Source organism: Streptomyces viridifaciens, from assembly GCF_001888885.2.
In the GTDB taxonomy this organism is placed as follows: domain Bacteria; phylum Actinomycetota; class Actinomycetes; order Streptomycetales; family Streptomycetaceae; genus Kitasatospora; species Kitasatospora aureofaciens.
Map to the genome: position 1 here is coordinate 2,308,093 of NZ_CP090841.1, position 115,343 is coordinate 2,423,435.

Sequence of the window (115,343 nt, forward strand, 5' to 3'; positions counted from 1 at the left end):
GGACGCGCTCGGGGTGCCGCTGAAGGGCCGGATCCCGGCGGCCGAGCAGGCGGAGACCGGCCGGGCGCTCGGCCGGCTGTCCGACATCGGCTGGGGCAACCGGCTGCGCACCCTGCTCGCCGAGCAGGCGCCGGACGCGCCGGTGCCCGGTGAGGCGGTGGACGCGCTGGTGGCGGTGCTCGCCGACTGGGCGCGCGGCCCGGGAGGCTGGGCCGGGCCCGCGACGGCGGAGGGCACCCGGCTGGACCGGCCGGTCGGCGTGGTGACCATGGCCTCCTCGACCCGCCCCCAGCTTGTCGGCAGCCTCGGCGCGCGGATCGCCGAGATCGGGCGGCTGCCGCTGCTCGGCCGGATCGAGTACGCCGGCGGGCGGCCCCCGCAGGGGGCCCGCAGCAACAGCGCCCAGCGGCTCCACGGGCTGGCCGGGGCGCTGGTCCTGCCGCCGGAGCTGGAGCAGGCGGTGGCGGCCGCCGCCGGGCCGGTGCTGCTGGTCGACGACCTCGTGGACTCGGGGTGGACGGTCACCGTGGCCGCCCGGCTGCTGCGCCGGGCGGGGGCCGGAGCGGTGCTGCCGCTGGTCCTGGCCGTACAGGGGTGATGACGGGGCGGCGGCCCGGCCGTCGCCGCAGGACCGCCGCCCACACTCGAATGGCCTAACGGAAAGGAGCCGGCAGGGCGATTTCGATCACATCGGAGACCCGACCCGAGAAAGGAGTGCCCACCATGCCGACGGCGGTTCGCCATGCCCTTCACGCAGTGTGGATCAAGGCTGGTCGGCACCTGAAGCGCGCTCGGGTCGCCGCGGAACATATCCGGCAGAACATGGGCTATCGGATGGCGTTCGTCATTTCATCATTGCCGCCCCGGCCCCGTTACCCCGAGAATTGGGAGGTACCCGAAACCCGGCCCCCTGGACCCGCCGTTCGGCGTACCCAGGCGCCCGCCTGCCCACGGGCCAGGAAGGAGGATCGTGATCAACGGTATCGGCCGAGGTCAGCATCCCCTCTCCGGGAGTTCCGCGCCCAGACGGCTGCTGGACCTGGAGACCTGGACCGCCTCGGGGATACCGTTGCTGCGCGATCCGCGCGAGTTCGTCCTGGAACTGCACCAGCGTCACCTGCCCCAGCCGGGCACGGTCGTGGTCGCCGTTCTGGACGCGCTCCACCACCTCGCCGCCTCGGCCTCGTTCACGCCCTGGCCACACGACACCGACGGCTGGCAGCACCGGAACGCCCTGCTGACGCACCTGCGCCGGGTCACCCCGCACGACCTGCGACTGCCCTCGCCGACCCGGACGGCCGTGCTGCTGCGCTGCCGCGACGGCGCGCCCGGCTGGACGGAGCAGGACGGCGCCTGGATGTGGGCGCTCCGGGACGCGGCCGGGCTGCACGGGCTGCGCTGCGGCTCCTACATCGGGCTCACACCGGCGGGCTGGCAGATTCTCGGCGACGGACGGAGCGGGCGCAATCCGCATGCGGGTTCGTGGGCGGACGGTCCGGTGCACACCGTGACGGAACTGCCACCACGGTCGGCGCTCGACGACGCCGCGCGCAGCCAGCGCGCCCGGCAGGCGGCCGAACAGGCCAAGCGGGTCGACGCGACTTCGCGTTCCCAGCAGTCCGAGCCCCCGTGGATCCCCGCGCGTGTCACCGCCGTGGAACCGGAACGCCGTACCGGTACGCGCTGAGCGGGCCGCGATCAGCGGAACGGAACGCGCCCCCCGGAGGAGCGGTACGGTCACCGGACGCCCGACGCCGGCCGCGGATTCCGGAACGGGCACCGTGCCACTGCCACTGCGGCACTGCGGACGGACTCCGGGCCCGGCACCGTACGGCGCCGGGCCCGGAGCGAGGACGACTGCCGAACGGCGTCCGGTCAGGCCTTGACCGGACGCCCCGGTGCGGCACCGGCCGCCGCCGCGACAGCCGGACCGGCCTCGCCGCAGACCACCAGCAGCGCGGTCGCCCGGCCGAGCGCCGCGCCGTACGCCTCGGCGGCCCGGGCGGCCGAACCGCCGTTGACCACCAGGACGACCACCTCGCGGCGGACCGGCCGGGTCAGCGCGGCGTCGGCGTAGAACACATCGCCGCCCTCGGTGAGCTGCGCCCAGTAGCGCTCCTCACCGAAGGAGAGCTCGTGCTGCTGCCAGGGGTGCGCCTCACCGACGGTCAGCACCAGGACGTCGCCCGGGTTGCGGCCCGAGTCCAGCAGGCGGTCGACCGCGTCATCGGCGCGCTCCAACGCCTGGGCCGGGGTGGCGGCGATGCGCTGGACCTCGACCTGCGGTGTGGCGGGGGCCGGGCGGCGCGGTGCCGGACCGGGCTTGGGGATCAGGCGCGGCGGGCCCTGGCGGTCGGCACGCGGCGGTGCAGCACGCGGGGGCGCCGGACGCGGGCCGGGCACCGGGAGCGGTGCGGCGGCGGTGGTGGATGCGGTGGCGGGTGCGCCGCCGGTGGCAGGCGCGTGGAGGGCTTGTGCGTCCGACTCGCGGGGGAAGGGAACGCCGGGGCCCGGGAGGCTCTCGTGAATCTCCGGCTCCTCGGGGAAGACAGGCATACCCGGATATCTATCAAATGCCGGTCGAACGCGCACGGGCGCCCCACCCATTGGGCACCGGGCATCCCGACCCCCGCCCGGGGCAATTCAGACGGACTGTCAGAAACCGAGCGTCAACTGTTCGTCGGCGGATCCCGCGGCGGCGCCCACGACGTCCCGACCGCGCTTCAGGTGGCGCCACTTCGGCAGTGCGTCCAAGTACGCCCAGGAGAGCCGGTGGTGGTCGGTGGGGCCGAACTCCTCCAGCGCGGCGCGGTGCACCGGGGAGGGATATCCGGCGTTGTCCGCGAAGCCGTACTCCGGGCAGGTCCCGCCCAGTTCGGCCATCAGCCCGTCGCGGTGGACCTTGGCGAGCACCGAGGCGGCGGAGACGCAGATGCAGGACTGGTCGCCCTTGATCACCGTGCGCACCCGCCAGGGGCCGCCGAGGTAGTCGTGCTTGCCGTCCAGGATGATCGCGTCGGGCTCGACCGGCAGCGCCTCCAGCGCGCGGACGGCGGCCAGCCGCAGGGCTGCCGTCATGCCGAGTTCGTCGCACTCCTGCGGCGAGGCGTGACCGAGCGCGTACGCGGTGACCCAATCGGCGAGCACCGGCGCGAGGGCCCGGCGGCGCAACTCGGTGAGCAGCTTGGAGTCGGTGAGCCCCTCCGGCGCCCTGCGCAGGCCGGTGACGGCCGCGCCGACGGTGACCGGTCCGGCCCAGGCGCCGCGCCCGACTTCGTCGAGCCCGACCACGACCTTGGCACCCGCCCGGCGCAGCGAGCGTTCGACGGAGTGCGTCGGCGGGACGATGGGCATCACGGACTCCGTTCGGCAAAGCAGCCCCGTCGGGCAGGACAGCCCGGTTCGGGCGAGGCAGCCCGCTCCAGTGGGGCAGTCTCCAGCCTAAGCCCGCTCACGGACGCTCCCGACCGCTCGGGGGCCGGCGTCGGCTTCTGCTGCGGCTACGGCTACGGCTACGGCTACGGCTACGGCTACGGCTACGGCTACGGCTGCCGGACCATCGGAACCAGCACGTCGTCCACCAGCCGGACCGCGAAGTCGGGTGCCAGTCCCCCGTCGAAGAGCTTGACCTGGAACATCAGCATCGCCGGGACGACGTCGGCGACCAGCGGCGAGACCGCATCGGGCCGGACCTCTCCGCGAGCGACGCCGCGACGGAGGATGTCCAGGATGGTGTCCTTGGTCGGCCCGATCACCCGCCGCACGATGAAGTCCTTGAACACCTCGGCCTGTTGCTGGGAGAGCTCGGCCATCAGCGCATGCAGGGCGGCGCCCGAGCGGGAGCAGATCGCGTCCGTGAACAGCTCGATGAGCTGCAGCAACTCGGCACGGGCGGACCCGAGATCGGGGACTCCGTGTGGGCGTGGCAGAGTGGAGTCCAGGGCGTCGATGACGAGTTCGACCTTGGACGCCCAGCGCCGGTAGAGCGCGGCCTTCCCGGTCCGCGCCGCAGCGGCGACGCCTTCCATCGTCAGTCGCGCGTAACCGCCGGAGGTGAGCTGGTCGAGCGCGGCTTCGAAGATCGCGTTCTCCAGTTCCTTCCCCCGCCGCCGCACCGGCCGCGCCAACGCCTCCCGGGCGGCCCGCACCGAGCAGCGGGGTTCGACTTCCGGTGGCACGGCGGGGTCCGCGGGCGCCGCACGCACCACAGGCCCCCCGGGCACCCCGGGGGACACCCCCGGCACGTCGGACACCCCCGACTCCACAGGTTCCACCGGCGCCGGGAACGGCGGACACGCGTCCTCCGCAGGTCGGGCGGCCGCCCGACCGGACGCCCGGTCCGCCGACAGACGCCGTATCAACCGATCCATTGCCACCTCCGTAAGGAACGCTTGCGTTCACTATCGAGTCCAGGTTATCGTCAAGATTAGTGAACGGCACCGTTCCTTCCTAGGCTGCGTCATCGCGCAGCAGCACGTTCGGGCCAGCGGATCCGCGGCAGACCAACCACCTGAAGCATCCAGAGCACCTGAAGCGCCCAAAGCACCCGAGCGCCAAGCACCCAAGCACGTAGCCAGCAGCCAGCAGGGGGCACATTCGTGGCTATCTCCGACACGCTCAGCAAGAAGTCACCACCGAAGGCCGGCCAGAGCCGGGGGAAGGGCATCACCCTGGCCGTCATCGCGGCGACCCAGCTCATGGTGGTGCTCGACGCGACCATCGTGAACATCGCGCTGCCGCACATCAAGGACGCGCTGAACTTCTCCACCACCGACCTGTCGTGGGTCATCAACGCCTACACGCTGACCTTCGGCGGACTGCTACTGCTCGGTGGTCGGGCGGGCGACATCCTCGGCCGCCGCCGGGTGTTCATCTTCGGCACCCTGCTGTTCGGCCTGGCCTCACTGCTGGGCGGCTTCGCGCAGGACAGCACGCTGCTGCTGGCCGCCCGCGCGCTCCAGGGCATCGGTGGCGCAATCTGTTCGCCGACCGCCTTCGCCCTGATCGCCACCAACTTCGAGGAGGGCCCGGAACGCAACAAGGCGTTCGGCGTCTTCTCGGCGGTGGCCGGTTCGGGAGCCGCGATCGGCCTGCTGGCCGGCGGACTGCTCACCGAGTACCTCGACTGGCGCTGGGTGTTCTTCGTCAACGTGCCGATCTCCGTGCTGATCGCGATCGCCGCGCCGCGCTACATCGCCGAGTCCGAGCGCCACCCGGGCCGCTTCGACCTCCCCGGCGCCTTCACCTCGACGCTCGGCCTGGTCGGCCTGGTCTACGGCTTCATCCGGGCCGCCAACCCGGACTACGGCTGGTCGGACGGCCTGACGATCGGCTCCTTCGTCGGCGGCGCGATCCTGCTGGCCGCATTCTTCGTGATCGAGCGGCGCACCGCCCAGCCGATCACCCCGCTGCACCTGTTCTCCAACCGCAACCGCACCGGCGGCCTGGTGATGATGCTCTGCCTGGCCGCGGCCATGTTCGGCATCTTCTTCTACGTCGTCCTGTTCGTGCAGGGACCACTCGGGTACAGCCCGCTCAAGGCGGGCGTCTCGTTCCTGCCGATCAGCGTGTCGATCATCATCGCCGCGCAGATCGCGTCGAGCCTGCAGGCCAAGTACGGCCCCAAGCCGTTCATGGCGGGCGGCGCGCTGCTGGTCACCATCGGCCTCACCTGGCTGACCCAGATCCACAAGGACAGCGGCTACCTGGACGGCGTGCTCGCCCCCACGGTGATCTTCGGCTTCGGCATGGGCCTGATCTTCGTCCCGGTGATGCTGCTCTCGGTCGCGGGCGTGCCGGGCGAGGAGACCGGCGCCGCCTCCGGCCTGCTCAACTCGATGCAGCAGATCGGGGGTTCGCTCGGCCTCTCGATCCTGACCACGGTCTTCGCGCACTACGCCGTGCCGGAGTTCAAGGCGCAGGCGCCCAAGTTCCTGCAGACGGCCCCGCCGGAGCAGCTGGCCTACTTCCAGCAGAGGGGCGACTTCCCGCCGGGTTCCGACGCCGCGAACTCGGTGCTCGCCCAGGGCATTTCGCACGGCTTCATCGTCGGCGCGGCGCTCGCCGGGATCGCACTGCTGGTCGCGGTGTTCGCCATCAAGGCGAAGCCCGGCGACCTGCCGAGCGGTGACAGCGCGGGCATCGCGATGCACTGATCCCCCCCGGACCGCCAGCGGCCGAACCGCAGGCAGCCGAACCGCAGGCAGCCGGACCACTACGGGCCGGCCGGGAGCAGCACCCTCCCGGCCGGCCTGCCTGTTTTCCCCCCGACCCCGAACCAGCGCTACCGCTACCGCTACCAGCGCCCCTCGGACAGCAACCCCGCCTGCTCGCAGGGGCCGCGCCCCCGCGCCGGCCCCTGCACCAGTGGCCGCTCGGCCAGGATCCCCCGGGCCCGAGGGGCGGACGCGCCGGCCGCGTACCAGGGCCGGACGTCCTGGTCCAGGTCGACCCGGATCAGTTGCAGCGCGCAGGTCCGCTGCGGTTCGGGCAGCCGGTCGAGGGCGGGCACCGCGTCCGCCGACAGTTCACGGACGTTGCGCAGGTCGATCTGCTGCGAGCGCTCGTACCGGGCAACGTTCTGCTCCGCGACGATCGCGTCCGGCCCCATCAGGCCGTAGACCGCGACGGTGAGCATGCCGCTGAGGACGACGGCGCGCGGGAGCCAGCCGGTGCCGCGGGTGAGCCCGGCGGTGATCAGCAGCAGGAAGACGACGCCCAGCCAGATCTCGACCACCAGCACCCACAGCCGCAGCCGGGTGAGCCCGGAGGCGTCCACGTAGAACCACATCCGGCCGAGCGCCGAGGCGACCACCACCAGTGCGAGCAGGCAGAGCAGTCCGAGCAGGATCCGCGCCAGCCGGCGGTCGCCGGGAGTGGTGCGCGGAGCCCAGCGCTTGGCGACGGCCACCACGACCAAGGTCAGCACGGTGATCACGCTCAGCTGCCAGAAGCCCTGCCGGGCGTACTCGGAGCGGCTCATGCCGGTGTTGCTCAGCAGGGCGTCGGCGCCGCCGAGCACCACCACGGCCTGGATCACCGCGAAGGCGCCGAACATCAGGTTGAGCGCGACGAGGGGCAGTGCCCACTCCAGCCGTCGGCGCTCCCGCCCCGGGCGGACCGCCAGCCGGTCCCAGCGGCGCGGGCCGGCCGCGATGTGCGCGAAGCCCAGGGCGGTGAGCGTCCCGAGGGCGAACAGCAACCCACGCAGGGGGAGTTGGTGGACGTCGATGCTGGGCCTCAGGCCGGCCAGCAGGTCCGCCATACCGGCGTCGGCACTCGCGAACAGCAGGCCGAAGACGGTCAGCAGGACGGCGGCGACCGCGAGCGCCTTGAGCACAGGGACGATCCGGCCGCGGCCGGGCAGCGGCCGGCCCTCCATGGCGTCCCAGATCCAGCCCACGCCCGGAACCAGCTGCCAGAGCAGGGCGGGCAGCGCGAGCAGCACACCCGACCAGCGGCGGCCGCCGTGGAGGGCGAGCGAGGCCAGGCCCAGCGCGCAGCCGGAGGCCAGCAGCGCGGGCCAGCCCGCGTCCCAGCAGGCGGGAACGGCGAGCAGGGCGAGGGCCAGCAGGCTCCAGACGACCGTCCAGGGCCGGATCCGACGGCCGGCCGCGCGGGCGACGACCCCGGCGACGGCGGCCGCGGCCGCGCCGCAGATCAACAGGTTGGCGCCCACCCCGTCGTACAGCAGCCAGGCCGTCAGCAGGCCGGTGAGCAGGGCGAACAGGAGGACCCGGGGTGTGGCCGCCGCCCGCCGCTCGGGGTCGGTGACGTGCAGCCGGTCCCCGAAGGTCGGCCCGGACGCTTCGGGCGAGCCGTACCGCCCCCGCGGCGCGTACGGCCCGCGCGCGGCGTAGGGCCCGTGCGGAGCGTCCGCCGAGTACGGCCCGTGGGAAGCAGCCGACGCGTAGGGCGCATAAGGGTCCCCGGACGCGTAGGGCGCATAAGGGTCCCCGGACGCGTACGGCGCGTACGGGTCCCCCGACGCCTGCGAGTCGGACGTGGACCGCGGATCGGTCGGGGCAGGCGTGGACGGGCCTGTCATGAGTCCCCCTCGGTGGTCTACGGGCAGGCGGAAGCCGCCCTCCGGGCGGTCCGCGGGCCGGCGCGCCAACGCCCCGGCCGCTGCTGACTGTAGACCATTCTGAACAAGTTCAAAAGTTGCTTCTGAACATGTTCAGAACGACCTGACCGCGCACGCTCCCCCTCCACAGCCGTCCACGCGTCCACGCCGGCCCACGCCCGCCCGAGCCCCGCCCGCGCTACCCCTTCACCGATCCGGCCAGCAGCCCCCTGACGAAGTACCGCTGCAGGCTGAAGAAAACGATCAGGGGCACGATGATCGACAGGAACGCCCCGGCCGTGAGCAGTTCCCAGCGGCCGCCCAGCGAACCCGCCTGCTGCGCCAGCCGGACCGTCATCGGCGCCACCTCTGGCGTGCCGCCGGCGAAGGTGAGGGCGACCAGCAGGTCGTTCCATACCCACAGGAACTGGAAGATCGCGAAGGAGGCCAGGGCCGGCGCGCACAGCGGCAGCACGATCGAGCGGAAGATCTTGAAGTGCGAGGCGCCGTCCACCACCGCCGCCTCCATCAGGTCGCGCGGTAGCTGGGCGATGAAGTTGTGCAGCAGGAACACCGCCAGCGGCATCGCGAACATGGTGTGCGCCAGCCAGACCGGCGCGTAGCTCCCCTTCAGGTCCACCGCCGGGATCAGCGTCAGCGAGCCCAGGTGGGCGCCGCTGGAGAACAGCCGCAGCAGCGGGATCAGCGCCATCTGGAGCGGGACCACCTGGAGCGCGAACACCGTGAAGAACACCGCGTCGCTCCCCCGGAACCGCACCCAGGCCAGCGCGTACGCCGCCATCGCCGCGAGCACCAGCGGGAAGAGGGTGGCCGGGATGCTGATCGCCAGCGAGTTGACCAGGAAGGGCATCAGCCCGGTGGAGCCGCCGGAACCGCCCTCGAACAGCACCGCGTGGTAGTTGCCGAGGCCGAAGTCCGGGTGGATCAGGGCGTTCCACCAGCCGTCGGTGGTCACGTCCTGCTTGGGGCGTAGCGAGGTCACCAGCAGCCCGAGGGTCGGGACCGTCCAGAGCACCGTCATCGCGATCACGAACGCCGAGGCCAGCGGGCTGCTGAAGGACTTCCGGACCGGATTCCGGTGACGACCGGTCATCGCGTCACTCACCGCGCTCCAACCACCCGCTTCTCCTCGATCACTCACCGCACCTCACGCTCCCTCCGCAGCTGGACGATGTTGTAGGCCACCAACGGCAGCACCGCGAGGAACAGCAGCACCGCGAGGGCGCCGCCCCGCCCGTCGTCGAACTGCACGAAGGACTGCGAGTACATCTCGTTGGCCAGCACCTGGGTGCCGAAGTTGCCGCCGGTCATGGTGCGGACGATGTCGAAGGCCTTCAGGGTGATGATCATGACGGTGGTCAGCACGACCATCACCGTGGTGCGGATCATCGGCACGGTGACGTGCCAGAACAGCCGCACCCCGGTCGCGCCGTCCAGCCGGGCGGCCTCCACCACCTCGTCCGGGATCGCCTTGATCGCCGCCGACAGCACCACCATCGCGAACCCGGTCTGCACCCAGACCATCACGGCCATCAGCAGGAAGGTGTTCAGCGGCTGGGTGAGCAGCCAGTTCGGCGGATCCGACCAGCCCACCGCATGGGCGAGTTGGCTGAGCAGGCCGATCTGCGGCTGGTCCTTCCCGCGCGCCTCGTAGACGAACTTGAAGATGATCGAGGCGCCGACCAGCGAGATCGCCATCGGCATGAAGATCAGCGACTTGTACACCGCCTGGCCGCGCATCCGGTCCACCAGCAGCGCCAGCACCAGCCCGAGGCCGGTCGCCGCCAGCGGTGCGACCACCAGCCACAACAGGGTGTTGATCAGCACCTTCTGCACCGAGTCGGTGGTGAAGGCCCAGCCGAAGTTCTCGCCGCCGACGAACTTGCTGCCGTCCGCGTTGTGCACGCTCAGGTAGACGGTGCGGATCAGCGGCGCCACCAGGCCGACCACCAGCAGCAGTACGGCCGGGCCGAGGAACACCAGCACGGCCAGGGGTCGGGCCAGTCGGCCCCGGGCCCGGCCGGCCACCAGGAACACCACCAGCAGGATGCCGAGGAAACCCGCCATCGCGCCGACACTGTTGCCGAACTTGATCAGCGCGTCACCCCAGGCGCCGGCGGCCAGCGGGCCGGCGGTCAGCGGGGATCCGGATACGGACATGGCTGTACGTCCCTTCGGGTCCGGTGGGAAGGGAATGGGGAGGGGGCGGGCGGTGCGGGTGGGTGGCCCCGCACCGCCCTCGACAGGTGGTCCCGAGTCGGGCACCCTGACCTCGCGGGCGCCCTGACCTCGACGACGGGCCCCGGGCGGGCCCGGTTACTTCGGCCAGGCGGCGTCGATGTCGCCCGCGACCTTCTGGACCGACTGCCCCTCCGCGAACCAGGCGGTGAGCGACTTCCACTCCTGCCCGGAGCCGATCGCCGCCGGCATCATGTCGGAGGCGTCGAAGCGGAAGGTCGCGCTCGGGTCGGTCAGCGCCTCCGCCGAGAGCTTGTCGATCGGGTCGGTGTACAGGCTCTTGTCCACGCCCTGGTTGGCCGAGACCCAGCCGCTCGCGGTCCTCACCCGGCTGCTCGCCCAGTCCGAGCTGGACAGGTAGTTCTGCACCGCCTGCACCTCGGGCCTGCCGGAGAACGCGGCCAGGAACTCGCCGCCGCCCTCGACCGGGTTGGCGATCGCCGGGTTGACCGCGGGCAGGTGGAAGGCGAAGACGTCGCCGTCCGGGGCGACCTTGGTGCCCTTGGGCCACTGCGCCTCGTAGAAGGAGGCCTGCTGGAGCATCGCGCACTTGCCGGTGAGGATCGGCGCGCCCGCGTCCTGGAAGGTGGTGGTGGCGATCGACTTGACGTCGCCGTAACCGCCGTTCACCCAGGCGGGGTTGAGCATCCAGTCGGCAACGGTCTGCATCGCCGTGGTGATCTTCTGGTCGGAGAACTTCACCTGGTGGCCGACCCACTGGTCGTAGACGTCGCCGCCGTACGTGCCCAGCACCACCTCCTCCAGCCAGTCGGTGGCCGGCCAGCCGGTGGCGGTGCCGGAGGCGATGCCGCCGCACCAGGGCTTGGGCCCGCCCGCCTTGGCGATCCGGTCGCTGAGCGCCATCAGGTCCGCCCAGGTCTTGGGCACCTCGTAGCCGGCCGCCGCGAAGGTCTTCGGCGAGTACCAGACCAGCGACTTCATGTTGGCGCTCATCGGGGCCGCGTAGAAGGTGCCGTCGACCGAGCCGTAGGTCTTCCAGACCGGGCTCCACTTGTCCTGGTTGGTGACGGTCTGGGCGGGCGGCTTGACCACCTTGCCGCTCTTGACCATCTGGGCCAGCAGGCCCGGCTGCGGGATGATCGCGAAGTCCGGGGCGTTGCCGCCGGCCACCCGGACCGGCAGCTGGGACTCGAAGTCGTTGGAGCCCTCGTAGCTGATCTTGATCCCGGTGCACTTGCTGAACTCGGCCCAGGACTTCTCCAGGTTGTCCGACTCCGGGCTCAGGATGGAGGCGAACATCGTCACCGTGGTGCCCGAATGGCCGGCGTACGGCTGGTACTTGGCGCAGTCACCGGTCAGTGTCTGGGCGGTTCCACCGCCGCCACCCGAACCGCCGGAGCTGTTCGAGCAGGCCGCGGTCAGGGCCAGCGCCGCCAGCAGGGCGGGTACGGCGACCGGTCGGCGGCGGGAACTCGGGGACGGCGCGGTCGGGTTGAGGGTCAATGCGGTCCTCCTCGCCAGGGCGTGCTGCCTGGGGTTGGCTGAACGACATTGCGCTGTACCGGAGATGGGCGGGCAGGGGTCGTCGGGAGATCGGTCGGCCGAACCGATTGGACGACGTTAACGCAGCTGTCGGCCGCCGCCAAGGTCCATGGTCGACCTTCTCCGCCCGGAATCCGACAACACCTCTTGACGCGACGTCACCAGAGCCGGACGGGCAGCTCCAGCAGGCTGTTCACCACCAGCGACGGGCTCGGCCGCAGCTCGCCGTCCGGCACTGCCAGCGACAGCCCCGGGAAGCGCTCGAACAGCGCCGGCAGCGCGACCCCCGCCTCCAGCCGGGCCAGCGGCGAACCCGGGCAGACGTGCGGACCGTGCCCGAAGGACAGGTGCCGGGTCGGGTCCCGGGTGATGTCGAACAGCTCCGCCGTCACCCCGTGCTGCAGCGGGTCCCGGCCGATCGCGTTGTACGAGACCAGCACCGGCTCACCCGCCGGGATGACCAGCTCGCCGACCTCGATGTCCTCGGCCGTGAAGCGGAACAGGAAGTTGCTGGTCGGCGGCGTCCAGCGGAGCGACTCCTCGACCACCGCGTCCCAGGACACCTGGCCCGAACGCACCAGCTCCAGCTGGTCCGGGTGCGCCAGCAGCGCCCGCACCGCGTTGCCGATCAGGTTCACCGTGGTCTCGTGGCCGGCCGCGATGATCACCCGCAGGGTTGCCGCCGCCTCCGCGTCGGTGAGCGCCCCGCCCTCGGCGTCCGCCGCCAGCAGCACGCTCGCCAGGTCCTCGCCCGGCTCCGAACGACGCTGCGCCACCAGCCCGTTGACGAAGGCGTTCAGGCCGGCGACGGTCGCCTGGATGCCCTCCGGGTCGGGCTTGATCCCGAAGAACCGCTCGTACAGGTCGCGCAGCAGGCCGTGGTCCGACTCCGGGACGCCCAGCAGCGAGCAGATCACCGTCATCGGCAGCGGGAAGGCGAAGGCGGTCTTGAGGTCGACCACCGGCTCCCCGGCCGCCAGGGTGTCCAGCAGCGCGTGGGTGGTCTCCTCCACGCGTGGACGCATCAGCTCGACCCGGCGCGGGGTGAACGCCTGGGCGACCAGCGCCCGCAGCCGGCGGTGCTCGGCGCCGTCCGTGGTCACCATGCTCGGGCCGGGCACCGCCAGGCCGATCAGCGGCCAGGTCTTCGGCACCTCGCCGCGCTGGTAGGCCGCCCAGTGCCGGGCGTCCTTCACCAGCCGGGCGTCGGTGAGCAGGTCGCGTGCGGCCGCGTGCCGGGTCACCGCCCAGGCGGCGACCCCGCCGGGCAGCACCACCGGCACCGCCGGGCCGGCGGCCCGCAGCAGGGCGCCCTCGGCGGCGTTGTCGCGGGCCAGCGGGTCGAGGGCGATCGGGGCCGGGGCAGCGGTCATCGGCGGCAACTCTCCTTCGGTGACGGGAAACATGAGGTCGACTCGGGCTGTCGTGCGGGGGCGCCTGGCGTCAATGACCCGGGGTGAACGAGACCGGCAGCGCGACCAGCCCGCGCACCCAGGCCGAGGGCCGCCACACCAGGGCGTGCTCGGCCACCGCCAGCCGCAGGTCCGGCAGCCGGTCCAGCAGTACCTCGATCGCGGTGGTGGCGATCACCTCGGCCGCCTCCTGGGCCGGGAAGGGGCAGCCGTGCTCGCCGTACGAGTAGCTCATGTGCGCACGGTTCCCCTCGGCCGGGCGGCCGTCGGGCTCGCGCACCGACGGGTCCGCGTTGGCCCCGGCGAAGCCGAGCAGCAGCATGTCCCCCTCGCCGATCCGCTGACCGCCGAGCTGGGTGTCCCGCACCGCCCAGCGACCGGCGAAGATCTGGACCGGCGTGTCCTCCCAGAGCGCCTCGTTGAGCGCCTGGCTGATGCTGCGCCGCCCGCCCGCCAGCGACGCGGAGAACCGCTCGTCGGTGAGCATCAGCCGCAAGGCGTTGGAGATCCAGTACGAGCTCGGCTGGTGACCGGAGATCAACAACACCCTCAGGTCGCGCATGATCTCGTCGTGGTCCAGGCCCGCGGGGTGGGCCAGCATCCGCGAGGCCACGTCCCCGCCCGGGTGCTCGGCCTTCGCCCGGACCACTTCGAGCATCAGCTCCAGCAGCCGCTGGGCGGAGGCCGGCGCGCCCGGACCGCCGTCCAGCATGGTGAGCACCGCGTCGACCAGCTCCGGCGCCCGCTCCTCGTCCAGGCCGAACACCCGGCAGAGCACGAGCAACGGCATCAGGTGGGCGTACTCGGCGACCAGATCGGCCTCGCCGCGCCCGGCGAACCCGTCGATCAGCCGGTCGGCGATCTCCTCGGAGTGCTTGCGCAGTTCGTACGGGTCGATCCCGGCCAGCGCGTCGGTGACCGCGCGGGAGCGGCGGACGTGTTCCTCGCCTTCCGTGTACAGCATCGACGGCACCGGGGCCATCATCGGCTTCAGCGGCCAGTCGGCGGGCAGGGTGTCCCAGGCGTGCCAGCGGCTGGAGTCCCGGCCGAACAGCTGCGGCTGGCCGGTGACCTGCTGCAGTTCCCGGTAGCCGATGACCAGCCAGGCGGGCACGCCGCCGGCCAGCTCGACCGGGGCGACCGGGCCGTGGGCGGCCCGGAGCTCGCGATAGAGCTGGGCCGGGTCGGTCTGGAAGCGCGGCCCGTACAGCGGCGTGGCGCCGGCGTGCGCCGGGCAGCCCGGGGGCGGGGTGGCGGCGGGCTCGGTCACTGGGTGCTCTCCTCGTACGTCAGCGGGGCCCCGGCCAGGGCGGCCAGGTGGTGGACCAGTTCGATCAGCACCCGCTTGCCGGACTCGCGGTCGCGGGCGTCGCAGTCCACCAGCGGGACCTCGGGCGGCAGGTCCAGGGCCTCGCGGACCTGCTCCAGGGTGTGGCCGGGCTCGCCGAAGTTGTTGCGGGCGACGATGAACGGGGTGCCGTGGTGCTCCAGCCGGTCGATCGCGTACCAGGAGTCCTCCAGCCGCCGGGTGTCGACCAGGACGACCGCCCCCAGGGCGCCGCTGAACAGCCGGTCCCAGAGGAACCAGAAACGTTCCTGCCCGGGCGCGCCGAACAGGTACAGCACCTGCCGCTCCGACAGGGTGATCCGGCCGAAGTCGAAGGCGACCGTGGTGGAGCGCTTGCCCCAGCTGCCGGCCGGGTCGATGCCCTCCCCGGCCCGGGTCATCACCTCCTCGGTGTTCAGCGGACGGATCTCGCTGACCGAGCCGACCAGGGTGGTCTTGCCCACCCCGAAGCCGCCGACCACGACGATCTTCAGCGCGTTGTCGGCGGTCGCCCGCAGCGGGGTGCGCCCCGTCGGCGGGGCATCAGAGCCGTTGGAGGCCATGCAGCACCTGCTTCAGCGTGTCGAGATCGGGCAGCCGGGCCTTGTTCGGCGCGAACCTGGGGTGGCGGGCGGTGACCGCCCCGGACTCCAGCAGGTCGCCGAGCAGGATCTTCGCCACCGAGACGGGCAGCGACAGCTCCGCCGCCACCTCCACCACGGCGGTCGGGGCCTCGCACATCCGCAGGATCCGGGCGTGCTCCGACTGCATCCCCGGCGTCGGCTGCCGCTCGGCGACGATCAGTGTGACCAGGTCGAAGGCGTTCTCCGGGGCGCGGCTGCGGCCCCCGGTGATGGTGTAGAGGCGGTCCGGGTCGTCGTCCCGTCCCGGCAGCGCCGGCCCGCCGGTCATATCCCGGCGCTCTCTTGCGCGGCGGCCTCGCCGGAATCCGAGCCCCGGGCCGGTGCGCTGAGGTGGATGCCGATCTGCTCGATCAGGCCGTGCATGTTGTGGCCGACCACGCCCACGTCCGCGTCGTCGTCCGTGACCACCGCGAGGTGGGCGCCCTCACCGGCCGCCACGATGCACAGGATGCCGCCGTGGAACTCGGTCATCGACTGCCGCACGCCGCCGCTGCCGTCGCCGAACTCGATCGAGGCGCCGTGCGCCAGGCTCTGCAGACCGGAGGCGATCGCGGACAGCTGGTCGGCCTGGTCAGCACTCAGCCCGGCGGTGTGGCAGAGCTTGAGGCCGTCGGCGGAGAGCACCAGGGCGTGCCGGGTGCCGGGGGTTGCCGCCAGCAGGTTTTCCAACAGCCAGTCGAGGTCGCGGTCGGGGGCGCTGCTCATCAGGTGTCCTTCTCGGTGACGGGGGAAGCGTCGGGCGTGGTGTCGGTGTCCGCGGTCGGTGCCGCCCCGGAGGCGGTCGGTGCCGCCCCGGAGGCGGTGGGCGCCGCCCCGGAGGCGGGCAGCGCCGGCTGGGCGGCCCGGCGGAAGGCGCCGAACCGGGCGGCGGCGCGCGCCACGTCGGTCCGTGCGGGCTCGGCGGCCGGGGCCGTCGCCGGGGTGGTGGCGGCCAGGGTCTGCCCGCGGCGGCGCTGCGGCAGGCCGCTGTCGGTCATCCGGGCGGGCGCGGCCGGGCCCTGGGCGGGGACGGTGGGTGCCGGAACCGCCGGACCGGCCGGTACGGCCGCAGGTACCGGAGCCGGTGCGGCGGCCGGTGTGCTGGCAGCGGGCGGCAGTGAGGCGGGCGCCGGACGGGCGGGGGTGAGCGCGGGGCGCACGGCCTCCGCGGCGGGCGCGGGCGCCGTGGCGGGGGCTGCGGCGGGCGTGGGAGCGGCGTGGGTGACCAGCTGCTGAGGGATCAGCATCACCACCCCGGTGCCGCCGCGCGCCGACGGCCGGAAGGAGATCTGCAGACCGTGCTTGCGCGCCAGCACGCCGACCACCGCGAGGCCCAGCCGGGTGCCCGCGGAGAGCGTGGCGAGGTCCAGCGGCTCGGCGGAGACGGCCCGTTCGGCCCGGCGCAGCCAGCTGTCGCTCAGGCCCAGCCCGCTGTCCTCGACGGTGACCGCCAGTCCGGCCGGCACCTCCTCGACGTAGACGTGCACCTCGGACGGCGGGGCGGAGAAGTTGGTGGCGTTGTCCAGCAGTTCGGCCAGTGCGTGCATCACGCCCTCGGCCGCGAAGCCGGCGACGGCGGCGGTGCTGGCGTTGTGCAGCCGCACCCGCTGGTAGGCGCCGATCCGGCCGAGCGCGCCGCGCAGCACCGACTCCACCGCGATCGGCTTGGCCCAGCGGCGGCCCGAGCGGGCGCCGGTGAGCACCGCGATGCCGTCCGCCATCCGGCCGGCCTGGGCGGTCGAGTGGTCCAGCCGCAGCAGGTCGCCGAGGACCTCCTCGTCGTGCCGGTGCTGCATCTCGCGCAGTTCGGCGTGCATGCTCGTGGCCAGCGCCTGGACCCGGCCGGCGGCGGTCGCGCAGACCGCGAGCGCGGCGGCCCGCAGCCGCTCGCCCCGGCTGATCTCCTCACCGACGGCGCGCAGCAGCGCGTACTGGGGGTGCTTGCGGTGAGCAGCCAGCGCACTGTCCACGGCCGCGCCCCCGCGCAGCTTCTTCACCACCTCGGGCAGTACGCCCTCGGGGAGCCGCTCCAGCTCGGCCCGCTCTGCGGCGGCCCGCTCCCGCTCCGCCGCGGCCTCGGCCCGCTCGGTGTCGAGCCGGGTCCGCAGCTGGTCCAGCTCGGCGCGGGTGGCGGTGACGTCCGCCTCGGCGCGGGCCTGCTCGGCCCGGGCGGCGTCCCGTTCGGTGAGCGCGGCGGCGGCGCGGTCCCGGGCGGCCGTCTCGGCCTGCCGGGCGGTGCCGGCGGCGACCAGCGCGGCCCGGGTCTCCTCGTGCTGCGCGGCCAGTTCCTCGGCCAGTCGGCGGGAGCGCTCGGCGCCGCTCGCGGCGAGGCCCACCGCGATCAGCCAGAGCACCGCCACGGCGGCCACGGCGACGGCGGTGAGCGGCTGGTGCGCGTCCAGGGCCCGTCCGATGCCGACCGGTGCGGCGACCAGCGCCAGCAGGACGGCGGCCACGGTCAGGGCGGCGGTGCGTGGCGCCGGCCGGCGGCGCGGCCGACCGTCGGGGCTGGTGGCTTCTCTCATCGGTGCGGTCCTCGGCAACGTCGGCGGGCGGCGGCGCGGGCGGCGGGTCGGCGACGGTTGCGGCCGCCGACAGCTGGTCGGGCGCATACCAGACCGCCCGGTGGCGTGGTGAAACGCCTCCGGGCGGCTGATCGGTTCACGCTTTCGGCCGATCATATCGATTCAGACATTGGCCTCAACCCGCTAGTTGACGGCCAATCTCGTTCATTCCCGTCGGGCGGAGCCGCTCGGGGACAGTTTGGCCTCCACCGCCCGCCGTACGGCCGCCGGGTCCAGCCCGTGGTCGGCCACCACCCGCAGCCCGGGGCCGTCCTCCACCCGGAGCACTCCCAGCAGCAGGTGGCCCACCCCGATCTCCCCCGACTTCAGCCGCAGGGACTCGCGCAGCGAGAGCTCCAGCGCCTTCTTCGCCCCCTGGCCGAACGGACTGCGAGCCGGCTTCGACCCCCCGGTCCGGAACCAGCCCCGCCGCCTGGGCCCCTCGTCCACCGGCGGGTCCAGCGCACCCGCCCCGAAGGCCGACTCCACCGCGGCCCGGACCGCGTCCAGGTCCACGCCGATCGAGGCCAGCACCTCGGCGTCGTCCCCCGGCCCGAGCAGCCGGACCACCGCGCGGCGCGCCGCCTCGTGGTCCAGGCCCATCCCGATCAGAACCTCGGCCGCCGGGTCGTCCGGCCCGGCCAGGATCGCCAGCAGCAGGTGCTCCGTCCCGACGTGCCCGTGCCGCAGCCCCCTCGCCTCCTCCTGCGCGCCGACCACGACCTGCCGCGCCGCTGCGGTGAAACGCTCGAACATCGCTCAGCCCCCGTCCTCGCCCTTGCCGGGCGTCCGCCGTGCGTACTTCTTGTGCACCGCCTGTCTGGTGACCCCGAGGCAGACCGCGATGTCCTGCCAGGACCAGCCCTGTGACCGGGCGTTCTCCACCTGCAGGGACTCCAGGCGGTCCGCCAGATCACGTAGGGCGCGGACCGCCCGGAGCCCCACGGCGGGGTCACGACTGCTCGCGGCGGCCGCGAGCTCTCCGCTCTCGCTCATGCCGTCAACTTTGGTTGACATCCGGAAAGATGTCAACCCTGGTTGACAGTCGCGGAAACCTCGGCTGCGGAGCTCACCGGAACCGCCGCGCCAGCGCCTCCTCGAAGGTCCCCCGGCCCACCGCCCGCTCCGGTGCCGTGAGTCCGCCCGCCCGCAGGGAACGGCCCAAAGCGCCCGGGATCCGCAGCGGCAGCAGCAACCGCCGCCGGCCCGACGCCCGCAGGTACGCCTCGGCCAGCTCCCGGTACGACCGCACCCGCGGCCCGCCCACCTCCGGCGCGAACCCGGCCGGCTCCCGCCCCACCAGCTCCGCGACGTGCTCCGCCACCTCCCGGACCTCGACCGGCTGGATCAGCGCGCCGCTCACCACCGGGAACACCGGCAGCTTCGCGCTCAGGTCGAAGGCCTTCAGCAGCAGGTCGTGGAACTGGGTCGCCCGCAGCACCGTCCACCCCAGTCCCGACTCCTCCAGCACCCGCTCGCAGCCGAGCTTCGCCCGGTAGTACGCGAGCGGCACCCGGTCGATCCCCACGATCGACACGTACACCAGGTGCCGCGCCCCGGCCTCCCGGGCCTGTGCCACCAGCCGCCCGAGCGCCGCCACGTCCTTCTTCCCCTGGGTGGTCGCGCAGTCCACCACCGTCTCCACGCCGGCCACGGCCGCCGCGATGCCCTCCCCGGTGACCAGGTCCCCGACCACCCACTCGACCCCCGCGCCCGCCGCCCGCGCCCGCCGGCTCAACCCCCGCACCGCCACCCCGCGCGCCACCAGCAACCGCACCACCTCCCGGCCCAACGTCCCCGTCGCGCCGGTCACCAGCACCGTCCCCATCACCACACCACTCCTCTCCGAACACGCCGTCACCCCCTACGGACCGGACACCGCCCGCATTCGTGACATCGGCGCCTCCGGGCGCGAAAAAGAGGCGGGGCGAGGACGTGGAGTCCTCGCCCCGCCTCAGCGGTGGCTCACCCGCGCGGGGTCAGTCCGGCGGTCAGCTGCAGCCGCTGGTGGAGCCGCAGCCCTCGCACAGGTAGCAGCTGCCGGCGCGGCGCATCTTGGTGCCGCAGGAGAAGCAGAGCGGCGCGTCGGCGTTGAGGCCGAGCTGGATCTCCATCAGCTCCGTGGAGTTGTGAGCCTGCTTCGGGGCCGGGACGGCCTTGGGCGACTCGACGGCCGGGGCCGGCTTGACGGGGGCCACCGGGGCCGACTGGGCGAGGGACTCGGTGTCGAGCTCCTCGGCCTCCAGCGGCTCGTAGGAACCGGTCTCCAGGTGCCGGGTGCGCTCCTCGACGGAGTGGATGCCGAGCGCCGAGCGGGTCTCGAACGGCAGGAAGTCCAGCGCCAGGCGGCGGAAGATGTAGTCGACGATCGACTGGGCCATCCGCACGTCCGGGTCGTCGGTCAGACCGGCCGGCTCGAAGCGCATGTTGGTGAACTTCGAGACGTAGGTCTCCAGCGGCACGCCGTACTGCAGGCCGACCGAGACGGCGATGGAGAAGGCGTCCATCATGCCCGCGAGGGTCGAGCCCTGCTTGGACATCTTCAGGAAGACCTCGCCGAGGCCGTCGTCCGGGTAGGAGTTGGCGGTCATGTAGCCCTCGGCGCCACCGACCGTGAAGGAGGTGGTGATGCCCGGGCGGCCCTTGGGCAGGCGCTTGCGGACCGGGCGGTACTCGACGACCTTCTCGACGGCGGCCGGGGCCTCCTCGGCCTTGGCCTCGGAGTCCTTCTTCTTGGCCGAGAGCGGCTGGCCGACCTTCGAGTTCTCGCGGTAGATGGCGAGCGCCTTGACGCCCATCTTCCACGCCTCGAAGTAGATCTCCTCGACGTCCTCGACGGTGGCGCTGGCCGGCATGTTGACCGTCTTGGAGATGGCGCCGGAGATCCACGGCTGGATCGCCGACATCATCCGCACGTGCCCCATCGGGGAGATGGAGCGCTCACCCATCGCGCAGTCGAACACCTCGTAGTGCTCGGTCTTCAGGCCGGGCGCGTCCACCACGTTGCCGTGCTCGGCGATGTGGGCGACGATCGCCTCGATCTGCTCGTCCTGGTAGCCGAGGCGCTTGAGGGCGCGCGGGACGGTGCCGTTGACGATCTGCATCGAACCGCCGCCGACCAGCTTCTTGAACTTGACCAGGGCGAGGTCGGGCTCGACGCCGGTGGTGTCGCAGTCCATCATCAGGCCGATGGTGCCGGTCGGGGCGAGCACCGAGGCCTGGGCGTTGCGGAACCCGTTCTCCGCGCCGATGCGCAGCACGTCCTGCCAGGACCTGTTGGCCGCGAGCCAGACCGGGGCGTCCAGGTCGTCGAAGGACACCGCGTCCAGGGAGGCGTCGGCGTGCTGCTTCATGACCTGCTGGTGCGCGGTCGCGTTGCGGGCGTAGCCGTCGTACGGGCCGACCACGCCGGCGAGTTCGGCGCCGCGGCGGTAGGCGGTGCCGGTCATCAGCGAGGTGATGGCGCCGGCCAGGGCGCGGCCGCCCTCGCTGTCGTAGGCGTGGCCGGTGGCCATCAGCAGGGCGCCGAGGTTGGCGTAGCCGATGCCCAGCTGGCGGAAGGCGCGGGTGGTCTCGCCGATCTTCTCGGTCGGGAAGTCGGCGAAGCAGATGGAGATGTCCATCGCGGTGATGACCAGCTCGACGACCTTGGCGAAGGTCGCGGCGTCGAACGAGTCGTCGTCGCGCAGGAACTTCATCAGGTTCAGCGAGGCGAGGTTGCAGCTGGAGTTGTCCAGGTGCATGTACTCGGAGCAGGGGTTGGACGCGTTGATGCGGCCGGACTCCGGGCAGGTGTGCCAGTGGTTGATGGTGGAGTCGTACTGGATTCCGGGGTCGGCGCAGGCCCAGGCGGCCTCGGCCATCTTGCGGAACAGCTTCTTGGCGTCGACGGTCTCGATGACCTCGCCGGTCATCCGGGCGCGCAGGCCGAATTCGGTGCCGTTCTCGACGGCGGTCATGAATTCGTCGTTGACGCGGACCGAGTTGTTGGCGTTCTGGTACTGGACGGAAGCGATGTCGTCGCCGCCGAGGTCCATGTCGAAGCCCGCGTCGCGCAGGGCGCGGATCTTCTCCTCCTCCTTCACCTTGGTCTCGATGAAGGCCTCGACGTCCGGGTGGTCGACGTCGAGCACGACCATCTTGGCCGCCCGGCGGGTGGCGCCACCGGACTTGATGGTGCCGGCCGAGGCGTCGGCGCCGCGCATGAAGGAGACCGGGCCGGAGGCGTTGCCGCCGGAGGACAGCAGTTCCTTGGAGGAGCGGATGCGGGAGAGGTTGAGGCCGGCGCCGGAGCCGCCCTTGAAGATCATGCCCTCTTCCTTGTACCAGTCGAGGATCGACTCCATGGAGTCGTCGACGGACAGGATGAAGCAGGCGCTGACCTGCTGGGGCTGCTTGGTGCCGACGTTGAACCAGACCGGCGAGTTGAAGCTGAACACCTGGTGGAGGAGGGCGTGGGTCAGCTCGTGCTCGAAGATCTCGGCGTCGTCCTTGGTGGCGAAGTAGCCGTGCTTCTCGCCGGCGGCGCGGTAGGTGAGCACCACGCGGTCGATGATCTGCTTGAGGCTCCACTCGCGCTGCGGGGTGCCGACGGCGCCGCGGAAGTACTTGGACGTCACGATGTTGACGGCGTTGACCGACCAGAAGTCCGGGAACTCCACGCCGCGCTGCTCGAAGTTGATCGAGCCGTCGCGCCAGTTGGTCATGACGACGTCGCGCCGCTCCCAGCGGACCTCGTCGTACGGGTGCACGCCAGGGGTGGTGTAGATGCGCTCCATCCGGAGACCGCCCTTCGGGGCCTTGGCGCCCTTGGCCGCGGCCTTCTCGGACTTCGACCCGCGTGCGGAACCGCTCGTGGTGTCTGTCACTTCTCGCTCCTCCTCCTGGGCAAACGCCCGAAGTGCCCCGAAAAATCCGGGCACTGCTGGTTCGTTCCTCCGGTGTGCGGGCAGGCGGAACCCGACCGCTCACGCACCGTTTGTAGTGTTCCGTGCCCCGTTTTCGGGCACGCGTGGGCCCACGCGGGGCCTGTGGTGCTGCCGGCCCGCTGGGGGCCTGCGTCATGTTGGCTGTGGGGGGCCGCTCGGGCCCGGCGCGCCTCCTAGGGCGCGGCGGCGGGAACGGGCGCGCAGGTGCCGTCCGCCTCGGTGGCGGGCCGCTCGGCGCGGAGTTCCGCGATGGCGGCCTCGAAGTCCTCGAGTCCGTCGTACGCCTGGTACACGCTGGCGAAGCGCAGGTACGCCACCAGGTCGAGTTCCTTCAGCGGGCCGAGTATGGCCAGCCCGACGTCGTGGGTGGTCAGCTCGGCGTTGCCGCTGGCGCGCACGCACTCCTCGACCCGCTGCCCGAGCTGGGCGAGGGCGTCCTCGGTGACCGGGCGGCCCTGGCAGGCCTTGCGGACTCCGGTGATCACCTTCTGCCGGGAGAAGGGTTCGGTGACGCCGCTGCGCTTGACGACCATGAGCGCGGCCGTCTCCACGGTGGTGAAACGGCGGCCGCAGTCCGGGCACTGTCGACGACGGCGAATGCAGCTGCCGTCCTCGGTGGTCCGGCTGTCGACAACGCGGCTGTCGGAGTGCCGGCAGAAGGGGCAGTGCACCTGGGGATCCCTCCCTGGCAGGACGTGCGGACCGGTTGAGTCTATGCGATGCGCCCCCGGCCTCGGCAAGCTGATCATGCGACGCGACCACTAGTACTGGGCACGGAGAGGACTCTAGCCACTACATCTAGGTCTTCGGGGGATGCGGCACCCGTGGCGTGTCGGCGCCGATTAGACTTCCGAAGTCGACATCCGGTCGAACAATTGCTCGATGTACAACAAAGCCTTGATCGAGTCAGCCAACTCCCGAATAATTCACTCGAACGTGTGTTTGGCGCAACCTTTCGATAGGAGGTGCGTTGGGCTGGAAAAGGGAGAGGACAGCCGTCGAGAGGGGCCGCCGTGAACACCATCGAAAGCAACACCATCCCGGTGCAGGAACACTCCCAGTTCAAGGTGGGGCAGCGCACCACGAATGAGCAGAGCGTGGACATCAGCATGGACCGTAGCGAAGACCACCGCCTCTCCGGCCCGGCCGTTTCCACCACCGGCCGCGTCCCCGACCAGCCGATCGAACACTCCCCCGCCATGGACGACGCCCAGCCCTCTCCGGCCCGCGCAATGCCCGGCCGCCCCCCCGGCATCCGCACCGACGAGGCCGGCCTCACCGAGCGCCAGCGCCGGGTGATCGAGGTCATCCGCGACTCCGTCCAGCGCCGCGGCTACCCGCCGTCCATGCGCGAGATCGGCCAGGCCGTGGGCCTGTCCAGCACCTCCTCGGTCGCCCACCAGCTGATGGCCCTGGAGCGCAAGGGCTTCCTCCGCCGCGACCCGCACCGCCCGCGCGCCTACGAGGTCCGCGGCGTCGAGGTGGCCCGCCCCAACACCGCCGAGACGGCCGGGCGCCCCTCCACCTCCTACGTCCCGCTGGTCGGCCGGATCGCCGCCGGCGGTCCGATCCTGGCCGAGCAGACCGTCGAGGACGTCTTCCCGCTGCCCCGCCAGCTGGTCGGCGAGGGCGAGCTCTTCGCGCTCACCGTGCGCGGCGACTCGATGATCGAGGCGGCCATCTGCGACGGCGACTGGGTCACCGTGCGCCGCCAGCCGGTCGCCGAGAACGGCGACATCGTGGCCGCGATGATCGACGGCGAGGCCACCGTCAAGCGGCTCAAGCGCGAGGACGGCCGGATCTGGCTGATGCCGCACAACCCGGCGTACGAGCCGATCAACGGCGACAACGCCACCATCCTGGGCAAGGTCGTCGCGGTCCTGCGCCGCCTCTGACGGCGCCGCGCCACCCACCCATACCGGCACACCGGAGAGGGGCTCCACCGCCACGGCGGGGAGCCCCTCCGGCGTTCCCGGGCCGGGCCGCAAGGGCCCTCAGCCCCTCGGAGCCGCAAGTTCTCGGGGCCCCTAGGGCCCTCAGCCCCGCTTCGCCACCGGCCGCACCGGCGCCGCCGAGGCGTCGATCGCCGCCAGCGAGCGGCGCACCTGGTTGCGGTCCGTGGTGTACCAGAACTCCGGCATCGAGGACCGGAAGAAACCGCCGTACCGTTTGGTCTCCACCCGCGGGTCGAGCACCGCCACCACGCCCCGGTCGTCCGCCGCGCGCACCAGCCGGCCCGCGCCCTGCGCCATCAGCAGCGCCGCGTGCGTCGCCGCGACGGCCATGAAGCCGTTCCCGCCGTGCTGTTCGACGTCCTTCTGACGGGCGCTCATCAGCGGGTCGTCCGGCCGCGGGAAGGGGATGCGGTCCATCACGACCAGCTGGCAGGCCGAGCCGGGCACGTCCACGCCCTGCCACAACGAGAGCGTTCCGAACAGGCAGGTGGTCGCGTCCGAGGCGAACTCCCGGATCAACTCGCCCAGGGTGTCCTCGCCCTGGAGCAGGATCCGGTGGTCCAGCCGTTCCCGCATCGCCTCGGCGGCCGCCTGGGCGCCCCGCATCGAGGAGAACAGGCCCAGCGTCCGACCGCCGGCCGCCCCGATCAGCTCCTCCAACTCATCCAGCATGTCCGGCCGTTCGGGATCGCGCCCGGGGTCGGCGAGGTGCTTGGCGACGTACAGGATGCCCTGCTTGGGGTACTTGAACGGCGAGCCGACGTCGATCCCCCGCCAGTACGGAACGGCGTCCTCCCCGAAGCCGGGCTCCGGGTTGTCGCCGGGCGTGCGCTGGTCGGGCAGCCGGGTCTCCTTGGGCAGGCCGAGCGAGCCGGCCACTCCGTTGAAGTCCCCGCCCAGCTTGAGGGTGGCCGAGGTGAGCACGACCGAGCGCTCCTTGTAGAGCCCCTCGCGCAGCAGTCCGGACACGCTCAGCGGCGCGACCCGCAGCGAGGCGGTGCCCAGCCCGTAGCGGTCGCTGCGCTCGATCCAGATGACGTCGTACTCGGAGTCCTCCAGCAGCCGCTCGGCGGTCTCGTGCACGGTCTCGGCAGAGGCCATCGCCTGCTTGCGGACCGCGTCCTCGTCGCTGAGCCCCTTGTCCCTGGTCTCGCCGAGCGAGGTGATCACCTGCCGGGCGGCGTCCCGGATCGCGGTGACCGCGTACGCCAGGTACTCGGGCAGTTCCTCGACCCGGCCGGGCTGGGCGGTCTCCATCAGGCCGTGGTAGTTCTCGGCGGCGGCCTGCAGCAGGTCCACGGCCTTCTCGTTGGCCAGTCGGGCCGCCCGCTTCACCGCCCGGTTGACGGCGCCGACGGTCAGCTCGGCGGTGGCCGCGCCGGTGACCCGGTTGACCAGCTCGTGCGCCTCGTCCACGATCAGCAGCCCGTGCTCGGGCAGCACCGGCGCGCCCTCGATCGCGTCGATCGCGAGCATCGCGTGGTTGGTGACCACCACGTCCGCCAGCTTGGCGCGCTCCCGGGCCTTCTCCGCGAAGCACTCCTGCCCGTACGCGCAGCGGGTCGCGCCCAGGCACTCCTTGGAGGTGACCGACAGCTGCGCCCAGGCCTTGTCCGAGACGCCGGGGCTCATGTCGTCCCGGTCCCCGGTCTCGGTCTCGTCCGCCCAGTCGCGCAGCCGCAGCACCTCCTGGCCGAGCTTGCCGGCCGGGCCGCCGAGCGCGTCCACCGGGTCGAACAGGCCCTCGCCCTCGTCGCTCGGGGTGCCCTCGTTGGCCCGGTGGAGGCACAGGTAGTTGGACCGGCCCTTGAGCATCGCGAACAGCGGGCGGCGGCGCAGCACCGGGTGCAGCGCCTCGACCGTGCGCGGCAAGTCCCGTTCCACCAGCTGGCGTTGCAGTGCCAGGGTGGCGGTGGCGACCACCACGCGGTCGCCGTGGGCGAGGGCCGGCACCAGGTAGGCGAGGGACTTGCCGGTGCCGGTGCCCGCCTGGACGAGCAGGTGCTCGGCGTGGTCGACGGCGTCGGCGACGGCCTCGGCCATCCGCACCTGGCCGGGGCGCTCGACGCCGCCGACGGACTCGACCGCGGCGTGCAGCAGCTCAGGGATCCGCGAGCGCGGGACGGCTACGGCGTCCTCGGCCTCGTCGCCGAGGTCCGTCGCCCCCTGGGATTCAAAGTCGTGGGATTCGGAGTCGTTCGTCATGACCCTTCCACCCTACGGGGCGGGGGTGACAATCCGGTGCCGTCGTACCGGAAGCCGCACCTCCACGGTGACCAGGGCGTTCGGCACCGTCCCGTGCCGGACCGCGTGCGGGCGGTGCGGGCGGTCCTGGTAGCCGTCCATGACCAGCCGGTTGCGGTTGAGGCAGAGCCGGTCGATCCGGGGCCGGAACAGGTCGAACAGCTCGAAGCGCGCGCCCAGCTCGGGGAAGCGGTCCTGGTAGCGGTGGATCTCGGCCCGCAGCAGGGCCCAGAACTCGGTCTCGGGCAGTCCGGTCTGCGCCTCGAGCATCGGGGCGAGGTAGCGGAAGACGCCGATGAACAGCCCGGAGTGGATGAACTGGCAGAGGCCCTGGGGGTCGTCCCGCAGCAGCACGTCGGCGACCCCGTCGGGCAGGTCGCGCAGTTCGGGCAGGTCCTGGTCGCTGAGGTTGACGTCGTCGACGAAGTCCTTGACCGCGAGCCGGGTCGGGGTGTCGCGGTCGTCGAAGACCACGATGGCGTTCTCGCCGTGCGGGGAGAAGACCAGCCCGTAGCGGTAGAGGAAGTGCAGCAGCGGCGGCAGCGTCGCCGCGAACAGCCGACCGGTCCACTCGGCGGGGGTGAGGCCGGAGCGGGTGATCAGTTCGGCGGCGAGCGCGCGCCCGTCGGAGCCGGTCTGCAGCAGGGCGGCGAGGGTGCGGGCGCGTTCGTCCGGGGCGAGGAAGGGACCGAGCGGTTCGCGCCAGATCGCGCCGAGGAGTTCCTTGTACTGGTACGGCGATTCGGGCATCACCCGGTAGACGGGGTGGTCGACGGTGACGGAGGCGATCTCGCCGAGCAGGATCACCCGGCACTCGTCCCGCAGGTACGGGTCGGCGTCGCGCAGCCGGTGCAGCCAGGCGGTGACGGCGGGCGCGGCGAGGGTCCGTTCGACCGGCAGCCCGCGCCAGACCAGGGTGTTGAGGATGGACAGCGGCAGCTTGACGGTGCAGCGCTCCGGATGGGCGGTGTTGAAGAAGGAGCGGATGGACTGCTGGGGCAGCCGTGGGTCGCCGTCGGAGGGCAGCGGGACGATCTCGCCGGAGGCGATCCAGGGCGCGAACAGCGGTAGGACCGTCTCGTCCCACTGCCAGGGGTGGACGGGCAGCAGCAGGTAGTCGTCGGCGTCGGCACCGAGCGGGGCGCGCAGCGCGTCGACGTCGTCCAGCTCGCGGGCGTACAGCTGCTCGGGGTGGTCCAGGCCGGGCACGCCGCGGTACTGGGCGAGCCGGCGGTGGACGGCGATCCAGGGCAGCGGGCGGGCGCTGCGGGCTTCCGGGGTCCAGCGGGCGGCGTCGGCGCCGGAGAAGCCGATCCTGCCCTTGCTGGGGACGATCCACGGGTGGCCGGTCTGCCGCCCCTCCAGCGCCGGGTGGTCGAGGTCGGCGAGTTCGGCGGCGGTGAGCGCGGTGGCGAGTTGGCGGGTGTCGGCGGTCAGGGTGGCGGAGAGCTCGCGGATCAGGTGGGCGGTGGTCTCGGCGCGCATCCCGAGGGCCTCCCGGGCGTACGGCAGGAAGCGCAGCGGGTCCAGGCCGTCCGGCTGGGAGCAGCGGATCGTCTCCGGGTCGACCTGCCAGCCGTCGTAGGCGCCGCGCCGGGCGGCGAAGCGGTACTCGGCCTCGGGCAGTTTCAGCAGGTACTCGCCGTCGAGGGCGCCCGGGACGGGCCTGAGCAGCTCCTCGTAGGCGAACTCGCCGAGCATCTTGGCCAGCAGGGCACGGCCGGCCCGCTGCCAGTTCCCGGCGGTGAGGTGCGGGGGCAGGTAGAGCGGCGGTTCAGCGGCCGGCGGTTGCGGCACGGGTCAGCTCCTGGGGGCGGGGGAGGACGGGGGTGGGGGGTTCGGGCAGGACGGTGGCGCCGGCCGGGGCGGTGGGAACGGCCGGGCCGGCGGGGGCGGCAGCGCCGGTCGGGCCGGTGGGGACGGGCGGCGCGAAGCCGGTCCAGGCGGTGCGGGCGGGCAGCCGGTGGACGGTCCGCCCGGCGACGGCGTTCAGGATGACGGCGGCCCGGTGGGCGCCGAGGCCGAGGTCGGGGGTGCCGACGCCGTGGGTGTGCAGTTCGGCGTTCTGGACGTAGATGCCCCCGGCGAGCCCGGGCCGGGTGGCGACCCGGTGGTCGAGGTCGACCCGGTAGCGCCCGGACTCGTCCCAGTCGATCAGGTGGGCGAGCGGTTCGAGGGCGGCCGGGCGGGCGGCGCGGTAGCCGGTGGCGAGCACCACGGCGTCGGTGCGCAGCAGGTGCTCGGCGCCGGAGTCGGTGTGCCGGCAGTGGAGTTCGAGGCCGCCGCAGGGGCCGGGTCGGGCGTCGGTGACGGCGGTGCCGGGGGTGATCTCGACCGGGGCGGTGTCGATCGGACGGCCGATGGTGCGCTCGTAGAGGTGGTCGTGGATCTCGGCGAGGGTCTCGGCGCTGGCGGCCTTGTGCAGCTGCCACTGGGCGGTGACCAGGGCGTCCCGGACGGGGCCGGGCAAGCCGTGGAAGTAGCGGGTGTAGTCGGGGGTGAAGTGCTCCAGGCCGAGCTTGGAGTACTCCATGGGGGCGAGCGCCCTGGTCCGGGTGAGCCAGCGCAGCCGGACGCCGTCGCCCTCGTGGCGGCGGAGCAGGTCGAGGAAGACCTCGGCGCCGGACTGGCCGCTGCCGACCACGGTGATGTCCCGGGCACCGGCCAGGTCGGCCCGGCGGTCCAGGTACTCGGCGGAGTGGAAGGCCCGCGGGTGGTTCGCCAGGGCGGTGAAGGCCTCGGGCAGCACGGGTCGGGTGCCGACGCCGAGCGCGAGGTTGCGGGCCCTGGCCTCGCTGCGCCGACCGGTCGCGGTGTCCGTCAACTCGACCCGGAACAGCGTGCCTTCCCGGTGCAGGGCGGTGACCTCGGTGCCGAAGCGGCAGTTGGGCAGCCGCTCGGCGGCCCAGCGGCAGTAGTGGTCGTACTCCCGGCGGGGCAGTTGGAAGCGTTCGGCGAAGTAGAACGGGAAGAGCCGGTCCTGGGCGCGCAGGTAGTTGAGGAAGGACCACGGGTTGGTCGGGTCCACCAGCGAGACCAGGTCGGCGAGGAAGGGCACCTGCATCCTGGCGCCGTCCACCAGCATGCCGTGGTGCCAGCGGAACTCCGGGCGCTGGTCGCAGAAGAGCGTGCGCAGGCCGGGCACGGGCTCGGCGAGGGCGGCGAGCGAGAGGTTGAACGGGCCGATGCCGACGCCGAGCAGGTCGTACGGGGGGTCGTGCGGGGGGAGGGTGTCCACTGGCGTTTCCTAGGCGGGGAGTCGGGCCTGCAGGACAGGCCCTGCGTCTCGGTCGCGGATCATCAGGGCGGCGCGCTTGTCGGGCAGGTCGAGTTCGGCGACGGCTCGGAACCCGGCCCGTTCGAAGGCCCGGACCGAGCGCCGGTTGCGGACGTCCGGTTCGGCCACCACCCGTTCGCAGTCGGGCACTCGGCGGAGAATCATTTCTGCCAGCGCGGCCAGCAGCTGGGCCCCCAGCCCCCGGCCCCGGCTGGCGGCGGGGCCGAGCAGCAGGTGCACGCCGGTGTCGTGCGGCCGGGCCGGGTAGTGCTCGGCGAGCGGATCGAGGTCGGCCCGGTAGACCTCCCAGTAGCTCATCGGCGCGCCGTCGAGCAGGCCGAGGCAGGGCACGCTGCCCCCGTCGCCGTCGAGTTGGGCCCGGAGGTGCCGTTCGGTGACGGCCGGCGGTCCGGCGAGTGCCCAGAACTCGTCGACCTCGGGGTCGTTCATCCAGCCGGCGAGCAGTTCCAGGTCGGCGGGCAGCCGGACCGGGCCGAGCCGGAACCGGCCGACCGGGGTGGGGACTTCACCCCACCCGGGCAGGTCGTCCAGCATCAGCCACCCGCCACCGGGTTGGGGATGTCCACGTACACGGACTGGGTGGCGACCGGTCCGACCAGCTCGTCCAGTCCGTTGATCCGGGTGAGCAGGTTCGCCTTGCAGGGCAGGGTGGGCGCGTCCAGCAGCAGGGCGGGCAGCGCCGAGCCGGTGGCGGCCGCCCGCGGCCCGGCCAGGAACCGGCGCAGCCCGGCCAGCAGCACCGTCTCGTCGGCGAGCCCCTGGGAGCCGAGGGCGCCGACCAGCCCGAGCACGTGGTTGATGCCGAGGTAGTAGGCGAAGTGGTGGTCGATGACGGCGTCGGGCAGGAAGGTGTCGCTCTGCGCGCCGAGTCCGGGCAGTCGGGCGGTGAGCCGCTCGGCGGCGCTCTCCCGGTAGTAGTAGCCCTGGTTGTCGCGGTAGCGGCCGCCGCTGGGCCAGCCGTCGGCGTCCAGCAGGACGATGCTGTTCTGCTGGTGCGCCTCCAGTGCGACGCCGCCCCGGCCGTCCATCCAGAGGACGGGCAGCACGACGGCCTCCAGGTAGCGCAGGAACCATTCGGCGGCGACGGTGGACAGCGGACGGCCGGTGCGGGCGGCGAGCGAGCGCAGGGTGTCGCCCAGCCGGGACGGCACGGTGGCGCCGTTGCCGCGCGGCTGTTCGGCGACCAGCCCGGCCACGCACAGCGCGCGCTCGGTGGGCGCGAAGGGCTGGGCCCGCAGCACGGTGTCCAGGCCGCCGGGGTCGCCGAGGTCGGGGTGGTCGACGCCGATCCAGGCCGGGTCGCGGACGATGTCGAAGCCCGGGTGGGCGGCCCGCCACTCGGCGGCGAGCCCGCTCTCCAGCAGCCGGTGCACCTCCACGCCGCGGTGGAGTTCCTTGCGCAGGTTCTCCCGGCGGGAGTTGGTGATCCGCAGGCCGAGCGAGAGCTTGAGCATCCACGGCGTGCCGGGCCGGTAGACGGTGCGCACCGAGGAGGTGGGGTACCAGGGTTCCCCGGCCGGGCCGAGGTCGTGCAGCAGCCCGTCCGCGAGCAGGGCGGCGACGGCCGGGCGGTGGGCGAGTTCGCGGGCCTGCCAGGGGTGCAGCGGCAGGGCGGCGGTGCCCGGCGGCAGGGCGGTGCCGCCGCCGAGCAGGGCCGCGGTGAGCCGGTCGGCGCTCCGGGCGACGGCCGAGCCGGCGGCGAGCAGTGCGCGGTCCACGGCGTACCAGTGCAGCTGGAAGGACCCGTGGAGTTCGGGCGAGTAGGCGGCGCTCTGGGCCGGGCCGAGGCCGTCGCGGCTCTTCGGGGTGGGGTGCAGCGGGTGGCCGAGCAGCAGGGACTGTTCGGCGGCGAGGAAGTGGGAGCGCTCCGGGCCGCCGGGTTCGGCGCCGGTGCGGCGGTGGGCGAGGATCTCGGCGGTGCGCGTCACGGAGTCGGCGACCCGGGCGGCGAGGTCGGCGACCTGTCCGGGGTCGGGCCGTTCGGCGGCCGCGGCGGCGAGCAGTGCCGCGGCGGTGACGGCGTCCACCGGGGCCTCGGCGGTCCCCTCCCCGGCGGAGAGGGTGGCCGGGCCGAAGCGGTGCCAGCCGCCGGGCGACCAGTAACGGACCGGGGCGGTGAGCCGGGCGGCGCCGCCGAGGACGTCGATCCGCAGTCGGCCGTCCGCTCCGGGGCGGGCTCCGGTCTCCCGCGTCCAGCACCTCAACAGGGCTTCCACCGCTGCCTGTTCGGCGGCGACAGCGGGATCGGGGTGCAGCAGCGGGTCGGGCGAGGCGGCCCGGTCCGCCGTCGGCGGCGGTACGGGCGGGGCTCCGGTGAGGGCGGTGCTCAAGGCTGCTCCTTGGTGCGCGTGGGGGTGCGGACGCGCGCTGGTGGTGGAGGGGGCGGGCGGGCGCTCGCACCGTCGCGTCAGGTAAGGGTTACCTATCCCTGACGGGTGATCACAAGGATGGATCACTCGTCCGGGTGAAGACCGGGGATAGTGCACCACCGCGCGGGGCGGCCCTGCTGTGCCAACGAGACGAACGGTTCCGCGTCACGGACGGGTGACGACCGGTCAGCTCCGGAACCCGGGGGGCGGCCGCCGCCGTCCTCGCCGGCGATGGAAGACTCCAGGGCGGCGAGCCGCCGCACCGAAGTCCGACCGAGCACAGGGGGAAGCGCACAGATGCCATCGATCCACCGGTCAGCCCTGGCCGCCGCCCTGGTCACCGGAACGCTGCTGGCCGCGACCGCCTGCGGGCCGGACGGCCCGGGCGGCGTCGACCGGACCGCCGCACCGCCACCCGCCGCGGACGCGAGCGCCTCGGCGAGCCCGGGCGGCGGCGTCATCGGCGGGATCACCCTGCCGTCCGGCCTGCCGAGCAGCCTGCTGGAGGGCCTGCCGAAGAGCTGGGACGACCTGAAGAAGTGGAAGTTCGACGACTGGGACAAGTGGGCGTCCAAGCACGTCTTCAACAACCCGGTGGTCAAGGACTTCTGGAACCCGGACAAGATGGGCGACGCCAAGCCCGCCGACCCGGCCCCGCCGACCGCCTCGCCGGCCGCCGCCGACGGAGTGACCGACCCGGAGCCGCCGGTGGTCAAGGCCGTCCAGGTGCCCCGCCCGTACCTCAAGCAGCCCTCCGGGAAGGTGTTCTTCTCCGCCCAGGGCGGCCGCGGCAACTGCTCGGCGACGGTGATCGCCGACCCGCAGCACCCGGGCCGGAGCAACCTGGTCTGGACGGCCGCCCACTGCGTCCACGAGGGCAAGGGCGGCGACTTCTACAAGGACCTGGTCTTCGTGCCCGCGTACAACAACTCCGGCGCCTCCAGCGGCGGCAGGAAGGCCCCGCTGTCCGAACTGGCCCCGCTCGGCACCTGGTGGGCCGACCAGGTCGTCACCTCCCCGCAGTGGATGGTCGAGGGCGGCCCGACCGGTGACGCCGCCAACCAGTACGACTTCGCCGTGATGCGCGTGCACAACCAGAACGACACCGGCAAGTCCCTGGAGGAGACGGTCGGTTCGGCCGCCCCGGTGTGGTTCGACGCGCCCCGCGACCAGCTCAGGGTGTCGACCGTCGGCTACCCGCTGGTCAAGCCGTTCGACGGCCAGGAGCTGTACAAGTGCGACGGCGGCAAGCCCACCCGGCTGTCCTTCGACGCCAAGCGCCCGTCCATGCTGACCATCGGCTGCAACATGACCCAGGGCGCCAGCGGCGGCGGCTGGTTCGCCACCATGCCGGACGGCCGGACCGCCCTGGTGAGCAACACCTCGATCGGCACCCAGGAGCACACCTCGCTGAGCGGCCCGTACCTGGAGACGGTCGCCAAACAGGCCCTGGACTGGATCTCCAGGAAGCAGTGACCGGCACCACCACGGGGGTCTCCTCAGCTTGCGCACCATCCGCACCGTTCGCACTACCGGGGGCACCGGCACCACGAGCACCACGGCCCGGCGGGCCGCCACCGCCGGCGCCGCGCTGCTCGCCGCCCTGACGCTCACCGCGGCCGCCTGCGGGCCGGACGGCCCCACCGCCCCGGCCGCCCCGCCCGCGGCACTGCCCAAGGCCGCGCCGACCAGCCTGGGCGACCTCAGCGGCTGGAAACTGGAGGACTGGGCCCGGTACGTCGCCGACAGCGGCTTCACCAACCAGGTGGCCCCCGGCTACTGGACCACCGCCCGGGCGGAGGCCGCCAGGGCCAGGCCCACCCCCGAGTACTCGCTCACCGCCGCCTCCCCGGCCGCCGTCCAGCGCGACGCCCCGCCGGCCGCCGTCCAGGCCCGGCCGCAGCCGCACCCGTACGGCCCGGACTCCGCCGTGGTCGGCAAGCTGCTGATGACCACCTCCCAGGGCGACAGTGTCTGCTCCGGCACGGTGGTCTCCGACCCGCTCAACCCGGGCCGCAGCAACCTGGTCTACACCGCCGCCCACTGCCTGCACGACGGCCGGGGCGGCGGCTGGGTGAAGAACCTGGTCTTCGTCCCCGCCTTCAACCGGGACGGCCGGGCGGCCCGCGGCAAGCCGTACGGCGACCAGCAGGCCGCCCCGTACGGCCGCTGGACGGCGGTGCGCGCGCTGGTCTCGCCGACCTGGCTCCAGGAGAGCGGCGTCGGCGCCCACGACCAGTACGACTACGGGATCGTCCGGGTGCGCGGCGAGTCCGACTCCGGCCGCTCCCTGGAGGAGACCGTGGGCGGCTCCGTCCCGGTCTGGTTCAACGCCCCCCGCGAGCAGATCACCTCGGCCGCCGCCTTCGGCTACCCCGTCGAGCGGCCCTCCGACGGCATGGAACTGCAGCGCTGCGACTCCGCCGCGGCGCCGGGCGGGCTGTCCTTCGACCGGGCCCGCCCGCCGATGTACGTGATCGGCTGCACCATGTCCGGCGGCGCGGGCGGCGGTGGCTGGTTCGTCACCAGGGACGGCAAGCCCAATCTGGTCAGCGTCAGCTCGGTCGGCAGCCGCAACCCGGTCGGCTACCTGGCCGGGCCGTCCCTCCAGGAGCAGGCGAAGCAGGCCTTCGACTACTTCGCCAAGAACGTGAAGTAGCCCCCGGACGGAATCCGTCCAGGGGCTACTGCAGCGGGCCGGTCAGCCCTGCAGGGCGACCGTGAAGTGCTCCAGCTCGGCGGCCAGCTCGGCCGGCACCTTGGCGTGCAGCAGGGTGCCCTCACCGGTGTGCTCGGTGGCGAGCAGCTCGCCCTCCTTGTGCACCCGGGAGACCAGCGCGCCCTGGGTGTAGGGCACCAGGGCCCGCACCTCGACGGCCGGACGCGGCAGCTCGTCGTCGATGAGCTTCAGCAGCTCCTCGATGCCCGCGCCGCTGCGGGCCGACACCACGATGGCGTGCGGCTCGCGGCGCAGCAGGCGCTGCAGCACGTGCGGGTCGGCGGCGTCCGCCTTGTTGATCACCACGATCTCGGGGACGTTCTGCGCGTCGACCGAGACGATGACCTCGCGGACGGCGGCCAGCTGCGTCTCCGGCTCGGGGTGCGAGCCGTCCACCACGTGCAGGATGAGGTCCGCGTCGGCGACCTCCTCCATGGTCGAGCGGAAGGCCTCGACCAGGTGGTGCGGCAGGTGCCGGACGAAGCCGACGGTGTCGGCCAGGGTGTACAGCCGCCCGCTCGGGGTCTGGGCCCGGCGCACGGTCGGGTCCAGGGTGGCGAACAGCGCGTTCTCCACCAGCACGCCCGCGCCGGTGAGCCGGTTGAGCAGGGAGGACTTGCCGGCGTTGGTGTACCCGGCGATGGCCACGGACGGCACCTGGTGGCGCTTGCGCTCCTGGCGCTTGGTGTCGCGGCCCTTCTTCATGTCGGCGATCTCCTTGCGGAGCTTCGCCATCTTCTCGCGGATCCGGCGCCGGTCGGTCTCGATCTTGGTCTCACCGGGACCGCGGGTGGCCATGCCGCCGCCCGAGGAGCCGGAGCCACCGCCACCCATCTGCCGGGAGAGCGACTGACCCCAGCCGCGCAGGCGCGGGAGCATGTACTGCATCTGCGCGAGCGAGACCTGCGCCTTGCCCTCCCGGGACTTGGCGTGCTGGGCGAAGATGTCCAGGATCAGGGCCGTCCGGTCGACGACCTTGACCTTGACCACGTCCTCCAGGTGGATCAGCTGGCCGGGGGTGAGCTCACCGTCGCAGACCACGGTGTCGGCGCCGCTGGAGGCGACGATGTCACGCAGCTCCTGCGCCTTGCCGGAGCCGATGTAGGTGGCCGCGTCGGGCTTGTCGCGGCGCTGGATGACGCCGTCCAGGACCTCGGAGCCGGCCGTCTCGGCGAGCGCGGCGAGCTCGGCCATCGAGTTCTCCGCCTCCTCCAGGGTGCCGTCGGTCCAGACGCCGACGAGCACCACACGCTCCAGACGGAGCTGGCGGTACTCGACTTCGGTGATGTCTTCGAGTTCGGTGGAGAGGCCGGCGACCCGGCGCAGGGCTGCGCGCTCGCTGCGGTCGTACTGGTCGCCGTCGTAGTTGTGGCCGAGGTCCTCGTCGATGGCCGCGAGGTCCTCGTCCATGAGGGCTTCCGCCCGCAGACCGTCGAGGCGGCGCGGGGCGTCGGCGTGGTCGCGGGTGTCGAACGTGGAGGTCATTCTGTCCTTTGGTCGCTGGAATGCTGCGGCGGAGGCCCTTGAGTCCCGCCAGAGCCCCTGTGCTCTGGGAACGCCGTGGACCGGCCGTGAATTCCCCATGATGGTCCCATGTCCGGCCCGGGGCGGTCACCCCCATTTCCGCCGGAGTGCCGGGTCTGGGTTCCCTCGGGGGCGTGCGGACGGCTGACGTCGTACACCCCGGAGACCCTGAGCATCGCCCGCATCAGGGCGGGCAGGGCGCCCGGCTCGGGCAGCTCCACGGTGTAGGTGTGCCGGACCCGCAGTTCCTGCGGCGGCTCGACCTCGGCGGAGACGATGCCGACGCCCTCGGCGGAGATCGCCGCGGTGAGGTCGGCGAGCAGCCGGGGCCGGTTCAGCGCCTCGGCCCGCAGGGTGGCCCGCAGCAGGACCGCCCGGTGGCCGGCCGCGGGGGCGTCCTCGGGCTGCCAGCGGACCTCCAGCTCGGCGCGCCCGTCCGCGCGCAGCCGCTGTCCGGCGGGACAGCCGGTGCGGTGCACGGCCACCGCGCCGCCGCGGATCGGGTAGCCGGCCACCTCGTCCGGGGGGACGGGTGTGCAGCAACGGGCCAGCCGCACCGTCGCCCCGGGCCGGCCGGCCACCGCGACCGGGGCGGAGCGGCGCTCGCCCGCCGGGTGGGCGGGCGGGGCGGGCTGACCGCCGGCCGGGCCGGTGCGCACCACCGGCAGCCGGGCCGGGTGGTCGGCGAGCCAGCGCTCGATGGCCAGCCGGGCGGCGGGGGTGCGGGCGTGCGCCAGCCACTCCGGCGACGGCCCCGAGGGTTCGGCGCCGCGCTGGCCGCTCCCGGCCGGGGGGCCCTCGGTGAGCACGGCGAGCACGTCCCCGTCCTGGAGCACGGTGGACAGCGCGGTCAGCCGGCCGTTGACCCGGGCGCCGATACATCGGTGACCGGTCTCCTCGCCGAGCAGGTAGGCGGCGTCCACACAGCTGGCCCCGGCCCTGAGCTGAAGCGTTTCACCGCTCTCCGTCACCACGGTGATCTCCCGGTCGCCCGCCAGGTCGGCGGTGAGCGCGGACCAGAAGGCATCCGGGTCGGGGGTCTCCTGCTGCCACTCCAGCAGCCGGCTGAGCCAGCCCGGCCGGGCCGGGTCGGTGCGGTCCAGCTCGTCCGCGTCCTGGGCGGCGCCGGTCCGCGACGGGTCGCCGAGCGCGACCACCCCGGTCTCGGCCACCTCGTGCATCCGGCGGGTCCGGACCAGCACCTCCACCACCTCGCCGTCCAGCGCCACGGCGGTGTGCAGCGACTGGTAGAGGTTGAACTTGGGGGCGGCGACAAAGTCCTTGAACTCCCCGGGCAGCGGCGTCCAGCAGGTGTGCAGCTCGCCGAGCACGGCGTAGCAGTCGGCGTTCTCCTCGACCACCACCAGCAGCCGCCCGAAGTCGGCCGGCTGCGGCCGCTGCGGCTGCCCGTCCGGCCCGGGCGCGGCGGCCCGCTTGACCAGCACCCGGTGCAGCGAGACGCAGTGCCGGGGCCGTACCGTCACCTCGGCGGCGACCCCGGCCTCGGCCAGCTGGCGGGCCAGTCGGCGGGCGAACGGCTCCAGCAGGGCGTCCGGCTCGGCCTCGTGAGCGGCCATCAGTGCGCGGGTGCGGGCGTGCTCCTCGGGGTGCAGGGTGGCGAAGACGATGTCCTCCAGCTCCGCCTTGAGCACCTGGATGCCGAGCCGCTCGGCCAGCGGGATCAGCACGTCCCTGGTGACCTTGGCGATCCGCACCTGGCTGGCCGGCTTCATGTGCCGGATGGTGCGCATGTTGTGCAGCCGGTCGGCGAGCTTGATCACCATCACCCGGACGTCGTCCCCGGTGGCGACCAGCATCTTGCGGAAGGTCTCGGCCTCGGCGGCGGCGCCGAAGTCGACCTTCTCCAGCTTCGTCACCCCGTCGACCAGGTAGGCGACTTCGGGCCCGAACCCGGCGCCCACCTGGTCCAGCGTCAACTCGGTGTCCTCGACCGTGTCGTGGAGCAGCGAGGCGACCAAGGTGGTCGTCCCCGCGCCGAGTTGGGCCAGGATCATGGTGACGGCCAGCGGGTGGGTGATGTACGGCTCGCCGCTCTTGCGCTTCTGGCCGCGGTGGCTGGCCTCGGCCAGCCGGTACGCCCGGGCCAGCAGGGCGAGGTCCGCCTGCGGATGGTGTCGGCGGTGCACCCGGACCAGCGGTTCCAGGGCGTCCGGCACGGGCGGGCGCCCGGTGGCCAGTAAGGCGGCCCGCCCGGCCCGGCCGAGGGCGGCCCGGCCCAGCTCTCCGAGGGGCCTCCTGGCCCCGGCCTGCCGTACGCTCGTCGGCTGCCCCGCGAGAGGGGGCTGCCCGGCTTCGATGGTCATCGGCACCTCCGGCAACGTCGCCGGGCGCTGCCCCTCCCCGTGGGGTGATCGACCCGGTGGTCCATGCTACCGAGCAGAGCACGTTCCGCGACGCAGTGATTCCCGTCCGCGAGCGGTATCACCCGATCGGGGGGATTCGTCACCGCGCGAAATGGGCAAACCGGGCCGTCAGCCCCGCGTCAGGGACCCCCACCAGCGCTCGTCGAGCCGCCCCTCGGCCACGATCACCGCCGGTCCGGTCATCTCCACCCGGCCGTCCGGATGCTCGGTGATGACCAGGCGGCCGCCCAGCACGTCCACGGTGTACGAGACCGCCTCGCCGGTGACGGCCGGGTCCGCGCCGTCCCTGCGGATGGCCGCCACCGCGACGGCACAGGCGCCGGTGCCGCAGGAGCGGGTCTCGCCCGAGCCACGCTCGTGCACCCGCATCGCGACGTGCCGCGGGCCGCGGTCCACCACGAACTCGACGTTGACGCCCTCCGGGTACGCCCCCTCGGGGCTGGTGAGCGGCGCGGTGAAGAGGTCCCCGGCGTGGTCCAGGCTCTCCACGAAGGCCACCGCGTGCGGGTTGCCCATGTTGACGTTCAGCGCGGGCCAGCGCCGCTCGCCGACCGCGACCTCGATGCCGTCCGGTCCGGGCAGCCGGGCGCGGCCCATGCCGACGGTGACCTCGCCGGGCGTGCCGTCCTCGGCGTCCTCGGCGACCTTCGCGGTGAGCACCCCGGAGCGGGTGGCGATCGCCAGTTCCCCGGGCTTCGCCAGACCGGCCTCGACCAGGAAGCGGGCGAAGACCCGCAGGCCGTTGCCGCACATCTCGGCGATGCTGCCGTCGGAGTTGCGGTAGTCCATGAACCACTCGGCCCGGTCGGCCAGGTCCGCGGCGGCCGGGTCGGCGGCCGCGCGCACCACGCGCAGCAGCCCGTCGCCGCCGATGCCGGCCCGCCGGTCGCACAGCGCGGCGACGGTCTCCGGGCCGATCTCCAGCACGCCGTCCGGGTCCGGCACGATCACGAAGTCGTTCTGGGTGCCGTGCCCCTTGAAGAAGGGGAGACCGGCCCGCTGGGAGGAGGACTGCTGAGGAGAGGATGCGCTCACCCCTCCGATGGTACTGATGCCCGCCCGCCCGGCCTGGGGCGGGAAGGTGCCCACGGCCGGCTCAGCGCAGGTAGGCGACCCGCCAGACCGCGAGCGCACAGGCGGCCAGCGCGATCAGGGTGTACACCGCGATGGCCTTCCAGCCGGCCCGCTGCCCGGATCCCCGGCGCGGCAGCCCCGGCCACTTGTAGCCGGCGTGCCGGGCGGCCATCGCGCCCCAGCCGAACGAGGCGGCGGTGAACAGCAGCCCGAGCATCCCGATCATGGTGGCCCGCGCCCCGGCCGAGCCGAAGGCGAGCGGGAAGGCGAACATCAGCGAGCCGAGGGTGCCGAGCAGGGCGATCGGCAGGGTCTGCCACCAGCGGAGCCGGCGCAGCGGCCGGATCTCCCGCTCGTGCACGGCGGCGTCCGGCGGGGTGCGGGTGTCCAGCGCGGGCACCGCGGAGGCGTAGGAGGTCGGTGCCCCCAGGCCGGTCAGCACAGGGAGGTCGCCCATCGTCGACTCGTCGAACTCCTCGGCCGGTGCGGTGACGCTCCCGCTCTGGCCGGGTTCGGGGCCGGTACCCGTCGACACACGGCCTCCCCTGACAGATCGACACGAGCGGACTCGCGGCCGGGCACGGTCGACCCGCGCGGGCCGACCCTTATGGCATCGATGATGGCATGTCCAGAGGGGACGTTCGGGGCCTGACCGGGGTCCTCGGGTGATCCGTGGCCATCACGTGATCGGGCCGTGACCCCCGGTGCGCTCTGCACGGTCGCCTGCGCGCGCAGGTGCACCGCCGAATTGGCCGGAACAGGTCCTATGCGGCCGGAACTCCCTGACGTCCGATCAGTTCGAGGGAGCGCTCCAGCAACTCGACCGGGTCGGTGCCGGCCGGACGGGAGAGCCAGTGGATGCGGTCGTCCCGGCGGAACCAGGACTCCTGGCGGCGGGCGAAGCGCTTGGTGGCCCGGACGGTCTCGGCCCGTGCCTCGTCCTCGGTGCACTCGCCGGCGAAGTGGTCGAGCACCTGCTGGTAGCCGAGCGCCCGCGAGGCGGTCCGGCCCTCCCGCAGTCCGACCTTCTCCAGCTCGCGCACCTCGTCCAGCAGCCCGGCCTCCCACATCCGGTCGACCCGCAGGGTGATCCGCTCGTCCAGTTCGGGGCGCGGGACGGCGACGCCGATCTGCACCGCCTCGTACACCGCGGTGTTGCTCGGCAGGTTGGCGGTGAAGGGCTGCCCGGTGATCTCGATGACCTCCAGGGCGCGGACTATCCGCCGCCCGTTGCTCGTCAGGATCGCCTCGGCGGCCGCCGGGTCCAGCTCGGCCAGCCGCCGGTGCAGCGCGTACGGGCCGGCCTGCTCCAGCTCGGCCTCCAGCCGGGCGCGCACCTCGGGGACGGTACCGGGGAACTCCATCTCGTCGATCGCGGCCCGGACGTACAGTCCGGAGCCGCCGACCAGGACGGGGGTGCGCCCGGCGGCGAGCAGCCGGTCGATCTCGGCCCGGGCCAGCCGCTGGTACTCGGCGACGCTGGCGGCCTCGGTGACCTCCCAGACGTCCATCAGGTGGTGCGGCACTCCCCCGCGCTCGTCCAGGGTCAGCTTCGCGGTGCCGATGTCCATGCCCCGGTACAGCTGCATCGAGTCGGTGTTGATCACCTCGCCACCGAGGCTGCGGGCGATGGCGACGGCCAGATCGGACTTTCCGGCGGCGGTCGCGCCGACGATGCTGATCACACGGGAGCTGCTCACCGCTCCAGTCTCGCAAACCGCCGGGCCGCCCGGGACCGGCTGCCGCTCGCCCCCGACTGCGCGAGAACGTGACCGTTCCCCGGACCGTCTCCGGCCGTTTCCACGGCCGACCGCCCTTTTGCGAACGCTTTACCCTTCCGGCGCGTTGTGCAGGAGACAGGGAACGAAGGAGATCGCCATGGGTCTGATGGACAACCTCAAGGGCAAGGCCGAGGAGCTCAAGGAGAAGGCCGGCGAGCTCGCGGGCAGGCACAGCGACCAGATCGAGCAGATCGTGGACAGGGCCGGGGGCGCGATCGACAAGGCCACCAAGGGCAAGTACAGCGAAAGGATCGAGCACGGCGCCGGCCGGGCCAAGGACGCGGTCGAGGACTTCGCCCACAAGCCGAAGCCGGGCGGCGAGCAGGGTCGGGCCCCGCAGCCGCCGCAGGCCCCGCGGCCGTAACCGGTCAGGACCAGGACGCCACGAAGTACCCGACGCCGTACGGGGCGTCCTGGTAGCCCAGCCGCGCGGTGAGGCCGGCGCCCTCGGCGGCGCCGGCCAGCACCTGCCAGGGCGCCCGGCCCTCGGCCTTGAGCTCGGCGGCCAGCGCTGGGTCGACGGCGGCGAGGGCGGGCAGGTCGGCGGAGCCCAGGGCGGCGGCCAGCGAGGTGTCGAAGCCCTCGGCCCGCTCGTCCAGGTAGCCGGGCGCCTTCAGCGAACGGCAGGCGCTGCCGTCGCCGAGGACCAGCAGGGCGACCCGGTCGGCGAGGCCGGCCAGGCCCTGGCCGAGGCCGAGCATCCGGTCGGCGGGGGCGTCGGCGGGCACGGCGCAGGCGTGCGTCGGCAGGGTCACCCCGGCGCGCTCCAGCAGCCAGGCGCCGACGGTCAGCGAGGGCGCCAGCTCCGGCCCCTCGACCCGCCCCCCGGGCAGCTTGGCGATCAGCGGCACCCCGTAGCGGTGGAAGGACCCGGCCCCGCCCTCGGTCCAGACCTCGGCCTCCGGCCCGGCGCCGACCGCCACGACCAGCTGCGGCTCGGCCGCGACCAGCGCCGCCAGCGCCTCGTCGCAGGCGGCGCGCAGCGCGTCCAGCTCGGGCGCGGCCCCGGCGGCGACCTCGGGGACGAGCAGCGGCGGACAGGGACACACGGCGGCGGCTACCAGCATGCCGATCACTCTAAGGCGTGTCCCCCGGATCCCCGCTGCGGGGAGACACGGCCTTCCACGAGAACGGCCCTCCACGACAACAGCCGTCCACGACAACGGCCCGGCGGGAGCACCAACGCTCCCGCCGGGCCGCCGTCACGGCACGGGCGTCAGTCGCCGCAGCAGGCGCCGCCCGCCGGGGCGGCCAGCGGCAGCTCGGCCGGGGCGCCGATCTTCGGCAGGCCGAGCATCACGCCGGCCGGCTTGCCGGCGGGCTCGGCCTGGCGCTTCTCCCAGGCGTCGCCGGCCCGAGTGCGGCGCACGGCGAGGGCCGGGCCCTCGGCCAGCAGGTGGTGCGGGGCGGCGTAGGTGATCTCGACGGTCACCATGTCGCCCGGCCGCACCGGCTCCTCCGGCTTCGTGAAGTGCACGAGCCGGTTGTCGGGCGCGCGCCCGGACAGCCGCTGGGTCCGGTCGTCCTTCTTGCCCTCGCCCTCGGCGACCAGGACCTCCAGGGTGCGGCCGACCTGCTTCTTGTTCTCGTCCCAGGAGATCTCCTCCTGGAGCGCGATCAGCCGGTCGTAGCGGGCCTGGACGACCTCCTTCGGCACCTGGTCCTCCATCTCCGCGGCGGGGGTGCCGGGGCGCTTGGAGTACTGGAAGGTGAAGGCGTTGGTGAAGCGGGCCTCGCGGACGACGTGCATCGTCTCCTCGAAGTCCTCCTCGGTCTCGCCGGGGAAGCCCACGATGATGTCGGTGGAGATGGCCGCGTCCGGCATCGCCTCGCGCACCTTGCGGATGATCCCGAGGAAACGCTCCTGCCGGTAGGAGCGGCGCATCGCCTTGAGGACGCGGTCCGAGCCGGACTGCAGCGGCATGTGCAGCTGGTGCATCACGCTCGGGGTCTCGGCCATCGCGGCGATCACGTCGTCGGTGAAGTCGCGCGGGTGCGGCGAGGTGAAGCGGATCCGCTCCAGGCCCTCGATCTGCCCGGCGGCGCGCAGCAGCTTGGAGAAGGCCTCGCGGTCGCCCAGGTCGGAGCCGTAGGCGTTGACGTTCTGGCCGAGCAGGGTCACCTCGATGACGCCCTCGTCCACCAGCGCCTCGATCTCGGCGAGGACGTCGCCGGGCCGGCGGTCCTCCTCCTTGCCGCGCAGCGCGGGGACGATGCAGAAGGTGCAGGTGTTGTTGCAGCCGACCGAGATGGCGACCCAGGCCGCGTACGCGGACTCGCGGCGGGTGGGCAGCGTGGAGGGGAAGGTCTCCAGCGACTCCAGGATCTCGACCTGGGCCCTGCGCTCGACGGCGGCCCGCTCCAGCAGTGCCGGCAGGTGGCCGATGTTGTGGGTGCCGAAGACCACGTCGACCCAGGGGGCGCGCTTGACGATGGTCTCGCGGTCCTTCTGGGCCAGGCAGCCGCCGACGGCGATCTGCATGCCCTGGTGGCGGCTCTTGGCCGGCGCGAGCTGTCCGAGGTTGCCGTACAGCTTGTTGTCGGCGTTCTCGCGCACCGCACAGGTGTTGAACACGACCAGGTCGGGGTCGCCGTCCGGCCCGGCCTTGACGTACCCGGCGTCCTCCAGCAGCCCGGACAGCCGCTCGGAGTCGTGGACGTTCATCTGACAGCCGTGCGTGACGACCTTGTAGCTCTTCAATCCGCTCTCACCGCTCACCAGACCAGGGTACGGGCAGCGGCACACCGGTTTTTCCGGACCTTCGCCGAGCTTTCCGCCGCCCGTTCCCCTCCCGTTCGGCCGGAGCGCCTGGCAGTATCCCTGCATGACCCCCACCGATCCGTCACTTCTCGGCGCCGCCGTCCGCCGCGCGGCCCGCAGCCCGTTGTGGCGGACGGTGCTGGTGCTGGTGCTGCTGGTCGCCGGCCTGGGCGGCTGGTGGCTGTCGGCGGGCCGCTCGCCCGGGTACCCGCGCGGGGAGACCCGCTTCGCGACCGGCGTCCCGCGCGGGGTCTACGACCGGTACGGGCAGCTGCTGCAGGCCCACGTCTCGCAGACCATGCCGGGGGTGCGGCTGGCCCTGGACAGCACCGACGGCTCGGTGGAGAACCTGTCCAGGGTGGTCACCGGCCAGGACACCTTCGCCATCGCCACCGCCGACGCGGTCGCCGCCTACCAGGGCGCGGGCAAGGACCGGCTGCGGGCGATCGCCCGACTGTACGACGACTACCTGCAGCTGATCGTCCCGGCCGGCTCCCCGGTGCACCGCACCGCCGACCTCAAGGGCCTGCGGGTCGGTGTCGGGCTGCCGCAGTCCGGGGTGAACCTGGTGACCAGGCGGCTGCTGACCGCGGCCGGGCTGGACCCCGACCACGACATCACCGCGGTCCCGGCGGGCGTCAGCGACGGCTCGGACGAGCTGCGCGAGGGCAAGCTGGACGCCTTCTTCTGGTCCGGCGGCCTGCCGACCAGCGCGCTCACCGACCTCTCCGACCGCTTCCGGATCCGGATCGTCCCGCTGGCCGACCTGTCCGAGGCGCTGCACAAGACGGAGGGCGACGGCGTCGACGCCTACCGGGCGGCCACCATGCCCAAGGGCACCTACCCGAACGCCGAACCCAAGGACGCGGTCGCCACCATGGCCGTGCCCAACCTGCTGGTCACCCGGGACGACGCGGACCCGGGCCTGGTGGAGGGCATGACCCGGGCGGTGATAGACAGCCGGGACCAGATCGGCGCCCAGGTGCACGCCGCCCAGCTGGTCGACCTGCGCACCGCCGTCTACACCGACCCGCTCCCGCTGCACGAGGGCGCGGCGCGCTACTACCGGTCCGTAAAACCCTAGGAACCGCTACGGCCGTTCCGGCCGCGGCACCGCCAGGGTCACCGCGAGCCCGGTCGGCTTCACCGGGGCGAAGCCGAGCGTGCCGCCGCCGGCCGCCAGCAGGGTGCGGGCGATGGACAGGCCCAGTCCGGAGCCGTCCACGTTCTGGTGTCGCGGGCTGCGCCAGAACCGGTCCCCGGCCCGGGACAGCTCGTCCTCGGTGAGCCCCGGCCCGGCGTCGCTGACGGTCACCGCGACCTCGTCCCGGCGCACCGCGACCCGCAGCCGCACCTCGCTGCCGGACGGGCTGAACTTGAGCGCGTTGTCCAGGACGGCGTCCAGCGCGGAGCCGAAGCCGATCGGGTCCGCCATGCCGATCGCCAGCGCCGGGCCGTCCCAGCGCAGGACGATCCCGCGCCGCTCGGCCACCGGCCGCCAGCCGTCCACCCGGGCGAGGGTCAGCTGGGCGAGGTCGGTCTGCTCGGGCTCGGGGCGGGCGTGCTCGGCGGTGGCCAGCCCCAGCAGGTCGTCCAGCACCCGGGCCAGCCGGGAGCCCTCCTCACGGACGCCGCCGAGCTCCTCCTCGTGGCCCTCGGGCAGTTCCAGGCCGAGCACCTCGACCCGCAGCAGCAGGGCCGAGAGCGGGTTGCGCAGCTGGTGCGAGGCGTCCGCGACGAAGGCCTTCTGCTGGTCCATGGCGTGCACCACGTGGTCCGCCATCTCGTTGAACGAGCGGGCCAGTCGCTGGAGTTCGGGCGGTCCGCCGCCGGGGGCGACCCGGGCGGCCATCCGGCCGGTGGCTATGTCGTGGGTGGCCCTGTCCAGGGTGCGCACCGGGCGCAGCACCCACTCGGTGAGCCGTACGGCCAGCAGTACGGCGACGGCCATCGCGGCCGCCTCGCCGCCGGCGAGCACCAGCCACTTGTGCAGCACCCGGGCCCGTAGCGCGCCGGTCGGGGACTCGCTCAGCACCACCGCGACCACGTCGCCATCCCGCACCACCGGGGCGGCGACGGTGATCGTCCGGTCCTCGGTCCACGGCCAGACCTGCGGCGGGTTGTGGCTGCGCCGCCCGTCCAGCGCCTCCTGGAAGGCCTGGGCGCCCCAGCCGACGGCGGGCACCCGCCAGTCGCGCGGCGCGACCGCGATCGGCGCGCCGTCGCGCTGGAAGATGCCCAGGCGCACGCCGTACAGGTCGAAGTAGCGCTGGACCTCGGCCTCGATCGCGTGCCGCCGACTGAGGTCGCCGGGGGCGGGCTCCGGGTCGGCCTTGAGCGCGGAGTCCAGGGCGGCGGCGCCCGAGGTGGGCAGGTCCTGGGCGAAGCGGGCGGCGTCGTCGAGCCGGTCGACCACCACCCGGCTCTGCTCGGCCGCCGCGAACGCCGCCGCGAGCGGCAGCCCCAGGGCGGCCAGGACGCAGAGCATGAGGGCGATCAGGATGCCGAGCAGGCGGGTGCGCACGTGCGGTCAGTGCTCCGCGGGGGCGGACGGGGCCTGGTCGGCCGCGGTGGAGGTCGGGCTGTCGGGGATCAGCCGGTAGCCGACGCCGCGCACGGCCTCGACCAGGCCCGGCAGCGCGAGCTTGTTGCGCAGCGAGCCGATGTGCACTTCCAGGGTGCGGCCGTTGCCCTCCCAGCCGCTGCGCCAGACCTCGCTGAAGATCTGCTCGCGCCGGTAGACCACGCCGGGGCTCTGGGCGAGCAGCGCCAGCAGGTCGAACTCCTTGCGGGTGAGCGGCACGTCCCGGCCGTCCACGCTGACCCGGCGGCGTTCCCGGTCGATCCGGATGCCGCGGGACTCCAGCGGGCCGCGCTGCTGCGGTACGGCGTCGAGCGGGGGCACCGCCACCGAGGACGGCTGGGCACCGCGGCGGGCGACCGCGTGGATGCGGGCGAGCAGCTCGCCCATGTCGTACGGCTTGGTGACGTAGTCGTCGGCGCCCAGGTTGAGGCCGTGGATCCGGGAGCGGATGTCGGCGCGGGCGGTCACCATGATCACCGGCACTCCGCTGCCGGCCCGGATCCGGCTGCACACCTCGAAGCCGTCGCGGTCGGGCAGCCCGAGGTCGAGCAGCACGACGCGGTACGGCTCGTTGCCGTCCGGCACCAGGGCGTCCAGCGCCTCGTGCCCGCTGCGGGCGTGCCGCACCTGGAAGCCGTGCCGGCCGAGCACCGCGACCAGTGCCGCGGCCACGCGTTCGTCGTCCTCGACGAGCAGCAGTCGCATCCCGTTCTCCTCCCTCCCCCACGTGGTCGCCGGGGCCGATTAGGTCGGGGCCCGGTCCTGCGCAGTATGGGCCAGTGCGCGGCCCGGCGCCAGGCTCGACCGCGTACCGGGCTCCCGGGGGACTGCGAGCACCGGTACGGATTCCCGCTGTGACATGCCCCGTCGACACACTCGCGAACAGTGCGTACCCGTCGTGTGTCCGTTTCGTGATCCTCAAGTTCCGCTCAGATCCGCTGACGGGGCACCGTCAGCGCTCCTAAGGTCGCCCCACCGGGGGCTGCGGCTCCGCCGGTCGCGGCTCCCGGATTCGCACCACCTTTGCCACCCAAGGGAGTTGGGACTCCTCGGGCAGGCCGAAATGACCCAGTTCGACACAGTAGGGAGCAGGCGCGATGACCGAGAGCCCGGTCGAGGACTCCACCCCCGCAGCCGCCCCGCTGGTCGTGCTGAGCAACGTCAACAAGCACTACGGCGCGCTGCACGTGCTCCAGGACATCGACCTGGAGATCAGGCAGGGCGAGGTGGTCGTCCTGATCGGCCCTTCCGGGTCGGGCAAGTCCACGCTCTGCCGGACGATCAACCGGCTGGAGACGATCGACTCCGGCACGATCACCCTGTCCGGCCGGCCGCTGCCCGCGGAGGGCCGGGAGCTGGCCAAGCTGCGCGCCGAGGTCGGCATGGTGTTCCAGAGCTTCAACCTGTTCGCGCACAAGACCGTGCTGGAGAACGTGGTCCTGGCCCAGGTCAAGGTCCGCAAGGTGCTCCGCTCGCACGCCGAGAAGACCGCCCGCGAACTGCTCGACCGGGTCGGCGTGGGCGCGCAGGCGGACAAGTACCCGGCCCAGCTCTCCGGCGGCCAGCAGCAGCGCGTGGCGATCGCCCGGGCGCTGGCGATGAAGCCCAAGGTGATGCTCTTCGACGAGCCGACCTCGGCGCTCGACCCCGAGATGGTCAACGAGGTGCTGGAGGTCATGCGCCAGCTGGCCGCCGACGGCATGACGATGGTGGTCGTCACCCACGAGATGGGCTTCGCCCGCTCCGCCGCCAACCGGGTGCTGTTCATGGCCGACGGCAAGATCGTCGAGCAGGACACCCCGGACGCGTTCTTCACCGCGCCCCGCTCCGACCGCGCCAAGGACTTCCTCTCGAAGATCCTGCACCACTGACGCTTCGAGACCACGCGGGGCCGCCTCCGGCAACGGCGCCGGACGGCCCTGCCCGTGCACGACTTCCAGACGCCAGAGCCCGGTCCGCACCGTGGCCCAGCCCCAGGAGTACAACCCTCATGAGGACTTCCCGCACCCTCGCCGTGGCGCTCTGTGCCGTCGCGCTGACCGCCACCGCCGCCTGCGGCAAGGACGGCACCCCCGCCTCCAACGCGGCGAGCGCGACCAACGCCCCGGCGCTGCCGACCTACACGGTCAAGACGGACGCCAAGGTCGACTCCCCGGTCATCGCCGAGGCCAGGAAGCGCGGCCAGCTGATCATCGGCGCCAAGGCCGACCAGCCGAACCTCGGCTGGGAGGACGTCGCCAGCGGCGACCGCAGCGGCTTCGACATCGAGATCGCCAAGATGGTCGCCGCCGACCTGGGCTTCACCCCGCAGCAGATCAAGTGGCAGACCCTGGTCTCCTCGCAGCGCGAGCCGGCCATCGCCAAGGGCCAGATCGACTTCTACGTCGGCACCTACAGCATCAACGACGAGCGCAAGAAGACGGTCTCCTTCGCCGGCCCGTACTACATCGCCGGCCAGGACTTCCTGGTGAAGAGCGACAACACCTCGATCACCGGCCCGGACAGCATCAGCGGCAAGAACATCTGTACCGCCACCGGCTCGACCTCGATCAAGAACATCCAGCCGTACAACCCGAAGGTCACCCAGTTCGACACCTACTCGGCCTGCGTCGAGAAGCTGATGTCGGGCGAGGTCGACGCGGTCACCACCGACGACGCGATCCTCAAGGGCTACGCCTCCAAGTACGCCCCCAAGCTCAAGGTGGTCGGCAAGCCGTTCACCAAGGAGAACTACGGCGTCGGCCTGAACAAGGACGACAAGGCGCTGCGCGACGCGATCAGCGACGCCCTCAAGGCCCACGAGGACAACGGCGACTGGAAGAAGGCCTACGACGCGACCCTGGGCGCGTCCGGCTCGGCCGCCCCGGCGATCCCGACCCTCGACCGCTACTGATTCCACCCCCCGCTTCCCGACCATCTGTGAGAGGAGGGCCGCCGGATGGGGTTCCTGTTCGAGCAGGACAACTTCGCGTTGTTCCGCGACGGCTTCCTGCAGACGATCGAGCTGAGCGCGCTCAGCGCCCTGCTCGCCCTGCTGCTGGGCACCCTGCTGGCGGCCTTCCGGGTCTCCCCGGTGCCGGTCCTGCGCGCCTTCGGCACCACCTGGGTGACGCTGTTCCGCAACACGCCGCTGACCCTGCTGTTCTTTGCCGTCACCTTCGGCCTGCCGCCGCTCGGGGTGCACTTCAGCCACCTCACCTTCGCGGTGCTGGCGCTCGGCGGGTACACCGCCTCGTTCGTCTGCGAGGTGATTCGCTCCGGCATCAACACCGTCCCGCTCGGCCAGGCGGAGGCGGCCCGCAGCCTCGGCATGAACTTCTTCCAGACCCTCAGCCTGGTGATCCTGCCGCAGGCCACCCGGACCGTGCTGGGCCCGATGAGCAGCGTGTTCATCGCACTGCCCAGGAACTCGGCGATCGCCGGCGCGTTCAGCGTCGGCGAGCTGTACAGCGCCCAGCAGACCTTCTCCGAGCGCGGCTACTCGATCTTCTCGATCTTCTTCTGGGTGGCCTGCGCCTACCTGCTGATCAGCGCGACGGTCGCCTCCCTCTTCCGCTTCCTGGAATCCCGACTGGCGGTGGCCCGATGAGCATGCTCCAGCGTCAGCGGCAGGGCTCGGCTAGCGTCCTCTACGACATCCCCGGCCCCCGGACCCGCACCCGCTACCGGCTGTTCGGCGTCCTCGCGCTGCTCGGCATCGCGGGGCTGCTCTGGTACGCCGTCAGCGCGCTCGCCGACAACGGCCAGTTCGACGCCGACCTGTGGGACCCGTTCCAGTACAACTTCGTCCAGCAGATGATCGTGGACGGCCTGCTGTCCACCCTGAAGGCCTTCGGCCTGGCGGGCGCCTTCTCGCTCGCCCTGGGCGCGCTGCTGGCCTCCGGGACGCTCTCCGACCACGGGCCGGTCCGCTGGGTCTGCACCGCGATCGTCCAGTTCTTCCGGGCGATGCCGCTGCTGATCCTGATCGTCGCGCTCTACTACGCGTTCTTCGCCAAGGACCCGATGTGGGCGCTGGTGCTCGGCCTCACCCTCTACAACGGCTCGGTCCAGGCCGAGATCATCCGCAGCGGCGTCAACGCCGTCCCTCGGGGCCAGGGCGAGGCAGCGTACGCCCTCGGGATGCGCAAGACCCAGGTGATGTCCACCATCCTGGTGCCGCAGGCCGTCCGCTCGATGCTGCCGTCGATGATCGGTCAGCTGGTCGTCACCCTCAAGGACACCTCGCTCGGCTACATCATCACGTACAACGAGCTGCTGTTCATGGGCAAGAAGATCGCCAGCCAGCCGATGAACGCCGCGGGCTTCCCGTACATCCCCGTGGTGCTGGTGATCGCGCCCATCTACATCGCGCTGTGCCTGCTGCTGACCGCGCTCGCGCGGTGGATCGAAGCACGCGGCCGCCGCGGCGCGAACCGGCGCACTTCAGCTGCTGCTTGACGGACACGCAGGTGAACTGTTGCATTGCTGTTCGTGACACCTCCCGGGAGCATCCACGCGGCATATGCGGCAGCGGTAACTGACGCCGGCCCATGGGCCGGTTCGTGCCCGGAGGTCCCCGCATGGACCCGGTGATCGTGGTCGGGGCCGGACCGGTCGGTCTGGCTCTGGCCCTCGCGCTGGCCCGGCACGAGGTGCCGACCGTCGTCCTGGACGAGGGCTCCGGGCTCTGCCCGGAGGGCCCCCGCAGCGTCGTCCTCGGCGCCGACACCACCGCCTTCCTGACCCGGATCGGCTACTCCCGGGCCGTCTCGGACTCGGCGCTGTGGGACTCCTTCGCCATCTGGCGGCGCCGCCAGGAGGTGCGGCGGATCGACCTCACCGACTCGCCCACCTTCCACCTCCCCCAGCACCGCCTCCAGCGCGGCCTGCGCGACGCCCTGACCGGCACCCCGCTGGTCCGGCTGGTCCCGCTGAACCGGGTCGTCGAGCTCGAACAGGACCGCGACGGCGTCAGTGTCCGCACCCACGGCACCCAGGACGGCTCCGCCACCTGGTGGCGCGGCAGCCACCTGGTCGGCTGCGACGGCGCCCGCTCCACCGTCCGCAAACTGCTGAAGATCCGCTTCCCCGGCCGCCCGGCCGTCGACCGCAACGCCATCGCCACCGTCCGGGTCGACCTGCCCTTCGACGGCGCCCGGCTGCACCGCGAACCCCCGTGGCGCGGCGACCGCGAGGCCTCCGCCCGTCCGCTGCCGGACGGCGTCTGGCGGCTCGACTGGCGGCTGCCCCCCGGCCGACCCGCCCCCACCGAACAGGTCGACCCGCACGCCACCTGGCCCGGCATCGTCACCGGCGACACCCTGCTCACCCGGGTCACCTCCACCCTCACCGGCTGGTGCGGCGAACTCCCCCGCTACGAGCTGCTCGCCGCCGCCGACCACACTGCCCAGCAGCGCCTCGCCGCCCGCTTCCGCAGCGGCCGCTGCTTCCTGGCCGGCGACGCCGCCCACCTGCACGGCGCACTCGGCATGCAGAACCTCGCCGACGGACTGCGCGACGCCGACAACCTCGCCTGGCGGCTCGCCCTCGCCTGGCACCTCCACTCCGGCGGCCCCCAGCCCGGCGGGTCCCTGCTGGACGGCTACGAGGCCGAGCGCCGCGGCGCGGTCGGCGCCCGGCTGCGCGCCGTCGACCAGTCCATGCCGCTGCTGCGCCCGCTGCGCGGCTGGCAGCAGACCCGGCGCTCGCTGCTGGTCGGCGGCTTCCGCAAACACGCCCCGCTGCTCGCCGACGGCCAGCTGGGCACCGGCCGCTTCGGCGGCGCCCCCGCCTACCCGGCGGCGCCCTCCGGCGTCCCCGGCCGGGTGCCGGTGCAGCGCGGCGCGCGCGGCGCCACCTCGCTCAGCGAACTGCTGCCCGCCACCGCCCCCGGCGTGCTCGTCCCGGACCTTCCGGTGCTCACCACCGACGGCACCCCGGACCACCTGCACGCCCGGCTCGGCGCCACCTTCCTGCTGCTGCTGGTCGCCCCCGGCACCGCGGTCTGGTCGGCCGAGCACTGGCTCGGCGCCGGGCTGATGCCCCGGCTGGCCGAGGTCGCCGCCGCACTGCCGGTGCCGGCCCAGGTGCTGGTCACCGAGGAGTACCCGGGCGCCGGGCCGCACACCGTGCTGCTGATCCGCCCGGACGGCCACCTGGTCGGCGTCACCCAGGGCGCCGCCGCCGAGGACCTCCTGGCACTCGCCGACCGCGCCCGCGGCGGGCCGGCCCCGATCGCCGCCCCGCCCGAGCCGGAGCCCGAACCCACCCCGGAGCCCCAGCAGGTGGATTCCGCGAGTTAGGGCTTCCTCGGGGAGATCCGAGGGACACGCCTCAACCCGCTACCGCCGTGGCCCGGCTCTCCCGGACCTCCACTACTCCCATTCCGTCCCGGACCGTTCACCGGACGCCTCCTGCTCCAGCGCACCGCGCACCACCCGGAAGGCCAGCCCCTCGGAGTAGCCGCGCCGGGCCAGCATCCCGACCAGCCGCCGAGTGCGGACCTGCGGGTCAAGCCCCCGGGTGGACCGCAGCTTGCGCTCGACCAGCGCCCGGGCCGCGTCCGTCTCGTCGTCGTGGTCGAGCTGGGCGACGGCCTGCTCGACCACGTCGGCGGCCACCCCCTTGGTGCGCAGCTCCTGGGTCAGCGCCCGGCGGGACAGGCCCCGGACGGCGTGCCGGGACTCGACCCAGGCCGCGGCGAAGGCGGCGTCGTCGATCAGCCCGACCTCTTCCAGCCGGGTGAGCACCTCCTCGGCGACGTCCTCCGGGATCTCCCGCTTGCGCAGGGCGTCGGCGAGCTGCTTGCGGGACTTGGCCGCACCGGTGAGCAGCCGCAGGCAGATGTCCCGGGCGCGGCTCTCCGGGTCGGACTCCTCCTCGGCCCGCTTGCGGGAGGTACGGGCGGCGCCCGTCTCCTCGCCCGGCGGCCCCTCCTCGGAGCGCCCGCTCCGCCGGCCGCGGCGAGCTCGGGTGGGCGAGGCGGCCACACCCCCGTGACCGGCCGCCTCGGCCCCACCCGGGCTCCGCTCCGCGGGCATGCCGCCGCCCGCGGCCTCCGACTCCTCGGCCAGCGCCGAGCGACGCCGCCGACGGCCGGCGCGCAGCTCGGAGGCGGGGACCAGGCCGAGTGCCTCGAGCGGGGCCTCCGTCGGCTGCTCCCGGTCGAGAACCGGTCCGGGCGCCGCGCCGCGCGCCACCCGGACCGGAGTCCGCTCGGGCCGCGCTCGCGGTTCCGGCTCGGGCTCCGCGACCGCGGCGAACCAGTCCGGCGGCCCGTAGTCGTCGTCCTCGGGGCCCGCCGGGCCGCCGCCCACCATGTCGTACTGCGTCAACGGCTCAGGCCTTGGCAGCCGCCGTCTTCTTCGCCGCGGCCGTCTTGGCGGCGGTCGCGGTGATCGGCTTCGCGACGCCGTCGGCGGCGGCAGCGGCGGCCTCCGGAGCGGCCTCGGCCGGCTCCTCGGTCTTCGGGCCGATGCCGAGCTTGCCCTTGATCTTCCGCTCGATCTCGTCGGCGAGCTGCGGGTTGTCCCGCAGGAAGTTACGGGCGTTCTCCTTGCCCTGGCCGAGCTGGTCGCCCTCGTACGTGTACCAGGCGCCGGACTTCCGGATGAACCCGTGCTCGACGCCCATGTCGATCAGGCCGCCCTCGCGGCTGATGCCGATGCCGTAGAGGATGTCGAACTCGGCCTGCTTGAACGGCGCGGCGACCTTGTTCTTGACGACCTTGACGCGGGTGCGGTTGCCGACCGCCTCGGTGCCGTCCTTCAGGGTCTCGATCCGGCGGATGTCCAGTCGGACCGAGGCGTAGAACTTCAGCGCCCGGCCACCGGTCGTGGTCTCCGGCGAGCCGAACATCACACCGATCTTCTCGCGCAGCTGGTTGATGAAGATGGCGGTGGTGTTCGACTGGTTCAGCGCACCGGCGATCTTGCGCAGCGCCTGGCTCATCAGGCGGGCCTGCAGACCGACGTGCGAGTCACCCATCTCGCCCTCGATCTCGGCGCGCGGGACGAGTGCCGCGACCGAGTCGATGATCACCAGGTCGATCGCGCCGGAGCGGATCAGCATGTCGGTGATCTCCAGGGCCTGCTCACCGGTGTCCGGCTGGCTGACCAGCAGGGCGTCGGTGTCCACGCCGAGCTTCTTGGCGTACTCCGGGTCGAGCGCGTGCTCCGCGTCGACGAAGGCGACCGTGCCGCCGGCCCGCTGGGCGTTGGCCGCCAGGTGCAGGGTCAGGGTGGTCTTGCCGGAGGACTCGGGGCCGTAGATCTCGATCACTCGGCCGCGCGGGATGCCGCCCACCCCGAGGGCGACGTCCAGGGCGGTCGACCCGGTGGAGATCACCTCGACCGGCTCGTTCGCCTTCTCGCCGAGGCGCATCACCGAGCCCTTGCCGAACTGCCGCTCGATCTGGGCGAGCGCGGTCTCCAGGGCCTTCTCGCGGTCCGTACCTGCCATGGCTTTTTCCCTCGGGTTCTGTGCTGTGCGCTTCATCGTCATCGACGCTAGCGCGTCCCACTGACAAACGAGCCCCACCCGGCTCCGCCTGTGGAAAACTCCTCGCCGGAGAGTACAAAGGAACGTCTGTTCGATTCAAGCCGCGCAGGTCCGAACACGCCGGGGGGCGGGTCGACGGGGTCACCCCCGGCCGCCCGCCCCGCACCGTCCGTCACTCCCCGTCGCCGCCCACCATCCGCCGCAGCCGCCGCGCCGCCTCCCGGCGCAGCTCCCGCCGGGCCCGCCGCTGCTCGCCCCGGTCGATCCTCGGATCGGTCGCCACCTCGTACCGCCGCACGTACGTCCCGACGAAGCCCTGCATGGTCGCCGCCGCCGGGATCGCGATCAGCGCGCCCACCGCCCCCAGCAGCGCCGCCCCCGCGATCACCGCGCCGAAGGCCACCGCCGGGTGCACGTCCACCGTCCTGGCGGTGATCCTCGGGTGCAGCACGTAGTTCTCGATCTGCTGGTAGACCACCGTGAAGACCAGCACGTACAACGCGTCCACCGGCTCCACCGTCAGGGCGACCAGCACCGGCAGCGCACCCGCCAGGTACGTCCCGATGGTCGGCACGAACTGCGACATGACGCCGACCCAGATCGCCAGCGCCGCCGAGTACGGCAGGTCGATCAGCGCGAACATCACCCAGTGCCCGGCCGCCGACACCACCGCCAGCACCGCCCGGGAGTACAGGTAGCCGCCCGTCTTGGCCAGCGCGATCTCCCAGGCCCGCAGCACCTCCGCCTGCTTGGCGGGCGGCAGCAGCGAGCACACCGTCCGCCGCACCCGCGGGCCCTCGGCGGTGAAGTAGAACGTGAACAGCCCCACCGTGAACGTCTGGAACAGCCCGCCGATCAGCGTCGACGAGACGCCCCAGACGTTGTCCGCGGCCTGCTGGGCGTACCCCTCGATCGTCCCGGAGTCCTTCAGCAGCCGCTTCTGCAGCTCACCCAGCGACAGGTCCTGGTGGAACGTCCGGTTGGTCCAGACGATCAGATTGTCGACCAGGTGCGGCATGTCCCCGGCGATCTTCGCCACCTGGTCCACCAACAGCGTGCCGAGCGCCGCCAGGAAGCCCACCACCGCCACCCCGACCGCCACGAACACCAGGAAGGTCCCCACCCCCCGACGCACCCCGCGCGCCGCCATCCGGTCCACGGCCGGCTCCAGCGCCAACGAGAGGAAGAACGCCACCAACAGCATCACGAACAGGTCGATCAACTGCCGGAACGCCCAGTCCGCGAGCTGGAACAGCCCCACCGACACCAGGAACAACACCATCGCCCGGGGCAACCAGGGCGGCATCCCGCCCCACAACACCCCACCGTGCCCCGCCCGTTCCCCCTCGGCACCCCGCACCGCCTCACCGAGGCGCTCCTGCTCTCCGCTCGTAGTCACCCGGACAGTCTGTCCCACCACCCCCGCACCGACCGCTCAGCGCAGCAGCGCCGAAACCCCCTGCGTCTCACAGACCACCCGCCACACGTCCTTGGCCTCCCACCCCGCCTCCAACGCCTGCCGCACCGTCCGCCCACCCAACTCACTCATCACATGATCAGATGCAAACGACTCCGCATACCCCTCCCCGAAGTGCGCATACATCCGTCGCCAGAACTCGGTCAGCCTCATACCCCCAGTATCCCGGAGGCCCCTCACGGGCCCCGCCCACCGCCATCCCCCGCCAGTGGGCGCCGCCCCCCGCCCTCGTGGGCGCGCGGGCAAAACCCGCGCGCCCACGAAGCACCGCCCACCCCTCCCGAGAGCCCCGCGAACACCCCCGTCCCCAACCGCCTACCGGGGCACCACCAACAACCCCACCCCGAAGTGCCCCCGGTCCCCGCACCCCCGCACCGGACACCCCGCCGCCGTCCGAGCCAGCAGATCCGCCAACTGCGCCGCCCCGAAGTCCGGGTGCAACGCCGCCGCGACCGCCACCGCCCCCGTGACGTGCGCCGCCGACATCGAGGTGCCCGCCAGCGCCGCGAACCGCCCACCGGGCCAGTCCGAGACGATCGCCCCCTCCGCCCCGCCGTCCGGGTCCCCGCCGGGTGCAGCCAGCGAAATCCGGCCGCGCCCGTAGTTGGTGTAGGAGGACGGACTCCCGTCCCGGTTGACGGCCGTGACGGTGACGACCCCGGGCAACTCGCCGGGAAGGCGGATGCACTCGGTGCCCAGGTAGCGGGTGGGGGCCGGCCCGGTGACCCGGTCGTTGGGGCTGCGCCGGTCCGTCCGGGCCGCGCCGAGGTCCTGCCCGTCGTTGCCGGCCGAGGCGACCACCACCGCGCCCTTGCGCCGGGCGTAGGCGACGGCCCGGCCGACGGCCGCGATCAGCGCCGCCTGGTCCGGTTCCTCGGGGCAGTTGTACTTCCACGGGTCGGCGAAGTAGCTGTCGTTGATCGCCTTCGCCCCGTGGTCGGCGGCCCAGAGCATGCCGCAGACGATGTTCTCCGCGTAGTACTGCCCCAGTGGCCCGAGCAGCCGGACGGCGGCGATCCGCACACCGGGCGCGACCCCGGTGACGCCCTGCCCGTCCCGGGCCGCACCGATGATCCCGGCGACGTGGGTGCCGTGCCCGCTCTCCTCCACCCCGGGATCGGGCCGCCAGGAGCCGGTGCGTGCGTCCGGCCGTCCGTCGGCGCAGGACGCCGAGGCCTTCGGGTCGACGGCCGCCCGCAGGTCGGGGTGGGTGTCGTCCACGCCCGAGTCCAGCACCGCGACCAGCACCTTGCGCATCGCCTCCGGCCCCGGCACCCCACCGACACCGTCCCCGGTCGGCCCAACCCCCGCCACCGCTCCCGACGCCGTCCCTGCCCCCGCATGAACCATGGCCAGGTTCCAGGCCCCGCCCTCCCTGGGGTCCGGCACCGTACCAGCCGTCGTCCCCGTCCCGCCGTCCCCCGCATCCCCCCGCCAGCCGCGCCCCACCCCCGCGGCGAAGTCACCCGCCCCGGCCAGTTCCCGCGGCGGCCCCACCACCGGCGCCGTCCGGGTCGCCCCGACCGCGGCGATCCCCGGCCTGCGTCGCACCCGTTCCGCGAAGCCCCCGGTGGCGTACGTCAGCACCGCCCCGATCTGCGGGTACTCCTGCACCACCTGTCCGCCCGCTGCCCGGCTCTCCTTCCCGGCCCTGGTGGCCCCTGCGGCGTCCTCCCGCTCGGCCAGCACCAGGTAGCTGACGTAGGCGCGCCCGGGCCCCGACACGTACGGCACGGCGCCGCCCGCCACCAGGGCGGTGACCAGTATCGCGAGCAGCGCCCGGGCGTGCCCGCACACCCTGCGGCGGCGGGCCGTACGGACGGGACCGCCGGACCGGTGCGCCTGCGCCATCCCACGCTCTCCGCTCGTCGGTCCAGTGAGGTCACAGCCCAAGCCGGGCAGCCACCAAGTGATCACCCGCCCGATTTCTCACCATATGAGCGTTTCATCATTCCCGCCCCCGCAGCTACACCCCTCGGCCCGGCCCCCTCACGCCCGGCCCCTTCCGCCCACCCCACCCCTGCTCACGGCCCCGCCCTCGCTTGTCAGTCCCACCCGGCACCATGGGTGCATGGCGCCCCAGCACCCGACCCCGCCCGCCGACGCCCCCCGGCCCGACGACCCGCTGGCCGACTTCGCCCCGGCCACCCGGGCGTGGTTCACCGGTGCCTTCTCCGCCCCGACCACCGCCCAGGCCGAGGCCTGGCGCGCCATCCAGCGGGAGACCGACGTCCTGGTGGTCGCCCCCACCGGCTCCGGCAAGACGCTGGCCGCCTTCCTCTCCGCGCTCGACCGGCTCAGCAGCACCCCGCCCCCGGCCGAGCCCAAGCGCCGCTGCCGGGTGCTCTACGTCTCCCCGCTCAAGGCCCTGGCGGTGGACGTCGAACGGAACCTGCGCGCCCCGCTGACCGGCCTGCGCCAGGCCGCCGTCCGGCTCGGCCTGCCCGAGCCCGAGGTCCAGGTCGCCATCCGCTCGGGGGACACCCCCGCCGCCGACCGCCGCCGCTTCGCGGCCCACCCGCCGGACATCCTGATCACCACCCCCGAGTCGCTGTTCCTGCTGCTCACCTCCGCCTCCCGGGAGGCGCTCCGGGGCATCGACACGGTGATCCTGGACGAGGTCCACGCCGTCGCCGGCACCAAGCGCGGCGCCCACCTCGCGCTCAGCCTGGAGCGGCTGGACGAACTGCTGGACCGCCCGGCCCGCCGGATCGGCCTGTCCGCGACGGTGCGCCCGGTCGAGGAGGTGGCCCGCTTCCTCAGCCCCCAGCGCGGCGCCGTCGTCGTCCAGCCCGCCGCCGCCAAGGAGTTCGACCTCTCGGTGGTCGTCCCGGTCCCCGACCTGGACGACCTGCCCGCCGCCCCGGCCACCGGCGGCGCCGCGGGCTCCGACCCGCAGCGCCAGGCCTCGATCTGGCCGCACGTCGAGGAGCGGATCGTCGACCTGGTCGAGGCGCACCGCTCGACCATCGTCTTCGCCAACTCCCGCCGCCTGGCCGAGCGCCTGTGCAACCGGCTGAACGAGATCGCCTACGAGCGCGTCACCGGCACCGCCGCCCCCGAGGCGCACGCCCCGGCCCAGCTGATGGGCGGCTCGGGCGCCGCCGGGGGCGTGCCCGCGGTGATCGCCCGGGCCCACCACGGCTCCGTGTCCAAGGAGCAGCGCTCCCTGGTCGAGGAGGAGTTGAAGGCCGGCCGGCTGCCCGCCGTGGTCGCCACCTCCAGCCTGGAGCTGGGCATCGACATGGGCGCCGTCGAGCTCGTCGTCCAGGTCGAGTCCCCGCCCTCGGTCGCCTCCGGCCTGCAGCGGGTCGGCCGGGCCGGCCACCAGGTCGGCGCCGTCTCCACCGGCGTGTTCTTCCCCAAGTACCGGGGGGACCTGGTGCAGTCCGCCGTGGTCACCGAGCGGATGCGGGCGGGGCGGATCGAGGCGCTGCGCATCCCGCGCAACCCGCTGGACGTGCTGGCCCAGCAACTGGTCGCGATGACGGCCCTGGACGCCTGGCCGGTGGACGAGCTGCTCACCGTGGTCCGCCGCGCCGCCCCCTTCGCCACCCTCCCGCAGTCCGCCTTCGACGCCGTGCTCGACATGCTGGCCGGCCGCTATCCCTCCGACGCCTTCGCCGAGTTGCGCCCCCGGGTGGTCTGGGACCGGGTGGCCGGGACGGTGACCGGCCGCCCCGGCGCCCAGCGCCTGGCCGTCACCTCCGGCGGCACCATCCCCGACCGAGGCCTGTTCGGCGTCTTCATCGCCGGCACCGATCCCAAGAAGGGCGGCGGCAGGGTCGGCGAGCTCGACGAGGAGATGGTCTACGAGTCCCGCGTCGGCGACGTGTTCACCCTCGGCACCACGTCCTGGCGGATCGAGGAGATCACCCACGACAAGGTGCTGGTCACCCCGGCCCCCGGCGTCCCCGGCCGGCTCCCGTTCTGGAAGGGCGACACCCTCGGCCGCCCGCTCGAACTCGGCCGCGCTCTCGGCGCGTTCACCCGCGAACTGGGCTCGCTCCAACCGGAGGCCGCCACCGAGCGCCTCAAGCGGGCCGGCCTGGACGACTGGGCCGCCGCCAACCTGCTGGACTACCTCGCCGAGCAGCGGGCCGCCTGCGGCCACCTCCCCGACGACCGCACCATCGTGGTCGAGCGCTTCCGGGACGAGCTCGGCGACTGGCGGATCGTCATCCACTCCCCCTTCGGCGCCCAGGTGCACGCCCCCTGGGCGCTCGCCCTCGGCGCCCGGCTGCGCGAGAAGCACGGCCTGGACCCGCAGGTCATGCACGCCGACGACGGCATCGTGCTCCGGCTGCCCGACGCGGACCTGTTCTCCCCCGACTTCGACTTCGCCGGCCCGTCGGAGCCCGCGAGTCCGTCCCGGGACGAGGCCCCGGTCGGCGCCGACGCCGCCCTGTTCGACTCGACCGAGATCGAGCAGCTGGTCACCGACCAGGTGGGCGGCTCCGCCCTGTTCGCCTCCCGCTTCCGCGAGTGCGCCGGCCGAGCCCTGCTGCTCCCCCGCCGCAACCCCGGCCGCCGCACCCCGCTCTGGCAGCAGCGCCAGCGCGCCGCCCAACTGCTCGAAGTCGCCTCCGAGTACGGCTCGTTCCCGATCGTCCTGGAGGCCGTCCGCGAGTGCCTCCAGGACGTCTTCGACGTCCCCGGCCTGGTCGAGCTGATGGGGGACCTCGAATCCCGCGCCGTCCGCCTGGTCGAGGTCACCACCCCCGAGCCCTCGCCCTTCGCCCGCTCACTGCTGTTCGGCTACGTCGCCCAGTTCCTCTACGAGGGCGACTCCCCGCTCGCCGAACGCCGGGCCGCCGCCCTCTCGCTCGACTCCCGGCTGCTGTCCGAGCTCCTCGGCCAGGCCGAACTGAGCGAACTGCTCGACCCGCAGGTGCTCGCCGAGCTGGAGGCCGAGCTCCAACGCCTCACCCCCGAGCGCCGGATCAAGGACGCCGAGGGCGTCGCCGACGCGCTGCGCCTGCTCGGTCCGCTCACCGAGGCCGAGTTGACCGCCCGTGGCGCCGAGCCGCTGTGGGCCCTGGAACTGGAGGCCGCCCGCCGGGTGATCCAGGTCCGGATCTCCGGCGAGCAGCGCTGGGCCGCGATCGAGGACGCCGGACGGCTGCGCGACGCACTCGGCACCCCGCTGCCGGTCGGCGTCCCCGAGGCCTTCACCGAGCCGGTCAAGGACCCGCTGGGCGACCTGCTGGCCCGGCACGCCCGCACCCACGGCCCGTTCACCGCCGCCGAGGCCGGCGCCCGCTACGGCCTGGGCACCGCCGTCGTCACCGGCACCCTGCAGCGCCTCACCGCGGCTGGCCGCCTGGTCCAGGGCCAGTTCAGGCCGGCCGGAAGCCACACCGACCCCGAGTGGCACACCGCCCCCGAGTGGTGCGACGCCGAGGTGCTGCGCCGACTGCGCCGCCGCTCGCTGGCCGCCCTGCGCCAGGAGGTCGAGCCCGTCCCGCCGCGCGCCCTGGCCGCCTTCCTGCCGCAGTGGCAGCACCTGGCCGGGCACCGGCTGCGCGGCGCGGACGGCCTGCTCCGGGTGGTCGAACAGCTCCAGGGGACCGCCCTGCCCGCCTCCTCCCTGGAGAAGCTGATCCTCCCGGCCCGGCTCGGCGACTACTCCCCCGGCCTGCTGGACGAGCTGATGGCGGCCGGCGAGATCGGCTGGTGCGGCGCGGGCGCCCTGCCCGGCAAGGACGGCTGGCTCAGCCTCCACCTGGCCGAGAACGCCCACCTGCTGCGCCCCGAGCCGGTGCCGCCCGCGCTCACCCCGCTGCACAGCGCCCTGCTGCAGTCCCTGGCGGGCGGCTACGGCCTGTTCTTCCGCCAGCTCCTCCAGCAGCTGCCGGAGGAGACGGCCGAGCCGGAGGCGGTCGAGGCGCTCTGGGACCTGGTCTGGGCCGGGTACGTCACCAACGACACCCTGGCACCGCTGCGCGCCCTGCTCGGCTCCGGCCGCACCGCCGGAGCCACCGCCCACCGCGCGCCCCGGTCCACCCCGCGCGGCCGTTACGGCGGCGCGGGCCGCGCCTTCGGCCGGGCCGGCGCAGCGTTGCGCGGCGGCCCGACGGTGGCGGGGCGCTGGTCGCTGCTGCCCTCCCTCGCCGCCGACCCGACGCTCCGGGCCACCGCCCAGGCGCAGAGCCTGCTGGACCGGCACGGTCTGCTGACCCGGGGCACGGTGGCGGCCGAACGGGTGCCCGGCGGCTTCGCCGGGGTCTACCGGGTGCTCGCCGCGATGGAGGAGCGCGGCCGGGCCCGCCGGGGCTACTTCGTCGAGGGCCTGGGCGGCGCCCAGTTCGCCATGGAGGGCGCGGCCGACCGGCTGCGCTCGGTCAACGGCCGACTGGAGCGGGCCCGGGCCACCGAGTGGCCGGCCGCGCCGACCGCCGAGCCGCCGCAGCTGCTGGTGCTGGCCGCCACCGATCCGGCGAACGCCTACGGCGCCGCGCTGCCCTGGCCGGAGCCGCCCTCAGCGCCGGGGGCCAAGGAGGCCAAGGCGCACCGCCCGGGCCGCAAGGCCGGCGCCCTGGTGGTGCTGGTCGACGGCGAGCTGGCGCTGTACGTGGAGCGGGGCGGCAAGTCCCTGCTGGCCTGGCCGCAGGACGGGGCGACGGTCGCACTCGCCGCCGGGGCGCTCGCCGGGGCGGTCCGCGCGGGAGCGCTCGGCAGCGTCACGGTCGAGCGCGCCAACGGCGAGCCCGCCCTCGGCTCCGACCTCGGCCGCGCCCTGGAGGAGGCGGGGTTCCACGCCACGCCCCGCGGGCTGCGGCTGCGGCCGTAGCAGGGCCCGAGCGCCGCCCAGGGGCCGGAACGCCGCGAACGCACCCGAATGCCGCGGAAAGAGCCAGGAGGCCGCGGAGTCAACGACCCCGCGGCCTCCGGCCACGTCGATTCACCCGATCGGCGGTGATGGTGCCTCCACCCGGCGCACGGCCTCCTCGCGCCCGCGTCGGCGTCGCACGGGTCCGGTCGCGTTCCGGTCGGCATGGACCGGGATGAGACCGAGCCCCCAGCCGCCGGCCGCCAGCAGCCCCAGCACCGCGCCGTCGGTCAGCTGCCCGCGGACGGCCACGAGCCACCAGGTGAGCCCGGCCGTGAGAACCAGCAGGACCCGGCGCGCCGGCCGCGTCACCGCCCACCGCACCCGCAGCCGTATTCGGGCCACCGTGCGCACCGTCGCGATCCTCCGCACGACCGCCCTCCTCCGCTCGCCCCGGGCATCGGATACCCGGGAGTCGAGGCCGGATCAGGCAGCGACCACATCCATCGCGGCGGCCTTGGGCGACATGTTCGCCCGGTCGGCGCCGGGGGCGGGCAGCGGAACCGGTTCGAGTACCGGCCTCAGCAGATCACCCTCGGAGAGGGTGGCCATCGCCGCAAGTTCGGCGAGCGACAGTTCGTCGCTGACCTCGCGCATGACCTCGGACATCCGGACGTCGAGCGCGTCGCAGATGGCGGAGAGCAGCTCCGAAGAGGCCTCCTTCTGTCCCCGCTCCACCTCGGAGAGGTACCCGAGCGAAACCCTGGCGGCCGCCGACACCTCGCGGAGTGTGCGGCCCTGGCGCTGGCGCTGCCGACGCAGTACATCGCCCAGTAGGCGACGGAGCAGGATCATCGGTGCCTCCCTCCTCGGACTGCGGATCGAGATGTCACGCCCCCACCGTACCGCCTTGCCCGCTTCGCGTGCGGGGACCCTGGTCGTGTTCACTCTGGGCTGCAAGGCCGTCCCCCTCCTTGTTCCGGTGTCGTACCCGGGTTCGCGGGCCCCTCGTGGTACCCGACCTGGCCCACCCGGCCACCGTCACGCAACTCGTTCGCCACCTGGTTTCTGCCCAACCAGGCCGTTGGATGTAACACGATCCTCCAGCTGTGTCATGCCTGTACGCCAGTTCGGCAGAATCTCGATCCGGTGGAGATCCGTCCGCCGGCCGTCAACGACTGAGTCGGCCGGCGAGCAGTTCCAGTGCGGCGGTCACCGCGTCGTGACGGATTGTGGCACGGGCGCCCGACAGCAGGGGCGAACTGACCAGAGTTCCCCCCGGGCCGGCGACCGCCAGGTGTACGGTGCCCACCGGCTGTCCGTCCTGCGGGTCCGGACCGGCCACCCCGGTCGTCGCGAGCCCGTACGTGGCCCCCAGCAGGGCGCGCACGCCCTCGGCCATCTGTCGGGCCACCACCGGGTGGACCGGACCGTACACGTCCAACAGGCCCTCGTCCACCCCCAGCACCGAGGCCTTCAGCTCGGTCGCGTACGCGGTGACCGAGCCGCGGAAGGTCGCGGAGGCCCCCGGGACGTCCACCAGCGCGGCGGCCAGCAGCCCACCGGTGAGCGACTCGGCGACGGCCAGCGTGCCGCCCTCGGCCCGCAGCGCGGCGTGCACCCGCTCGGCCAGCTCGTGGTCCGTCATCGGAGGTCCCCTGTTCCTACCGGTCCGCGCGCTCCGCGGCCGTGCCCTCGCGGCGCAGTCGCAGCGCCTGCCCGACGTAGTCCAGTGCGGTGCCGATGGTCAGCAGCACCGCCAGGCCCATCAGGACCGCCCTCCCGGTGGCCAGCCAGCCGTGGAGGTCCAGCACGTACATGCCGACCGCGATGCCCTGGGTCAGCGTCTTGAGCTTGCCGCCGCGGCTGGCCGGGATGACCCCGAAGCGGATCACCCAGAAGCGCATCAGGGTGATGCCGAGCTCGCGGGCCAGGATCACCGCAGTGACCCACCAGGGCAGGTCGCCGAGCACCGAAAGGCCGATCAGCGCCGCGCCCATGATGGCCTTGTCGGCGATCGGATCGGCGATCTTGCCGAAGTCGGTGACCAGGCCCTTGCGGCGGGCGAGCTCGCCGTCGAACAGGTCGGTGATCATCGCGATGGCGAAGGAGGCCCAGGCGACCGAACGCCACTTGGGATCGTGCCCGCCGCCGGCGAACAGCAGCGCCACGAACACCGGCACCAGCAGCAGCCGGACCATGGTGAGCACGTTGGCGATGTTCCAGATGCCCGGCGCCGACGGCAGGGCGGCCGCCGGTCTGCCCGGGCGGGCCGCGGCCGGGGCGCCGGGCCCCTTGGTCATTCCCCGGCTCCCGGAGCCTCGGCCCCCGCGGTCCTGAGCGGTCGCACCTGCTCCAGCGCCTCGGCGATCAGGTCGACGCCCTCGCTGGCCACCACGGTGGCCCGCCAGAACTGTCCGACCTTCGGGTCCTCGACGCCGTGCAGGGTGGTCAGGCCGTCGGTCTCCGGGGCCTGGTGGGCGGAGCGGCCCTCGACCACGCCGTCCTCGACCGACTCGATCAGCACCTCGACCTCGGTGCCGATCCGCTGCTCGGCCCGCTGGGCGGTCATCTCCTCGGCGAGCCGGCTCAGCCGGTCCAGCCGGTCGGCGACGACGTCCTCGGGCAGCTTGCCGTCGTAGGTGGCGGCCTCGGTGCCGTCCTCGTCGGAGTAGCCGAAGACGCCGATCGCGTCCAGCCCTGCGTGGGTGACGAAGCGCTCCAGCTCGGCGAAGTCCTCCTCGGTCTCCCCCGGGAAGCCGACGATGAAGTTGGACCGGGCACCGGCCTGCGGGGCCTTGCCCCGGATGGTCCCCAGCAGCTCCAGGAACTGGTCGGTGGAGCCGAAGCGGCGCATCCGGCGCAGCACGGCGGGCGCCGAGTGCTGGAAGGACAGGTCGAAGTAGGGCACCACGTCGGCGGTCCCGGTCATCGCGTCGATCAGACCGGGGCGCATCTCGGCCGGCTGCAGGTAGGACACCCGCACCCGCTCGACGCCCTCGATCGCGGAGATCTCGCCGAGCAGCGTCTCCAGCAGCCGGATGTCGCCGAGGTCCTTGCCGTACGAGGTGTTGTTCTCGCTGACCAGGACGATCTCGCGGACGCCCTGCCCGGCCAGCCACTGGGCCTCGTTCAGCACGTCGGAGGGGCGGCGGGAGATGAAGGAGCCGCGGAAGGCCGGGATGGCGCAGAAGGAGCAGCGCCGGTCGCAGCCGGAGGCGAGCTTGACCGAGGCGACCGGGCTGTCGTCCAGCCGCTTGCGCAGGGTGCGCGGGCCGGAGGCCGGGGCGAGGCCCTCGGGCAGGTCGGTGATCGGCTCGGCGGCGGCCTCGGCGCCGTGACCGGGCAGCGCGACGGCCTCGGCGGCGGACTGCCGATCGGCCGGGCTGATCGGCAGCAGCTTGCGGCGGTCGCGCGGGATGTGCGGGGCGTGGTGACCGCCGGAGAGGATGGTCTGCAGGCGGTCGGAGATGTCCGCGTAGTCGTCGAAGCCGAGCACCCCGTCGGCCTCGGGCAGCGCGTCGGCGAGTTCCTTGCCGTACCGCTCGGCCATGCAGCCGACCGCGACGACGGCCTGGGTGCGGCCGTGCCCCTTGAGGTCGTTGGCCTCCAGCAGGGCGTCGACGGAGTCCTTCTTGGCGGCTTCGACGAAGCCGCAGGTGTTGACGACGGCGACATCGGCCTCGGCGGCATCGTCGACGAGCAACCAGCCGTCGGCTTCCAGTCGCCCGGCGAGTTCCTCGGAGTCCACCTCGTTGCGGGCGCATCCGAGCGTGACAAGGGCGACAGTGCGGCGTTCAGGCATAGGGCCAAGATTAACGCGCGGCCTCCGGTGCCGTTCGCCCCGGAGTCCGCGCGCCACGGTTCGGCTGGTCATAACCGGCCCCCGCGGGCCCTGTGGTCAGCCTGCCTGCGGGTCTCCGGGGGTGTACGTGACGTGCACCACCTGGCCGTCCTTGCCGAGGACGCCGAGGTCCTTGCCGTTGACGTACGCGTGCACGGCTCCGCCGTTGCCGAGCACCAGCTTGATCTGCTTGGGGTCGGTGAAGGTCTGGTCCTGGCCGCCGCTCATGTTGTTCTGGAACAGCGACTTGCCGTTGCCGTCCATCGCCGAGACCCAGCTGGTGCCCTCGGCGACCAGCTTCACGGTGACCTTGTCGGCCGGGACCGCGGCGATCGCCGCGGGCGCCGACGGCTGGACGGTCGGCGTGACCGGGGCGACCGAGCCGGTGCCGGAGCCGCTGGGCAGCGGGGCGCTGGCGGAGCCGGTGCCGGTGCCGGTGTGGCCGCCCCTGCCGCTCACCAGGTTGAAGCCGATCAGGCCGACCACGGCGACGATCGCGGCGACCATGGCCGCCGCCCAGTTCGGCCGGCTGCGGGCGGGCACCTTGATCGGGCCGCTGTCGATCAGCTGGGTGGTCGGGCGCTTGGAGGCCGGCGAGCCGCCGTGCGCCTCGTCGAAGCGGGCGACCAGTGCCTCGGCGTCGGCGCCGACCGCCTGGGCGATCGAGCGGATGTGCCCGCGGGCGTAGAAGTCGCCGCCGCAGCGGCCGAAGTCGTCCTCCTCGATGGCATGGACGATCGGCACCCGCACGCGGGTGGAGGTACTCACCTGGTCCACCGTGAGTCCCGCCTCGATCCGGGCGGCGGACAGCACCCGGCCGATGCTCGGAGCATCGGCTGCCTGCTCCGCGTCGTCGGTCGGCTCGACGGACGACGGGGCGTTGTCGCGGTCGGAGGACTTGCCGATGGTCACGGGGCACGCCTTTCGAGCGGATGGCCACCTGCTGGGGAACAGTCTAGGGGCGCGGGCGGATCGTTTCTCAAACGGACCGGGCCGAATGCGCGGCCCCGCCACGACCGTGGCTCCGGCCCCCGCTGGCCGGCGGTCAGCGGGGACGCACGACGGAACTCGGGGTGTGCTTCGCGGCCTGTGACGCGGCGTACGGACATTCGGTTCCCCGGGGGATCGAAGACGAGCCCTCGTGGCGCCTACCCTCCTCCGAACGAGTGAACACCCGCCGAGGGCACGGTCCGTCAGCCCCGCAGGGTGATCAGCACTCCGTCCAGTTCGTCCGGCTTCACCAGCACGTCCCGGGCCTTGGAGCCCTCACTCGGACCGACGATCCCGCGCGACTCCATGAGGTCCATCAGCCGGCCCGCCTTGGCGAAGCCGACGCGGAGCTTGCGCTGGAGCATCGAGGTGGAGCCGAACTGGGTGGAGACCACCAGCTCGGCGGCCTGGATCAGCAGGTCCAGGTCGTCGCCGATCTCCTCGTCGATCTCCTTCTTCGGCCCGGCCCCGGCCATCACGTCGTCCCGGTAGACGGCGCTCAGCTGGTCCTTGCAGTGCTGCACCACCTTGGCGATCTCCGCCTCGGTGACGAACGCGCCCTGCATGCGGATCGGCTTGCTCGCGCCCATCGGCAGGAACAGCGCGTCGCCCTTGCCGATCAGCTTCTCCGCGCCGGGCTGGTCCAGGATGACCCGGGAGTCGGCCATCGCGGAGGTCGCGAAGGCCAGCCGGGACGGCACGTTGGCCTTGATCAGACCGGTCACCACGTCCACCGAGGGCCGCTGGGTGGCGAGCACCAGGTGGATGCCGGCCGCGCGGGCCAGCTGGGTGATCCGGACGACCGAGTCCTCGACGTCGCGCGGGGCGACCATCATCAGGTCGGCCAGCTCGTCGACGATCACCAGCAGGTACGGGTACGGCCGCAGCTCCCGCTCGCTGCCCAGCGGCGGGGTGACCTTGCCGGCCCTCACCGCCGCGTTGAAGTCGTCCACGTGCCGGAAGCCGAACGCCGCGAGGTCGTCGTAGCGCATGTCCATCTCGCGCACCACCCACTGGAGGGCCTCGGCGGCCTTCTTCGGGTTGGTGATGATCGGCGTGATCAGGTGCGGGATGCCCTCGTACGCGGTCAGCTCGACCCGCTTGGGATCGACCAGCACCATCCGCACCTCGTCCGGGGTGGCCCGGGCGAGGATCGAGGTGATCAGGCAGTTGATGCAGGACGACTTGCCCGCGCCGGTCGCACCGGCCACCAGGATGTGCGGCATCTTGGCGAGGTTCGCCATCACGGTGTGGCCCTCAACGTCCTTGCCCATGCCGACGACCATGGGGTGGGTGTCCTCGGCAGCCGTGCGCGAGCGCAGCAGGTCGCCGAGGTTGACCATCTCGCGGTCCCGGTTGGGGATCTCGATGCCGACCGCGGACTTGCCCGGGATCGGGCTGATGATCCGCACGTCCGGGCTGGCCACCGCGTACGCGATGTTCTTGGCGAGCGCCGTGATCCGCTCCACCTTGACGGCCGGGCCGAGCTCGACCTCGTAGCGGGTGACCGTCGGGCCGCGGGTGAAGCCGGTGACCTTGGCGTCCACCTTGAACTCGGTGAAGGTGCCGGTGAGCTGGGCGACCACCTCGTCGTTGAGGGCGCTGCGGGCCTTCGCCGGGCCGCCGCGCTCCAGCAGGTCGAGCGAGGGCAGCGCATAGGTGACGCCCTCGCCGAGCTGCAGCTGCTCCATCCGCACCGGCGCCGGGCTGTGCTCCGCGGGCGCGCCCGGGCCGCCGTTGCGGGCGGCCGGGACGGCGGGCTCCTCGGGCGCCGCGGTGAGGTCCTTGACCTGGTGCATCATGTCCGCCACCGCGGAGGAGGCGGGCACGCCGTAGACCAGTGCGCCGTCCAGGTCGGCGGCCGCGCCGGCGGCGAGGTCGCGGGTGGCGTACGGGTCCGGCGGCTCCTCGCCCAGGGGGCCCTTGTCCAGCGAGACGCGGACGGCGGCCGGCTGCTCCTCGTCGTCCTCGACGGACTGCTTGCGCCGGCGGCGGCGACGGCGGGCGGCGATCTCGTCGCCCGGGTCGTCACGGTCGGTGTCCACGGTGTAGGGCAGCGCCTCGGGGTCGACGTCCTCCGGCGGTTCGGTGGACAGCTCGCGCTCCGGCGTACGCCCCCAGTGCGACGCGTCCTCGGGACCGGGCTCGACCACGCCGAGCCTCATCCCCACGCCGCGCACCCGCTCGCCGATCCGGTTGACCGGGGTGGCGGTGACCACCAGCAGGCCGAAGAAGGCCAGCAGCAGGAGCAGCGGCACGGCCAGCACCGCGCCGGCGGCGGCCATCATCGGGGTGGACGCGCCCCAGCCGATGATCCCGCCGGCCGCCCTTATCCGGGAGGCGCCGCTGCCCATCGTGGGCGCGCCGCAGCCGATGTGGACCAGCCCGAGGATGCCGACCAGCAGCGTGCTCAGCCCGATCACGATCCGGCCGTTGGCCTCCGGCAACTCAGGGTGGCGCCAGAGCCGGATCGCTATCCCGGCCAGCAGGAACGGCACCAGCACGTCCAGTCGCCCGAACAGCCCGGAGACCACGGCGGTGGCCGCCCCGTTCAGCCAGCCCTCCGAGCTGAACCAGGTGCCGGCCGCGACCACCAGCGCGAGCGCGAACAGCAGCAGGCCGATCCCGTCCTTGCGGTGGGCCGGGTGGAGGTTCTTGGCGCCGTCGCCGAAGCTGCGGAAGATCGCGGCGATCGGGCTCGCGAGCGCGTTGAGGGCGCTCATCAGCACCGACCGGCGCGGCGGGGGCGGCGGAGCCGACTTGGCGGCCGCCTTCTTCGCGGGGGCCCTGCGGGCGGCCGCCTTCTTCGCGGGCGGCTTGCCCGGGGCCTTGGCCGCGGCCTTCTTGGACGGCCCCGGACTCGGTTTGCGTGCGGCGTTTCCGGGCGTACGAGTGGCCATGGGTCAGCAGCCTACCGGGGCGGGCGACCCGAGCACATGCGGCCGAGCCGGAGGTCCGGACGTGTCGCAGACACATCGTCACGCTGACCCCGTTTCACCCGGCCGCAGCACCAAACCACCCGGACGAGTGAACGCCCGGAGGCAGGTCTACGCGCTGCCGGGGCGCATCGCATCCAGGGCCCGGCGCAGGCCGGCCAGCTTGCGCTCCAGGTGCGCCGCGGTGGCCGCCACCCCGGCGTCCTCGGCCCCGTCCAGCTGCTTGCCCAGCGCCTCCGCCTGCTCCTCGACCGCCGCCAGCCGCGCGGACAGCTCGCCGAGCAACGCCCCGCCGAGGGCCGGCTGCTCGCCGCCGCCCGCCTCCAGCTCCAGCCGCAGCAGCGCGGCCTGCTCCTTCAGCTGGCAGTTCTTGACGTACAGGTCGACGAAGACCGAGACCTTGGCCCGCAGCACCCACGGGTCGAAGGGCTTGGAGATGTAGTCCACCGCGCCGGCCGCGTAGCCGCGGAACGTGTGGTGCGGGCCGTGGTTGATCGCGGTCAGGAAGATGATCGGGATGTCCCGGGTGCGCTCGCGGCGCTTGATGTGGGCGGCGGTCTCGAAGCCGTCCATCCCGGGCATCTGGACGTCCAGCAGGATGACCGCGAAGTCGTCGGTCAGCAGCGCCTTGAGCGCCTCCTCGCCGGAGGCGGCGCGCACCAGCGTCTGGTCCAGCGCGGAGAGGATCGCCTCCAGCGCCAGGAGGTTCTCCGGCCGGTCGTCGACCAGGAGGATCTTGGCCTTCTGCATCGGGGCTCGCCCTCCTGTCGCCTGCCTGCCGCCCGGTGAGGGCACTCGCGTACTGCCCACCGCTACCCCGGTCATGCTAGCCGCACCCCCTCGCCCGGCACATCGCTCCGTCGTGATCGGATCCGGAGCGGCGCGCAGCCAGTGCTCCGGCGCACGCTCAGCAGCGTGTCGTCGTCCGGTCACTGTTCGCAACGATCGGTGACCCTACCGGGTTCCCGGGCCCGATCGCCAGCAAACCGGCCGGCCGGCGGGCGCGAACCCGGGGTTCGCGCCCGCCGGGCCCTCACGCGCGGTCGCCGTTCAGCCACTCCGACATCACCGACAGCAGGTGGTCCGTCTCCACCGGCTTGGTGATGTGGTCGGTGGCACCCGCCTCCAGGGACTTCTCGCGGTCGCCCTTCATCGCCTTGGCGGTCAGCGCGATGATCGGCAGACCGGCGAACTGGGGCATCCGGCGGATCGCCTCGGTGGTCGCGTAGCCGTCCATCTCCGGCATCATGATGTCCATCAGGACCAGCGCCACGTTCTCGTGCTGCTCCAGCATCTCGATGCCCTCGCGGCCGTTCTCCGCGTACAGCACGGTCAGCCCGTGCTGCTCCAGCACGCTGGTCAGGGCGAACACGTTGCGCACGTCGTCGTCCACGATCAGCACCTGCTGGCCGTCGAAGCGGGTGTCGCCGCGGGCCGGCCTGGGCTGCTGCGCGGGCTCCACCGCCCGCGGCGCGGCGGCGCTCTCCAGCGCGGCGGTACGCCGGCGCTCCATGGCGCCGCGACGGCGCTCCTCGGCCATCTCCCGGACCTCCTGGGCCCAGTGGTCGGCCGGGCTCTCGCCGACCGGCACCGGCAGGCCCACGGGGGTCACCCCGACCGAGGCGCGCGGCGCCGGCGGGTTCGCGGCCCCCGGGCGCTCGGCCGGCCGCTCGGCGGCGGCGTCCGGGGCGTCGGTGCGCAGCGGCAGGTAGAGCGTGAAGGTCGAGCCCTTGCCCAGCTCGCTCTCGGCGTGGATCTCCCCGCCGAGCAGCCGGGCGATCTCGCGGCTGATCGACAGGCCGAGGCCGGTGCCGCCGTACTTGCGGCTGGTGGTGCCGTCGGCCTGCTTGAACGCCTCGAAGATCTCGCGCAGCTTGTTGCCGGGGATGCCGATGCCGGTGTCGGAAACCGAGAAGGCGATCAGCTCGTCGTCCGGGCCCTGGATCGAGCCGAACTCCAGCAGCCGCTCGCGCACGTGCTGGGGGACGTCCCGGCCGGCCGGGCTGATCGAGAAGTCGACGCCGCCGGCGTCGGTGAACTTGACCGCGTTGGAGATCAGGTTGCGCAGCACCTGCTGGAGCCGCTGCTCGTCGGTGTGCAGGGTGACCGGCAGGGCGGGCGAGACCCGGACCGCGAAGTCCAGGTTCTTGTCGACGGCGACCGGCTGGAAGGTGGCCTCGACGTAGTCGACCAGCTGGACCAGGGCGATCCGGGCCGGGCGGACGTCCATCTTGCCGGCCTCGACCTTGGACAGGTCGAGGATGTCGTTGATCAGCTGGAGCAGGTCGGAGCCGGCGCCGTGGATGGTGTCGGCGAACTCCACCTGCTTGGGCGAGAGGTTGCCCTCGTTGTTGTCGGAGAGCAGCTTGGCCAGGATCAGCAGCGAGTTGAGCGGGGTGCGCAGCTCGTGCGACATGTTGGCGAGGAACTCGCTCTTGTACCGGGAGGCCAGGGCGAGCTGCTCGGCGCGCTCCTCCAGCACCTGCCGGGCCTCCTCGATCTCGCTGTTCTTGATCTCGATGTCGCGGTTCTGCTGGGCGAGTTGCTCGGCCTTCTCCTGCAACTCCTCGTTTGTGCGCTCCAGTTCCTCCTGGCGGGCTTCCAACTCGGCGGAACGCATCGAGAGTTCGGCGGTGAGCCGCTGGGACTCCAGCAGCAGTCCCTCGGTCTTGGTGTTGACGCTGATGGTGTTGACGGTGACGCCGATCAGGTCGGCGATCTGGTTCAGGAAGTCCAGCGCGACGGTGGTGAAGGAACTGAAGGTGGCCAGCTCGATCACGCCCAGCAGCCGGCCCTCGAACAGCACCGGCAGCACCACGATGTGGGTCGGCGAGGCCTCGCCGAGGCCGGAGGCGATCTTGAGGTACCCGGGCGGCGCCTCCTTGACGATGATCGCCCGCTTCTCGACCGCCGCCTGGCCGATCAGCGACTCGCCCGGCCGGAAGGTGGTCGGCATCGCCCGCCGCTGGTAGCCGTAGCTGCCGATCAGGCGCAGCACGGTGTCGTTCTCGTCGTCGTCCTCGGTGATCAGTTCGGCGGTGCGGCCGGCCGGCTGGGCGAGGAAGAAGGCGCCGTGCTGGGCGGAGACCACCGGGGTCAGCTCGGTCATGATCAGCGAGGCGACCGCCTCCAGGTCCCGGCGGCCCTGCAGCAGGCCGGAGATCCGGGCCAGGTTGGTCTTGAGCCAGTCCTGCTCCTGGTTGGTGCGGGTGGTCTCGCGCAGGTTGGCGATCATCTGGTTGATGTTGTCCTTGAGCTCGTCGAGCTCCCCCGCGGCGTCCACGTCGATCCGCAGGCTCAGGTCGCCCCTGGTCACCGCGGTGGCGACCTGGGCGATCGCGCGCACCTGCCGGGTCAGGTTGTTGGCCAGCTCGTTCACCGACTCGGTGAGGTCCTGCCAGGTGCCGTCCACCCCGGGCACTCGGGCCTGGCCGCCGAGCCGCCCGTCGGTGCCCACCTCCCGGGCGACCCGGGTGACCTCGTCGGCGAAGGCGGACAGCTGGTCGACCATGGTGTTGATGTTGGTCTTGAGCTGGAGGATCTCGCCGCGCGCGTCGACGTCGATCTTCTGCGAGAGGTCGCCGCGGGCGACCGCCGTGATCACGAGCGCGATGTTGCGGACCTGACCGGTGAGGTTGTTGGCCATCTGGTTGACGTTGTCGGTCAGGTCCTTCCAGATGCCGGCCACGCCCGGCACGCTCGCCTGGCCGCCCAGGGTGCCGTCGGTGCCGACCTCGCGGGCGACCCGGGTGACCTCCACCGCGAACGCGGACAGCTGGTCGACCATGGTGTTCAGGGTCCCGGCGAGCGTCGCGATCTCGCCCTGCGCGTCGATGGTGATCTTCTTGGAGAGGTCGCCGCGGGCCACCGCGGAGGCGACCTCGGCGATGTTGCGCACCTGTCCGGTCAGGTTCGAGGCCATGAAGTTGACGTTGTCGGTCAGGTCCTTCCAGATCCCCGACACCCCGCGCACCCGCGCCTGGCCGCCCAGGATGCCCTCCGTGCCCACCTCGCGGGCGACCCGGGTGACCTCGTCGGCGAAGGCCGACAGCTGGTCGACCATGGTGTTGACGGTGGTGACCAGCTCCAGGATCTCGCCCCTGGCGTCGACGGTGATCTTCTTCGACACGTCGCCGCGGGCCACCGCCGTGGTCACCTCGGCGATGTTGCGGACCTGGCTGGTCAGGTTGTTGGCCATCAGGTTGACGCTGTTGGTCAGGTCCTTCCACGTCCCGGACACCCCGGGCACGCTCGCCTGGCCGCCGAGGATGCCCTCGGTGCCGACGTCCCGGGCGACCCGGGTGACCTCGTCCGCGAAGGAGGAGAGCTGGTCGACCATCGTGTTGATGGTGTTCTTCAGCTCCAGGATCTCCCCGCGCGCGTCCACCTGGATCTTCTGCGAGAGGTCGCCCTTGGCGACCGCGGTGGTCACCTGGGCGATGTTGCGCACCTGGTCGGTGAGGTTGTTCGCCATGAAGTTGACGTTGTCGGTCAGGTCCCGCCACACCCCGGCCGCCCAGGGCACCTGGGCCTGGCCCCCGAGCCGCCCCTCGGTGCCCACCTGGCGGGCCACCCTGGTCACCTGTTCCGCGAAGCCGGAGAGCTGGTCGACCATCGTGTTGATGGTGTTCTTCAGCTCCAGCATCTCCCCGCGCGCGTCCACCTCGATCTTCTGCGAGAGGTCCCCGCGCGCCACCGCCGTGGTCACCTGGGCGATGTTGCGCACCTGGCCGGTCAGGTTGTCGGCCATGAAGTTCACCGAGTCGGTCAGCTCACGCCAGACCCCGGCCACACCCGGCACCTGCGCCTGGCCGCCGAGCCGGCCCTCCGTACCGACGTCCCGGGCCACCGTGGTGACCTGGGCGGCGAAGCCGTTCAGCTGGTCCACCATCGTGTTGACGGTGTTCTTCAGCTCCAGCATCTCGCCGGCCACGTCGACGGTCACCTTGCGGGACAGGTCGCCCTTGGCCACCGCCGTGGTCACCTGGGCGATGTTGCGCACCTGCGCGGTGAGCCGACCAGCCATGGTGTTGACCGAGTCCGCCAGGTCCTTCCAACTGCCGGAGACGCTGCGGACCTTGGCCTGACCGCCGAGCTTGCCCTCGGTGCCCACCTCGCGGGCCACCCGGGTCACCTCGTCGGTGAACTCCGAGAGCTGGTCCACCAGTCCGTTGACCGTCCGGCCGATCTTCAGGTACTCGCCGCGCAGCGGGTGGCTCACCCCGTTGCTGTGCAGCGAGCGCAGCTCCATCTTCTGGTCCAGGTCGCCCTCGGCGATCGAGGTCAGCACCCGGCCCACCTCGGCCATCGGACGGGCCAGGTCGTCGATCAGCGCGTTGCAGTTGTCGACGGCCGCCATCCAGGCGCCCTCGCCCGCGCCGGTCTCCAACCGCTCGTTCAGCCGGCCCTCGCGGCCCACCGCCCGCCGCACCCGCGCCAGTTCACCGGTCAGGTGCTGGTTGCGCTCGGCGACCTCGTTGAACACCGCGGCGATCTCCGCCAGCGGCCCGTCGCCCGGAACCGTCAGCCGGCGCCGGAAGTTGCCGTCCCGCATCGCGGTCAGCGCGGCCAGCAGCTTGCGCAGCTCGGCGGGCTCCGCGCTGCGGTTGTGGCCCGATCGCCGGCCGGCCGCGATCCGCGGCGCGGTCCCGGACCGCCCGCCGCGCGGCGCGGGCGGCGTCGTACCGGTAGCGTCCTTGGTGGCGTCCTTGATGGCCGAACTCAACGGGGCCCCTCCCACATCGTGTGAACTGTCCGGTGACCGCCGCGCCGGTACGGCACGGACCGGGCACCGGCCCGGCTGGGCTGCGTGCCGGCCGGACCCTCCGGTCCACCGGCACCTACACGACCGTACTGCTCCCACCGGCCGTCGCGGACCCCCCAGTCTGGCAGCACTGGCGCCCGGTATACGGCCGGTTGCACTGGGTTGTCCCCGCACCGTCCGAAACAGGTGGGGAGAATCACCCTCTGGTGCCTGTTTCACGGCCCCGCCCCCACGGGGAACCAAGCGGAAAGTAGGGTGGAGCGCTGCACCGGGCCACGACCCGACCCAGCGCCGACGCTCACCCCGACGGCGCGCACGGGGAGGTCGGCGCCGTAACCCCGGACAGTCAGGGCCAGAGCAGCAGAGGAGAAGTGGCAACGTGGTCACTGCGCGCGCAGCCGCCACCTTCGCCCCCGACGGCCGGTCCGCGGCCGCCGCCCGGGGCTTCGTCCGGGATGCGCTGCTCGGCTGGGGCCTGCCCGAGGTCGTCGACGACGCCGTCGTCCTGGTCAGCGAACTCGTCACCAACGCCGTCGTGCACGCCGGCACCGCCGCCGAGGTCTGCTGCCTGCGCGAGGAGCAGACCGTCCGGATCGAGGTCACCGACCACCACCCCGAGCGCGGCCTGCCCTCCCTCGGCGACGGGCCCGTCTCCGCTTCCGACCGCTTCGCCGACCCCGACGGCGAGGGCGGCCGCGGCCTGCTGATGTGCTCCGCCCTCGCCGAGCGCTGGGGCGTCGAGTACGCGGCCGGGCAGAAGACCGTCTGGTTCCGGCTCACCCTGCCGGCACACGTGGTCGGCACCCGCTACGCCGTTCCCGCCACCCCCGGCAGCGACCTGCCCAGCAGCCGCGGCCCGGTGCACGTCGCCGTCGTCCAGCTCGACGAGGACGGCCGGGTGCTGGCCTGGAACCCGGACGCCGAGGCGCTCTTCCAGCACCCCGCCGCCACCGTCCTCGGCCGCCCCTGGGCCGACCTCGCGGTCTGGCCGCAGACCCCCGGCCGCGGCCCCGGCCTCACCGACACCCTCCGGCTGGCCCGCTGGGAGGGCGGCTACGGCCTTCGGCTGCCCGACGGCGAGGAGGTCGAGGTGTACGGCGTCCAGGTGCGCGTGCGCGACACCGAGGGCGTCCCCTCCACCCTCTGTCTGCTCGTCCTCGAAGCCGACCGCGCCGTCCTGCGCTCCCCCGCCCGCGCCCTGCCCGGCGAGCGCGCCGACGCCGCCGGCCCCAGGCTCGACCTGCTGGCCGGCCCGGTCGCCACCGACGACCTGGAGACCCTGCTCCAGCGCACCGTCGAACGCGCCCGCGACCTGCTCGACGCCGACGCCGCCTACCTGCTGCTCACCACCGACGACGAGACCGAGTTCGAGGTCCGCGCAGCCACCGGCCTGACCACCGAGCACCGTCGGCACAGTCGCTTCCCGGTCGACACCGGCAACCGCTACGACTCCGCCCGGCTGCCCTCCGTCCACGAGGACCTCACCGCCCGCCCCAGCGGACTGCCCCTGCTCTCCGGCAGCGGCATGCGCTCCCTGGTCACCGTCCCGCTCAAGGTCGAGGGCCGCCTCATCGGCTCGCTCGGCATCGCCACCGCCGCCCCCGGCCGCTACGACAACGAGGACGCGCTGCGCCTCCAGTTCGCCGCCGACCGGGTCGCCCTGGCCGTCGAGAGCACCCGGCTGACCGAGCTCGAACAACTGCGCCGCGGCTCGCTCTCCTTCCTCGTCGAGGCCTCCGACCTGCTGGCCGGCACCCTCGAACACGAGCAGACCCTCGCGCTGATGGCCCAGATGGCCGTCCCCACGCTCGCCTCCTGGTGCGCGGTCTACACCAACGGCGACCACAGCTCCCCGGCCCGCCTCGCCTTCGTTCTGCACGAGGACGAGGACCGGATCGACCCGCTGCGCGACCTGCTCGACAAGACCGCCTCCCCCGAGGCCGGCCCCACCCACGGCGTCCGCTTCTGGACCGCGCCCACCGAGGCGGCCACCGCCCGCGGCCTCACCGACAGCCCCGAACTCGCGGGCCTGCTCGGCGAGACCGTCGTCCTGCCGCTGACCGCCCGCAACCGGGTCATCGGCCTGCTCGCGCTCGGCGTCCCGGCCGGCGTCCGGTTCCGCCAGGAGATCCTCGAACTCGCCGAGGACCTCTCCCGCCGGGCCGCCCTCGCCCTCGACAACTCCCGCCTCTACTCGGAACGCACCGCCACCAGCCAGGCCCTGCAACGCAGCCTGCTGCCGCCGGACCTGCCCGAGATCCCCGGCGTCGAGGTGGACGTCTACTACCAGGCCGCCGGCGAGGGCAACGAGGTCGGCGGCGACTTCTACGACCTGTTCACCATCCGCGAGGGCACCTACGGCTTCGCCATCGGCGACGTCTGCGGCACCGGCCCCGAGGCCGCCTCCGTCACCGGCCTGGCCCGGCACTCGCTGCGCCTGCTCGCCCGCGAGGGCCTGGACGCCCCACAGGTGCTGCGTCGGCTCAACGCGGCCATCCTGGACGAGGGTTCGCGCAGCCGATTCCTCACCCTGCTGTACGGCGAACTGACGCCCCGCCCGGACGGCAGCACCGAACTGTCCCTGGTCTGCGCCGGCCACCCGCTGCCGCTGAGACTGCGCACCGACGGCCAGGTCGACCGGGCCGCCACCCCGCAGCCGCTGCTCGGAGTCATGGAGGACCTCGAACTCACCGCCGAGCGCCTGGTGCTCTCCCCCGGCGAGGTGCTGCTCTGCGTCACCGACGGAGTGACCGAACGCCGCGAGGGCCGACGGATGTTGGGCGACGACGGCCTCGCCGAGGTGCTCACCGGCTGCACCGGCCTGACCGCCGGCGCGGTTGCCATGCGGGTGCAGCGCGCGGTCGAGCGCTTCGCCCCCGAGCCGCCGTCCGACGACATGGCGATCCTGACCCTTCGGGTGCCGCACCAGCGTCAGGCGTGACCGTTGGCCCGTGACGGTTGGCGCGTGGCTGTCCGCGCGTGGCTGTCCGCGCGTGACCGCTCCACAGCTGACGCAGTCACAAATTGTTATCTTCACAAGGGTACAAGCGAACAGGGCCGGGTAAACCGGTCTCGCCGGGGAATCTCCCCGGCGAGGACGTGACCAGCGGCTCTCCGCCGGCCCACCACTTCCGACCTCACTTCTGACCGCCGCCCGCGCACGCTCCCAGCCGTGCGCCCTCGGCGCGGTCGCGCGCATCCCCCCTCGTCCCCACACCACAGCGTCACTGCGCCCTGCGCGCGCACAGAGTGAAAGGAGCCTCCGGTGAGCAACGACGCTTCCGGGGCAACGAACGCCCGCTCCACCGGAGCCGACGCGGGTAACCTCGGCTACCTCGCCCTCGGCCTCACACTGCTCGCCTACGGTCTGCTCTCCACCGGGATCCTGCACGGCACCGGCGTCGGGGACGCGGCCCACCTCGCCCACCTGCTCGGCGGCGTCACCCTGTTCATCGCGGGCCTCTGGCAGCTCCGCCGCGGCGAGGGCTTCACCGGGACCGCCTTCACCAGCCTCGGCGCCTTCTGGGCGACCTGGTCGGTGGCGGGCGGCGCGAGCAAGAACGCCGCCGGTCTGTTCCTGCTGCTGTGGGCCCTGCTCGCCCTCAGCCTCACAGCGGCCGGCTGGGGTGCGGGCCTGGTCAGCCGCGCCGTCTACGGCCTGTTCACGCTCTCCCTGGTGCTGAACGCCATCGCGGTCTTCGGCAGCTACAGCGGTCTGGGCAAGGCCGCCGGCTGGATCGCGGCCGTCGCCGGGCTCGTCGCCTGGTACTGGGCCACCTCCTCGCTGAGCAACGGCTCCTGGGGGAAGGTCGCCCTGCCGGTCAAGTGACCTGCCTGGGCCGGTTCTCGGCTGCGGTGCGGGGTCGGGTCTCCGTCTCGACGGAGACCCGACCCCGCCACCGTGCCGCCAACGCCAGTACGGCGTAGGCGGACAACAGGATCGCGACCGCGACGATGCCGTCCGCCCAGAAGTGGTTGGCGGTCACCACGACCACCGCCACCGTCAGCACCGGGTGCAGCACCACCAGCCAGCGGAACGGACTCCGCGACACCCGCACCACCGCGACCGCCGCCAGCACGCACCAGGCGACGTGCACCGAGGGCATCGCCGACAGCTGGTCGGCCACCACCACCCCGCCCACCGCGCCGCCGTACACCGACTGCCCGTACTCCGCGGCCACGTCGACGAACCCGCTCCCCGGCAGCATCCGCGGCGGCGCCACCGGGATGAACTGCACCAGCAGACAGACCGCGGTGGTGATCACCACCGTGTTGCGCACCCACGCGTAGCGCGCCCGGTGCCGCACGAAGACCCAGAACAGCACTCCGAGCATGACGGCGAAGTGCATGACCGCGTAGTAGTAGTTCGCCAGCCGCACCAGCACCGGGTACGGCGTGACCGCCGCCTGCCAGGACGCCTCGTCCGGCAGCCCGACCACCTGCTCGGTCCGATGGATCCAGCTCGCCCGGTCCAGCGCGTGGTCGGCACTCATCACCGACAGGTGCCCCACCAACTGCCACAGCGTGAAGAGCGCCAGCAGCGTGCCGGCCTCCCGCAGCAGCGCCGACACCCCCGGCTTCCGGACCCGCGCCGCCGCGTACGCGCCGCCGTAGAGGACGACGGCGGCGCCCCCGGCGGTCTGCCAGGTCAGGGTCAGGTTCTGCATTGGCAGAGGGTAACGCAAAAAGACCCCCTCCCGAATGGGAGGGGGTCTTTTTGGAATGATTGTTCGGCGGCGTCCTACTCTCCCACAGGGTCCCCCCTGCAGTACCATCGGCGCTGTGAGGCTTAGCTTCCGGGTTCGGAATGTAACCGGGCGTTTCCCTCACGCTATGACCACCGAAACACTATGAAACTGTCAACCGCACCAACCCACGCCTTACGGGGTCGGGGTCGTTGTTTCAGAACAACACAGTGGACGCGAGCAACTGAGGACAAGCCCTCGGCCTATTAGTACCGGTCAACTCCACCCCTCACAGGGCTTCCATATCCGGCCTATCAACCCAGTCGTCTACTGGGAGCCTTACCCTCTCAAGGAGGTGGGAGTGCTCATCTCGAAGCAGGCTTCCCGCTTAGATGCTTTCAGCGGTTATCCCTCCCGAACGTAGCCAACCAGCCATGCCCTTGGCAGAACAACTGGCACACCAGAGGTTCGTCCGTCCCGGTCCTCTCGTACTAGGGACAGCCCTTCTCAACACTCCTACGCGCACAGCGGATAGGGACCGAACTGTCTCACGACGTTCTAAACCCAGCTCGCGTACCGCTTTAATGGGCGAACAGCCCAACCCTTGGGACCTACTCCAGCCCCAGGATGCGACGAGCCGACATCGAGGTGCCAAACCATCCCGTCGATATGGACTCTTGGGGAAGATCAGCCTGTTATCCCCGGGGTACCTTTTATCCGTTGAGCGACGGCGCTTCCACAAGCCACCGCCGGATCACTAGTCCCTACTTTCGTACCTGCTCGACCCGTCAGTCTCACAGTCAAGCTCCCTTGTGCACTTACACTCAACACCTGATTGCCAACCAGGCTGAGGGAACCTTTGGGCGCCTCCGTTACCCTTTAGGAGGCAACCGCCCCAGTTAAACTACCCACCAGACACTGTCCCTGATCCGGATCACGGACCCAGGTTAGACATCCAGCACGACCAGAGTGGTATTTCAACGGCGACTCCACAACAACTGGCGTTGCTGCTTCAAAGTCTCCCACCTATCCTACACAAGCCGAACCGGACACCAATATCAAGCTATAGTAAAGGTCCCGGGGTCTTTCCGTCCTGCTGCGCGAAACGAGCATCTTTACTCGTAATGCAATTTCACCGGGCCTATGGTTGAGACAGTCGAGAAGTCGTTACGCCATTCGTGCAGGTCGGAACTTACCCGACAAGGAATTTCGCTACCTTAGGATGGTTATAGTTACCACCGCCGTTTACTGGCGCTTAAGTTCTCAGCTTCGCCCCACCGAAGTGGAGCTAACCGGTCCCCTTAACGTTCCAGCACCGGGCAGGCGTCAGTCCGTATACATCGCCTTACGGCTTCGCACGGACCTGTGTTTTTAGTAAACAGTCGCTTCTCGCTGGTCTCTGCGGCCACCCCCAGCTCAAGGCGCAAGGCCCGTCACCAGGAATGGCCCCCCTTCTCCCGAAGTTACGGGGGCATTTTGCCGAGTTCCTTAACCATAGTTCACCCGAACGCCTCGGTATTCTCTACCTGACCACCTGAGTCGGTTTGGGGTACGGGCCGCCATGAAACTCGCTAGAGGCTTTTCTCGACAGCATAGGATCATCCACTTCACCACAATCGGCTCGGCATCAGGTCTCAGACTATATGTGAGGCGGATTTGCCTACCCCACGTCCTACACCCTTACCCCGGGACAACCACCGCCCGGGCTGGACTACCTTCCTGCGTCACCCCATCGCTCACCTACTACCCCGTTGGGCCACCGGCTCCACCACTTCCCTTTGCCCGAAGGCTCCGGGACGGCTTCACGGGCTTAGCATCAGAAGGTTCAGCGTTGGCGCTTCAAAGCGGGTACGGGAATATCAACCCGTTGTCCATCGACTACGCCTGTCGGCCTCGCCTTAGGTCCCGACTTACCCTGGGCAGATCAGCTTGACCCAGGAACCCTTGGTCAATCGGCGCAAGAGTTTCCCACTCTTGTATCGCTACTCATGCCTGCATTCTCACTCGTATACCGTCCACGACTCGATTCCTCGGCCGCTTCACCCGGCACACGACGCTCCCCTACCCATCACAGCAGGCGTTGGCCCTATTCGCTGCAATGACACGACTTCGGTGATGTGCTTGAGCCCCGCTACATTGTCGGCGCGGAATCACTTGACCAGTGAGCTATTACGCACTCTTTCAAGGGTGGCTGCTTCTAAGCCAACCTCCTGGTTGTCTCTGCGACTCCACATCCTTTCCCACTTAGCACACGCTTAGGGACCTTAGTCGGTGTTCTGGGCTGTTTCCCTCTCGACCATGGAGCTTATCCCCCACAGTCTCACTGCCACGCTCTCACTTACCGGCATTCGGAGTTTGGCTAAGGTCAGTAACCCGGTAAGGCCCATCGCCTATCCAGTGCTCTACCTCCGGCAAGAAACACGTGACGCTGCACCTAAATGCATTTCGGGGAGAACCAGCTATCACGGAGTTTGATTGGCCTTTCACCCCTAACCACAGGTCATCCCCCAGGTTTTCAACCCTGGTGGGTTCGGTCCTCCACACGGTCTTACCCGCGCTTCAACCTGCCCATGGCTAGATCACTCCGCTTCGGGTCTTGGGCATGCAACTCAAACGCCCTATTCGGACTCGCTTTCGCTACGGCTACCCCACACGGGTTAACCTCGCTACACACCGCAAACTCGCAGGCTCATTCTTCAAAAGGCACGCAGTCACGGCCAGCCGGTAAACCGACTGACGACGCTCCCACGGCTTGTAGGCACACGGTTTCAGGTACTATTTCACTCCGCTCCCGCGGTACTTTTCACCATTCCCTCACGGTACTATCCGCTATCGGTCACCAGGGAATATTTAGGCTTAGCGGGTGGTCCCGCCAGATTCACACGGGATTTCTCGGGCCCCGTGCTACTTGGGAGATGAGCAAGCAAGCCGTACAGATTTCGTCTACGGGGGTCTTACCCTCTACGCCGGACCTTTCGCATGTCCTTCGACTACCCATACGGTTTCTGACTCGCCCAGCCGCCGGCAGACGACTGAAGCTCATTCCCACAACCCCGTATTGGCAACCCCTGCCGGGTCTCACACCAATACGGTTTAGCCTCATCCAGTTTCGCTCGCCACTACTCCCGGAATCACGGTTGTTTTCTCTTCCTGCGGGTACTGAGATGTTTCACTTCCCCGCGTTCCCTCCACACTGCCTATGTGTTCAGCAGCGGGTGACAGCCCATGACGACTGCCGGGTTTCCCCATTCGGACACCCCCGGATCAAAGCTCGGTTGACAGCTCCCCGGGGCCTATCGCGGCCTCCCACGTCCTTCATCGGTTCCTGGTGCCAAGGCATCCACCGTGCGCCCTTAAAAACTTGGCCACAGATGCTCGCGTCCACTGTGCAGTTCTCAAACAACGACCAGTCACACACCCTCGGCAACCCGAACCCGGGCTACCTCAAGTGAGGCCGGCATCCTTGAGGCAACTTCCGTTCCCTCAGGACCCAACAACGTGCCCGACACAGTCAATCCCAGAACGCGTTCCACGCCGAAGCAGTACTAGCCCCTGGTCTCTTCCTGTGCCGAATAGTCAACGTTCCACCCATGAGCAACCGTGCAGAACATTCGCCTGCAAGCGGCCATGTGCTCCTTAGAAAGGAGGTGATCCAGCCGCACCTTCCGGTACGGCTACCTTGTTACGACTTCGTCCCAATCGCTGGTCCCACCTTCGACGGCTCCATCCCATACGGGTTAGGCCACCGGCTTCGGGTGTTACCGACTTTCGTGACGTGACGGGCGGTGTGTACAAGGCCCGGGAACGTATTCACCGCAGCATGCTGATCTGCGATTACTAGCAACTCCAACTTCATGGGGTCGAGTTGCAGACCCCAATCCGAACTGAGGCCGGCTTTTTGGGATTCGCTCCGCCTCACGGCATCGCAGCCCTTTGTACCGACCATTGTAGCACGTGTGCAGCCCAAGACATAAGGGGCATGATGATTTGACGTCGTCCCCACCTTCCTCCGAGTTGACCCCGGCAGTCTCCTGTGAGTCCCCGACATTACTCGCTGGCAACACAGAACAAGGGTTGCGCTCGTTGCGGGACTTAACCCAACATCTCACGACACGAGCTGACGACAACCATGCACCACCTGTATACCGACCACAAGGGGGCACCCATCTCTGGATGTTTCCGGCATATGTCAAGCCTTGGTAAGGTTCTTCGCGTTGCGTCGAATTAAGCCACATGCTCCGCTGCTTGTGCGGGCCCCCGTCAATTCCTTTGAGTTTTAGCCTTGCGGCCGTACTCCCCAGGCGGGGAACTTAATGCGTTAGCTGCGGCACCGACGACGTGGAATGTCGCCAACACCTAGTTCCCAACGTTTACGGCGTGGACTACCAGGGTATCTAATCCTGTTCGCTCCCCACGCTTTCGCTCCTCAGCGTCAGTAATGGCCCAGAGATCCGCCTTCGCCACCGGTGTTCCTCCTGATATCTGCGCATTTCACCGCTACACCAGGAATTCCGATCTCCCCTACCACACTCTAGCCTGCCCGTATCGAATGCAGACCCGGGGTTAAGCCCCGGGCTTTCACATCCGACGCGACAGGCCGCCTACGAGCTCTTTACGCCCAATAATTCCGGACAACGCTCGCACCCTACGTATTACCGCGGCTGCTGGCACGTAGTTAGCCGGTGCTTCTTCTGCAGGTACCGTCACTTGCGCTTCTTCCCTGCTGAAAGAGGTTTACAACCCGAAGGCCGTCATCCCTCACGCGGCGTCGCTGCATCAGGCTTTCGCCCATTGTGCAATATTCCCCACTGCTGCCTCCCGTAGGAGTCTGGGCCGTGTCTCAGTCCCAGTGTGGCCGGTCGCCCTCTCAGGCCGGCTACCCGTCGTCGCCTTGGTAGGCCATTACCCCACCAACAAGCTGATAGGCCGCGGGCTCATCCTGCACCGCCGGAGCTTTCCACCAACCCCCATGCGGAGGAAGGTCATATCCGGTATTAGACCCCGTTTCCAGGGCTTGTCCCAGAGTGCAGGGCAGATTGCCCACGTGTTACTCACCCGTTCGCCACTGATCCACCCCGAAGGGCTTCACCGTTCGACTTGCATGTGTTAAGCACGCCGCCAGCGTTCGTCCTGAGCCAGGATCAAACTCTCCGTGAATGTTTACCCGTAATCGGGTCCACACCCGCGTTGAGCGGCACGGCAACCACCGGAATAGGGTGATCCCGCGCACTGCGTCCTCGCTAGTGTTTGTTTCAAAAGGAATCTCCAACCCCGATCAGACGATCGAGGCCGGGGATGTCAACATATCTGGCGTTGACTTTTGGCACGCTGTTGAGTTCTCAAGGAACGGACGCTTCCTTCAGGCCGCCTTCCAGCGGGCCCTCCGGGCGCTTCGTTCTTTCGTGTTTCCAGCTTATCAGATGTTTTCCGCTCCGTTTCCGGCGCTTCGTCATCCAACTCGCTGGTGTCTTCTGCGGCTTGACGCCCCGTCCGACGTTTCAAACTCTAGCCGATCCCCGCTCCGAAAAGCGAATCCAGCCGAGTCCGACTGCAATCCGATAAAACGAGCACGCGCAATAAGCACCGAGCCGAGACGCGAAAGCGAAACGACCGGCGCGAACCGGAAGTGGTGTTTCAGAGGATTGGCTGCCCCGGGACCGTCCGCGCAGACGCGTGTCCGGTGCTCCCTGCCAGGCAGCTCGAAGGACTGTACGCGCTTCCGCTCCCGGATGCAAACGACGTGCAGAAGGGGCCGGCCGGACCCCCGGGGAGGGGTCCGGCCGGCCTCGCCAGCGGGCTCAGCTGTTGGTGGGGAAGCCGAGGTTGATGCCGCCGTGCGACGGGTCCAGCCAGCGCTGGGTGACGGCCTTGCCCCGGGTGAAGAACTGCACGCCGTCCGGGCCGTACGCGTGGGCGTCGCCGAACAGCGAGGCCTTCCAGCCGCCGAAGGAGTAGTAGGCGACCGGCACCGGGATCGGCACGTTGATGCCGACCATGCCGACCTCCACCTCGAACTGGAAGCGCCGGGCCGCGCCGCCGTCGTTGGTGAAGAGGGCGGTGCCGTTGCCGTACGGGTTGGCGTTGATCAGCGCCAGGCCCTCCTCGTAGGAGGCGACGCGCACGACGGAGAGCACCGGACCGAAGATCTCGTCGTTGTAGACGGACATGCCGGGCTTCACGTGATCGAACAGCGTGGGGCCGAGCCAGAAGCCGTCGCTGGTCGGGCTGCCGTTCCGGTCCTCGGGGGCGATCGGGTGCTTGCGGCCGTCCACGGCGAGTTCGGCACCGTCGGCGACACCGGACTCGACGTAGGAGGTGACCTTGTCGCGGTGCTGGCCGGTGACCAGCGGGCCCATCTCGGAGTCGCCGTTGCAGCCGGGGCCGACCTTCAGGGTGGCGATCCGCTGCTTGATCTTGTCGACCAGCTCGTCACCGATCGGGTCGACGGCGACCAGGACGGAGACGGCCATGCAACGCTCGCCGGCCGCACCGAAGCCGGCGTTGACGGCGGCGTCGGCGGCCAGGTCGAGGTCGGCGTCGGGCAGCACCAGCATGTGGTTCTTGGCACCGCCCAGGGCCTGCACACGCTTGCCGTAGCGGGTGCCGGTCTCGTAGACGTAGCGGGCGATCGGGGTGGAGCCGACGAAGCTGACGGACTTGATGTCCGGGTGCTCCAGCAGACGGTCGACGGAGACCTTGTCACCGTGCACCACGTTGAAGACACCGTCCGGCAGCCCGGCCTCCTTCCACAGCTCGGCCAGGAAGTTGGCCGCCGACGGGTCCTTCTCCGAGGGCTTCAGCACGACTGTGTTGCCGGCCGCGATGGCGATCGGGAAGAACCACATCGGCACCATGGCCGGGAAGTTGAACGGCGAGATGATCGCGACCGGGCCGAGCGGCTGGCGGATCGAGTAGACGTCGATGCCGGTGGAGGCCTGCTCGGTGAAGCCGCCCTTGATCAGCTGCGGGATGCCGCAGGCGTACTCGACGACCTCCAGGCCGCGGGCGATCTCGCCGAGCGCGTCGGAGTGCACCTTGCCGTGCTCGGACACGATGATCGAGGCCAGCTCGTCCCGGCGGGCGTTCAGCAGCTCGCGGAAGGCGAAGAGCACCGTGGTCCGCCTGGCCACCGAGGCGTTGCGCCACTGGGTGAAGGCCGAGGCCGCGGCGGCCACGGCCTGGTCGACCTCGGCGATCCCGGCGAAGTCGACCTGGCCGGCGACCTGGCCGGTGGCCGGGTCGAAGACGTCACCGCGACGGGGCGCCGCACCGGCGGTGGCCACCGGCTTGCCGCCGATCCAGTGAATGATGTGCTTGCTCAAGTCCGTCTGCCTCCGAAGTCCCGGGCGGCGTCCTGCCACCGGTCCGGTCTGGCGCCGCCCGCGAGAGGGCCGGGCGACGGGAATTCACGGGGCTACCGCGCTCGTCTCCCAGTGTGGTGGCCACCGGGGCACGGCTCAACGAACAGGCTGACGGGGATCACGGATTCAGCCTTACAGGTCGTCCGGTCGCTGCGCCGAACGCGTGAAGCCGCCGGGCCCGACGGCTCGGTGTCGCCTCAGGACTCCTCGTCCTCGAGGTACGGGTCGTGCAGCCCGTCCGCCGCCTGCTGGGTCTCCAGCAGGTCCAGCCGCAGGTCCTGCGCCCAGGCCAGGGCCCACCGCTTGAGCCCCTCCACCGCCCCGGCCTCGACGCCCCGGGCGCGGAACCGGCCGTCCGCCGCCTCGGCCAGCGTCTCCAGCCGGTCGGCGAGCCAGTCCGGCTGGAAGTCCGGGTCCAACTCGGCTGCCAGCGCGAGCAGTTCGCCTTCCCGGTAGTTCCTGGTGAGGGCGTGCACGTCGATCAGGTCGCGCGGCATGCCCCGGTCGACCAGCAGCGCGGTGGTGAGCGCCGCCGCGTCCTCCAGTGCGACCACCGGCAGGACCACCGGCGGCTCGCCGGGCTCGGACACACCGAAGTCCAGCCGGACCGGCCGGTGGGCGAGCGGCTCCTTCCGCAGCTCCACCGAGTGCGACCGGCCGCCCAGTGCCAGCCGTACGGCCAGTTGCTCCAGGCGCGGTGTGCCGGGCCGCTCCGCGACCCCGCCGCCCGCCGCGCGGTACGCCTCCGCCAGCGCGGCTGCCACCTCCGGCAGGTCGGCGCCGCCGGTGGCCAGGGTCAGTCCGTCCTGCGGGCAGGCCGGAACGCCGTGGGCGCGCAGCGCGTGCCCACCGGCCAGCGCCAGCCCGTACCGGGTGCAGAGGGGCCCGGCCAGGGCGGCCAGGCGCAGCTGGGCGGGGCCCGGTCGGAGCGACGCGTCGACGGCGTGCGGGGCGGTGGTCACATCTCCAGTCTGACCCGAGCTCCCCACCCGGCGCGCCACGGCTGCGGACCGCAGGAGTCCCCGCTACCAGCCGCCGAGCCCGGCCGCCGCCTCGTGCAGGGCCAGCTCCAGCAGCACCGGGTCGTTGAGCCGCCCGGAGCCGTCGGGCGGCACCAGCCAGCGCACGCCGCGGCTGCCGCGTCCGGGGTGGGGCACGACGATCCAGGTGCCCTCCCCCGCGCAGCGCACGCCGGTGCCGATCCAGCGGGCAGCGGTGCCGACCGGCACCAGGAAGCTGACGTGGTCCTCCCCGGAGTCGGTGAGGACCGGGCCGCAGGGGGCGGTGTCCAGGACGTCCAGGGCCGGGCGACCGAGCCGACCGGGGACGGCGAGGACGTCCCAGCGGCGTCCGGCCGGTAGCAGGGTCAGGCCCAGCCCGGTGCGTTCCCACTGCGCCCGGAGGTCCTCCGGGTCCGGTGCCGCCTGGGTGAGCCAGTTCAGTCCGGTGCGCTCCATGTCGTGTCCCCGTTTCTCGCTGGCGTACTGGTCGGGCTCGGCGGGATACCGGGACCCGCCGTCACCGAGGAGAGGCGGACGGCGGGTCCCTCTTACACGGGTCGCGGGACCGAACCGGCGGGGTCAGCTGTCGAAGCCGAGCCCCAGCCGGTCGAGGGTGCGCAGCCAGAGGTTGCGGTGGCCGCCGTTGCGGTCGGCGCGCTCCAGCGAGCGGGTGGTGATCTCGATCCCGGCCCAGCGCACCGGTTCGGGCGGGAACGGCAGCGGCTTGGAGCGCACCATGTCCAGGGAGGTGCGCTCGGTGCGCTCGCCGGCGAGCAGGTCGAGCATCACCTCGGCGCCGAAGCGGGTGGCCCCGACGCCGAGCCCGGTGTAGCCGACGGCGTAGGCGACCTTGCCCCGGTGGGCGGTGTCGAAGAACGCCGAGAACCGGCTGCAGGTGTCGATGGCGCCGCCCCAGGCGTTGGTGAAGCGCAGCCCCTCCAGCTGCGGGAAGCAGCGGAAGAAGTGGGTGGCCAGGGTGCGGAAGGTCTCCGGCCGCTGGTCGTACTCGTGCCGGACGTGGCCGCCGTAGTGGTAGACCGCGTCGTAGCCGCCCCAGAGGATCCGGTTGTCGGCGGAGAGCCGGAAGTAGTGGAACTTGTTGGCGCTGTCGCCGAGCCCCTGCCGGCCGCGCCAGCCGATCGCGGCGAGCTGCTCGTCGCTGAGCGGCTCGGTCATCAGGGCGTAGTCGTACACCGGCACGACGTACGGGCGGACGCGCTTGAGCAGGGACGGGAACACGTTGGTGCCGAGCGCGACCCGGCGGGCGAAGACCCGGCCGTACGGGGTGCGGGCGGTCATGCCGCTGCCGTGCTCGCGCAGCTCGGTGGCCCGGGTGTGCTCGAAGATCCGGACGCCCTGGCCCAGGCAGGCCTCCTTGAGGCCCCAGGCGAGCTTGGCGGGGTGGACCATCGCCACGCCATCCTTGTCCCAGAGACCGCCGAGGAAGGTCGGCGAGTTCACCTCGGCGCGCAGCTGGTCGGCGTCCAGGACGGTGATGTCGAGGCCGTAGCGGGCGACGGCTTCGGCGATCTCGTGCAGTTCCTCGACCTGGTGGGGCTGGGTGGCGACGTCGATCTCGCCGGTGCGCTCCCATTCGGCGTCGATGCCGTAGCGCTTGAGGGTGGCCTCGATGGCATCCAGGTTGGCGGCGCCGAGGCGCTCCAGCTGGGCCAGTTCGGCAGGCCAGCGCTCCAGGCCGTTGCCGAAGCCGTGGGTGAGGCTGGCCGCGCAGAATCCGCCGTTGCGCCCGGACGCGGCCCACCCGACCTCGTTGCCCTCGACCAGCACGACGTCCAGTGACGGGTCGCGTTCCTTGGCGATGAGGGCGGTCCACAGGCCGGAGTAGCCGCCGCCGACGACCAGCAGGTCGCAGGTGGCGTCGCCGACCAGGGCGGGCAGCGCCTGCGGCCGGCCGGGGTCCTCCAGCCAGAACGGGGTGGGCCTGGCGTCACTGAGTGCGCGGGCGGAGTCCATGCATTATCAGCCACTTTCTACGGATAGATGGAGGTGGGGGCCACCGCTGACCGACCGTGCGTCAGGCGGTGGCCTTCCGGCGGTTTCCCAGCCACTGGCCCGCGACGGTCAGTGCGACCGCGGCGACGAACATCGCGGTGCCGATGACGTTCACCTGCACCGGGATGCCACGCTGCGAGGCGCCCCAGACGAACATCGGGAAGGTGACCGTGGTCGGGCCCGAGTTGAACTGGGTGATGATGAAGTCGTCGAAGGAGAGCGCGAAGCTGAGCAGCGCTCCGGCGGCGATGCCGGGGGCGGCCAGCGGCAGGGTGACCCGCAGGAAGGTCTGGGTGGGGGTCGCGTAGAGGTCCTGGGCGGCCTGTTCGAGCCTCGGGTCCATGCTCATCACGCGCGCCTTGACCGCCGTCACCACGAAGCTGAGGCAGAACATGATGTGCGCGATGAGGATGGTGGTGAAGCCGAAGGGGATGCGCATGTTGAGGAACAGTGTTCCCAGCGAGGCGGCCATGACCACCTCGGGCATGGCCATCGGCAGGAAGATCATCGCGGTGGTGGCCGAGCGGCCGCGGAAGCGGTAGCGGGCCAGCGCGAAGGCGACCATGGTGCCGAGCACGGTGGCGCCGACGGTGGCGAGCACCGCGATCCGCAGGCTGAGCGAGAGCGACTGGCACATGTCGGCGACGCCGCAGGGGTTGGTCCAGGCGTCGGTGGAGAACTCGTTCCACTCGTAGTTGAACTTGCCGACCGGCTTGTTGAACGAGAAGGCCAGCACGACCAGGTTGGGCAGCACCAGGTAGGCGAGGGCCAGCAGGCCGGCCAGGACGACCAGGTGGGCGCGGACCCACTTCAGGATGCGGGACATCAGACCAGTTCCTCCGTCCCGGCCTTGCGCATGTAGACCGTCACCATGCCCAGGATCAGGGCCATCAGGACGAAGCTCAGCGCGGCCGCCGTGGGGTAGTCGAGCACGTTCAGGAACTGCTTCTGGATGCCGTTGCCGACCATCTGCTCGCTCGGCGAGCCCAGCAGCTGGGCGTTGATGTAGTCGCCGGAGGCCGGGATGAAGGTCAGCAGGGTGCCCGCGACCACCCCCGGCAGCGAGATCGGGAAGGTGACCTTGCGGAAGGTGGTGAACGGCCGGGCGTAGAGGTCGCCGGCCGCCTCGTGCAGCCGGGGGTCGATCCGCTCCAGCGAGGTGTACAGCGGCAGGATCATGAACGGCAGGAAGTTGTAGGTCAGGCCGCAGACCACGGCGAGCGGGGTGGCGAGCACCCGGTCGCCGGAGGTGAGCCCGAGCGCGTTGGTGACGTCCAGGACGTGCAGGGCGTTGAGCGCGCCGACCACCGGGCCGCCGTCGGACAGGATGGTCTTCCAGGCCAGCGTGCGGATCAGGAAGCTGGTGAAGAACGGCGCGATGACCAGGATCAGGATGACGTTGCGCCAGCGCCGGTTCGCCTTGAAGGCGATGGTGTACGCCAGCGGGTAGCCGATGACCAGGCAGAGCACGGTGGCGACGGCCGCGTAGGAGAACGAGCGGACGAAGTGCCACTTGTACTCGACCACGGCGTCCCAGTAGGTCGAGAAGTGCCAGGTGACCTTGAAGCCCTCTTCGAGCGAGCCGGTCTGCAGCGAGGTGGACCCCTGGTACAGCATCGGCACGGCGAAGAAGACGACCAGCCAGACGATGCCGGGCAGCAGCAGCCAGTACGGGGTGAGCTTGCGCTTCGGCTTCCGTTCGGCCGGCTCCAGCGGGACGGCCTGCGACGGCGCGGCCGGGGCGGTGGTGGTCACGCGGCCTCCTCCGCGGTGCCCGCGTCGATCGCCTGCGCGGCGTCCAGGGCGAAGGAGTGCGCCGGGTTCCAGTGCAGCTGCACGGCTGCGCCGGGGACGATGCGGGCGTCGCGCTCCATGTTCTGCTCGAAGACGGTGACCTCCTGGCCGCCGTCGGTGCGCACCACGTACTGGGTGGAGACTCCGATGAAGCTGGAGTCGAGGACGGTGCCGGCCAGCTTGTTGCGGCCCTCGGCGACCTGCTCGGTGGCGTGGGTGATGGTGATCTTCTCCGGACGCACGCCCAGGTGGACCCGCTCGGCCCCGGTGGCGCAGCGCGCCCTCGGCACCGCGAGGCGGGTGCCGGCCACGGAGACCAGCAGGTCCTCGCCCGCGCCGCCGGTGACCTCGGCGGGCAGCAGGTTGGACTGGCCGAGGAAGTTGGCCACGAAGGTGGTGGCGGGGTTCTCGTACAGTTCGGCGGGCGCCCCCAGTTGCTCGACCCGGCCGCCGTTCATCACCGCGATGGTGTCGGCCATGGTCATGGCCTCCTCCTGGTCGTGGGTGACGTGCACGAAGGTGATGCCGACCTCGGTCTGGATCCGCTTGAGTTCCAGCTGCATCTGGCGGCGCAGCTTGAGGTCGAGGGCGCCGAGCGGCTCGTCCAGCAGCAGCACCTGGGGGTGGTTGATCAGCGCGCGGGCGACCGCGACGCGCTGCTGCTGGCCGCCGGAGAGCTGGTGCGGCTTGCGCCGGGCGTACTGGCCGAGTTCGACCAGCTCCAGCATCTCGTCGACCTGCTTCTTGACGTCCTTCTTCCCGCGCCGGCGCAGGCCGAAGGCGACGTTCTCGAAGATGTCCAGGTGCGGGAAGAGCGCGTAGCTCTGGAAGACGGTGTTCACCGGCCGCTTGTACGGGGGCAGGGCGGTGACGTCCTGGCCGCCGATCAGGACGGTGCCGCTGGTGGGCTCCTCCAGGCCGGCGATCATGCGCAGGGTGGTGGTCTTGCCGCAGCCGGAGGCGCCGAGCAGGGCGAAGAAGGAGCCCTGGGGGACGGTCAGGTCGAGCGGGTGGACGGCGGTGAACGAGCCGTACGTCTTGCCGATGCCGGTGAGGCGTACGTCGCCGCCGGTCGCGTCGCGCAGCTGGTCTGTCATGGGTGTCTTCCTGGGTCTTTCTGCCGGCAGTGTCTGTTTACCGAGGGGGTCAGGCGCCGATGAGCTTGGAGAACTTCTGCTCGAACTCGCTCTCCTCGCCCTCGGTGAGGGTTCGGAACACGTGCGCCTTGGCCGCCATCTCGGGGGTGGGTACGACCAGCGGGTTGGCCGCGCTGTCCGGGGCGAGGGCGGCGAGCTCGTCCTTCATCCCGGTGACGGCGGAGACGAAGCCGATGCCCGCGACCAGCTGCGCCGCGATCTTCGGCTGATAGTAGAAGTCGATCAGCTTTTCCGCGTTCGTCTTGTGCCGTGCCTTGGCCGGGACCAGCATGTTGTCGGTCGAGGCGAGGTAGCCCTTCTCGGGGATGGCGAACTCGATGTCCGGGTTGTCGGCGCGCAGTTGGATCAGGTCGCCGCCCCAGGCGACGCAGGCGGCGATGTCCCCGGAGGACAGCTCCTGGCCGTAGTCGTTGCCGGTGAAGCGGCGGATCTGCTTGCCGTCGACGGCCTTCTGCAGGCGGGCGATCGCGGCGTCGTAGTCGTCGGCGGTGAACTTCGCCGGGTCCTTGCCCATGTCCAGCAGGACCATCCCGATGCTGTCGCGCATCTCGGAGAGGAAGGTGACCCGGCCCTTGAGGTCCGGGTCGTCCAGCAGCTGGGAGACGCTGGTGACCTCCTTGCCCCTGGTCGCCTTCCGGTTGTAGGCGACGACGGTCTGGATGCCGGCCCAGGGGTAGGTGTAGAGCCGGCCGGGGTCCCAGTCGGGGGCGCGGAAGCGGGCCTCGACGTTGGTGATCGCGGTGGTGACGTTCGCCGGGTTCAGCTTCTGCGCCCAGCCGAGCCGGATCAGCCGGGCGGCCATCCAGTCGGTGAGCACCACCAGGTCGCGGCCGGTGTCCTCGCCGGCCGCCAGCTGCGGCTTGACCTTGCCGAAGAACTCGACGTTGTCGTTGACGTCCTCGTTGTACTTGACCTTGATACCGGTGGCCGCGGTGAAGGCGTCCAGGGTGCCGTGCTTCTCCTTGTCCTTCTCGTCGGTGTCCACGTACAGCGGCCAGTTGGAGAAGTCGACCTCCTTCTCGCTGTCCGAGAGGTCCTTGGCGGCGTTGGCGGTCGAGTCGCCGGTCGCCCGGGGTGCCGCAGGGATGCCGCAGGCGGCCAGGGTGCCCGCTCCGGCGGTCAGCGCGGCGGCGCGCAGCAGGGTGCGGCGGCCGACCGCTGCCCGACCACTGGTCAGACTGCGTTCCCAGGCCCTGCGGACCGGTTCGGGCAGACCGTCGGTGAGCTCGTTGAACGCCTTGAACGCCATGCGGGCCTCCTGGGGAAGACGGGGTGCGTGGGGGGGAGCACCCGGCCGTAGGGGTTATCGGTCTCCGAAGACGGTGCGGTGCCAGTCCTTGCGGGCGACCGCGGTGGTGTCGAACATGACGTGCTTGACCTGGGTGTACTCGTCCAGCGAGTACTGGGACATGTCCTTGCCGTAGCCGGACGCCTTGTAGCCGCCGTGCGGCATCTCGCTGATGATCGGGATGTGGTCGTTGACCCAGACGCACCCGGCGGCGATCTCCCGGGTGGCGCGCAGCGAACGGTGGACGTTGCCCGTCCAGGCGGAGGCGGCCAGGCCGTACGGGGTGTCGTTGGCCAGCCGCAGGCCCTCGTCGTCGCCGTCGAAGGGCAGCACCACCAGCACCGGGCCGAAGACCTCGCCCTGGACCACCTCGCTGTCCTGGGCCGCGCCGGTGATCAGGGTGGGCGCGAAGTAGGCGCCCCGGGTGAGGTCGCTGCCGTCGTGGCCCTTGGCGGGCGCGGGGCCGCCGGTGACCACGGTGGCGTAGGAGCGGGCGCGCTCCACGAAGCCGGCCACCCGGTCCCGATGGGCGTACGAGACCAGCGGGCCGAGGTCGGTGCGGGGGTCGCGCGGGTCGCCGATCCGGATCGCGGCGTACAGCTCGGCGACCCCGGCCACGAAGGCGTCGTAGAGCGGGCGTTGGACGTAGGCGCGGGTGGCGGCGGTGCAGTCCTGGCCGCCGTTGATCAGCGAGGCGGCGACGGCGCCGTGCACCGCGGCGTCCAGGTCGGCGTCGTCGAAGACCACGAACGGCGCCTTGCCGCCGAGCTCCAGGTGGGTGCGCTTGACGCTCGCGGTGGCGAGTTCGGCGACCCGCTTCCCGACGGCGGTGGAGCCGGTGAAGGAGACCATCGCGACGCCGGGGTGGGAGACCAGGTGCTCGCCGGCCGTGCGCCCGGCGCCGGTGACCACGTTGACCACGCCGTCCGGGATGCCCGCCTCGGTGCAGGCCCGGGCGAACATCAGGGAGGTCAGCGGGGTCAGCTCGGCCGGCTTGAGCACGATGGTGTTGCCCGCCGCGATCGCCGGGAGGATCTTCCAGGCGGCCATCTGCAGCGGGTAGTTCCACGGCGAGATCGAGCCCACCACGCCGATCGCCTCGCGCCGCACGTAGGAGGTGTGGTCGCCGGAGTACTCCCCGGCCGCTTTGCCCTCCAGGTTGCGGGCGGCGCCGGCGAAGAAGGCGGCGTTGTCGACGGTGCCGGGGACGTCGAACTCGGTGGCCAGCTTCACCGGCTTGCCGGTCTGCGCGGTCTCCACCCGGGCGAGGTCGTCCGCCGCGTCGGCCAGTACGGCGGCCAACCGGGTCAGCGCCTCCGACCGTGCGCCCGGGGTGGCGGAGGACCAGCCGGGCAGGGCGGCCCTCGCGGCGGCGACGGCGGTGTCCACGTCGGCGGCGGTGGCCAGCGCGACCTGCTCGACCACGCTGCCGTCGGCGGGGTTGACGACCTGGAAGGGCTCGCCGCTGCCGCGGGTCTGGCGGCCCGCGATGTACTGCGCGCCCGCGCCGAAGTCGGTCAGGTCCATCTGGGGTTCCTCCAAGTGCCGGCGGTTCGACCGCGCGCCGCGGTGAAACGCTTCCGCAGTGGGGGTCTGCGGTCCCGCTGACCTTGCCAATTGCGGGGTTGACGTGACAAGGGTCACTTCGCCAGCCTCGGCGCGAAGGGCCTTACAGAGTGCAAGGGTTCTCGCAGGGCGACAAGTCGTCGGGACGGTGCATGATTCACCTGACACCCTGTGTACCCCTGGGTCCCCGACGCCCCTGAATCCCGCCCCCTCCTTCCGCCCCGGAGGCCCGCGATGCTCCCCACCGTCGCCCGAGTGCTCGACCTGGAGGTGATGCGGCGCGGTCTGCCCCAGGTGGTGGCCGGCGCCGACCACCTGGAACGACCGGTCCGCTGGGTCCACGTCAGCGAACTTCCCGACGTCGCCGGGATGCTCCAGGGCGGCGAGCTGGTGCTGACCACGGGCATCGCGCTGCCCGAGGACCGCGAGGGCCTGGCCCGCTATGTCCGCGACCTGGACGAGGTCGGCGTGGCCGGGCTGGTGGTCGAGTTCGGGCGGCGCTACTTCGACTCGCTGCCGCGCGCCCTGGTGCACGCCGCCGAGCAGCGCGGGCTGCCGCTGGTCACGCTCCGCCGCGAGGTGCGCTTCGTCGCCGTCACCGAGGCCGTCCACGCCCTGGTGGTCAACGCCCAGCTGGAGCAGCTGCGGATCTCCGAGTCGGTCCACCAGGTCTTCAACGAGCTGGTGGTGGAGGGCGCCGAACCGCCCGAGGTGATCCGCCAGGTGGCCCGGATGGCCGGCGCGCCGGTGGTCCTGGAGAACCTCGCCCACCAGGTGCTCGCCCACGACACCGCCGGACGCCCGGAGGCCGAGCTGCTGGAGGACTGGGAGCGCCGCTCGCGCGGGGTCCGCCCGCCCGGCCGCACCGGCCACGACCCGCGCAGCGGCTGGCTGGTCACCACCGTCGGCGCCCGCGGCCAGGACTGGGGTCGGCTGGTGCTGGTCCAGGAGCCGGGCCCGCTGCCGGAGGGCGAGCCGCACCCCCACGCCATGCTGCTGGAGCGCGGCGCCTCCGCGCTGGCGCTCAACCGGCTGGTGGTGCGCGACCGGGAGAGCCTGGAGCGGCAGACCCACCGCACCCTGCTCTCCGGCATCCTGACCCACGCGCTGACCGTCTCCGAGGTGGCCCTGCGCGCCCAGGCCCTCGGTGTCCCGCTGGACGGCCGACGGCTGGTCGGCGTGGTGCTGCGCCAGCGCCGCGGGCCGATCCCGGCCGCGCTGGAGGCCCAGGCCCGGCTGCGCGACTTCACCGAGCTGGCGGCCGGCGCTGTGCGGGCCTGCCGGCTCTCCGCCCTGGTCGGCGCGCTGGACGACGAGGGCGTCGGCCTGCTGATCGCGCTCGGCGCCCAGCAGGACGAGCACGTCGCGCTGGACGCCTTCTCGGCCACCCTGCGCCGGATGTCCGCCGAGGCCGGCCGGGAGGGCGCCGACGCCCCGGGCCCGGTGGTCGCGGTCGGCTCCTCGGTCGGCTCGGTCCGTGACGCCCGGCGCACCCTGCTGGAGGCCGCCCAGGTCGCCGACGCGGCCCTGCACGACGCGCCCGGTGGCGGCCGCACCGCCTCCTACTACCGGCTGCCGGACGTGCGGTTGCGCGGCCTGCTCCACCTGCTGCGCGACGACGCCCGCCTGCAGACGTACGTGGAGCGCGAGTTGGGACCGCTGCTGGCCCACGACGCCGAGCACAACGGCCAGTTGGTGCAGATGCTGCGGATCTACCTGGAGCACGGCCGGAACAAGTCGGCGGCGGCCGACGCCGCCCACCTGTCCCGGCCTTCCTTCTACGACCGGCTGCACAAGGTCGAACGGATCCTGGGCGTCGACCTCGACCAGGTGGAGTCCTGCCTGTCCCTGCACGTGGCGCTGCTCGCGCTGGACGCCGTCCGCAGGTGAGCGTCACACCCCGGTGATGCGCCCCCAGACCTTGTGCAGCTCCGGCCGCTCGGCCGAGGTGACGTCGCGCATGCCGTGCAGCCGGGCGCGCATCTCCGCGGTCGGGAACACCAGCGGGTTCTCGGCGAGTTCGGCCTTGTCCTTGTCCCCGCTGTCCGCCAGCACCTCACGGGCGGCCGGCACCGGGCAGATGTACTGGACGGCCGCGGCGAGTTCGGCGGCGACCTCGGGCTGGTAGTAGTAGTCGACCAGCAGCTCGGCATTGCGCTTGTGGACGGCCCGGTTGGGGATCATCAGGCTCTCCGCCCACAGTTCGCCGCCCTCCTCCGGTACGACGAAGGCGATGTCCGGGTTCTCGGCGGTGAGCTGGACGGCGTCGCCCGAGTAGGCCTGGCAGGCGACCGCGGCGCCGGAGGCGAGGTCGCCGGTGTAGTCGTTGCCGGTGAAGCGGCGGACGTGGCCGGTGTCGACCATCTTCTGCACCAGGTCCATCGCCCGGTGCGCGTCGTCGTCGCTGAACCGCGCGATGTCCGCGCCCTGGGAGAGCATCAGCAGCCCGAGCGCCTCGTCCAGCCCGGCGAACAGGGTGATCCGGCCCTTGAGGTCGGGTGCCCACAGGTCGGCGGTGGACTGGAGTTCCCGGCCGAGCGCCTTGCGGTTGTACGCGATGCCGGTGATCCCGGACTGCCAGGGCACGCTGCGCCGGCGGCCCGGGTCGAAGACCGGGTTCGCCAGCTGCGGGTCCAGGTTGGCGGTGACGTTGGGCAGGTTGTCCCGGTCCATCGCCTGCACCCAGCCGAGCGAGACGTACCGGCCGGCCATCCAGTCGCTGATCACCATCAGGTCCCGGCCCGGGTCGGCGCCCTGGGTGAGCACCGGGCTGATCTTGCCGAAGAACTCGTCGTTGTCGTTGATGTCCTCGGTGTAGGTGACCGCGATCCCGGTCTTCTCGGTGAAGGCGTCCAGGGTCGGGCGCCCGCCCTGGTCGTCGGTGTCGATGTACTGGGTCCAGTTGGAGAAGTTCAGCCGCTTGTCGCGCTCCGAGCGGTCCGGCGCCGAGCGGCGGTCCTCGGCGACGTACGCGGACGGGATGCCGCAGCCGGCCAGGGTGCCGGCGCCGAGCAGCGCGGCGCCGCCGAGCAGCGAACGTCGGTGCAGCGTACGGGAGTCGGTCGGGCGTCGGGTCAGAGTGGTGCTGCTGGACATGGGGGCCTTCCGGAACGTGGGAGGGCCCCGGACACGCCGTGCCCGGGGCCGTCCTGGGAGGTACGTCAGACAGTGTGCGCGTCGGTGAGCGACAGCACCTCGTCCAGCACCGCGAGGCCGGCCTTGGCCTCCTCCTCGGTGACGGTGCACGGCGGGACGACGTGGAAGCGGTTCATGTTGACGAACGGCCAGAGCCCGCGCTGCTTGCAGGCCGCGGCCAGCTCGGCCATCGGTGCGTTGTCGGCGCCCGCGGCGTTGTACGGCACCAGCGGCTCGCGGGTCTCCCGGTCCTTGACCAGGTCGAGCGCCCAGAACACGCCGAGGCCGCGCACCTCGCCGATCGAGGGGTGCCGCTCGGCCAGCTCGCGCAGGCCGGGGCCGAGCACCGTCTCGCCGATGTGCTTGGCGTTCTCGACGATGCCCTCCTCCGCCATCGCGTTGATGGTGGCCACCGCCGAGGCGCAGGCCAGCGGGTGCCCGGAGTAGGTGAGCCCGCCGGGGAACGGCCGCTCGGCGAAGGTGGCGGCGATCTCGGCGCTGATCGCCACCCCGCCCAGCGGGACGTAGCCCGAGTTGACGCCCTTGGCGAAGGTCATGAGGTCCGGCACGACGCCCCAGTGGTCGGCGGCGAACCACTCACCGGTGCGGCCGAAGCCGGCCATCACCTCGTCCAGGATGAACACGATCCCGTAGCGGTCGCAGATCTCCCGCACCCCGGCCAGGTATCCCGGCGGCGGGACCAGAACGCCCGCGGTACCGACCACCGTCTCCAGGATGACCGCCGCGACGGTGCCCGGCCCCTCGAAGGCGATCACCTGCTCCAGGTGCTCCAGCGCCCGCTCGCACTCCTGCGCCTCGTTCTCGGCGTGGAAGTTGGAGCGGTAGGCGTACGGGCCCCAGAAGTGCACCACCCCGGAGACGCCGGTCTCGTTGGCCCAGCGCCGCGGGTCGCCGGTGAGGGCGATCGCGTTGGCGGTGGCGCCGTGGTACGAGCGGTACGTGGACAGCACCTTCTGCCGGCCGGTGTGCAGCCGGGCCAGCCGGATGGCGTTCTCCACGGCCTCGGCGCCGCCGTTGGTGAAGAAGATCTTGTCCAGGTCGCCGGGGGTGCGCTCGGCGATCAGCCGGGCCGCCTCGCTGCGCGACTCGACCGCGAAGCCGGGGGCGATGGTGCAGAGCTTCGCCGCCTGCTCCTGGACCGCGGCGACCACCTTCGGGTGCTGGTGGCCGATGTTGGTGTTGACCAGCTGCGAGGAGAAGTCGAGGTAGCGGTTGCCGTCGTAGTCCCAGAAGTACGAGCCCTCGGCGCCGGCCACCGCGAGGGGGTCGATCAGCGCCTGGGCGGACCACGAGTGGAAGACGTGCGCGCGGTCGGCGGCCTTGACGGCCTGGCCGGCGGCTGAGTCAGCGGTGGGGATGCTCATGCCGGTAAGGCTAGGACGGGCCGACCGGGAAGTGCAGGTTCATCTTGTCAGCCGGTCGCACGGCGCGCCGACAGGATGCAAAGCGACAGGGCCCGGGGCGGAAGAGCCCCGGGCCCGTGGTCGGTTCGTACGAACCTGGACGGCTCGGACGGCCGTCGTTCTGCGCTCGGTGGTCGCGACCCGCTAGATCGCGGTCATGACGTGCTTCACCCGGGTGTAGTCCTCGAAGCCGTACGACGACAGGTCCTTGCCGTAGCCGGACTTCTTGAAGCCGCCGTGCGGCATCTCGGCGACCAGCGGGATGTGGGTGTTGATCCAGACGCAGCCGAAGTCCAGGCGGCGCGACATCCGCATGGCGCGGGCGTGGTCCTTGGTCCACACCGATGAGGCCAGCGCGAACTCGACGCCGTTGGCGTACTCGACGGCCTGGTCCTCGTCGGTGAACTTCTGCACGGTGATGACCGGGCCGAAGACCTCGTTCTGGATGATCTCGTCGTCCTGGTTCAGCCCGGAGACGACGGTCGGGGCGTAGAAGTAGCCCTTGTCGCCGACCCGGTGGCCACCGGCCTCGACCTTGGCGTGGGCGGGGAGGCGCTCGATGAAGCCGGCGACCTGCTTCAGCTGGTTGGCGTTGTTCAGCGGGCCGTACAGCACGTCCTCGTCGTCCACGCCGCCGGTCTTGGTCTCGGCCGCGGCCTTGGCCAGCGCCTCGACGAAGGCGTCGTGGATCGACTCGTGCACCAGCACGCGGGTGGCGGCGGTGCAGTCCTGGCCGGCGTTGAAGTAGCCCGCCACCGAGATGCCCTCGACGGCCTCGGCGATGTCGGCGTCCTCGAAGACCACGACCGGGGCCTTGCCGCCCAGCTCCAGGTGGACGCGCTTGACGTCCTTGGAGGCGGACTCGGCGACCTGGATGCCGGCCCGGACGGAACCGGTGATGGAGGCCATCGCCGGGGTCCTGTGCTCGACCATCAGCCGGCCGGTCTCGCGGTCGCCGCAGATGACGTTGAAGACGCCGGCCGGCAGCTCCAGGTCCTTCAGGATGCCGCCGATGATCTCGGCCAGCAGCACGGTGGAGGCCGGGGTGGTGTCGGAGGGCTTGAGCACCACGGTGTTGCCCGCGGCGATGGCCGGGGCGAACTTCCACACCGCCATCATCATCGGGTAGTTCCACGGCGCGACCTGGGCGCAGACGCCGACCGGCTCGCGGCGGATGATCGAGGTCATCCCGTCCATGTACTCACCGGCGGCCTTGCCCTCCAGCAGGCGGGCGGCACCGGCGAAGAAGCGGATCTGGTCGACCATCGGGCCGATCTCCTCGGAGAGGGTCAGCGCGCGGGGCTTGCCGGTGTTGCGCACCTCGGCGTCGACGATCTCGTCGGCCCGGGCCTCGATCGCGTCGGCGATCTTCAGCAGCAGCTTCTGCCGGGTGCTCGGCGTGGCGTCGCGCCAGAGCGGGAACGCGGCGGCGGCCGAGGCCATGGCCGCGTCCACGTCAGCGGCACCGGACAGCGGCGACGTCGCGTACACCTCGCCGGTGGTCGGATCGACGATGTCGAGCGTGCGGCCGTCTGCCGCGTCGACGAACTCACCATTGATGTAGTTGCGCAGCGTACGAAGGTCGCTCACGGGTCTCTCCTCGGTCTGGGCCTGCGGCGTTGCAGATTCCGGCGCCATGGTACGTCGGCGGTTGCGGCCTACGAAGGGCGCCGAGTGGCCGGCCCCGAAACGGCGCGGTCCACTGGTGGCGGAATGCGCGACACCCTGCGGAGGCGCGCGCGTACCGTGCCAGGGTAGCCGCAACACTGCCGGTATCGACAGGTACATCGCTCATGGGCGATGAAATCCGTATGCGATTTCCAAGATCACGACGAAATCAGCAGCTTCCACGCTTGCGAACAGAAGAACGATCAGGCACAGTGGCCGCGTGGCCAACCGCGACCGGAACGCGAGCGTTCCCCTCGACGCCGCCTCCAAGGCGATCATCGAGCAGCTCCAGGAGGACGGGCGCCGCCCGTACGCCGCCATCGGCAAGGCCGTCGGCCTGTCCGAGGCGGCCGTACGGCAACGCGTCCAGAAGCTGCTCGACCAAGGCGTGATGCAGATCGTCGCCGTCACGGACCCGCTCACCGTCGGCTTCACCCGCCAGGCGATGGTCGGCATCCGGGTCGAGGGCGACATCGAACCCGTCGCCGACGCGCTGGCCGCCCTCGACGAGGTCGACTACGTCGTCTGCACCGCAGGCTCGTTCGACCTCCTGGCCGAACTGGTCTGCGAGGACGACGAGCACCTGCTCGAACTGATCAACAAGCGCATCCGCGCGCTTCCCGGCGTGCGGAGCACCGAGAGCTTCGTTTACCTGAAGCTCCGGAAACAGACCTACACCTGGGGCACCCGATGACAGCCGACCCGGCGCAGAAGGACCTTTCCAAGACCGCCTACGACCACCTGTGGATGCACTTCACCCGCATGTCGTCGTACGAGAACTCCCCCGTGCCCACCATCGTCAAGGGCGAGGGCACGTACATCTGGGACGACAAGGGCCGGAAGTACATCGACGGGCTGGCCGGCCTGTTCGTCGTGCAGGCCGGTCACGGCCGCACCGAGCTCGCCGAGGTCGCCGCCAAGCAGGCCAAGGAACTCGCGTTCTTCCCGATCTGGAGCTACGCGCACCCCAAGGCCGTCGAGCTGGCCGAGCGCCTGGCCAACTACGCCCCGGGCGACCTGAACAAGGTCTTCTTCTCCACCGGTGGCGGCGAGGCCGTCGAGACCGCCTGGAAGCTGGCCAAGCAGTACTTCAAGCTGATCGGCAAGCCGACCAAGTACAAGGTCATCTCCCGCGCCATCGCGTACCACGGCACCCCCCAGGGCGCGCTGTCCATCACCGGCCTGCCGGGCCTCAAGGCCCCGTTCGAGCCGCTGGTGCCGGGCACCCACAAGGCCCCGAACACCAACATCTACCGCGCCCCGCACTACCTGGAGGGCCCCGACGGCACCGTCGACCCCGAGGCGTACGGCCGCTGGTGCGCCGACCAGGTCGAGGAGGCCATCCTCTTCGAGGGCCCCGAGACCGTCGCCGCCGTCTTCGTCGAGCCGGTGCAGAACGCCGGCGGCTGCTTCCCGCCGCCGCCCGGGTACTTCCAGCGCCTGCGCGAGATCTGCGACCGCCACGACGTGCTGCTGGTCTCGGACGAGGTCATCTGCGCCTTCGGCCGCCTCGGCACCATGTTCGGCGCCGACAAGTTCGGCTACGTGCCGGACATGATCACCTGCGCCAAGGGCATGACCTCGGGCTACTCCCCGATCGGCGCCACGATCATCTCCGACCGCATCGCCGAGCCGTTCTACAAGGGTGACAACACCTTCCTGCACGGCTACACCTTCGCCGGCCACCCGGTCTCCTCGGCCGTGGCGCTCGCCAACCTCGACATCTTCGAGCGCGAGGGCCTGAACCAGCACGTGCTCGACAACGAGTCGGCGTTCCTGGGCACCCTGAGCAAGCTGCGCGACCTGCCGATCGTCGGCGACGTCCGCGGCAACGGCTACTTCTACGGCATCGAGCTCGTGAAGGACAAGGTCACCAAGGAGACCTTCAACGACGAGGAGACCGAGCGCGTGCTCTACGGCTTCCTCTCGAAGGCGCTCTTCGACAACGGCCTGTACTGCCGCGCCGACGACCGTGGCGACCCGGTCGTCCAGCTGGCCCCGCCGCTGATCTCCGACCAGTCGACCTTCGACGAGATCGAGCAGATCCTGCGGACCAGCCTCACCGACGCGTGGGCGAAGCTCTGATCCCCTGAGCCCCTTCCCCACCCTCCGCCGAAGGGCGGTCCCGCTCCCGCGGGGCCGCCCTTCGGCGTTCGCGCCACCACTGCCGAACATCACAGTCGTACGACCAAACATGCCTGAATGCGGGTGATTTGCCCGTGATGGCCCAGAGCGCCGCAACCGCGACCGGCCCCGGTCGTTCTAATCTGACGACTGTCATATCCCTGCGGCCACCCAGGATGGAACCTCATGTCAGCGGCACCGCCTGACAACGACGTGCTGTGGGCCCGAGGGATCGTCAAGTCCCACTACGGCACCCCCGCCCTGCGCGGCATCTCCATCGGCGTCCGCGAGGGGGAGGTGCTCGCCGTCACCGGCCCGCGCGGCTCCGGCAAGAGCACCCTCCTCGGCTGCCTCTCCGCCCAGCTCCCGGTCGACGAGGGCGAGGTCTGGTTCAACAGCTCCCCCGTGCACACCCTCGGCCGGGCCGGCCGAGAACGGCTGCGCCGCGACCGCTTCGGCTTCGTCGGCTCCGAACCGCACCTGGTGCCCGAGCTGACCGCCCGCGAGAACGTCGCCCTGCCGCTGCTGCTCGCCGGCGCCGGCCACAAGGCCGCCTACACCGCCGCCACCGAGTGGCTGGAACGCCTCGACGTCGGCGACATCGCCCGGCACCGCCCCGACCGGCTGGTCCAGAGCCAGTGCCAGCGGATCGCCGTGGCCCGCGCCCTCGCCCCGCTGCCGCCCGTCGTCTTCGCCGACGACCCCACCGCCCCGCTGCACCGCGAGGCAGCCGAGCAGGTCCTGCGGATACTGACCAGCGCGGCCCGCTCGCACCAGCTCACCCTCGTCCTGGCCACCCACGACCCCGAGCTCATCCGGTTCGCGGACCGCGCCGTCGGCCTCGTCGACGGACGGATCACCGCCCCCGCCGCCCCCGTCCCGCGCGGCACCGTCGCCCCGGCCGGTGCCTCCGTCATCACGGCCACCCGCCGCTGACGCGGCCGAGCCGCTGAAAGAGTCGACGTGTTCTACCTCCGCCTGGCCCGGGGCTACCGGGTGCCCGACCTCGGCCGCTGGCTGCTCACCGCACTGGCGGCCGCCGTCGTCGCCGCCTTCCTGCTGCGCTCCCTCGGCCGGGCGCTGAGCGAGCCGATCGGCGGCGCCGACGCGCTGGTGCGACTGCTCTGGTGCCTGCCCCCGCTCGCCGCCGTCGCCTGGTTCGCGGCCGTCGCCGCCCGTTCGGTGCCCGCCCGGCGGCCCGAACGACTCGCCGGGCTCACCGCCGCCGGGGCCGGCTCCCGGCGGATCCGCACCCTGATCGCCGGCGAGGTCGCCCTCGCCTGCACCCTCGGCAGCGTGCTCACCCTGCTGCTCTTCCTGGTGCTGCGCAACGACATCGCCGGGCCCTCGCTCGCTCCCGACCTCGGCATGGGCGTGCCGCTGCCGGCTGCCGCGCCGGTCACCCTGCTCGCCCTGGTCCCGCTCACCGCCGGCATCGCCGCCGCCTGCTCGGTGCCCGTCGCCGAGACCCTGCCCGGCGGCCGCACCCGCGGCCGCACCGGCTTCGGCCCGCTGCGGATCGCCGTGCCCATCGGGCTGGTGGTGATCGGCGCCGCACTCGAACTCATCGCGCTGCGACCCGGCGCCCCCGCCGACGGTCGCCCGATCCACCTGCCCGCCGGGCTCGGCACCACCAGCACCGCCGCCCTCGGCGGCTGGGCCGCCGGCGCGCTCGGCCTCGCCCTGCTCACCGGCCCGCTGCTCGCCTGGACCGGGCGGCTGCTCGCCGTCGGCCGGCCCACCCCGCTGCGGCTGCTGGCCGGACGCGGCCTCACCGCCCAGGCCCCTCGGCTCGGCCCGCCGCTGGCCGTGCTCACCCTGGTCCTCGCCCTGGTGCTGACCACCGTCCGGTACTGGATCGGCACACCGAACCGCGCCGACGCACTGCCCGCCGTCGAGGCCTGTCTGGTGCTCGGCTGCGCGGCCGCCGCGGTGCTCGCCAGGCTCGCGGAGGTCCGCACCGACCGCCGCGAGGTCACCGAAGCGCTGCTGCGTCTCGGCACCTCGCCCCGGCTGCTGTTCGGCGCGGTCGCGCTGCGCACCCTCGCGGTGGGCACCACGCTGCTGCTGACCGGCGGGGCGACCGCCGCGCTGGCGGCCGCAGGACTGCGGTAGGGCAGCCCGTCAGCCCGCCCGGTCAGCTTGCCGAGCCCGCGTGCCTGATCAGCCCGCCGGCTCGGCCCACCTGCTCAGCCCGCCTGCTCAGCCCGCTGCGGCGAGCTGGCCGCAGGCGCCGTCGATCTCCTGGCCGCGGGTGTCGCGGACGGTCGTCGGCACGCCGTGCGACTGGAGCCGGCGAACGAACTCCCGCTCGTCCTCCGGACGGGAGGCCGTCCACTTGGAGCCCGGGGTCGGGTTCAGCGGGATCAGGTTGACGTGCACCCGGTGGTTCTTGATCAGCCGGCCGAGCAGGTCCGCGCGCCACGCCTGGTCGTTGATGTCCTTGATCAGCGCGTACTCGATGGAGATCCGGCGGCCGGACTTCTCCGCGTAGTTCCAGGCCGCGTCCAGCACCTCGGCGACCTTCCACCGGGTGTTCACCGGGACCAGCTCGTCGCGCAGCTCGTCGTCCGGGGCGTGCAGCGACAGCGCCAGGCGGCAGCTGAGGCCCTCGTCGGCCAGCCGGTTCATCGCCGGGACGAGACCGACGGTGGAGACGGTGATGCCGCGCTGCGACAGGCCGAAGCCGTCCGGCGCCGGGTCGGTCAGCCGGCGGATCGCGGCCAGCACCCGGTTGTAGTTGGCCAGCGGCTCGCCCATGCCCATGAAGACCACGTTGGACAGCCGCGCCTCGCCGCCCGGGATCTCCCCGGCCTTGAGCGCGCGCATCCCGGCGGCGATCTGCTCGACGATCTCGCCGGTGGACAGGTTCCGGGTCAGCCCGGCCTGACCGGTGGCACAGAACGGGCAGTTCATGCCGCAGCCGGCCTGCGAGCTGATGCACATGGTGACGCGGTCGGGGTAGCGCATCAGCACCGACTCGACGAGCGTGCCGTCGAACAGCTTCCACAGCGTCTTGCGGGTGGTGTCGTCGTCGCAGGAGACGTGCCGCACCACCGACATCAGCTCGGGCAGCAGGCTCTCGGTGAGCTTCTCCCGGCTGGCGGCGGGGATGTCCGTCCAGCTCGCCGGGTCGTTCGACATCCGGCCGAAGTAGTGGTTGGAGAGCTGCTTGGCGCGGAACGGCTGCTCGCCCAGCTCGGCGACGGCCTCCTTGCGCTCGGCGGGGCTCAGGTCGGCGAGGTGTCGCGGGGGCTTTGCGCCGCGCGGCGCGACAAAGGTGAGTTCTCCGGGCTTAGGCATGGTTGTTCCAGTGTCGCAGACGCGCGGAGGCCCCGGACGCCTGGCGTCCGGGGCCCCGTCTCACCGCGCTCCGGTCAGCTTCCGACGAAGGCGGCCAGCAGCAGCCAGACCACCGGGGCGGTCGGCAGCAGCGAGTCCAGCCGGTCCATGATGCCGCCGTGACCGGGCAGCAGGGTGCCCATGTCCTTGATCCCGAGGTCCCGCTTGATCATCGACTCGCCCAGGTCGCCGAGGGTCGCGGTGACCGCCGCGCAGCCGCCCAGGATCAGGCCCTGCCACCAGCTGCCGCCGTCGATGATCAGCTGCATCAGTACGGCGCCCGCCAGCATCGACAGGCCGATGCCGCCGGCCAGGCCCTCACGGGTCTTGCCGGGGCTGATCGTCGGGGCCAGCTTGGTCCTGCCGAACTTGTAGCCCACCGCGTAGGCGCCGGTGTCGCTGCAGATCGTGACGATCAGGAAGAGCACGATCCGTTGGGGCCCGTCGTCGGCCGCCAGCATCATCGCCACGAAGGTCGCCAGGAACGGCACGTAGAAGGCGGTGAACACACCCGCCGTTATGTCCCGGAGGTAGTTCTCCGGCGGCTGGGCCATCCGCCAGACCATCACCGCCAGCCCGGTCAGCGCCAGCGCGGCCGCGGCCCACTGGACGCCCGCCCAGTAGCCGCAGGCGACCATCGCGACGCCGCCCACCACCAGCGGGACCAGCGGGGCCTTGATCTGCTTGCGCTCGGCGAGCCGGGTGGTCAGCTCCCAGCTGCCGACCGCCACCGCAGCCATCACGACGAACAGGAACAGCGCCTTCACCACGAACAGCGAGGCGACGATCACCGCGCCGAGGCCCACCCCCACGCCTATGGCGGCCTGGAGGTTACGGCCGCCGCGCTGCTTGCGAGGCTCCGGCTGCGGGGCGGGCTGGGCGGCCACTGGTGTCTCCTGCCCTGGATGGAACGACGGCACGAAGGGGGGCTGCCCGGCCGCCCGGTGGCTCTGCGGCGGCGCGGGATGCACCGGAGCCCCCGGGTGCGGCGGGGCGCCGCGGCCGGGGGCGGAGGGGACGTCGTCGGTTATCGCGCGCAGCACGACCGTCTCCGTCAAGCCGGGCGGCGCCGGCTCGGGCTGCTCGTCCCGGAACATCGGGCCACCGGGTCGGCCGGCCTCCCGGGACCGGTCCGCGGCGGGGTCGACCGGCCCACCGGTGGCCGGCGGCCGTCCGGGCGCCGCGTGCCGACCGGGGATCGGCGGCCGACCCGGACCCGGCGGCCGCCCCGGGCCCGAATACTGACCGGGCGCACCGGAGTGCGGGCCGGGATCGGCCGGTACGGGAGGCATGACCTGAGTCTCCTCCGCGTCGCCGCCCCAGTACACCGGAGGCTGCTGCGAGTGATCCGAACGGAGGCCCCGGTCCCCCGGGGCGGCACCCGGCGCACCCTGCTGGGCGGCCGTCCGGCCGCCCGGGTGGCCGGGGTGTCCCGGGAGGGGCAGGCCCTGGTCCGGCTCCGGGCGCTCGCCGTACCCCGGCGCCGGGTGGGCCGGGGTACGGGGTGCCTGCGACTGCGGCGCCGGGCGGTAGGGCTGGAACTGCTGGTCGGACGGGCCCCAGTAGCCAGGGGCGTCAGGGGCGTCGTTCATCAGACCTCGAGCAGCTCGGCTTCCTTGTGCTTCAGCAGCTCGTCGACCATCGCCACGTACTTGGCCGTGGTGTCGTCGAGCTCCTTCTCGGCGCGACGGCCGTCGTCCTCGCCGACCTCGCCGTCCTTGACCAGCTTGTCGATGGCGTCCTTGGCCTTGCGGCGCACCGCGCGGATCGAGACCTTGGCGTCCTCGCCCTTGCCGCGGGCGATCTTGATGAACTCGCGGCGGCGCTCCTCGGTCAGCTCGGGCAGCACGACCCGGATGATGGAGCCGTCGTTCGACGGGTTGACGCCCAGGTCCGAGTCGCGGATCGCCTGCTCGATGGCCTTCAGAGCGGTCTTGTCGAACGGCGAGACGACCGCCATCCGGGGTTCCGGCACCGAGAACGAGGCCAGCTGGTTGATCGGCGTCACGGCGCCGTAGTACTCGGCGACGATCTTGGCGAACATCGCCGGGTGGGCACGGCCGGTGCGGATGGCCGCGAGGTCGTCCTTGGCGACGACGACGGCCTTCTCCATCTTCTCCTCGGCCTCGAGGAGGGTCTCTTCGATCACTGTGATCTCCCTGTCCGGTTCATCTGCTGTTGTCCCGACCGGTGTCGGCATCGGGGCCGGTCGCGGCGGACGCCGTCCCGTACGGCTGGCTGCTGCTCAGGCCCGGACGGAATCCTGGCTGATGAGTGTGCCGATCTTCTCACTCTTCACCGCACGCGCGATATTGCCCTCCGCCAGCAGCTCGAAGACCAGCATCGGGAGATTGTTGTCCTTGCACAGCGTGATCGCGGTGAGGTCGGCGACCTTGAGGTCGCGCGCGATGACCTCGGAGTACTCCAGCGCGTCGAACTTCACCGCGTCCGGGTTGGTCCGGGGGTCGGAGTCGTAGACGCCGTCCACGCCGTTCTTGCCCATCAGCAGGACGTCGGCGTGGATCTCCAGGGCGCGCTGGACGGCCGTGGTGTCGGTGGAGAAGTACGGCATGCCCATACCGGCGCCGAAGATCACCACGCGGCCCTTCTCCAGGTGCCGGACGGCGCGCAGCGGCAGGTACGGCTCGGCGACCTGGCCCATGGTGATGGCGGTCTGGACCCGGGTCTCGATGCCTTCCTTGACCAGGAAGTCCTGCAGCGCCAGGCAGTTCATGACGGTGCCGAGCATGCCCATGTAGTCCGAGCGGGCCCGGTCCATGCCGCGGACCTGCAGCTCCGCGCCCCGGAAGAAGTTGCCCCCGCCGATGACCACCGCGACCTCGGTACCGGCGCGGACGACCGTGGCGATCTCGCGGGCGATCGCGTGCACGACGTCCGGGTCCACGCCGAGCCCGCCACCGCCGGCGAAGGCTTCACCGGACAGCTTGAGCAGCACCCGGCGACGCGAGCCCGCCTCGGTGTCCTGCGCGGTCTCCTGCGTCTCCTGCATGGACTTCTCCTTTTTGCACCTGCTGGCTCACAGGCCTGGGCGTGCGGATACCCGGCCTGCGCGTACACGCGAGGAGGCCACTGCCGCGGGAACCGGTTCGGTGTCCTGCACGGCAATGGCCTCCTCGTCGTTCATGGTGCCGAAGCGGCCCGCCCATGGACGGTTGGCGCTGGGTGAGCCCGTTCGGCGTTCCGCCCGCCCCGGTCAGTGGGCGGGGGCGGTTCCCAGCCTAGAGGGGCCGGGGACCAGGTGGAACGTGGCTCAGGCGCCGACGCGGAAGCGGGCGAAGCGCTTGAGGCTGACGCCGGCCTCTTCGAGGACCTTGGCGACGGTCTTCTTGTTGTCCTTCGCGAAGGCCTGCTCCAGGACGGAGTTCTCCTTCACGAAGCCGGTGACGCGACCCTCGACGATCTTCGGCAGGGCGGCCTCCGGCTTGCCCTCCTCGCGAGCGGTGGCCTCGGCGACGCGGCGCTCGTTCTCCAGCTCCTCGGCCGGGATCTCCTCGCGGGACAGGTACTTCGGCGCGAAGGCGGCGATGTGCTGCGCGACGTCCTTGGCGACCTCGGCGTTCTCCTTGTCCAGCTCGACCAGGACGCCGACGGCCGGCGGCAGGTCGGGGCTGGTCTTGTGCAGGTAGACCGCGACGAAGCCGTCACCGTCGAACTGGGCGAAGCGACGGAAGACGATCTTCTCGCCCAGGGTCGCGTTGGCCTCGTCCACGAACTGCTGGACGGTCTTGCCGGCCTCGATCTCGGAAGCCAGGGCGGCGTCCAGGTCGGCCGGGGCGCTCTTGGCGACGTGGGCGGCGATCGCGTCGGCGACCTTGACGAAGTTGTCACCCTTGGCGACGAAGTCGGTCTCGCAGTTCAGCTCGACCAGGACGCCGGACTTCTTGTCCTCGGCGATCAGCGCGGCGACGGCGCCGTTGGAGGCGTCACGGCCCTCGCGCTTGGCAACGCCCTTCTGGCCCTTGATGCGCAGGAGCTCGACGGCCTTCTCGACGTTGCCCTCGGCCTCGTCCAGGGCCTTCTTGCAGTCCATCATGCCGGCGCCGGTGAGCTCACGGAGCTTCTTGACGTCCGCGGCGGTGAAGTTCGCCATGGTGTGAATCTCTTCTCGCGTCTCGCGTGTCTGCGTGGGGATGCGCCGGGACCGATGGTTCGGCCCCGGCGCGGGAGAGAGGGGCACCCGCCGGCGTGGTACCGGCGGCTGCCCCTCACCCTTGGTACGTCAGGCCTGCTCGGCCGGCGCCTCGGCGGCGGGAGCCTCGGCAGCGGGAGCCTCGGCGGCGGCGGGGGCGGCCTCCTCGGCCTTCTTCTCGCCCTCGATGAGGTCCTTCTCCCAGTCGGCCAGCGGCTGGTCGGCGCCCGGCTCGGCCTTGGCGTCGCCCTTGGCAACACCGGCGCGGGCCTTCAGGCCCTCGGCCACGGCGTCGGCGATCACGCGGGTCAGCAGGGTGACGGAGCGGATCGCGTCGTCGTTGCCCGGGATCTTGTAGTCGACCTCGTCCGGGTCGCAGTTGGTGTCGAGGATGGCGACGACCGGGATGTTGAGCTTCCGGGCCTCGCCGACCGCGATGTGCTCCTTCTTGGTGTCCACGATCCAGACAGCGCTGGGAACGCGCTGCATGTCGCGGATACCGCCGAGGGTCTTCTCCAGCTTGTCGTGCTCGCGCTGGAGGACCAGGAGCTCCTTCTTGGTGAGGCCGGAGCCGGCCACGTCCGAGAAGTCCAGCTCGCCGAGCTCCTTGAGGCGCTGCAGACGCTTGTAGACGGTCGAGAAGTTGGTCAGCATGCCGCCGAGCCAGCGCTGGTTCACGTAGGGCATGCCCACGCGGGTGGCCTGCTCGGCGATGGCCTCCTGGGCCTGCTTCTTCGTGCCGACGAAGAGGACGCTGCCGCCGTGGGCAACGGTCTCCTTGATGAACTCGAAGGCGCGGTCGATGTAGTTCAGCGACTGCAGCAGGTCGATGATGTAGATGCCGTTGCGCTCGGTGATGATGAAGCGCTTCATCTTCGGGTTCCAGCGGCGGGTCTGGTGACCGAAGTGGACGCCGCTCTCCAGCAGCTCCCGCATCGTGACGACGGCCATGGCCGTTCTCCTCAGGTGTTACGGCCCGACTGCGGCGGTGCCTCGG

General features: G+C 71.9%; 86 protein-coding genes and 3 rRNA genes (1 of these 89 running past the window's edge). 21 read left to right on the plus strand and 68 right to left on the minus strand.

All coding sequences use genetic code 11. The features are described 5' to 3' along the window. Together BOQ63_RS17430 and BOQ63_RS17435 are read left to right on the plus strand one after the other, a co-directional pair. A protein-coding gene (locus BOQ63_RS17430; RefSeq protein WP_150475967.1) for a RecQ family ATP-dependent DNA helicase crosses the window boundary here: on the plus strand, positions 1–598 show its 3' portion. It extends 1,598 nt beyond the left edge of the window; the window shows 598 of its 2,196 coding nt (coding positions 1,599–2,196); its start codon lies beyond the left edge, outside the window; it ends in the stop codon at positions 596–598. Between the two features lie 372 nt (positions 599–970). Then, entirely contained in the window at positions 971–1,687 is a 717-nt protein-coding gene (locus BOQ63_RS17435) for a hypothetical protein (RefSeq protein WP_223885961.1), read from the plus strand. A 188-nt stretch (positions 1,688–1,875) separates the two neighbouring features. Here the strand turns inward: BOQ63_RS17435 and BOQ63_RS17440 are convergent, their stop codons facing one another. The 3 genes from BOQ63_RS17440 to BOQ63_RS17450 all read right to left on the minus strand — a co-directional run bounded on the left by BOQ63_RS17440 (position 1,876) and on the right by BOQ63_RS17450 (position 4,178). Beyond that, positions 1,876–2,556 (minus strand): hypothetical protein, encoded by a 681-nt coding sequence (locus BOQ63_RS17440; protein WP_030285377.1) that lies wholly within the window; start codon positions 2,554–2,556, stop codon positions 1,876–1,878. A 99-nt stretch (positions 2,557–2,655) separates the two neighbouring features. Continuing rightward, positions 2,656–3,354 carry a ribonuclease HII gene (gene rnhB, locus BOQ63_RS17445; protein ID WP_072654598.1) on the minus strand — a complete coding sequence of 233 codons (699 nt, stop codon included), beginning with the start codon at positions 3,352–3,354 and terminating at the stop codon, positions 2,656–2,658. 188 nt (positions 3,355–3,542) lie between these two features. Next, positions 3,543–4,178, minus strand: a complete 636-nt coding sequence (locus BOQ63_RS17450; RefSeq protein ID WP_158876529.1) for a TetR-like C-terminal domain-containing protein — start codon at positions 4,176–4,178, stop codon at positions 3,543–3,545. 420 nt (positions 4,179–4,598) lie between these two features. Between BOQ63_RS17450 and BOQ63_RS17455 the strand changes: the two genes are divergently transcribed. Further along, the gene (locus BOQ63_RS17455) at positions 4,599–6,155 is read left to right on the plus strand and encodes an MFS transporter (RefSeq protein ID WP_223885962.1); all 1,557 of its coding nucleotides are present in this window, start codon (positions 4,599–4,601) and stop codon (positions 6,153–6,155) included. 140 nt (positions 6,156–6,295) lie between these two features. Here the strand turns inward: BOQ63_RS17455 and BOQ63_RS17460 are convergent, their stop codons facing one another. From BOQ63_RS17460 to nrdR, 15 genes are all read right to left on the minus strand, one after another. Beyond that, positions 6,296–8,047, minus strand: a complete 1,752-nt coding sequence (locus tag BOQ63_RS17460) for a DUF4153 domain-containing protein (RefSeq protein WP_063756606.1) — start codon at positions 8,045–8,047, stop codon at positions 6,296–6,298. 217 nt (positions 8,048–8,264) lie between these two features. Continuing rightward, on the minus strand, positions 8,265–9,179 hold the full coding sequence (locus BOQ63_RS17465) for a carbohydrate ABC transporter permease (RefSeq protein ID WP_030285365.1): 915 nt from the start codon (positions 9,177–9,179) through the stop codon (positions 8,265–8,267). Between the two features lie 44 nt (positions 9,180–9,223). Then, positions 9,224–10,246, minus strand: a complete 1,023-nt coding sequence (locus tag BOQ63_RS17470; protein WP_030554018.1) for a carbohydrate ABC transporter permease — start codon at positions 10,244–10,246, stop codon at positions 9,224–9,226. A gap of 156 nt (positions 10,247–10,402) precedes the next feature. Continuing rightward, positions 10,403–11,788: an ABC transporter substrate-binding protein gene (locus BOQ63_RS17475; RefSeq protein WP_030285361.1), complete on the minus strand. Its 1,386-nt coding sequence runs from the start codon at positions 11,786–11,788 to the stop codon at positions 10,403–10,405. 197 nt (positions 11,789–11,985) lie between these two features. Then, positions 11,986–13,200: a cytochrome P450 family protein gene (locus BOQ63_RS17480; RefSeq protein WP_072654599.1), complete on the minus strand. Its 1,215-nt coding sequence runs from the start codon at positions 13,198–13,200 to the stop codon at positions 11,986–11,988. Between the two features lie 70 nt (positions 13,201–13,270). Beyond that, positions 13,271–14,509: a cytochrome P450 gene (locus BOQ63_RS17485; protein WP_072654600.1), complete on the minus strand. Its 1,239-nt coding sequence runs from the start codon at positions 14,507–14,509 to the stop codon at positions 13,271–13,273. After that, positions 14,506–15,129, minus strand: coding sequence for a GTP-binding protein (locus BOQ63_RS17490; RefSeq protein ID WP_030285357.1), 624 nt, complete (start codon positions 15,127–15,129; stop codon positions 14,506–14,508). Before BOQ63_RS17490 ends, BOQ63_RS17485 begins: the two co-directional genes overlap by 4 nt. Continuing rightward, positions 15,110–15,478 carry a DUF742 domain-containing protein gene (locus tag BOQ63_RS17495; protein WP_030285356.1) on the minus strand — a complete coding sequence of 123 codons (369 nt, stop codon included), beginning with the start codon at positions 15,476–15,478 and terminating at the stop codon, positions 15,110–15,112. The genes BOQ63_RS17490 and BOQ63_RS17495 overlap by 20 nt, the downstream gene beginning before the upstream one ends. Continuing rightward, positions 15,475–15,915, minus strand: a complete 441-nt coding sequence (locus tag BOQ63_RS17500; protein WP_030285355.1) for a roadblock/LC7 domain-containing protein — start codon at positions 15,913–15,915, stop codon at positions 15,475–15,477. The genes BOQ63_RS17495 and BOQ63_RS17500 overlap by 4 nt, the downstream gene beginning before the upstream one ends. Further along, the gene (locus BOQ63_RS17505; RefSeq protein WP_150475969.1) at positions 15,915–17,714 is read right to left on the minus strand and encodes a sensor histidine kinase; all 1,800 of its coding nucleotides are present in this window, start codon (positions 17,712–17,714) and stop codon (positions 15,915–15,917) included. The genes BOQ63_RS17500 and BOQ63_RS17505 overlap by 1 nt, the downstream gene beginning before the upstream one ends. A gap of 204 nt (positions 17,715–17,918) precedes the next feature. Continuing rightward, complete coding sequence (locus tag BOQ63_RS17510) at positions 17,919–18,509, minus strand: Clp protease N-terminal domain-containing protein (RefSeq protein WP_072654601.1); 591 nt, start codon at positions 18,507–18,509, stop codon at positions 17,919–17,921. Positions 18,510–18,512: 3 nt separating this feature from the next. Further along, positions 18,513–18,749 carry a hypothetical protein gene (locus BOQ63_RS17515; RefSeq protein ID WP_030285349.1) on the minus strand — a complete coding sequence of 79 codons (237 nt, stop codon included), beginning with the start codon at positions 18,747–18,749 and terminating at the stop codon, positions 18,513–18,515. 73 nt (positions 18,750–18,822) lie between these two features. Then, a complete protein-coding gene (locus BOQ63_RS17520; RefSeq protein WP_072654602.1) occupies positions 18,823–19,581 on the minus strand; it encodes an SDR family oxidoreductase in 759 nt (252 codons plus the stop codon). Positions 19,582–19,744: 163 nt separating this feature from the next. Further along, entirely contained in the window at positions 19,745–22,621 is a 2,877-nt protein-coding gene (locus BOQ63_RS17525; RefSeq protein ID WP_030285345.1) for a vitamin B12-dependent ribonucleotide reductase, read from the minus strand. 233 nt (positions 22,622–22,854) lie between these two features. After that, on the minus strand, positions 22,855–23,352 hold the full coding sequence (gene nrdR / locus BOQ63_RS17530; protein ID WP_030285342.1) for a transcriptional regulator NrdR: 498 nt from the start codon (positions 23,350–23,352) through the stop codon (positions 22,855–22,857). 528 nt (positions 23,353–23,880) lie between these two features. Between nrdR and lexA the strand changes: the two genes are divergently transcribed. Continuing rightward, complete coding sequence (gene lexA, locus BOQ63_RS17535) at positions 23,881–24,576, plus strand: transcriptional repressor LexA (RefSeq protein ID WP_030285340.1); 696 nt, start codon at positions 23,881–23,883, stop codon at positions 24,574–24,576. Positions 24,577–24,717: 141 nt separating this feature from the next. Here lexA and BOQ63_RS17540 read toward each other — a convergent pair whose 3' ends face one another. The 5 genes from BOQ63_RS17540 to BOQ63_RS17560 are packed head-to-tail and all read right to left on the minus strand — an operon-like array spanning position 24,718 to position 32,508. Continuing rightward, positions 24,718–26,841, minus strand: a complete 2,124-nt coding sequence (locus BOQ63_RS17540; protein WP_078867386.1) for an ATP-dependent DNA helicase — start codon at positions 26,839–26,841, stop codon at positions 24,718–24,720. 12 nt (positions 26,842–26,853) lie between these two features. Further along, a complete protein-coding gene (locus BOQ63_RS17545) occupies positions 26,854–28,677 on the minus strand; it encodes an IucA/IucC family protein (protein WP_072654603.1) in 1,824 nt (607 codons plus the stop codon). After that, positions 28,655–30,118 (minus strand): lysine N(6)-hydroxylase/L-ornithine N(5)-oxygenase family protein, encoded by a 1,464-nt coding sequence (locus BOQ63_RS17550; protein ID WP_078958681.1) that lies wholly within the window; start codon positions 30,116–30,118, stop codon positions 28,655–28,657. The genes BOQ63_RS17545 and BOQ63_RS17550 overlap by 23 nt, the downstream gene beginning before the upstream one ends. A gap of 9 nt (positions 30,119–30,127) precedes the next feature. Beyond that, entirely contained in the window at positions 30,128–30,820 is a 693-nt protein-coding gene (locus BOQ63_RS17555) for a GNAT family N-acetyltransferase (RefSeq protein WP_072656288.1), read from the minus strand. Then, complete coding sequence (locus BOQ63_RS17560; RefSeq protein WP_037829941.1) at positions 30,712–32,508, minus strand: IucA/IucC family protein; 1,797 nt, start codon at positions 32,506–32,508, stop codon at positions 30,712–30,714. Before BOQ63_RS17560 ends, BOQ63_RS17555 begins: the two co-directional genes overlap by 109 nt. A 336-nt stretch (positions 32,509–32,844) precedes the next feature. Here BOQ63_RS17560 and BOQ63_RS17565 point away from each other — a divergent pair, with 336 nt between their 5' ends. Together BOQ63_RS17565 and BOQ63_RS17570 are read left to right on the plus strand one after the other, a co-directional pair. Beyond that, positions 32,845–34,023 carry a trypsin-like serine peptidase gene (locus BOQ63_RS17565; RefSeq protein WP_030557779.1) on the plus strand — a complete coding sequence of 393 codons (1,179 nt, stop codon included), beginning with the start codon at positions 32,845–32,847 and terminating at the stop codon, positions 34,021–34,023. A 28-nt stretch (positions 34,024–34,051) separates the two neighbouring features. After that, on the plus strand, positions 34,052–35,206 hold the full coding sequence (locus BOQ63_RS17570; protein WP_050366557.1) for a trypsin-like serine peptidase: 1,155 nt from the start codon (positions 34,052–34,054) through the stop codon (positions 35,204–35,206). 42 nt (positions 35,207–35,248) lie between these two features. Here BOQ63_RS17570 and hflX read toward each other — a convergent pair whose 3' ends face one another. The 5 genes from hflX to miaA form a co-directional block, all read right to left on the minus strand. Then, positions 35,249–36,751, minus strand: a complete 1,503-nt coding sequence (gene hflX, locus BOQ63_RS17575; protein ID WP_030285326.1) for a GTPase HflX — start codon at positions 36,749–36,751, stop codon at positions 35,249–35,251. Beyond that, a complete protein-coding gene (locus BOQ63_RS17580; RefSeq protein WP_078867383.1) occupies positions 36,748–39,114 on the minus strand; it encodes a RelA/SpoT family protein in 2,367 nt (788 codons plus the stop codon). Before BOQ63_RS17580 ends, hflX begins: the two co-directional genes overlap by 4 nt. 168 nt (positions 39,115–39,282) lie before the next feature. Beyond that, positions 39,283–40,209 carry a diaminopimelate epimerase gene (dapF, locus tag BOQ63_RS17585; protein WP_046386351.1) on the minus strand — a complete coding sequence of 309 codons (927 nt, stop codon included), beginning with the start codon at positions 40,207–40,209 and terminating at the stop codon, positions 39,283–39,285. A gap of 61 nt (positions 40,210–40,270) precedes the next feature. Next, on the minus strand, positions 40,271–40,783 hold the full coding sequence (locus BOQ63_RS17590; RefSeq protein WP_072654607.1) for a DUF1129 domain-containing protein: 513 nt from the start codon (positions 40,781–40,783) through the stop codon (positions 40,271–40,273). A gap of 229 nt (positions 40,784–41,012) precedes the next feature. Continuing rightward, on the minus strand, positions 41,013–41,948 hold the full coding sequence (gene miaA / locus BOQ63_RS17595) for a tRNA (adenosine(37)-N6)-dimethylallyltransferase MiaA (RefSeq protein WP_072654608.1): 936 nt from the start codon (positions 41,946–41,948) through the stop codon (positions 41,013–41,015). A gap of 178 nt (positions 41,949–42,126) precedes the next feature. On the opposite strand from miaA, the gene BOQ63_RS17600 reads away from it, so the two are divergent. Further along, positions 42,127–42,393: an antitoxin gene (locus BOQ63_RS17600; protein ID WP_030285315.1), complete on the plus strand. Its 267-nt coding sequence runs from the start codon at positions 42,127–42,129 to the stop codon at positions 42,391–42,393. 4 nt (positions 42,394–42,397) lie between these two features. Here the strand turns inward: BOQ63_RS17600 and BOQ63_RS17605 are convergent, their stop codons facing one another. Further along, positions 42,398–43,096, minus strand: coding sequence for a class III extradiol dioxygenase subunit B-like domain-containing protein (locus BOQ63_RS17605; RefSeq protein WP_030285313.1), 699 nt, complete (start codon positions 43,094–43,096; stop codon positions 42,398–42,400). A gap of 149 nt (positions 43,097–43,245) precedes the next feature. Then, positions 43,246–44,748 (minus strand): tRNA (N6-isopentenyl adenosine(37)-C2)-methylthiotransferase MiaB, encoded by a 1,503-nt coding sequence (gene miaB, locus BOQ63_RS17610; protein WP_223885963.1) that lies wholly within the window; start codon positions 44,746–44,748, stop codon positions 43,246–43,248. Between the two features lie 106 nt (positions 44,749–44,854). Here miaB and BOQ63_RS17615 point away from each other — a divergent pair, with 106 nt between their 5' ends. Then, positions 44,855–45,874 carry a TAXI family TRAP transporter solute-binding subunit gene (locus BOQ63_RS17615; RefSeq protein WP_030285308.1) on the plus strand — a complete coding sequence of 340 codons (1,020 nt, stop codon included), beginning with the start codon at positions 44,855–44,857 and terminating at the stop codon, positions 45,872–45,874. 6 nt (positions 45,875–45,880) lie between these two features. Here BOQ63_RS17615 and BOQ63_RS17620 read toward each other — a convergent pair whose 3' ends face one another. Together BOQ63_RS17620 and BOQ63_RS17625 are read right to left on the minus strand one after the other, a co-directional pair. Next, complete coding sequence (locus BOQ63_RS17620) at positions 45,881–47,314, minus strand: sensor histidine kinase (protein WP_030285306.1); 1,434 nt, start codon at positions 47,312–47,314, stop codon at positions 45,881–45,883. 6 nt (positions 47,315–47,320) lie between these two features. Next, positions 47,321–48,079, minus strand: coding sequence for a response regulator transcription factor (locus tag BOQ63_RS17625; protein ID WP_046386349.1), 759 nt, complete (start codon positions 48,077–48,079; stop codon positions 47,321–47,323). Between the two features lie 392 nt (positions 48,080–48,471). Between BOQ63_RS17625 and BOQ63_RS17630 the strand changes: the two genes are divergently transcribed. The 5 genes from BOQ63_RS17630 to BOQ63_RS17650 all read left to right on the plus strand — a co-directional run bounded on the left by BOQ63_RS17630 (position 48,472) and on the right by BOQ63_RS17650 (position 53,658). Next, positions 48,472–49,245 (plus strand): amino acid ABC transporter ATP-binding protein, encoded by a 774-nt coding sequence (locus tag BOQ63_RS17630; protein WP_030285301.1) that lies wholly within the window; start codon positions 48,472–48,474, stop codon positions 49,243–49,245. A 119-nt stretch (positions 49,246–49,364) separates the two neighbouring features. Then, the gene (locus BOQ63_RS17635; RefSeq protein ID WP_030285299.1) at positions 49,365–50,267 is read left to right on the plus strand and encodes a glutamate ABC transporter substrate-binding protein; all 903 of its coding nucleotides are present in this window, start codon (positions 49,365–49,367) and stop codon (positions 50,265–50,267) included. A 45-nt stretch (positions 50,268–50,312) separates the two neighbouring features. Continuing rightward, positions 50,313–50,963: an amino acid ABC transporter permease gene (locus tag BOQ63_RS17640; protein WP_030285296.1), complete on the plus strand. Its 651-nt coding sequence runs from the start codon at positions 50,313–50,315 to the stop codon at positions 50,961–50,963. Then, complete coding sequence (locus BOQ63_RS17645) at positions 50,960–51,814, plus strand: amino acid ABC transporter permease (protein WP_223885964.1); 855 nt, start codon at positions 50,960–50,962, stop codon at positions 51,812–51,814. Before BOQ63_RS17640 ends, BOQ63_RS17645 begins: the two co-directional genes overlap by 4 nt. Positions 51,815–51,936: 122 nt before the next feature. Beyond that, entirely contained in the window at positions 51,937–53,658 is a 1,722-nt protein-coding gene (locus BOQ63_RS17650; protein ID WP_051746950.1) for an FAD-dependent monooxygenase, read from the plus strand. Between the two features lie 72 nt (positions 53,659–53,730). On the opposite strand, the gene recX is transcribed toward BOQ63_RS17650, so the two are convergent. The 5 genes from recX to BOQ63_RS17675 form a co-directional block, all read right to left on the minus strand. After that, the gene (gene recX, locus BOQ63_RS17655; protein WP_223885965.1) at positions 53,731–54,690 is read right to left on the minus strand and encodes a recombination regulator RecX; all 960 of its coding nucleotides are present in this window, start codon (positions 54,688–54,690) and stop codon (positions 53,731–53,733) included. A 4-nt stretch (positions 54,691–54,694) separates the two neighbouring features. Then, positions 54,695–55,816 carry a recombinase RecA gene (gene recA, locus BOQ63_RS17660; protein ID WP_030285288.1) on the minus strand — a complete coding sequence of 374 codons (1,122 nt, stop codon included), beginning with the start codon at positions 55,814–55,816 and terminating at the stop codon, positions 54,695–54,697. A gap of 211 nt (positions 55,817–56,027) precedes the next feature. After that, entirely contained in the window at positions 56,028–57,254 is a 1,227-nt protein-coding gene (locus tag BOQ63_RS17665; protein WP_435820384.1) for an AI-2E family transporter, read from the minus strand. Positions 57,255–57,290: 36 nt separating this feature from the next. Beyond that, entirely contained in the window at positions 57,291–57,485 is a 195-nt protein-coding gene (locus BOQ63_RS17670; RefSeq protein ID WP_030285284.1) for a DUF3046 domain-containing protein, read from the minus strand. A gap of 162 nt (positions 57,486–57,647) precedes the next feature. After that, positions 57,648–59,183, minus strand: a complete 1,536-nt coding sequence (locus tag BOQ63_RS17675) for a S8 family serine peptidase (RefSeq protein ID WP_050366559.1) — start codon at positions 59,181–59,183, stop codon at positions 57,648–57,650. Positions 59,184–59,403: 220 nt separating this feature from the next. Between BOQ63_RS17675 and BOQ63_RS17680 the strand changes: the two genes are divergently transcribed. Beyond that, positions 59,404–64,125 (plus strand): ATP-dependent helicase, encoded by a 4,722-nt coding sequence (locus BOQ63_RS17680; protein ID WP_150475970.1) that lies wholly within the window; start codon positions 59,404–59,406, stop codon positions 64,123–64,125. Positions 64,126–64,236: 111 nt separating this feature from the next. On the opposite strand, the gene BOQ63_RS17685 is transcribed toward BOQ63_RS17680, so the two are convergent. From BOQ63_RS17685 to BOQ63_RS17725, 9 genes are all read right to left on the minus strand, one after another. Then, complete coding sequence (locus BOQ63_RS17685; RefSeq protein WP_030290910.1) at positions 64,237–64,536, minus strand: hypothetical protein; 300 nt, start codon at positions 64,534–64,536, stop codon at positions 64,237–64,239. A gap of 54 nt (positions 64,537–64,590) precedes the next feature. Further along, a complete protein-coding gene (locus BOQ63_RS17690; protein WP_030290911.1) occupies positions 64,591–64,959 on the minus strand; it encodes a helix-turn-helix domain-containing protein in 369 nt (122 codons plus the stop codon). A 316-nt stretch (positions 64,960–65,275) separates the two neighbouring features. Continuing rightward, on the minus strand, positions 65,276–65,752 hold the full coding sequence (locus BOQ63_RS17695) for a CinA family protein (RefSeq protein ID WP_046386031.1): 477 nt from the start codon (positions 65,750–65,752) through the stop codon (positions 65,276–65,278). 16 nt (positions 65,753–65,768) lie between these two features. Next, a complete protein-coding gene (pgsA, locus tag BOQ63_RS17700; RefSeq protein WP_072654611.1) occupies positions 65,769–66,407 on the minus strand; it encodes a CDP-diacylglycerol--glycerol-3-phosphate 3-phosphatidyltransferase in 639 nt (212 codons plus the stop codon). Further along, positions 66,404–67,909 (minus strand): 30S ribosomal protein S12 methylthiotransferase RimO, encoded by a 1,506-nt coding sequence (gene rimO / locus BOQ63_RS17705; RefSeq protein ID WP_030290916.1) that lies wholly within the window; start codon positions 67,907–67,909, stop codon positions 66,404–66,406. The genes pgsA and rimO overlap by 4 nt, the downstream gene beginning before the upstream one ends. Positions 67,910–68,005: 96 nt before the next feature. Next, complete coding sequence (locus BOQ63_RS17710) at positions 68,006–68,860, minus strand: helix-turn-helix domain-containing protein (protein ID WP_072654612.1); 855 nt, start codon at positions 68,858–68,860, stop codon at positions 68,006–68,008. Between the two features lie 281 nt (positions 68,861–69,141). Continuing rightward, a complete protein-coding gene (locus BOQ63_RS17715) occupies positions 69,142–71,838 on the minus strand; it encodes a DNA translocase FtsK (protein WP_030290921.1) in 2,697 nt (898 codons plus the stop codon). Between the two features lie 147 nt (positions 71,839–71,985). Next, the gene (locus tag BOQ63_RS17720; protein ID WP_030290922.1) at positions 71,986–72,624 is read right to left on the minus strand and encodes a response regulator; all 639 of its coding nucleotides are present in this window, start codon (positions 72,622–72,624) and stop codon (positions 71,986–71,988) included. A gap of 283 nt (positions 72,625–72,907) precedes the next feature. After that, positions 72,908–77,428 carry a HAMP domain-containing protein gene (locus tag BOQ63_RS17725; protein WP_046386033.1) on the minus strand — a complete coding sequence of 1,507 codons (4,521 nt, stop codon included), beginning with the start codon at positions 77,426–77,428 and terminating at the stop codon, positions 72,908–72,910. 589 nt (positions 77,429–78,017) lie between these two features. On the opposite strand from BOQ63_RS17725, the gene BOQ63_RS17730 reads away from it, so the two are divergent. Continuing rightward, positions 78,018–80,579 (plus strand): SpoIIE family protein phosphatase, encoded by a 2,562-nt coding sequence (locus BOQ63_RS17730; protein ID WP_030290923.1) that lies wholly within the window; start codon positions 78,018–78,020, stop codon positions 80,577–80,579. A 324-nt stretch (positions 80,580–80,903) separates the two neighbouring features. Further along, positions 80,904–81,467 carry a GPR1/FUN34/YaaH family transporter gene (locus BOQ63_RS17735; RefSeq protein ID WP_030290925.1) on the plus strand — a complete coding sequence of 188 codons (564 nt, stop codon included), beginning with the start codon at positions 80,904–80,906 and terminating at the stop codon, positions 81,465–81,467. Here BOQ63_RS17735 and BOQ63_RS17740 read toward each other — a convergent pair. The 13 genes from BOQ63_RS17740 to BOQ63_RS17800 all read right to left on the minus strand — a co-directional run bounded on the left by BOQ63_RS17740 (position 81,460) and on the right by BOQ63_RS17800 (position 98,464). Next, positions 81,460–82,305: a phosphatase PAP2 family protein gene (locus BOQ63_RS17740; RefSeq protein WP_078867773.1), complete on the minus strand. Its 846-nt coding sequence runs from the start codon at positions 82,303–82,305 to the stop codon at positions 81,460–81,462. The genes BOQ63_RS17735 and BOQ63_RS17740 overlap by 8 nt on opposite strands. 61 nt (positions 82,306–82,366) lie before the next feature. After that, a 5S ribosomal RNA gene (rrf, locus tag BOQ63_RS17745) occupies positions 82,367–82,483 on the minus strand. Positions 82,484–82,569: 86 nt separating this feature from the next. Further along, positions 82,570–85,690, minus strand: a 23S ribosomal RNA gene (locus BOQ63_RS17750). A 273-nt stretch (positions 85,691–85,963) separates the two neighbouring features. Then, a 16S ribosomal RNA gene (locus BOQ63_RS17755) occupies positions 85,964–87,480 on the minus strand. The 16S, 23S and 5S rRNA genes sit together here, the layout of an rRNA operon. A gap of 641 nt (positions 87,481–88,121) precedes the next feature. Next, complete coding sequence (locus BOQ63_RS17760; protein ID WP_030290432.1) at positions 88,122–89,645, minus strand: CoA-acylating methylmalonate-semialdehyde dehydrogenase; 1,524 nt, start codon at positions 89,643–89,645, stop codon at positions 88,122–88,124. Between the two features lie 236 nt (positions 89,646–89,881). Then, positions 89,882–90,646 (minus strand): nucleotidyl transferase AbiEii/AbiGii toxin family protein, encoded by a 765-nt coding sequence (locus tag BOQ63_RS17765; protein WP_191093572.1) that lies wholly within the window; start codon positions 90,644–90,646, stop codon positions 89,882–89,884. A gap of 63 nt (positions 90,647–90,709) precedes the next feature. After that, positions 90,710–91,141 carry a bifunctional DNA primase/polymerase gene (locus BOQ63_RS17770; RefSeq protein WP_030290430.1) on the minus strand — a complete coding sequence of 144 codons (432 nt, stop codon included), beginning with the start codon at positions 91,139–91,141 and terminating at the stop codon, positions 90,710–90,712. A gap of 123 nt (positions 91,142–91,264) precedes the next feature. Further along, on the minus strand, positions 91,265–92,659 hold the full coding sequence (locus tag BOQ63_RS17775; RefSeq protein ID WP_072654615.1) for an NAD(P)/FAD-dependent oxidoreductase: 1,395 nt from the start codon (positions 92,657–92,659) through the stop codon (positions 91,265–91,267). A 61-nt stretch (positions 92,660–92,720) separates the two neighbouring features. After that, positions 92,721–93,524, minus strand: a complete 804-nt coding sequence (locus tag BOQ63_RS17780) for an ABC transporter permease (RefSeq protein ID WP_030290428.1) — start codon at positions 93,522–93,524, stop codon at positions 92,721–92,723. Beyond that, a complete protein-coding gene (locus tag BOQ63_RS17785; protein WP_030290427.1) occupies positions 93,524–94,453 on the minus strand; it encodes an ABC transporter permease in 930 nt (309 codons plus the stop codon). The genes BOQ63_RS17780 and BOQ63_RS17785 overlap by 1 nt, the downstream gene beginning before the upstream one ends. Next, positions 94,450–95,589: an ABC transporter ATP-binding protein gene (locus tag BOQ63_RS17790; protein ID WP_030290426.1), complete on the minus strand. Its 1,140-nt coding sequence runs from the start codon at positions 95,587–95,589 to the stop codon at positions 94,450–94,452. The genes BOQ63_RS17785 and BOQ63_RS17790 overlap by 4 nt, the downstream gene beginning before the upstream one ends. Positions 95,590–95,638: 49 nt before the next feature. Continuing rightward, positions 95,639–96,898 carry a polyamine ABC transporter substrate-binding protein gene (locus tag BOQ63_RS17795; protein WP_078867725.1) on the minus strand — a complete coding sequence of 420 codons (1,260 nt, stop codon included), beginning with the start codon at positions 96,896–96,898 and terminating at the stop codon, positions 95,639–95,641. Positions 96,899–96,952: 54 nt separating this feature from the next. Next, on the minus strand, positions 96,953–98,464 hold the full coding sequence (locus tag BOQ63_RS17800) for a gamma-aminobutyraldehyde dehydrogenase (protein ID WP_030290424.1): 1,512 nt from the start codon (positions 98,462–98,464) through the stop codon (positions 96,953–96,955). A 273-nt stretch (positions 98,465–98,737) separates the two neighbouring features. Between BOQ63_RS17800 and BOQ63_RS17805 the strand changes: the two genes are divergently transcribed. After that, entirely contained in the window at positions 98,738–100,393 is a 1,656-nt protein-coding gene (locus BOQ63_RS17805) for a PucR family transcriptional regulator (RefSeq protein WP_030290423.1), read from the plus strand. A gap of 3 nt (positions 100,394–100,396) precedes the next feature. Here BOQ63_RS17805 and BOQ63_RS17810 read toward each other — a convergent pair whose 3' ends face one another. The 3 genes from BOQ63_RS17810 to BOQ63_RS17820 form a co-directional block, all read right to left on the minus strand. Then, entirely contained in the window at positions 100,397–101,599 is a 1,203-nt protein-coding gene (locus tag BOQ63_RS17810; RefSeq protein WP_046386608.1) for a polyamine ABC transporter substrate-binding protein, read from the minus strand. A gap of 65 nt (positions 101,600–101,664) precedes the next feature. Continuing rightward, on the minus strand, positions 101,665–103,023 hold the full coding sequence (locus BOQ63_RS17815) for an aspartate aminotransferase family protein (protein WP_072654617.1): 1,359 nt from the start codon (positions 103,021–103,023) through the stop codon (positions 101,665–101,667). A gap of 183 nt (positions 103,024–103,206) precedes the next feature. Continuing rightward, positions 103,207–104,700, minus strand: a complete 1,494-nt coding sequence (locus tag BOQ63_RS17820) for a gamma-aminobutyraldehyde dehydrogenase (RefSeq protein ID WP_051747320.1) — start codon at positions 104,698–104,700, stop codon at positions 103,207–103,209. 187 nt (positions 104,701–104,887) lie between these two features. On the opposite strand from BOQ63_RS17820, the gene BOQ63_RS17825 reads away from it, so the two are divergent. The 4 genes from BOQ63_RS17825 to BOQ63_RS17840 all read left to right on the plus strand — a co-directional run bounded on the left by BOQ63_RS17825 (position 104,888) and on the right by BOQ63_RS17840 (position 108,969). After that, on the plus strand, positions 104,888–105,424 hold the full coding sequence (locus BOQ63_RS17825; RefSeq protein WP_063736546.1) for an Lrp/AsnC family transcriptional regulator: 537 nt from the start codon (positions 104,888–104,890) through the stop codon (positions 105,422–105,424). After that, entirely contained in the window at positions 105,421–106,815 is a 1,395-nt protein-coding gene (locus BOQ63_RS17830; protein ID WP_030290419.1) for an aspartate aminotransferase family protein, read from the plus strand. Before BOQ63_RS17825 ends, BOQ63_RS17830 begins: the two co-directional genes overlap by 4 nt. A 225-nt stretch (positions 106,816–107,040) precedes the next feature. Next, a complete protein-coding gene (locus BOQ63_RS17835; RefSeq protein WP_030290418.1) occupies positions 107,041–107,790 on the plus strand; it encodes an ABC transporter ATP-binding protein in 750 nt (249 codons plus the stop codon). A 27-nt stretch (positions 107,791–107,817) separates the two neighbouring features. Beyond that, complete coding sequence (locus tag BOQ63_RS17840) at positions 107,818–108,969, plus strand: hypothetical protein (protein WP_050366560.1); 1,152 nt, start codon at positions 107,818–107,820, stop codon at positions 108,967–108,969. Between the two features lie 87 nt (positions 108,970–109,056). On the opposite strand, the gene rlmN is transcribed toward BOQ63_RS17840, so the two are convergent. From rlmN to rpsB, 6 genes are all read right to left on the minus strand, one after another. Beyond that, positions 109,057–110,157 (minus strand): dual-specificity RNA methyltransferase RlmN, encoded by a 1,101-nt coding sequence (gene rlmN, locus BOQ63_RS17845; RefSeq protein WP_030290416.1) that lies wholly within the window; start codon positions 110,155–110,157, stop codon positions 109,057–109,059. A 74-nt stretch (positions 110,158–110,231) separates the two neighbouring features. After that, a complete protein-coding gene (locus BOQ63_RS17850; RefSeq protein ID WP_078938894.1) occupies positions 110,232–111,488 on the minus strand; it encodes a phosphatidate cytidylyltransferase in 1,257 nt (418 codons plus the stop codon). Positions 111,489–111,787: 299 nt separating this feature from the next. Beyond that, positions 111,788–112,345, minus strand: a complete 558-nt coding sequence (gene frr, locus BOQ63_RS17855) for a ribosome recycling factor (RefSeq protein WP_030290414.1) — start codon at positions 112,343–112,345, stop codon at positions 111,788–111,790. Between the two features lie 96 nt (positions 112,346–112,441). Beyond that, positions 112,442–113,206, minus strand: a complete 765-nt coding sequence (gene pyrH / locus BOQ63_RS17860; protein ID WP_030290413.1) for a UMP kinase — start codon at positions 113,204–113,206, stop codon at positions 112,442–112,444. 261 nt (positions 113,207–113,467) lie between these two features. After that, the gene (tsf, locus tag BOQ63_RS17865) at positions 113,468–114,307 is read right to left on the minus strand and encodes a translation elongation factor Ts (protein ID WP_030290412.1); all 840 of its coding nucleotides are present in this window, start codon (positions 114,305–114,307) and stop codon (positions 113,468–113,470) included. A gap of 129 nt (positions 114,308–114,436) precedes the next feature. Further along, on the minus strand, positions 114,437–115,297 hold the full coding sequence (gene rpsB / locus BOQ63_RS17870; RefSeq protein WP_030557940.1) for a 30S ribosomal protein S2: 861 nt from the start codon (positions 115,295–115,297) through the stop codon (positions 114,437–114,439). Between the last annotated feature and the right edge of the window lie 46 nt (positions 115,298–115,343).

Coding starts and splice junctions, on each gene's coding strand:
- BOQ63_RS17440 (WP_030285377.1), bottom strand. CDS start 2,556: ATGCCTGTCTTCCCCGAGGAGCCGGAGATTCACGAGAGCCTCCCGGGC.
- rnhB (WP_072654598.1), bottom strand. CDS start 3,354: ATGCCCATCGTCCCGCCGACGCACTCCGTCGAACGCTCGCTGCGCCGG.
- BOQ63_RS17460 (WP_063756606.1), bottom strand. CDS start 8,047: ATGACAGGCCCGTCCACGCCTGCCCCGACCGATCCGCGGTCCACGTCC.
- BOQ63_RS17465 (WP_030285365.1), bottom strand. CDS start 9,179: ATGACCGGTCGTCACCGGAATCCGGTCCGGAAGTCCTTCAGCAGCCCG.
- BOQ63_RS17470 (WP_030554018.1), bottom strand. CDS start 10,246: ATGTCCGTATCCGGATCCCCGCTGACCGCCGGCCCGCTGGCCGCCGGC.
- BOQ63_RS17480 (WP_072654599.1), bottom strand. CDS start 13,200: ATGACCGCTGCCCCGGCCCCGATCGCCCTCGACCCGCTGGCCCGCGAC.
- BOQ63_RS17490 (WP_030285357.1), bottom strand. CDS start 15,129: ATGGCCTCCAACGGCTCTGATGCCCCGCCGACGGGGCGCACCCCGCTG.
- BOQ63_RS17495 (WP_030285356.1), bottom strand. CDS start 15,478: ATGACCGGCGGGCCGGCGCTGCCGGGACGGGACGACGACCCGGACCGC.
- BOQ63_RS17500 (WP_030285355.1), bottom strand. CDS start 15,915: ATGAGCAGCGCCCCCGACCGCGACCTCGACTGGCTGTTGGAAAACCTG.
- BOQ63_RS17505 (WP_150475969.1), bottom strand. CDS start 17,714: ATGAGAGAAGCCACCAGCCCCGACGGTCGGCCGCGCCGCCGGCCGGCG.
- BOQ63_RS17510 (WP_072654601.1), bottom strand. CDS start 18,509: ATGTTCGAGCGTTTCACCGCAGCGGCGCGGCAGGTCGTGGTCGGCGCG.
- BOQ63_RS17515 (WP_030285349.1), bottom strand. CDS start 18,749: ATGAGCGAGAGCGGAGAGCTCGCGGCCGCCGCGAGCAGTCGTGACCCC.
- BOQ63_RS17520 (WP_072654602.1), bottom strand. CDS start 19,581: ATGGGGACGGTGCTGGTGACCGGCGCGACGGGGACGTTGGGCCGGGAG.
- lexA (WP_030285340.1), top strand. CDS start 23,881: ATGGACGACGCCCAGCCCTCTCCGGCCCGCGCAATGCCCGGCCGCCCC.
- BOQ63_RS17540 (WP_078867386.1), bottom strand. CDS start 26,841: ATGACGAACGACTCCGAATCCCACGACTTTGAATCCCAGGGGGCGACG.
- BOQ63_RS17565 (WP_030557779.1), top strand. CDS start 32,845: ATGCCATCGATCCACCGGTCAGCCCTGGCCGCCGCCCTGGTCACCGGA.
- hflX (WP_030285326.1), bottom strand. CDS start 36,751: ATGACCTCCACGTTCGACACCCGCGACCACGCCGACGCCCCGCGCCGC.
- BOQ63_RS17580 (WP_078867383.1), bottom strand. CDS start 39,114: ATGACCATCGAAGCCGGGCAGCCCCCTCTCGCGGGGCAGCCGACGAGC.
- BOQ63_RS17600 (WP_030285315.1), top strand. CDS start 42,127: ATGGGTCTGATGGACAACCTCAAGGGCAAGGCCGAGGAGCTCAAGGAG.
- BOQ63_RS17605 (WP_030285313.1), bottom strand. CDS start 43,096: ATGCTGGTAGCCGCCGCCGTGTGTCCCTGTCCGCCGCTGCTCGTCCCC.
- BOQ63_RS17615 (WP_030285308.1), top strand. CDS start 44,855: ATGACCCCCACCGATCCGTCACTTCTCGGCGCCGCCGTCCGCCGCGCG.
- BOQ63_RS17625 (WP_046386349.1), bottom strand. CDS start 48,079: ATGCGACTGCTGCTCGTCGAGGACGACGAACGCGTGGCCGCGGCACTG.
- BOQ63_RS17630 (WP_030285301.1), top strand. CDS start 48,472: ATGACCGAGAGCCCGGTCGAGGACTCCACCCCCGCAGCCGCCCCGCTG.
- BOQ63_RS17635 (WP_030285299.1), top strand. CDS start 49,365: ATGAGGACTTCCCGCACCCTCGCCGTGGCGCTCTGTGCCGTCGCGCTG.
- BOQ63_RS17640 (WP_030285296.1), top strand. CDS start 50,313: ATGGGGTTCCTGTTCGAGCAGGACAACTTCGCGTTGTTCCGCGACGGC.
- BOQ63_RS17645 (WP_223885964.1), top strand. CDS start 50,960: ATGAGCATGCTCCAGCGTCAGCGGCAGGGCTCGGCTAGCGTCCTCTAC.
- BOQ63_RS17650 (WP_051746950.1), top strand. CDS start 51,937: ATGGACCCGGTGATCGTGGTCGGGGCCGGACCGGTCGGTCTGGCTCTG.
- recA (WP_030285288.1), bottom strand. CDS start 55,816: ATGGCAGGTACGGACCGCGAGAAGGCCCTGGAGACCGCGCTCGCCCAG.
- BOQ63_RS17670 (WP_030285284.1), bottom strand. CDS start 57,485: ATGAGGCTGACCGAGTTCTGGCGACGGATGTATGCGCACTTCGGGGAG.
- BOQ63_RS17675 (WP_050366559.1), bottom strand. CDS start 59,183: ATGGCGCAGGCGCACCGGTCCGGCGGTCCCGTCCGTACGGCCCGCCGC.
- BOQ63_RS17680 (WP_150475970.1), top strand. CDS start 59,404: ATGGCGCCCCAGCACCCGACCCCGCCCGCCGACGCCCCCCGGCCCGAC.
- BOQ63_RS17690 (WP_030290911.1), bottom strand. CDS start 64,959: ATGATCCTGCTCCGTCGCCTACTGGGCGATGTACTGCGTCGGCAGCGC.
- BOQ63_RS17695 (WP_046386031.1), bottom strand. CDS start 65,752: ATGACGGACCACGAGCTGGCCGAGCGGGTGCACGCCGCGCTGCGGGCC.
- pgsA (WP_072654611.1), bottom strand. CDS start 66,407: ATGACCAAGGGGCCCGGCGCCCCGGCCGCGGCCCGCCCGGGCAGACCG.
- rimO (WP_030290916.1), bottom strand. CDS start 67,909: ATGCCTGAACGCCGCACTGTCGCCCTTGTCACGCTCGGATGCGCCCGC.
- BOQ63_RS17715 (WP_030290921.1), bottom strand. CDS start 71,838: ATGGCCACTCGTACGCCCGGAAACGCCGCACGCAAACCGAGTCCGGGG.
- BOQ63_RS17720 (WP_030290922.1), bottom strand. CDS start 72,624: ATGCAGAAGGCCAAGATCCTCCTGGTCGACGACCGGCCGGAGAACCTC.
- BOQ63_RS17725 (WP_046386033.1), bottom strand. CDS start 77,428: ATGCGGGACGGCAACTTCCGGCGCCGGCTGACGGTTCCGGGCGACGGG.
- BOQ63_RS17740 (WP_078867773.1), bottom strand. CDS start 82,305: ATGCAGAACCTGACCCTGACCTGGCAGACCGCCGGGGGCGCCGCCGTC.
- BOQ63_RS17770 (WP_030290430.1), bottom strand. CDS start 91,141: ATGGAGCGCACCGGACTGAACTGGCTCACCCAGGCGGCACCGGACCCG.
- BOQ63_RS17775 (WP_072654615.1), bottom strand. CDS start 92,659: ATGGACTCCGCCCGCGCACTCAGTGACGCCAGGCCCACCCCGTTCTGG.
- BOQ63_RS17780 (WP_030290428.1), bottom strand. CDS start 93,524: ATGTCCCGCATCCTGAAGTGGGTCCGCGCCCACCTGGTCGTCCTGGCC.
- BOQ63_RS17790 (WP_030290426.1), bottom strand. CDS start 95,589: ATGACAGACCAGCTGCGCGACGCGACCGGCGGCGACGTACGCCTCACC.
- BOQ63_RS17795 (WP_078867725.1), bottom strand. CDS start 96,898: ATGGCGTTCAAGGCGTTCAACGAGCTCACCGACGGTCTGCCCGAACCG.
- BOQ63_RS17800 (WP_030290424.1), bottom strand. CDS start 98,464: ATGGACCTGACCGACTTCGGCGCGGGCGCGCAGTACATCGCGGGCCGC.
- BOQ63_RS17805 (WP_030290423.1), top strand. CDS start 98,738: ATGCTCCCCACCGTCGCCCGAGTGCTCGACCTGGAGGTGATGCGGCGC.
- BOQ63_RS17810 (WP_046386608.1), bottom strand. CDS start 101,599: ATGTCCAGCAGCACCACTCTGACCCGACGCCCGACCGACTCCCGTACG.
- BOQ63_RS17815 (WP_072654617.1), bottom strand. CDS start 103,023: ATGAGCATCCCCACCGCTGACTCAGCCGCCGGCCAGGCCGTCAAGGCC.
- BOQ63_RS17820 (WP_051747320.1), bottom strand. CDS start 104,700: ATGGCGCCGGAATCTGCAACGCCGCAGGCCCAGACCGAGGAGAGACCC.
- BOQ63_RS17830 (WP_030290419.1), top strand. CDS start 105,421: ATGACAGCCGACCCGGCGCAGAAGGACCTTTCCAAGACCGCCTACGAC.
- BOQ63_RS17835 (WP_030290418.1), top strand. CDS start 107,041: ATGTCAGCGGCACCGCCTGACAACGACGTGCTGTGGGCCCGAGGGATC.
- rlmN (WP_030290416.1), bottom strand. CDS start 110,157: ATGCCTAAGCCCGGAGAACTCACCTTTGTCGCGCCGCGCGGCGCAAAG.
- BOQ63_RS17850 (WP_078938894.1), bottom strand. CDS start 111,488: ATGCCTCCCGTACCGGCCGATCCCGGCCCGCACTCCGGTGCGCCCGGT.
- pyrH (WP_030290413.1), bottom strand. CDS start 113,206: ATGCAGGAGACGCAGGAGACCGCGCAGGACACCGAGGCGGGCTCGCGT.
- tsf (WP_030290412.1), bottom strand. CDS start 114,307: ATGGCGAACTTCACCGCCGCGGACGTCAAGAAGCTCCGTGAGCTCACC.
- rpsB (WP_030557940.1), bottom strand. CDS start 115,297: ATGGCCGTCGTCACGATGCGGGAGCTGCTGGAGAGCGGCGTCCACTTC.